Consider the following 99,479-nt stretch of genomic DNA (forward strand, 5'->3'; position numbering starts at 1 on the left):
ATTGCCGTTGGATGAATTTGAATGAACTCGCCGTTTGCATAATATGCGCCTTGTTGATATACAGCAGAAGCTGCTGTACCTGTATTAATAATAGAGTTAGTTGATTTCCCAAAGATGATACCAGGGCCCCCTGTTGCCATAATCACGGCATCAGCTTGGAAACTTTTAATCTCCATTGTTTGTAAGTCTTGTGCAACGATTCCTCGGCACACACCTTCGTCATCAACAACAGCTCGTAAGAAATCCCAACCTTCATATTTCGTTACAAGTCCTGCTACTTCGTGACGACGTACTTGCTCATCTAATGCGTATAGTAATTGCTGTCCAGTTGTTGCACCAGCAAATGCTGTACGGTGATGTTGTGTTCCACCAAAACGACGGAAATCAAGAAGTCCTTCTTCCGTACGGTTGAACATAACACCCATACGGTCCATTAAATGAATGATACCAGGTGCTGCTTCACACATTGCTTTAACTGGCGGTTGGTTCGCTAAGAAGTCCCCACCATAAATTGTATCGTCAAAGTGGATCCATGGAGAATCCCCTTCACCTTTCGTATTTACGGCACCGTTAATTCCACCTTGGGCACATACAGAATGTGAACGTTTTACTGGTACTAAAGAAAATAGTTCAACATTTACTCCTGCTTCCGCCGCTTTAATCGTTGCCATTAAGCCGGCCAAGCCACCGCCGACTACTATAAGTTTCCCTTTCATGCTCTCCCACTCCTTACTGGTTTGCTAGCTGTGGATCGATGAACGCTAATAATGCACTCACACCTACATAAGATAGACCTAAGAAAATAGCTAATGTTACATAAGTAGAGATTCTTTGTGAACGTGGAGATACTGTAATTCCCCAGCTTATGCAGAATGTCCATAGTCCATTTGCAAAGTGGAAAATTGTTGAAACAACACCAACTAAGTAGAATGCAAACATAGCTGGATTGTTTAAAATATCTGCCATCATATCATAGTTTACCTCTTTACCTAGCATTGCTTGAATACGAGTTTCCCAGACGTGCCAAGAAATGAAAATCAGTGTAACGATACCTGAAATTCTTTGGAAGACGAACATCCAGTTACGGAAATAACCGTAAGAAACCGCATTGTTCTTAGCTGTAAATGCAATATATAAGCCATATATAGCATGGTACAGTATCGGTAAAAAGATGATGAAAATCTCTAGCGCATACCGGAATGGAAGGAGCTCCATAAAGCCTGCAGCTTTGTTAAAAGCCTCTGCTCCTCTTGTTGCAAAGTTGTTTACAATTAGATGTTGCGTCAAAAAGACACCAACCGGGATGACCCCCATTAATGAGTGCCACTTACGAAACGTATACTCGCGGCCTTTCATGTCCCCATTACCCCCTTGAATGTTTGACTGCTGTTTTCAGATTAATTTACAACAATAATGTTTTTTCACTATTGGCATAAGAAAAACTGAAAAAATTATTCGAAATATTTCAGCATAATTTGATAACAAGTTCATTTTACCCCTATTTTTGTCGAAGCGTCAAGAAAACGTATACATAATTTGCATATAATTTGCCAATTCTTTTTCCCTTCTTATATATTCAGATTTTCCCAAAGAAAAATCTGTTTTTATAAATGAGAAATGTTATATAATAATCCCTATAGAAAGAGGGGAATATTGTGAGTAAAAATACAATCGATACAACATCTTTAGAAGATGTTTCATTGAACGCCTTCGCTTATGAATTGCTACGTGAAGAATTACTACCTGATTTAATCGGTAACGATTTAGATGGTATTTTATACTGGTCTGGTAGAAACCTTGCAAGAAAATATCCACTAGAAACAATTGAAGAAGTCATTCAGTTCTTTGAAAAAGCTGGCTGGGGCACTTTAAGCATTATTGAACATAAGCGTCGTGAAATGCAGTTCCAACTTAAAGGCACACTCATCGCTGAACGTCAAAAACAAAACAGACATTCTTCTTATCAATTAGAAGCTGGATTCATCGCTGAACAAATTCAAAAGCAACGAAACGTAGTTGCAGAGTCCTATGAAGAAAAGAAAAAACGTTCAGACTCTATTACATTTCTTGTGAAATGGGATATAAAAGATCTCATTGAAGTGTAGCATTACCTACAGTCAACTAGACATATAAGTTTAGTTGACTTTTTTGTATTTTCATTCAGTTAGGTTTATTTTAAATCTTCAGAAATTATACCAAAAAATAGAAGACGTTGTAAACTACAACGTCTTCTTATCCGCTAAATAAGTATAAATCGTCTCTGCGACATTTTTCGGCATACCCGCTTCGACAAATTCCGTTACAGAAGCTTCTTTCATCTTTTTTAGCGACCCAAAATGTTTCAACAATATCTTTTTTCGTTTATCTCCAATTCCAGGAATATCATCCAGTGCTGATTGAATGACAGATTTCCCGTGTAATTGACGATGGAATGTAATCGCAAATCGATGCACTTCATCTTGAATGCGCTGCAATAAATAAAATTCTTGGCTATTTCGCTCAAGCATCACAGGTTCAGGTGGATCTCCAATAATTAAATGGGAAGTTTTATGTTTGTCATCTTTTACAAGCCCTGCCATCGGAATATATAAACCGAGTTCGTTTTCTAGAACATCACTTACAGCTGCCAGATGCCCTTTTCCACCATCAATAATGATTAAATCTGGTAAAGGCAAACTCTCTTTCAGCGCCCTTGTATAACGGCGTCTCACAACTTCTCTCATAGACTCATAATCATCTGGTCCTTGAACCGTTTTAATTTTATATTTCCTATATTCTTTTTTAGCTGGTTTCCCATCGATAAAAGCAATCATTGCAGAAACAGGATTTGTCCCTTGAATATTTGAGTTATCAAACGCCTCAATACGATAAGGTGTTTCAATCCCGAGCTGCTTCCCTAAATGATCTACCGCCTTAATCGTTCGCTCTTCATCACGTTCAATTAAGTAGAATTTCTCTTCAAGAGCAATCTTCGCATTTTTATTTGCTAATTCTACAAGATCTTTTTTCTTACCACGTTTCGGCTGTGTCGCTTCAACTTCTAAAAAGCGCTCTACTAACTCTGAGTCTATACTTCCTGGAACGACAATTTCCTTCGGCTTAAAATGACTGCTGTTCTCATAAAATTGACCGATAAACGTTAAAAATCCCTCTTCTGGTTCATCGTAGATTGGAAACATAGAAACATCACGTTCAATTAGCTTTCCTTTTCGAACGAAGAAAACTTGAACACACATCCATCCTTTATCAACTGCATACCCAAACACATCACGATCCACTAAGTCACTCATAATCATCTTTTGTTTTTCCATAATCGCATCGATATGAGCAATTTGATCCCGCAACTCTTTTGCACGTTCAAATTCTAGTTTCTCTGAAGCTTCATACATCTTTGTTTCTAATTCTGAACGAACTTCTTTATGCCCACCATTTAGAAAATTAATAATTTCATCTACAATTTCTTTGTTTTGTTCTTCCGTCACTTCTTTCACACAAGGCGCTAAACATTGACCCATATGATAATATAAACAAACTTTATCTGGCATATTTGAGCACTTACGAAGCGGGTACATACGATCTAGCAGCTTTTTCGTTTCATGAGCTGATTGTGCATTCGGATAAGGACCAAAATACTTTCCCTTATCCTTTTTTACATTTCGCGTAATAAGTAATCGCGGCTGTTTCTCAGCTGTAATTTTAATAAAAGGATATGTTTTATCATCTTTTAATTGAATATTATATTTTGGATCATGTTTTTTTATTAAGTTTAACTCTAAAATGAGAGCCTCTAGATTTGAGGAGGTTACAATATATTCAAAATCTACAATTTCTCCTACAAGCCGCAGTGTTTTTCCATCATGCGAACCAGTAAAGTACGAGCGCACACGATTTTTAAGCACTTTTGCCTTTCCGACATATATAACCGTTCCTTGCTTATCTTTCATTAAATAACAACCAGGTTGATCTGGTAAAATAGCCAATTTTTCTTTTAAATGTTCGTGCACTCGTTACCCTCCATTTCTACATGCTTAGCATCTTTATTTTCACATGAAAACATACTATGCCAAAACACCCAACATACGTTCTTTTATTGTAACGGAAAGGTGTAAAAAAGGAAAATAAAAAAGGCTACCAAATGGTAGCCCTTTATTTTAGAAGTGTTTAGAAACTAATTCTACTAACGTTTCTTTCGGTTTGTAACCTAACGCTTGATCAACTACTTTACCGTCTTTTAATACGAAAAGAGCTGGAATGCTCATTACTTCGAATTGACGAGCAGTTTCTTGGTTTTCATCCACGTCTACTTTTACTACTTTTACTTTTTCGCCTAATTCTGCATCAATTTCCTCTAATACAGGAGCGATCATTTTACAAGGTCCACACCAAGGTGCCCAGAAATCTAATAATACAACACCTTCGCTAGTTTCAGCTGCGAAGCTTTGGTCATTTGCATTTACAATTGCCATTTTATTTCCTCCTTCAAGTATATTCTACCAAGAGTATATCATTAACTTATATACGTGGCGAATAATATGTATCGTTATGTATTGTAACAAAAAAGTGTTCCTTTATACTATATAAAAATACGGATTAAATACTAAAAAGATGAGAGACAGGGGATCTCTCACCTTTTCTATATATAGGGGTACTTCACTTGGAACTCAAGGGTACTCAAATCATGAATGTACTTTTAACTTTTTAAACTCTTCTGTTAAAAGAGGTAAGACTTCAAATAGATCGCCAACAATACCATAGTCAGCTACTTTGAAGATACTTGCTTCTGGGTCTTTATTAATCGCAACGATTATTTTTGAGTTAGACATACCAGCTAAATGCTGAATCGCACCAGAAATACCGCATGCAATGTATAGGTCTGGCGTAACAACTTTACCAGTTTGACCAATTTGTAATGAGTAATCGCAATACTCAGCGTCACAAGCACCACGAGATGCTCCAACAGCGCCACCTAATACGTCAGCTAACTCTTTTAATGGCTTGAATCCTTCTTCACTCTTCACACCGCGTCCACCAGCGATAATAACTTTCGCTTCAGAAAGGTCAACACCTTCTGCCGTCTTACGGACGACATCTTGAATAATTGTACGTAAATCTTTCACATCTACTGTAATAGAAGACACGTCACCACTGCGAGACTCATCTTTTTCAAGCGTCGCAATGTTATTTGGACGCACTGTCGCAAATAAGATACCGTCTGTTACAATCTTCTTCTCAAACGCTTTACCAGAGTAAATTGGACGAGTAAAGATAACATTTCCACCTTCAACATCTAAAGCAGTTACGTCAGAAACTAGACCAGCTTCAAGCTTCGCTGCTAATTTTGGTGATAAATCTTTACCCAGTGCTGTATGTCCAAATACAATACCTTCTGGCTTTTCTTCAGCATATACAGCTGAAAATGCTTGTGCATAACCATCAGATGTATATGATTTTAATTTATCATTTTCAACTGTCACAACGCGATCTGCACCGTAATGAATCAATTCATTTGCAAAAGAGGCAACGCTGTCTCCAACTAGAAGACCTACTACTTCACCGCCTTCTGCAATTGTTTTTGCTGCTGCTACCGCTTCAAACGAAACGTTACGTAGCGATCCATCACGAACCTCACCCATTACTAATACTTTACGAGCCATAGATTTTCCCTCCTGCATATATAATTTCGTATTTTATTAGATTACTTTCGCTTCTGTATGGAGCAACGATACAAGTTCTTTTACTTGATCTTGCAGCTCGCCTTGTAACACTTTTCCTGCATCTTTCTTAGGAGGCAAATAGATTTCAATTGTTTTTGTCTTTGCTTCCACATCATCTTCTTCTAAATCTAAATCATCTAATTCTACTTCTTCTAGTGGCTTTTTCTTCGCTTTCATAATACCTGGAAGCGATGGATAACGAGGTTCATTTAAACCTTGTTGTGCTGTTACTAAAACTGGTAATGAAGTTTCAATCACTTCCGTATCACCTTCAACATCACGCTCAATCTTCACGTTTGTACCGTCAATTTCAAGTTTTGTAATTGTCGTTACGTACGGAATATTTAACGCTTCTGCTACGCGTGGACCAACTTGTCCAGATGCACCATCAATTGCAACGTTCCCGCCTAAAATTAAATCTACATCTTTATCTTTTAAATATTCAGCAAGTACTTTTGCTGTCGTGAACTGGTCACCATTTTCCACATCATCTTCAATATTAATTAATACAGCTTTATCGCAGCCCATCGCTAATGCCGTACGAAGTTCTTTCTCACTATCTTCGCCACCGACTGTTACAACAGTAACTTCGCCACCTTGTGCGTCTCTTACTTGAATTGCTTCTTCAATCGCATATTCGTCGTAAGGGTTGATGATGAATTCCGCTTCGCCATCGTAAATTGCACCGTTTTTAATTACGATTTTTTCTTCTGTATCAAATGTTCGTTTCATGAGTACGTAGATGTTCATTCCATTTACCCCCTTGTTTTTCAGAAAGATTCTATCAATTTTAATTTTCTGTTAATTTATATTAAAAAAATAATTGAACTACCTGCCACTAAATGAAGGCTTACGTTTTTCTAAAAACGCCGCTACACCTTCTCTTCCATCTTCACCCGTAAATACTTCACCAAAGATTTGAGCTTCGCGTTGTACACCTTCATAATAATGAGACGATTTCGTCGTTTGCAATAACTCTAGTACAGCACGAGTCGTCGCTGGGCTTTTTCCAGCAATCTGTTTTGCAACTTTAAGCGTATCATCTAAAAATGTTTCTTCAGCAAAAACTCCGTTAACAAGTCCCCATTTTAATGCTTCTGCACCAGTAATTGGTGTACTTGTTAACATCATTTCACAAGCTTTCGCTTTCCCAACATAACGTGGTAATCGCTGTGTACCTGCAAATCCAGGAATTAATCCAAGTGTTAATTCAGGTAAACCAAGTTTTGCACTTTCAGTTGCAAAGCGCATGTGGCAAGACATAGCAAACTCAAGGCCGCCGCCAAGTGCCGCTCCATGAATTGCCGCGATAACTGGTTTTGAACATTTTTCAACACGCTCAAACGTAACTTGTCCAAGCTGCGCTAATTCTGTCGCTTGCTTCGCTTCAGTAACAGATGTAAATTCTTTAATATCTGCTCCCGCTGAGAAGAAGCGCCCTTCACCGTGAATAACAACAACACGAATGTTATCATCCTTCTCCACTTGATCAATTAATTCAGTAACGTCATGCATAACTTGTGAAGACATCGCGTTTGCCGGCGCATGATTTAACGTCGCCACCGCAATATGATCTTCAACTCTTACAGATAGGAATTTCAACATGATCCCTCCCATTATTGACGATAACCACAAGCTGCAATAAGTAGCCCATGTACCGTTTTTGAAAGTGCGACCAGATCATACTTATGATCGCTCATTACCCAATTGGTCACAACTTCATCTACTGTTCCAAAGATCATTTGTCTTGCCACGCGAACATTTAAATCCGCTTGGAATTCACCTTGCCTTATACCTGTCTCTAAAATCTCATCCATAACTTGTAAGTAGCCTTTTAATACTTCATTTATTTTCAGGCGTAAGTCTTGATTGGACTGTCTTAGCTCTAATTGCGTAACGATAGCAAGAGGATCATTTTGTGATAACAGCAAGAAGTGCGTTTCTACCAACATGAATAACTTCGATACAGCGCTTTCAATTCCTGCTGTTTTTTGACGAATTGTTTCGACAAAATCTCCCATCTTCTCTTGGAATAAGGATATTAATATATCTTCTTTATTTTTAAAATATAAATAAATCGTGCCATCAGCTACCCCAGCTTGCTTTGCTATTTTAGAAACTTGCGCTTGGTGGTACCCATTCTCCGCAATCACAATGACTGCCGCATCAATAATTTGATTGTATTTCGGTCTATTTTTCTTCACTTTACTGTCCCCTTCAAGAAGATGACTGAATGAATAGTCATTCATATTCTTATAATACTGACTATTTAGAAAAGTGTCAATCCTATTTTTTCAAAAAGAAAGGGCCTTAGCCCGTTTGCTCATCCTCATTTTTTCTTTTCTCTTCATCTATTAGGACACGGCGTAAAATTTTTCCGACTGTCGTTTTCGGCAGTTCATCTCTAAACTCATATACTTTCGGCACTTTATAAGCCGCTAAATATTTACGCGCAAACTGGTTTAATTCTTCCTCAGAACACTCCGCACCTTCTTTTAACACAACAAATGCTTTAACTGTCTCTCCCCGGTACGGATCGGGAACTCCAATCGTCACTACTTCTTGCACTTTTTCATGCTCATATAATACTTCTTCTACTTCGCGAGGATACACATTAAATCCACTCGCAACAATCATATCTTTCTTACGGTCTTTCACATAGAAAAATCCATCTTCATCCATGTAACCAACATCCCCTGTATGAAGCCATCCGTCTTGTAATACAGCTGCTGTTTCTTCTGGCTTATTCCAATACCCTTTCATAATTTGAGGACCCTTTACAACAATTTCACCAATTTCACCCGGAGGTAAAGCCTCTCCAGTTTCAAGTGACATAATGTTTGCCTCTGTATCTGGCCACGGCACACCAATACTTCCTGGCACGCGTTTTTCCCACAAAAAATTCCCATGTGTAACTGGCGACGACTCCGTTAATCCATAACCTTCTACCAATTTCCCACCTGTAACTCTCTCAAACTCTTCCTGTACTTCTACAGGAAGCGGGGCAGATCCACTAATACAAGCTTGAATAGAAGAAATATCATATTCTTTTAAGAGGGGACTATTTAATAGAGCAATATAAATGGTCGGTGCCCCTGGAAATAGTGTGACTTTATGTTTTTTTATCGCTTCAAAAACCATTTTCATATCAAACTTCGGAATCAGCACCATTTTATATCCTTGCATAATACTTAAATTCATTACAGCTGTCATCCCATACACATGAAAGAACGGAAGGACACCAAGAATTACTTCTTCCCCTTCTTTACAATTATATAGCCAATGAGCTCCCATTAAAGTGTTCGAAACAAGGTTTTTATGCGTCAACATAACGCCTTTCGGAAATCCAGTTGTTCCTCCAGTGTACTGTAAAAGAGCTAGATCATTTTCAGGATCACAAGGCACTTCAACATTAACATTACTTTCTCGTTCTACTGATTTCCATAGATGAATCGTTTCGCTTTCCGACACATTCACAACAAGATTTGCCTGCCTTTTTTGTACAAATGGATAAAGTAAATTTTTAGGGAAGGGTAAAAAGTCCGCAATCCGAGTTACGATAATATGTTCAATTTTTGTAGCAGATTGAACATTCGTTACTCTTGGAAACACTAAATCGAGACAAAGAATTACTTTTGCTCCCGAGTCATGAAGCTGGTATTCTAATTCTCTTTCTGTATATAGTGGATTTGTTTGTACTACGATACCTCCCGCAAGTAATGTACCATAATAACCAATTACAGATTGCGGACAGTTCGGCAACATAATAGCAACTCGATCACCCTTTTCCACACCGAGTTTTTGAAGATAATTTGCAAACCTCTTCACCTTATCGTGGAAGTCTGAAAATGTAATATCCTTTCCTAAAAAGTGAAGCGCTTTCTTTTCTGGATAGCGTGAAGCCACCTGTTCCACATATCCATGAAGCGGCTGAATATCATAAGAAATCGTACTTGGAATTTCTCCTGGATAACTTTTCAACCATGGTTTTTCCACCTTCATTCCCCCTTCAAATACATAAAAATAAATGAATGTTCATTCATGATGGTTGGTTTCATTATATTATAGTCGCCATAACGTTACAATCATAATATTCTGACTTTTATATAACTATGCTTCACTCCATTAACTTCTTATTATATGTATAAACTCTCCTAATCTTAAAAGAATAAGAGAGTTATTATTTAGCTTAACCTTATTATCGTTAACACAGCTCCTGGTGTAGTTGTTGATAACGTTGCAACAGCTACCAAACCAAATAGTTGCAAACTAATGGCACTTCCAGCCGCAAGAGTCGTAATAATTGTTGCACTAAATGATGTAGTTGCTAACGCAGGAGAATTGATCGTTCCAGCAAGAGGTGCACCATTAATTGTAATCCGCGAACTGACTAATAATGAAGCCGTTATATTAATCGTATATGAAATATAATAATTCCCCGCATTTGCAGCCGTAAATACTGTATTCCCCCCAGAAACAGTAATACCTGGACCAATATTTTGATTATTCGGAAGCGGGACATTCGTTCCACCAAGAAGTACCGATATCGCTGTTCCCGACGTATTATTTGCAAAAGCGTATGTTGCCGTTATACTTGTGCCAGTTGCCCCCGTGTCTCCTGTTGCTCCTGTTGGACCTGTTACTCCCGTCGCTCCTGTTACTCCTGTTGGACCTGTTGAACCTGTTATTCCTGTTGCTCCCGTCGGACCCGTTGAACCTGTTATTCCCGTCGCTCCTGTTGCTCCCGTTATTCCCGTCGCTCCTGTTGCTCCCGTTATTCCCGTCGCTCCTGTTGCTCCCGTTGCTCCTGTTGGACCTGTTACTCCTGTTACTCCCGTCGGACCTGTTGGGCCCAGCTTAGGAACTGTCCCATCACAACTAAAACAGCAAGAATCAACATGTACACCATTTTGATTATTACACTCACAATACCCATTTATATTATTGCGCCATGAAGACATGTTGACCACTTCCTTCACATTCAATCTTTTAAGTACAATCGCCGAGTTAAAAAACATCTATTTAAATAACAAAGAAATACTTTACCTAGTCGGGATAAACACAGATTTATTCCATACATTCTAGTAATTATTACATGCGATTTGCTCTCCTTTTGCTTGTACTTTCGCCTTCTTGCTCAAATGAAATTCTTTTTTTCATTCTGCATATACATATAAACTTCAATCCAATTGGTGTATTCATCGGCGGACTACTTGCAGTTAAAATTTCCCTTTTTTTCATGGAAATTAGGATTTAGCTCAATAGCCCTTGCTTTAATAGAAATCGGCATTTCAGCTCTCAGCTCAACAATTATTCAACTCTTTATCGTTAACACAAATTTGAACGTTGCTGTACTTGGAGCGCCTTATTTCTTATAGTTGATGAGGAAGAAGCCTCCTTTTTTATTCGTTCTTATAAGATCAAAAGGAAACTATCTTTTTTTCACGAATGTAACCTATGAACATAACGAGGAGGGATAACATGTATCAAACTATTGAAGGCTTCTTGCAATCATGGACATACGAGGCTGAGTCTACTCAGAAGATGCTCGATGCATTAACAGATGAATCTTTGTCAAAAGAAATTGCACCTGGGCACTGGACGTTAGGCAGAGTTGCTTGGCATATCGTGACGGCAATTCCAGTTATATTATCTAGTACGGGACTTAAATTTGAAGGAGAAACAAAAGATTATCCTGTTCCACCTTCAGCTAAAACAATTTCAGATGGGTATCGTAAAGTGAACGCAGCTTTTGTTGATGCACTTCAAGGCGAATGGACTGATAAAGACTTAGCTACTATTAATGACTTCTTTGGTCGTCCTATGCCGAATTCTATATTTTTAATGACACTCATTAATCATCAAAATCACCACCGCGGACAAATGACTGTTTTAATGCGCCAAGCTGGCTTAACCGTCCCTGGCGTATATGGTCCTGCAAAAGAAGAATGGGCCGCGGCTGGAATGGAAGCTCCTAAAATGTAACAATAAAAAAAGACAAGTTGTTTACACATCTTGTCTTTTTCTGTAACTTGTTTCATGTGAAACTATTTTTGCTAAATGGTTGTTTTATGGAAAAAATACGTTAAAATGAATACATATTATGAGGAGGGGCAACCAAATTGAATACAAAAAATAAAAAAATAGCTATGGGAACTATTTTACTAACTTCTATTATCGGAGTTATCAGTGTGTCTCTTTATTGTACAAGTTATGGTACCCCTTGGGGAAAACAAACAGCAGTTACGGAATCAAAAGAATATATTACAAAATACTTTAATCTAGATGCGGAAGTCAAAAATACTTCTTACGATGCTAAAATGAATAGCTATGCAAGCTCCTTTGAAACAAGTAAAGACGGAGAGTTTACTATCGAATATAAAAGTCCTAATAACTTTAATATTTCTCCAGGAGTACAAGCATATTTAAGCAAACACTCCAAATTTACAGAGTAGTAACAAAGCATACATATACAAAAAAAGAGTTGCTGTAACGTCAACTCTTTTTTTATTCTTGTCATACAGTTATATCTTCCTTCTCTATATTTTTAATTCCGTAACATGCAATCACAACTCCAATTGCTGCCAATGCTAGTTGAAGAGGAAGAAAAGTTGCTACAGAAAACGTAGTGCTATTCATTGCAATTGATACAACGATAAGGGATGAAACAATTGTAGTTGGCACTGAACGTTTACGCATTCCGAAATATAGTGGGATTAAACTTATTCCCGCAGTTGCAACGGCTAAAGGAACAAGGTTTATCCCTTCTTGCATCAATTGATCTACTGTGAATGAATTAGGAAGAATTGAAAAATAGCTATCTATCCCAAAGAACATTCCTACTACTAAAATATTAGATAAAATAACTGTTATAAATGTTAATGTTGCTGTAATAACCAACTTACTAACCATCATTTTCTTTCGGTTAATTGGATAAGAAAACATAAGTAGTATTGTTTTGTTTTTATATTCACTAATTATTAACCTTGCGATTAACACACTACCAAAAATAATAAATGTTGCTCTTACTAATGTACTAGCCATTAACAAAACCATCTGTGGATCTCTTATTTCTGGATCTCCTTCTATTTGAGAAACGATGCTCGTAAAGATCAGTAATGCCAGTATAGCGATATTTGCAATAATCGCTCCCCTCACATACCATCCAATCTTAAATTTCTTCAGTTCTAGCTTCATAAGACGTAGCATAATAGTCCTCCTTTCATTTACATTTTAATCGATATAAATTACCCCTGTTTTACTTAAAATCTCCATTTTGTTTTTCGCATCACCAATCGTTCCTGCTTTTATCTTTTCTGTATTTTTATCTTTCTTAAGTCCTTTTAAATCTATCATTACGTCAGACGAATTACTTTTAGCCGTAAGTTTCAATGAAGCTGGAACACCTTTATATCTTACGCCAATATCTCCTGATTTTGTTTCTACAAATAATGATTTTCCTTCTATCACATCTTTCAGTAATACTTCACCGGATGTTGAAGTGATGTTCATATTTTCGTTTTTTATATTTTTCACATAATTATCGCCAGTAGTAGAAGTTATATTTACTTCTTGTAATGAACTATCTTTTAACATTAAATCTCCGCTTTCGGATGTAAATTCACCCTTCTCTGCCGATAGTCCCGTAATCATTCCATCTCCAGACTTGCCTTTTGTCACGATACTTTTTACTACTATATCTCTTATTTTCACATCACCCGATTTATTATTTAATACAATTTTATCTATTTCTTTCTTCGGAACAACTATAGATATACTATTTTTCTTCCTAAACGTAAAACCATTAAAGAATCTGGTCGCCTTTTGTTTTTGCTTAACTATAACTTTATTCCCTTCATGTTCTATTTCGACAGGATCTATCTCTTTATCCACTTGTTTACCTTGAGCCAAAATCACTATTTTGTTAGCGTCTGTACTTTTAAATTCAATATCCCAGTTTTCATTGTCCACTTCTATTTCTTTTATATGATTTATCTCAAAAGACTTTTCTTTCTTAAAATCTTTCCCCTGAAATGTCTTAAAACCAAAAACCACACTAGCAATTGTAATTAATAATATTGCAATTACTATTATTTTTTTCACTGTTCATACCCCAGTTCGTCGTTGTTTTAAGCTTCCTTCACGCTACATCAATCTTGTCGATTTTACGATACGAAAGATAACTAATAAAAATTCCTAATAAACAGAGTACAATTGGGATAAATATAAAATCATACATACTTACTTGACCGTTTCCAGGACCAACGTTACTGTTCATTAGCATCCCAATTATTACTGCAGAAGTAATCGTTGTCGGTGTCGATTTCTTTCTCATCCCAAAAAATAAAGGAATTAAACTTATTCCAGATATCATAAATGCACTTATAAAAGTAGCTGGAACGGTAGCTATTATTTCTCCCATCGTAATAGGTGTTTCAATTAGCCCTATCATTGGGTTCATAAAAAATATGAGCAAACTAATAGTGAACGTAGCAATAATCATGCTAATAAAACAAAAACTAAAAACAATTGTTAATTTCGCTCTCATTAACTTTTTCCTTTGCAGTGGATACATAAACAATAGTTGCATCGTTTTATTCTTATACTCATCAATTACTAAACGCGATAAAATGACCGCACTAAAAATAAGAAATGTCATCCTAATAAATATGTTTGCTAAAGTCATATATTTTGTGAAATCAGTGAGCGCCGCATCTGCTTCACCTTTCGCTCCCAACCCCATAAGACTTACCGCAGCAAAAATTGCTATAATACAAATGGCTACCCCTTTAAAGTAACTAGATAATTTATGTTTTTTCCATTCAAGTTTCATTAATTTAAACATATAAACCACACCTCCATTACTGACATAACTATCTCTATGCTATTAACATTCTAATTCCAGCCGTAACTACGCTTACTATTCCTATCACTAGTAAAATTAACGGCCATTTCCGCTCAGGTTTTCTATAATATAAAATCCCACTTATGAACATTACAATCAATCCACTTACTAGATTCACTAACAATCCATTAAGCATGAATGCCCTCTCCATCCATTACATTTAAGAAATATTCTTCTAAGGAACTATGTTTTTTATTAATACTTTCAATTTCTACATCGTTCATAATAAGTGCTTTTGAAATGGCTTGCTGTGTCGCCGCCAATTCATACACACGAATCATATTTCCACTCATTATTTTGTAATTTTTTATACCGAGTTTATCTTCTAAAATATAAGCTGCACGCTTCACATCAAGAACAGTAATTTCAATGTACTCTGTTTGTTTTCCGTTAATACTCTTCATTGAAACTTCTTTTATTAGTTTTCCATTTTGAATTACACCAATTGTATCCGCCATTTGTTCCATCTCGCCTAAAATATGACTAGAGACTAATAACGTAATACCATATTCTTTGCAGAGCATTTTAAATAAGTCTCGTAATTCTTTAATACCAATTGGATCTAAGCCGTTAATAGGTTCATCTAAAATGAGTAATTCTGGCTTTGTCATGATTGCCCTTGCAATACCAAGTCGTTGCTTCATACCTAATGAAAAATCTTTTACTTTTTTATCATCTATACCGTGCAATTTCACTAAATTTAAAGCATGATCAATTGCGTTCTTGTCGTAATACCCCATATATTCACAATGTAATTCTAAGTTTTCCTTCGCCGTTAATTTATCATAAAAGATTGGATATTCGATAATTGTCCCCATGCGCTTTAACAATTCATAAGATGTATCCGTTAACTTCTCACCAAAAATTTCAATATCACCGCTCGTCGGTTTTATTAAATTTGTAATCATTTTCATAATCGTTGTTTTACCTGCACCATTCGGTCCTAAGAAACCGTATATCTCTCCTTTTTTCACATGCATGTTGACGCTAGAAATAACTTCTTTCCCTTTAAACACTTTCGTTAACTGATTCGTTTTTAATATATATGTCATGTCACTGTCTCCTTTCGCACTACCTTATACTTCTATAATAGACAACGGAAATCTCTTTTTTCTTACCCGTTCCTTACAAATTCCTTACGCTGAAAAAAGCTTGTAGAATCTACTTCTCTACAAGCTAAAACAGCATCTTTTTTAATACAACTGTAAAAATCGTTTTTTTATATGGCTTACTAGAAAGGTTAATTTTTCCATCCATCGCTTCCACAAGCCGTTTCGTAATCGTTAACCCTAAACCGCTCCCTTGATACAATCTATTTCTCGAATCTTCCAGTGTGTACATACGCTCAAACACTTTATCAATATGAGATTCATCAATTCCTTTTCCTGTATCCCATACATCTATATACACATTCGTTTCATCATCTCTTAACGTCATACCAAGTGTCTTTCCATCTTCTCCATATGTAATCGCATTTGATATTAAATTATTTAATACCCTGCCTAATACTTCTATATTTCCAAGTGCATATATATTTCTTTCTGGTATATCAATATGAACTTGAAACCCTTTCGTCGTCACTAAATCATAAAAAGATAAAATCTTCTCACGGCAAACTTCATTCATATTTACTTTTGTCATCTCGATTGCTTTGTCACCAGATTCTAATTTTGCTAAATCAAAAAACTTATGAATTAGTTCCATTACTTCTAGTGTTTTCACATGCACCTTTTCAAGTAATATTTGCTGTTCTTCTTTACTTATCGTTTTATCCTTATTTAACATTTCTATATATCCAAGAATAACTGTAAGTGGTGTCTTTAAATCATGTGAAATATTTGAAAGCATTTTTCTCATCGAAATTTCTACTTTTGCATGATCTGCATTCGTTTTCTGTTTTGCATCTAATAATTGATTAATTGCCACTAGTAATTTTTGCAATTGTAGATTATCTGTCATAACGAGTAACTTCTCGCCTGTTTGTCCATTTACAATACTTTCTAACTTTTCATATGTGTATCGTAAATTTTTACTACTATTTTTTCTCATTTTATATTGTATGTAAATGATACATAACAATATAAAAATAATACCTATTAACAAATTAACCATATTACATCACTTCCAACTTATAGCCGATACCCCATAACGTTTTAATATACTCTGGATTAGATGGATCACTTTCAATTTTCTCGCGCAATCTTCTCATATGAACATTTATAACATTATCATCACCGTAATACTCTTCGTTCCAAACTAACGTATATATTTGTGCTTTTGTAAATACACGATTTTGATTCTTTACGAATAGCTTTAAAATCTCAAATTCTTTTAAAGTAAGTTTGAGGGGCTTCCCGTTTTTTTCAACCGTAAAATTAATTGGATCAATTGCTAAATCACAAATTTGAATCATCTTTTCTGTTGTTTCTGTAGCCGAATATTTCGTAGACCTCCGAATACCCGCTTTTACACGTGCAGCCAATTCAATCATAGAAAACGGCTTACAAATGTAATCATCTGCTCCAAGTCCTAACCCAACAGCTTTATCAACATCTGTATCTTTTGCCGACATCATTAAAATCGGAACTGCACTTTTTTCCCGAATGATTCGCACAACCTCTAAGCCATCTAGCTTTGGCATCATAATGTCGAGGATAACTAAATCAAAGGATGATTTAAAAAATGCTTGCACCCCTTCTTCTCCGTCAGACGCGATTGTAACTTGAAAACCTTCTTTTATTAAATACTTTTCCACCATCTCTTGAATTGAGATGTCATCTTCAACTAATAAAATATGATGTGACATATGTCTATCCCCTTTTTTACAAACATTAACATTTTAATTGTATCGTAACGAATGAATACTGGAAAGAATTATATGAATTTTCAAACCAACTTCCCTTCCTTCCATAACAATGATATGATGAAATTTACTACGATAGTTCATAATTAACTTTATATAAAGGAGACTTTATCATGTCAGAAAACAAAAAAGTAAGCTTAGCTGATTTAATGCGCGAACAACTTGCAAAGAAAAAGCAAGGAAATGGAAATGGTTCAAATAATACAAATCAAAGCCAAGAAACAAAAAAATTACAAAACCAACAAACGAAGAAAACAAACAACCAACGTAGACGTACAGGTGTATAAATGAACGGACAAAAACGTTCTAATATCGCACCCGGTCTTGAAGTTGATATTGTATTAAAACAAGATCAACGCACCGGTAAATTAACACGTGGCATTGTAAAAGATATTTTAACAAACTCCCCTTCTCATCCACATGGCATTAAAGTACGATTGCAGGACGGGCAAGTCGGTAGAGTACAAAATATCGTTCAATAAGAAAAGGAGCTCAAGTAAACTCGAGCTCCTTTTTCTTTATTACCCTTTAATTTTCTCAATGAAAACTACTTTTAAATAGTCTCCTTCTTTGAATTGATCAATGGTACGAAAATCTTCTGGTAAAGAATGTTCTTCTAATATTTTATATTTGCCATTCATTTCTTTAAATGCCGTATCGATAAATCCTTTAAACTTTTTCATATCAAATGCGCTACAGTTTGTAGAAGCAACGATAATCCCGTTATTTTCTGTAATCGCAATTGTTTCTTTTAGTAAGTTTTTATAATCTTTCGCTGCACTAAATGTATATTTTTTTGAGCGTGCAAAACTTGGAGGATCAAGTACGACCATATCAAATTTCATCTTTTTCTTAGCTGCATATTTGAAGTAAAGAAATACATCTTCTACAATAATATCTTGCGCTTCATAATCAACTTCATTTACACTAAATTGCTCAATCGTTTTACTTAAACTACGATTTGCAAGGTCGACACTCGTCGTTTTACTCGCTCCGCCAAGCGCTGCAAATACAGAGAAAGCACCTGTATAAGAGAACATATTTAATACTGTTCTCCCCTTTGCATATTTATCACGAATTTGTTTTCGAACGTTACGCTGATCTAAAAATACACCAACCATCGCTCCGTCATTTAAATAAACAGCAAAGTTCACACCGTTCTCTTTTACGATAAGCGGGAACTCACCGCGTACTCCTGCTACGAAATCATCGCCTTCAATGTATTTCCCTTTCGTATCAAAACGCTTTTTCTCATAAATACCTTTAAAGTTTGCTACTTTTTGAAGAGCTGCTATAATCTCATCTCTGAAAGTATAAATCCCTTCACTATACCAACTTACTACATAATAGCCGTCATAATAATCAATAATTAAGCCTCCAAGACCATCACCTTCACCATTTAGGGCACGGAATGCTGTCGTATCACTTGATTTGTAAAATTGCTTTCGTTTATGTAAGGCAGATTTTATTTTACTTTCAAAGAAAGATTGATTAATTTGTTCACTCTCTTTTCTCGTTAAAATCCAGCCGTATCCTTTATTTTGTTTTCCATAATAACCTTTTCCGACAAAATGGTTCTTCTCATCTACTACTTTAATGATTGTTCCTTCTTCCTGAACATCATTTAAATTTTGAATCGCATCTTTTAAAATAAGCGGATATCCACTTTTAATTTCTTTTATAAATTTCGGTTTTATTTTTACAGTTACTTCTGATCGCATATAATAACTTCCTTTCCATTTGCATGCTTTCTCTATAGGAAGCATTTAAAAAACGAGCCTGAAAAAACAGCCTCGTTTCACTATACCATATTATTGCTTTGCTAGTACAACTCGCTCATTCTCTCACTTAACCGCCACATATTTACTACATTTTGAAATGGAAATCTTACTGTCCGAAATAATCAAAAAACTTATTTATTTCACATTTACCATTGACAATGATAATGATTTTCATTATCATTTAATGTATATGAGTTCTCGAAAATAAAGGCTACATTTATAGGAGGAATAAAACATGATTATTGTTACAAATACAGCTAAAATTACAAAGGGAAATGGACATAAATTAATTGAGCGTTTTAATAAAGTAGGTCAAGTCGAAACGATGCCAGGCTTTTTAGGATTAGAAGTTCTTTTAACGCAAAATACAGTTGATTATGATGAAGTAACAATTAGCACACGCTGGAATGCAAAAGAAGATTTCCAAGGTTGGACGAAGAGCTCAGCATTTAAAGATGCTCATTCACATCAAGGTGGGATGCCAGAATATATTCTTGATAATAAAATCACTTACTACAATGTTGAAGTTGTACGTATGCCAATGGCTGCAGCACAGTAAACATATTTCTTTTTTAAAGTATAGAATATGAGAAGCGTTACCACTTCTCATATTCTATACTTTTTTTTACTATCTCTTTACTAGTTTCGCATGCACGACTAACCTTCCTGCTTCCGGATCAAGTGCATAGTCACACGTCGAAAGTGTTACGATTTGATCACTCGCTGTCAATTTTGTATCCGTTTTGTACAGCGATTTTTCTTGAATTTTCTCCAAAAACGATGTGTATTCCGTATCATTGCTAAAATCCGTTTCAATGTAATAAAAATCAGTTGTTGTTGTATACACCGAGAACACTTCAAGATCATATCCTTCAAATAATGTATCGTAATATAATTTACGATGCGACATGAAGAACTCTTCATCTAACATTTTCTTTAAACTTCCAAACATAGAACCATCTTTCATACGGTGACCATATAAAATAGTATTTCGATTTTGAGATTTCACATCATTACGATAGTCCATAAAAATGCTGCCTGCTCTCATATCTTCACCTTTATAATTACGAAATAAATAGTAATCATTGTCTTTCGCCTGAACGATTGGATAATTAATTTGTGTATCATCCATCGTAATCCATCCAACTATTTCTTGGTTAATTTGCTGCAGAGCTTTGAACTGTTTACGTACTTCCCCGTCTTGTGATTGCTCTTCCATCGGACTCTTTTCATAAATGTTTTGTGCTTCGGCCATTACTTTACGATTTTCATAGTAATCCATGAAAATATCACCTAATTCATATACTGAATAGAAAAAGGTACCTAAAAAAACAACTGTAAGTATTCGTTGAAAAAAAGAATTCTTCTTCCGTTCTTTTTTACTACTCAAATCATCACCTCAAAACGGATTGTTCGCATATTTAAATACCCATTGGGACCATATACAACCCTGTATCTTCATCTTGCTTTACAACGACATCTACACCGTATATCGTCTTTATCATACTTTCTGTCACAACATCATTCGGCTTACCTTTCGTAACAATTTCGCCGTCTTTCATAACAATAATATGATCACTATAGCGAATCGCCTGATTGATATCATGTAATACCATAACGATCGTCAATCCATGTACTTCATTTAACTCTTTTACTAGCTCTAATATTTCAAGTTGATAATAAATATCTAAATATGTTGTCGGTTCATCTAAAAAGAGCATTGGTGTTTTCTGAGCTAACGTCATGGCAATCCAAACACGTTGTCTTTCTCCACCAGATAAGGCGTGAATCTCTTTATCACGTTTACTTAGCAAATTCGTACATGCTAAAGCCCTTTCGATTGCTTCTCTATCTTCATCAGTTTGCGAGGAAAAAATATTTTTATGAGGCATACGACCATAACTTGTTAATTTCTCTACCGTCATGTCTGCCGGTGCTTCATTTTGTTGATGGACAACGGCTAACTTTCTAGCAAACTCTTTCGGTTTATATTGACTAATCGCCTTCCCATCGAGTATTATCTCTCCGCTACGAGGGTCGTGATTTCTTGACATCACACCAAGTAATGTCGATTTCCCACAACCGTTTGGACCAATAATTGTTGTAATTTTACCAATTTCTATTTCACTACTAACCGACTTTAATCGATCCGTTACATTATCATACGAAAAGGTTACATTTTTAATTTCCATGAACTTTATCACTCTTTCTAAGCAAGAATATTAAGAATGGGCCACCAATCACTGCCATAATCGTCGCTGCTGGAATTTCGTTAGGTGGCACAATTAACCTTCCAATCGTATCCGCCGTCAAAATTAATAACGCTCCTGCAAGAGCAGAAAATGGAATTAATACTTTATGATCCGAACCGACTAGTTGTCTTGAAATGTGCGGAACGAGTAATCCTACGAAAGCAATAACACCTGCAATTGCTGTTGATACTGCTGCTAAAAGTACTGCAATAGCAGAAATAATAAGACGAACTCTCGTCACGTGCAAACCTAAGTTTTTCGCAGTCTTATCTTGTAGCGATAATAAGTTACACCAAGCTCCTACAAACAGAGCAAGAATAAGACCAATCGTTCCATATGTAACCATTATTTCTACATCGTCCCACGTCTTCATCGTTATGTTAGAAGTCGTCGTTTGCTTAATACTCTTAATGAAGTATCCGCAAATCGTAATGAACGATTCATTTAATCCAGTGAACATTGCATTAATAGCTATACCAACTAAAATAATGCGAAGCGGACTTAACCCTGACTTCCATGAAAATGCATAAACGAGATAACATGCAAACGCACCACCTAAAAAGGCGAATACTGGTGTCCAGAAAAAGAATTGTGGGAATAGCGTAATAATAACAAGTGTCATAAAACTTGCTCCAGAAGATATCCCGATTACCCCAGCATCAGCAAGTGGATTTTTCATAACAGCTTGAAAAAGCACACCTGAAACGGCCAGAGCTGCTCCAGTAAATAGTGCAATAATAATACGTGGGAAACGTAAATCTTTAATCACTCCAACATCTTCATTTCCCCCTGTAAATATCCCTTGCACAAGCTCAACAATACCTATTTCTAAACTCCCTTTCATCGCTGACAATGATGTCATAACAATAAGCAATGCAGTAACAATGAGGAAACTCCAAGTTTTTTTATTCATTCCACTCTTCCTTTATATTAAAATGCATCACGGATACATCATTTTTTTCAATTCATCTAACGCTTCCATTGCTGCTAAATTACCTGTCGTCCCAAATAAGCGCTCTTCTAAATCGTAAACACGGTTATTTTTAACGGCAACGAAATGTTTCCAAATATCATTTGTTTTAAATTCTTTATCAAACATTTTCACAACTTCATCAGGCATACCATGAGCTGCTCGTAAAATAATATCTGGATCAGCTTTTTTTAAATACTCTGTATTAGAAGCTAAATACTCTACTTGTTCACCTTGCACAATATTTTTGCCACCTAGTTGTTTCACTAGATCTCCAATATAAGAATGCTCTGTTGCTACTAAATAACTCCCTGGTACACCTAATAAAATAAGCACTGTCGGTTCTTTCTTTCCCTTTACTGCTTTTTTAATCTCTGCAACCTTGTTATCTAACTTTGTTACAACTGCTTCAGCCTGCTTTTCACGTCCATATTGCTTACCTAAATCGCTAATGGAATTTTGCATATTTTTCAAGCTTGTTAAATCTAAAAAATTTGCTTTCGTGCCCACACCATCAAAAACTGGCTTTAATTCATATTCAAGTGTTGTCACGGATAATACTTCTGACGGCTTTAATGACTTTACCTTTTCCATATCAGGACTCATCGGATTCCCGACTTCAGGTAAACCTTTATATCTCTTTGGTAAATCTTTCGTACTTGTTGGAATACCAACTAAATCTACTTCTAACGCATCCATAATTTCAGTAACAGCAACTGTCGTTGCAACAATTCTCTCACTCTTTACCTGTTTTGCTGCTTCTTTTTTGGGCGCCGAGCATCCAGCTATACTCACTAATAGAATGATAGCCATTAGTACACTAGCAATTTTCTTCACTCTCAATCAACACTCCTTTCCAAACAATATGAAACAAGTCTTGATGCATGCGAACATGCATCAAGACTCCAAAAATTACAATCTTCCTGCTCTATATTTACGAACTAGTAAAGCAAGTGACCCAAGCAATAGCACCATGTATAAACCTAGTTGTGCTGTATCTGCCGTTTTTGAGTTTTTCTCTTTTTTCGAATCATTTTTTTGATCTTCTTTTATCTTCTTATCATCTGCATTTCGGTTAAAATCAGGATTATCTACTTTTTTTACATTATCTACTTTCGGTGTAATCACTGGATTGTTCGGATCTTTTTTTGGATCCTCTTTAATCGTTCCTAACGCACCAATATTATTTGTATCAAATTGAATTTGGACATCGTAGAAATGATGGTAGTTCATTTCATTGATATCAACTTTTACTTTTGCATTTAATTTTGCAAATAAATCACTTACTTCAAATTGCACTACTCTCGTATTTGCATTTTTATCTTCGCTTACTACTTTCGTATCAGCAAAAAGACTGTTATTTTCCGTTTGGAATTTTGTAATCCATGCACTATTTTTCAACGTCATCTCAATGTACTTTTTACCATCTTTAACGATTAATTTTGCTGGGTGTACAGTATAGTCATGCATCTTTGAAAGCTCATTTGTTTTATCTTTTAACACTTTAAATGGAATATCATATTGACCATCCACTAAATTTTTCGGATCAACTATTACTTTTGGCTTACTATTTCCGCCTTGGTTACCTAAAACTTTAATACTATCTTGATCAAATACAAATTGAACATCGTAGAAATGGTGATAATTCATCGCATCAATATCTACTTTTACTTTTGCGTTTAATTTTTTAGATAAATCATCTACTTCTAACTCTACTACTTTTGTATTTTGCTCTTTATTCTCACTTAATACTTTTGCATTAACAAAAGAACTATTCTTCTCAAACTCAAACTTTGTAATCCATGCACTATTCGTTAATGTAAACGATACATACTTCTTACCATCTTTCACTTTTAGTACAGCTGGACTCTTTGTATATGTGTTCATCATTGAAATTTCTTCTGTTTGATCTTTTAGAACTTTAAAGCCAATGCTGTATTCACCATCTTTAAGGGCTTTTGGATCAATGGTTGTGTTGTTACCTTGGTTGTTGTTTCCACCTTGGTTATCGTTTCCGCCTTGCTTATTGTTTTCGCCTTGGTTATCGTTTCCGCCTTGGTTATTGTTTTCGCCTTGGTTATCGTTTCCGCCTTGGTTATCGTTTCCGCCTTGCTTATTGTTTCCGCCTTGGTTATCTAACGGTTTAATGCTACCTTTATCAAATGCAAATTGAATGTCATAAAAATGGTGATAATTCATTGAATCGATATCTACTTTTACTTTTGCATTTAACTTTTTAGATACATCGTCTACTTCTACTTCCACTACGCGTGTATCAGCTTTTTTATCTTCACTTAATACACTCGCATCAACGAACGAACCATTTTTCTCAAATTCAAACTTTGTAATCCATGCACTATTCGTTAATGTGAATGATACATATTTTTTACCATCTTTCACCTTTAACACGCCCGGACTCTTCGTATACGTGTTCATCATTGAAATTTCTTCTGATTGATCTTTTAAAGCTTTGAAATTGATGCTGTATTCACCGTCTTTAATTGTTTCAACATTCGGCTTCTCTACTTCTGGTTTCTCTACCTCTGGCTTTTTATCACCGTCTGGTTGCTTTTCTTCGTTCTTAATTGGCTCAAGTTTATCTTGTTCAAATAAAAGTTGTACATCATGTGTTTGCTTATAGTTTCTTGATGCCATTTCGATAAATACTTTTGTATTTAATTTTTTTGATAAATCGTCCACTTCAAACTCTACTACTCTTGTATCTTTTTCTTTATCTTCACTCACTACTTTTGCATCAGCAAATGCGCCATCTTTTTCCGTTTGGAAATTTTTAATTAATGAGCTACTTGTTAGTGTTACAATTGCCTTTTTCTTACCGTTTTCTACTTTTAATACTCCTGGATTTACCATGTAATTATTCATCTTAGATTCTTCATCTGTCTTATCTTTTAACACTTTAAATGGAATACTATAATTCCCATCGTTAATTGTGTTAGAATTGGGTTGTTGATCTGGGTCAGGCTTTTGGTCGGGCTTCTGACTTGGATCCGGTTTTTCATTTGGATCTGGCTTATTTGCTGGATCCTCTTTTTCATTTGGTTTTTCTACATGAATCGGTGTAATACTATTTTGATCAAATGCAATACGCACATCATAGTCATGATGATAATTTAAAAAGTCTATATCTACTTTTACTTTCGCATTTAATACTTTCTCTACATCGTCCACTTCAAATTCTACTACTCGTGTATCTTTTTCTTTATCTTCACTAATTACATTTGTCGCAACAAACTGGCCATTTTTTTCTGTTTCAAACTTCGTAATCCATGAACTATGTTCTAACGTAAAGGATACCTTCTTCTTCCCATCCTTCACTTTTAAAGTTCCTGGACTTACAGAGTATTGATTCATCATAGATTCTTCATCTGATGTATCCTTAAGAACTTTGAAACCGATTGAATATTCACCGTCAGCTAGTTGGCTTGCTGCTTGAACTGCAAGAGGTTGTAATGTTGATACGAATGTAAATATCATTAAACACATCGCAACAACAATTTTAAGATATCTATTCAATGGAATAACGCTCCTTTATTTAGTTTTGACGTACTTTACGAATTAAGAAAACACCTGAAATAAGAATTAACACTGCAAATAATCCGATGCGTGCTTCATCGCCTGTTTTTGGGTTATCTGTTTTTTCAGCTTTTCCACTTTCATTTGTTCCTTTGCTTGCCTCTTTATTTGCTTCTTTACTCTCTTCTTTCTTCACTTCTTCTATTACTTTTGTATCTGTTTTTGTTTGATCATTATTCTTTGTTACAGTAGTTGCTTTATTTTCTCCACCTACCGCTTTTACATTTGCATCAAATGCAAAGCGAATTGTGTAGTTATGGTCATAATTTACGTTAGGTACAACAACATGAATTTTTACAGCTGCTGGCTTAGATAAATCGTCTATTTTAAACTCTACAGTTCTTTTATCTGCAGATTCATCTTTACTAACAACTTTTGCATCAACAAAGTTCCCGTTCTCTGGTGCTTTAAATTCTGTAATCCAAGCACTATGATTCATAGGAATTTGTACTCTCATCTCACCATTTTTCACAATTAACTTAGCTGGTTTTTCAAAATAATCATTTGCCATTGAGGCTGAATCATTTTCTGCTTTTTGTATGACATAGTTAATATCGTAAGTACCGTCAGCTACATTTGCCGAAGCTTGTCCAAATGGCACTACGAAAAAAGCTAGCATACATACGAACGTCATAATAAAAGCGGGTAATACAGAAATCTTTCTCATTTGGCTTACTTCCTCCTTGTTTATCTTTCATCCATACTTTTTTGAAAATGATAATTATTCTCAATATATAAGAAAAAAATAATAATCCTCTATCATTATTTAATTGTAATTTATTTATGTAATGTAGATATTATTGATTATCATTCTCACTACGTGTTAAAAATAATATCCCTCCCTATTCCTTATAAAGAGCGATTTACATTTTAACATAAGTCCCTATTTCTTTTGGTGATTATCATTCTCAATGAAGGTCAAAAAAAATAAAACTAACCATTCTCCTACTCTATCACCTCTATCTACAAAATGATATCGTTATAGAAAACCTTATACCTTTCACTCCTCACTTTCCTTCTAATATTTCCACAACTAAGTCAATCTTAGCCTAATGCTAATTTTTTTGTCAACTATATTACGTATAAAATTTTTAATATCTAAATTTCCCTATATGCAATTTTTTCTACAAAAAAAGAGACTTTCTTTCATAGAAAGCCTCTTTTCACTATTTTTCTACAGCAACTTCTTGCTTTTGAAATAAAGAAACTACATATCCAATTGCAATTCCAATGATACCCGGAACTAGCCAACCAATCCCTACACTATATAGTGGAATTTTATCTAAGATAGGAGCAAGGGCCGCTACTTGAAGATTTGCATTATGCAATCCATCAAAGAAGCTAATTGCAAATGCTCCTACAATACCGCCTACATACATAGCTAATGGAAGACGAATATAGTTTTCAACAAGTGATAATACAATCAGTACGATACCAATTGGATAAATTGCAATTAAAATCGGTAATGCTAATGCGTTTAACTGAGTTAGCCCAAGGTTTGCTACCATAAATGCTAATACACAGAAGATGAAAACAACCTTTTGATAAGAAAGCTTTGGTAATAAGGAAGAAAAATATTCCCCACAAGCTGCAACAATACCTACAGAAGTTGTTAAACATGCCGCTGTAATTGCGATCCCTAATAATAAAGTTCCGTAACTACCAAATAAATGATTTACAACGTTTGTTAAAATAATTCCTCCGTTTGCTCCCATTCCAAGAGACACACTAGAAGCTCCCAGATAAGCAAGTGCTAAATAAACAAGTAGTAAACCGAGCGCTGCAATAAATCCTGCAAAGATTGTTACTTTTGCAATGCTGTTCTTATTTGTAACGCCTTTTGCTTTTAAAGCATTAATAACAACATTTCCGAAAACAAGTGCTGCAAGTCCATCTAAAGTTAAATATCCATCAATAAAACCTTTAAAGAGCGGAGCATTATACGCTTCTGTCGGTGCACCAAATTCTCCAATTGGTGTAATAATTGCTTTACCTACGATAATTGCTATAACAGCTAACAAAATCGGAGTTAATACTTTACCGATGCGGCCCACTAATTTCGATGGGTTTAAAGCTAAATAGAAAGTTACTGCAAAGAAAATGAATGTAAAGATAACAAGTGGATAAGATTGACCAGCTATCTCACTTGGTAAAAATGGTGCAACACTCATTTCATAAGCAACTGTTCCTGTACGCGGAACACTTACGAATACGCCTAAACATAAATAAATTGCAGTGATAAAAACAAGTGCGAATACAGGGTGTACACGTCCCGCTAGCTCATTAATATCTCCCTTTAGAGCTATAACAATTACCCCTAATAAAGGTAATCCAACACCTGTTACGATAAAGCCAAATAACGCGATCCATACGTCTGTTCCAGCACCTTGCCCTAAAGCCGGCGGGAAAATCATATTACCTGCACCGAAAAATAGTGCAAACAACATTAAACTTATTGCAAACATCTCAGAAAACTTTAAAGATGATTTCATTTCTACTAACCTCCTACATATTTTTAGATTAACAAAATATTCTGAATTAAATACCGTCACATATCCTCTTTCAAGCATACTTCCCCGTAAAAGAACGCAAAAAAAACCCGTCCCTAACAAAGGGACGAGTGTTGAAATCGTGGTTCCACCCTTATTCTAATAAAATGAATTTATAACAAAATAAGCTCATTTTATAGCTCGTGTAAATTGATAACGGTTTTATCCGCCAAGAATTACAATGCATCATGCAGTTCACTCTTGAAGTTTAGAGGTGGTAAGTTTGCCTTTCCGTATTAGGAAGCTCACAGCCTAGGCTTCCCTCTCTGAGAATCGTCAAAAACAACTCATGTCCTCATCATTACTTTTATAAAATATCTTGTCGAAACTTGTTGTTTTTTATTATATGGGCTATTTTTTAAAAAATCAATAGTTTTATTTTTTCTGACAAAAAAATATAGGGAGAAAATTTCCCCTCCCTATATTTGCCCTATTAATATTTCTAATTCCTCAGCTGTAATGTTACGCCATTTTCCCACTTCTAGATCATCTAGCTCTATATTCATAATACGAACCCGCTTTAGCTTTGTTACAGTAAACCCGAAAGCACGGCTCATTCTACGAATTTGTCTGTTCATTCCTTGCGTTAAAACGATGCGAAATGTAGATTGATCCACTCTCGTCACTTTACAAGGCTTCGTCATTCCATCTTTAATCTTTACACCGCTGGACATCTCATCAATAAACCAATCTGTAAACGGCTTATCAACCGTAACGATGTATTCTTTCTCGTGCTCATGATCACCGTGTAAAATTTGATTTGCAATCGCACCGTCATTCGTTAATAAGATTAGTCCTTCCGACGCTTTATCTAATCGCCCAACAGGAAAGATACGCTCTGGGTAATTGATATAATCAATAATATTATCTTCAATATGATCGGCTGCTGTACAAGTAATTCCGATTGGTTTATGAAAGGCAATATACACCTTTTCCTTCTCTTCTTTTGCAATAACCTGTCCATCAATCGTTACCACATCACCATCGCTCACGAGTGCACCGTGCGTACATATTTCGCCGTTAATAGCCACGCGTCCTGCTTTAATGAGACGGTCTGTTTCGCGTCTTGAACAGGATTTTGCTTCGCTTATGTATTGGTTGATTTTCATAGCTTATTCCTTTTCCTATATATTAAAAGCGTCAATCTATGGCAATATGACTCTGCCACGATTGACGCTCTTTTACTTCGCAAAAACAACTAAATAAATAACCCCAATTACCAAAAATATTCCGCAACAAGCTAACAATACTTTTGCAAGTTTGTCCATAAACATATAATGGTTCCCCTTTGTTTCGTTGTTTGCTATTTTAATTCGACAACTGTTACGCCTAGGCCTCCCTCGCCCATGTCACCGTAGCGGTAGTTTTTCACACCGCGGTGTTTCTTCAAGTAATCTTGTACACCTTGGCGAAGCGCTCCTGTTCCTTTACCGTGAATAATTGATACGCGCGGATAGCTTGCAAGCTGTGCATCGTCTAAATATTTTTCAACGCGCATCATTGCATCTTCATAACGTTCACCGCGAAGATCGAGCTCTAACGAAACGTGATAATCTCTACCCTTCACACTTGCGACTGCTTTTTTCTCAGTTTGCTTCGGTGTATTAATGTATTCCATATTGGATTCTTTCACTTTCATCTTCAGAATACCAATTTGTACGCTCCACTCTGTATCACTTACTTTTTCAAGCAATTGACCTTTTTGACCAAACGTTAACACTTTTACTTCATCACCTGCGCGTAATTGTTGTTTTGGCGCTGTGTTTTTCACGTTTACTTTTTGTTTCTTCACAAGCTCTGGCGCCGCACCTTCTAGACGGCTCTTCGCTTCAATAAGCTCATGGTCTTTCACGTTTATAAGCTGTGCTTTACGCAATTGACGAAGTTCTTGAATAATGCCTTCTGCCTCTTTCTTTGCAGCTTCGACTTTTTCTTCCCCTTCTTTTTGCGCTTTTAATAATTTTTCATCGCGCTCATCATTAAATTCAATAATTTGACGCTGTAATTCGCGATGCAGTTTTTCAGATTGCTTGCGAAGTGCTTCTGCTTCGTTCCAGTCACGCTCTGCATTCTTTTGACTTTCTTCTAACTTCGCAATCATATTTTCAATTTTGTTTGTATCTGTACTAATGTGGTTACGAGCTTGATCAATCACGCGATCAGATAGTCCAAGGCGCTTCGAAATTTCAAAGGCATTACTACGTCCTGGTACACCGATTAATAATTTATACGTTGGGCTTAATGTGTTCACGTCGAACTCAACGCTCGCATTAATAACTTTCTCACGGTTATATCCGTATGCTTTTAATTCTGGGTAATGCGTCGTAGCAACAACGCGAGCACCACGATTACATACTTCATCTAAAATTGAAATTGCTAATGCAGCCCCTTCTTGCGGATCTGTTCCAGCACCTAATTCATCGAATAAAACTAAGCTTTCAAAATCAGCTTTTTCTAAAATATCAACAATGTTCACCATATGTGAGGAGAACGTACTTAAACTTTGTTCAATCGATTGCTCATCACCGATATCGGCAAAGATATTTTTAAATACACAAATCTCTGATTCATCCATTACTGGAATGTGAAGGCCAGATTGCGCCATTAGCACACAAATACCAACTGTTTTCAGCGTAACTGTTTTACCACCTGTATTTGGTCCTGTAATAACAATTGTCGTGAAATCTTTCCCTAACATAATGTTATTTGGCACGATAATTTCTGGATCAATAAGCGGATGACGTGCTTGTCTTAAATCCATATAACGTTCGTTATTTACGATTGGTTTCGTTGCTTTTATACGCTTCCCATAAAAAGCTTTCGCAAAAATAAAGTCAAGATTCGCAACTACTTCTACGTTAGATAAAACGATATCCGCTTCTACTGCCACTTCTTCTGTTAACATCAATAAGATGCGTTCGATTTCTTGTTTTTCTTTCACTCGTGCTTCTTGAAGCGCGTTATTTAACTCTACAATGACTTGTGGTTCAATAAATAACGTTTGCCCAGAAGCTGATTGATCGTGGACAATACCGCCATATACACCGCGGTATTCTTGTTTTACTGGGATTACGTAACGTTCGTTACGAATCGTTACAATCGCGTCAGACAGCATCTTTTGCGCGTTGGAAGAACGCGTCATATTTTCTAACTTTTCACGAATACGACTTTCCGCAGTACGAATTTGAGTACGAATACCACGCAGTTTATCACTTGCGCTATCGACTACTTCACCGCCATCACCGATACAATTTGTAATTTTCTTTTCTAAATCATATAAAGATACAATTTGAGCGACATGAGTTTCTAAAATTGGAAGCTCGACACCATTATCAACCATATCTTCAATGAAACGTTTCATATTGCGACTACCATACATCGTATTGGCAATATCAAGTAGTTCATTCGGGCTTAACATACTTCCAATCTTTGCACGCTTCACATTTGAGCGAATATCCGTAATACCACCTAATGGTGCACTACCTTTTAAACGAATGACTTTCGCTGCTTCATCTGTTGTATCTTGCATTTCTACAATTTCTTCAAAATCAGTGCTTGGCACTAAATGCTTCACTTTGTCACGGCCAAGTGAAGAGGCTGTATGTTCAAGTAATTGTTCTTTTACTTTATTATATTCTAATACACGCAACGTTCTTTCTAACATGTTGCAGGTCCCCCTTGTGTTACTTATTACGTTTAATATAGTCTAATAAACGTTCGATATCCCACGTGTTAATCACGTTATCTTTTTGAATCCAACCTTTACGTGCTGCTGCTACACCTGTTTCCATATCTTCTAACATTTCAAGCGTATGAGCATCCGTATTAATCGCTACTTTTACACCAGCATCTTGTGCTTGTTTTAATAATTTCGCGCTTAAATCTAGACGGTTCGGATTCGCATTTAATTCTAAAACTGTATTTGTTTCTTTTGCGAGCTCGATTAATAAATCTGTATCCACATCATAGCCCTCGCGGCGTCCAAGAAGACGTCCTGTCGGATGAGCAATCATTGTGACATGCTTATTCTCCAGCGCAGCACGAAGACGTTTCATAATCGTTTCACGGTCTTGTGAGAAGCTAGAGTGAATCGCTCCAATTACATAATCTAATTCTGCTAATACTTCATCATCAAAATCAAGTGTTGCATCCGGTAAAATGTCCATTTCAATTCCGCGTAAAATTGTAATGTCTGGGTACTTTTCATTCATACGTTCAATTTCTTTCGCTTGTTCACGAAGGCGCTCTTTCGTTAAACCGTTCGCTACTTTCAAGTATTGTGAGTGATCAGTAATCGCCATAAACTTATATCCACGAGCACAGCACGCTTGTACCATCTCTTCAATGGAAAAAGCACCATCACTCCATGTTGTATGCATATGTAAATCACCTTGTATGTCAGAGAACTGAATTAAGTTTGGATACTCTTTAATTAATTCAATTTCTTTTCCATCTTCACGCACTTCTGGTGGGATAAATGGAAGACCGAAATGAGCGAAGAACTCCTCTTCTGTTTCAAATGTTCTCACTTCACCTGTTTCTAAGTTTTCTACACCGTACTCACTAATTTTCTCGCCTCTATCTTTCGCGATTTGGCGCATTTTTACGTTATGATCTTTTGATCCTGTGAAATGGTGAAGGGTTGTAATAAATTCTTCTGGTTTTACTAAACGGAAATCGATTGAAATATCATATTCATATTGAAGACGAACAGAAACTTTTGTATCTCCACTTGCGATTACTTCAATCATATTATCAAATTGCAGTAAATGCTCACGTACTGCAGCTGGTTCTGTCGTTGCAATGATAAAGTCTAAATCTTTCACTGTTTCACGAACACGGCGCAAACTACCAGCACGAGAGAAACGAATTACTTCAGCAATATTCGACAATTTCTCCTCTATTTCCCCGGCAATAGGCAATACCATTGCGATTGGTAAACGCTCTGGACGAGAGCCTACTTGATCGATTGCTTCTAATATTTTCTCTTCTGTCTTCTTACCGAAACCTGCTAAAGCTTGTACTTTATTTTCCTCACAAACTGCTTTTAGCGATTCTATATCAACAACACCAAGTTCTTTATATAACTTAGCTACCTTTTTACCACCAAGGCCTGGTAATTTTAATAACGGTAATAAGCTACTTGGCACTTCTTTCTCAAGCTCTTGTAATACTTCAGATGTTCCCGATTCTATATATTCTTGAATAACTGCTGCTGTTCCTTTTCCAATGCCCGGAATCTTCGTGAAATCTTCAATCTCAGAAAGACTACGATCGTCACTTTCTAATGCTGCCGCCGCCTTACGAAATGCAGATATTTTAAATGGATTCGCGCCCTTTAGTTCCATAAAAAGCCCAATTGTCTCTAATAATTTAATAACTTGTTTTTTATTTACTTTCATCATTACCCCGCCTTTCTTTCATAGAAAAAAACTCCTCTTTCCGAAAAAAGAGAAGTTATACTCTGCTACCTGTCTGCCATAGTTCCTTCACCTTTTCAGAAAGAATCGGTGTATCGTCTACAATTATTTTGCTAATTGATGATTTTTGTAATGGTGTTTGTATTTGTTCAATTGGAAGAATGTTTCCAACGATAATTAAAACAAACAAAATAATATATACTTCTAAAAATCCGAGGATTGCCCCCGCAAACGCATTGACTTGCTTTAAAACCGGTATTTCTGCAAACATATTTAACAAATTACCAAGTAATGAAAGTGCAATTTTTGTAATAATAAACAATATGATAAACGCAAGTGCTTGATAAAATACTGTCTCAATATTATTTGCATCAATCCATTCTGGAACAGATACGTTTTTATCAAATGGATACGGAATAAATTTCGCAAGTGCTGGCGCTAAATCTTTACAGTACCAGTATGCAACAAGGTATGCGATAATAAAGCTTGTTAACTTTACAAGTTGCAGAATAAACCCTCTGCGTAAGCCGAGGAAAAATCCCATAACAAGCAGTAAAATGATAATAATATCAATCATGTTATTCCATTCCTTTTTTTGTCATACTTTCTTTCAATTTCTCATGTTCTTCTTTTAATTTTATGTAATCGTGTATGACGTTTACTGCCGTCAATACCGCTAGTCTACTCGTGTCAAGCGAAGGATTCTTGGCATTGAGTTCGCGCATTTTATCATCCACAATCGCTGCTACCATGCGGATATGACTTGTACTTTCATCGCCAACAACTGAATATTGTTGACCATAGATTTCTACATTAATTCGACTTTTCTTTCCCTTTTGTTGTGACAACTCACCGGCCTCCAATCACGTACAGAATCCTAAAGTTTATCATACCATGAACCATCATATTATGGAAACAGAAAGAACAATCCGATATGATAAAAATAACAATATAAAAAAAGGAGCGACCATCTTGTCAAATTCTATCGTAATACAAACAAGTTCTACAGTAATTGAAGACATGAAACAACAATATAAACAAGCGCTTAGCCCAAAAACCCCACAAGGTGGGATCTTCATGGCAAAGGTGCCATCTTGCACGATTACAGCTTATAAATCTGGAAAAGTAATGTTCCAAGGAGGCCGTGCTGAAGCAGAAGCTTCTCGTTGGCAAACTGTCTCTCAAACACCCAAAACAGCTGTAAAAAAATCTGTCGATTCACACCGTTATGCACCCCCTGCTTCCATCGGTACAATGTCTATCGTAGGGTCAGATGAAGTTGGTACTGGTGATTTCTTCGGACCGATGACAGTAGTTGCTGTATATGTGGATGCGAAGCAAATCCCACTGTTAAAAGAACTTGGTGTAAAAGACTCTAAAAACTTAAATGACGATCAAATTACTGCCATTGCAAAACAACTTCTACACGTTGTTCCTTACAGCTCTCTTGTCCTTCATAATGAAAAATATAACGAGCTATTTGATAAAGGAAACAACCAAGGTAAGTTAAAAGCTTTACTGCATAATAAAGCTATTACAAACTTATTAGCTAAAATTGCACCTACAAAACCTGAAGGCGTCTTAATCGATCAATTCACACAACCTGATACATACTACAAATATTTAGCAAAACAAAAACAGGTACAGCGTGAAAATGTTTACTTCGCGACGAAAGGCGAAAGTGTACACTTAGCAGTAGCCGCTGCTTCTATTTTAGCTCGCTACTCATTCGTAAAACAGTTTGACGAATTAAGCAAAAAAGCTGGTATGTCACTTCCAAAAGGTGCTGGTAAACAAGTCGATATCGCCGCTGCTAAATTAATTCAAAAGCTTGGTAAAGAACGATTACCTGAGTTTGTGAAAATGCATTTCGCTAATAAGGAGAAGGCGTTTCGCCTATTAAAATAGTATCGACAAAAACAGGAGGCTACAAACTCCTGTTTTTTTGTTTCCCCTACTATTATCCTTATAATTTTGTTACAATTAAAATATACAGATTATTCTAACATAGGAGGAGATTCCCATTGCTACTTCTACAAATGATTCTAAATATTTTACTAGGCGATCCACACGAAAGACAGTTTGAAATTAGAGAAAACATTCAGCTACTAAGTGAACAACGAGAGTTCAACGATTTAATAGAGCGTTATGGCCGTTCTTTCTTATTAAACTTTCGGATTCGAAGATTTATCGGGAAACACGATGCCCGCTTGTTAATACATAATCCAGCAAAACTACAGCACTTCTGTGAGGAACTTGAATCTATGATTAGAAAAAAAGGATTGTTCACATAAGGAGGGAATTCATATGAACGCTGTAAAAGTTAAAAAGTTATTATATGTTTTCGTACACCTCGTGGGCCCACTTTCTTACCTCACTATTTCTACCATTTGGGGAGCTTTTTTCACTACTAAATCTACATTCGAAAATATATCTGATAATCTTGGTGTAATGGCTATCTATTACGTGCTTATGAGTTTACTGTGGTTTTTCTATTTAGATCGATTAGACAAAGATGTAGATAAAATTACAAAAGAAATTAATGATAATAAGGTGTAATACATATAAAAAAAGGAGAGCCGCCAAGACTCTCCTTTTTTATGTTAACTTCTTTTCTGCTTCTTATTTGATGAAGATACTTTATGAGAACCTGTTTCATGTGCCGTCGTTCCTTGTCCTTCTATTTCTGGAGAACCAAGGCTTGATCTTGAATGATCTTTTTTCACTTTTTTACTCATTTATATTCACCCCTTCGCGTTACTTTTTGCTACGAGGTAATAAACTATGCAAAATAAAAAGCGAGAGGAAATCCTCTCGCTTTTTTCATATTTTAGAATTCAGAAGAACCTGGAGTTCTTGGGAATGGAATTACGTCACGGATGTTAGCCATGCCAGTGATGTACATTAGGAAGCGCTCGAAACCTAGACCGAATCCAGCGTGTTTTGTACCGCCGTATTTTCTAAGTTCTAAGTACCACCAGTAGTCCTCTTCGTTCATACCTAATTCTTTAATTCTGTCTACTAAAACGTCCATTCTTTCTTCACGTTGGCTTCCGCCGATTAATTCGCCGATGCCAGGAACTAGAAGGTCAGTAGCAGCTACTGTTTTTCCATCTTCATTCATACGCATATAGAACGCTTTAATGTCTTTTGGATAGTCAGTTACGAATACAGGGCGTTTGAAAATTTCTTCTGATAAGTATCTTTCGTGCTCTGTTTGTAAGTCAATACCCCATTCTACTGGATATTTGAAGTCAGCACCTGACTCTTGAAGCACTTTAATTGCTTCTGTATATGTGATACGACCGAAGTCAGAGTTGATTACGTTGTTCATGCGCTCAAGAACTGTTTTATCAACGAAGCTGTTGAAGAATTCCATTTCTTCTGGTGCATGCTCTAGTACGTATTTCATTGCATATTTCAGCATATCTTCTGTAAGATCCATTACGTCGCCTAATTCAGCGAATGCAATCTCCGGCTCAACCATCCAGAACTCAGCTGCATGACGAGTTGTGTTAGAGTTTTCTGCACGGAACGTAGGTCCGAATGTGTATACGTCACGGAATGCTAATGCATAAGCTTCAGCGTTCAGCTGTCCACTTACTGTTAAGTTTGTTTCTTTGCCGAAGAAGTCTTTTGATTCATCAATTTGTCCGTCTTCACCTTTTGGTACGTTGTTTAAATCTTGCGTTGTTACGCGGAACATTTCGCCTGCACCTTCTGTATCACTACCAGTGATGATTGGTGTATGAACATGTACGAATCCACGCTCTTGGAAGAACTGGTGAATCGCAAATGCTGCGACAGAACGTACACGGAACGTTGCAGAGAATGCATTTGTTCTTGGACGCAAGTGAGCGATTGTACGTAAGTATTCAAACGTGTGACGTTTCTTTTGAAGTGGGTAATCAGAATCTGATAAGCCCTCGATATCAATTTTTTCTGCTTTAATTTCAAATGGTTGCTTCGCTCCAGGCGTTGCAATTACTTTACCTTCTACTTTAACTGAAGAGCTAAGTGGAAGTTTTGCAATTTCTTTGAAGTTTTCTAACTCTGTATCGAAAACGATTTGAACGCTTTTGAAAAAGCTACCGTCGTTTAATTCGATGAAACCAAATGCTTTTGAATCACGTAAGTTACGAATCCACCCTGATACTTGTACTGTTTGACCTGCGTATTTATCTGTATCTCTATACAGACTTTTTACTAATGTGTTTTCCATAGTGAAATTCTCCTTTGCACATATATTTAAATACAAAAAAACCTTTCATCCATAAAGGGACGAAAGGTTAAACTTCGCGGTACCACCCAATTTGTCATAAAGACCAACTTTAACTCGTATGTAATACATACTTCCCGGTTTGTAACAGGCCGGATTCCCGTCTAAGTCTACTCTTGAATACAAGATTCAATTTCGGTTAGCAACTCCAAGGTGTTCTTCACATATACCGCCTCATCAGGCTCTCACCGTCCCTGACTCGCTTTGGATTATAGTATATACTACTTTTCCTTATCATCGTCTTTCATTTTGTTAAACTAAAATTAATGTACTACATTCGAGAGAAAGATGCAAGATACCAAAAAATATATCAGCGATTTTTGTAATATATCGATTTTCCGACAATCGTGCCATAAAAAAAATTGCCGGACTTAATCCGGCAATCTTTTATTACTTACGTAACTCCGCACCAAACTTCTCTTCTACCGTTGTTAATACACGGTTATGTGCTTCTGTTACTTCTTCGTCTGTTAACGTACGTTCTGCATCGAAGTAGGTCATAGAGAATGCAAGTGACTTCTTGCCTTCTTCCATTTTTTCACCTTCGTATAAGTCGAATAACGTTACGTCTTTCAGAAGTTCTCCGCCAGCTTCAGCAATGATTTGCTTCATTTCGCCAGCTTTTGTTTCTTTCGTTACGACAACAGCCATATCACGTGTCATAGATGGGAAACGTGGAATTGCTGCGTAGTAAGTTTCTTCCGCGTCTGCACCAAATACTTTTACAAGAGATAATTCGAATACGAATGTATTTTTCACATCTAATTGTTTTTCTGCTTCTGGGTGCAATTGACCGATGAAACCAATTACTTCGCCATCTAATACGATGTCAGCTGTACGACCTGGGTGCATCCCTTCACGTTTTGCTGGTGCATAAGTGATTTGGTTTGCAACACCAAGTACGTCGAATAATCCTTCTAGTACACCTTTCACAACGAAGAAGTCTACTACTTTCTTCTCACCTTGCCATGCATGGTGAAGAGCAAGTCCTATCATAACACCCGCAAGATGTTGTTCTTCTTTCGGAAGTTCTCCTGCTTCTGTCGGTAAGAAGACAGAACCTACTTCGTATAAAGCAACACTATCGTTTTTACGTGCCACATTATATGAAACAGCTTCTAGTAATTGCGGTACTAAGCTTAAACGAAGTTGGCTACGCTCTTCACTCATTGGAAGTGCAAGGTTTACAGGAGCTTTTTCATTTGGCTCGACCATATATTGCTTCGCTTTATCAGCGCTTGTTAATGAATATGTGATCGCTTCATATAAACCAGCACCCTCTAGGAAGCGACGTACTTTACGACGTTTCGTTTGTGCTGATGTTAATTTACCACGAGTCATTGTTCCAGAAGGTAATGTAACTGGAATGTGGTCATAACCGTATAGACGACCCACTTCTTCTACTAAGTCTTCTGAAATTGTAATATCAGGACGACGTGCTGGTACATTCACATGGAATGTTCCTTCTACTTCTGTGAATGGGAATTTCAAGTTTGTGAACATTGTACCCATTTCACTTGCAGCAATATTTGTACCTAATACACGGTTTACTTTTTCAGCAGTAACAGATACTGTACGCTCCTGTACTTGTAAGTTGTCAGCTTCTACTACACCTTCAAGTGCTTCTCCGCCAGCGTATTTCGCCATTAAAGCAGCTGCGTGTTGAATTGCTTCAAATGTACGTGTTGGGTCGATTCCTTTTTCAAAACGTGCACTTGATTCACTGCGAAGACCTAAGTCTTTTGATGTACGGCGTACTGTTTGACCTGCAAAGTATGCAGATTCAATTAAAACGTTTACTGTCTCATTTGTAACTTCAGAACCCGCTCCGCCCATTACACCAGCAACAGCTAAAGCTTTTGTTCCGTTTGTAATTACAAGGTGGTGGCTTTGTAACGTACGCTCTTGATCATCTAACGTTTCAATTTTTTCGCCTTCTTTTGCAAGACGAACAACGATTTCTTTTGAACCTAATTTATCGTAATCGAATGCATGTAACGGTTGACCGTATTCCATTAAAATGTAGTTTGTAATATCCACTACATTGCTAATTGGACGAATGCCAGCTGCCATAAGGCGCGTTTGCATCCACATTGGTGATGGACCAATCTTTACGTTCTTCACCATTTTTGCAATATATAATGGGTTTTCTTCTTTCGCTTCTACACTTACAGAAATGTAATCAGAAGTTTTTTCTGCTGTTTCTTGTAAGCTGATAGCTGGAAGTTTTACTTCACGGCCATAAATAGCAGCGACTTCATATGCAACACCTAACATGTTTAAGCAATCTGCACGGTTTGGTGTTAAACCAAGCTCAAGTACTTCATCATGTAAATTTAAAATTTCAAGTGCGTCTGCACCAACTTCAGCGTCACTCGGGAAGATGAAGATACCGTCTGCATATTCTTTTGAAACTAACTTTCCATCAATACCAAGCTCTTGAAGCGCACAAACCATACCGTGAGAAGCTTCACCACGTAGTTTTGCCTTTTTAATTTTGAAGTTGCCAGGAAGTACAGCACCAACTTTTGCAACTGGTACTTTTAAACCTTTTGCAATGTTAGCAGCTCCACAAATAATTTGAACTGGCTCTTCTTCACCGATATCGATTAAACATTTGCTTAATTTATCAGCTTCTGGGTGTTTTTCACATTCTAATACGTGACCAACTACAACACCTTTTACACCTTTATTTAATAATTCAACACCTTCTACTTCAATACCACTTTTCGTGATTTTGTCTGCTAGTTCTTGTGCTGTTACATCTTTAATATCTACATACTCTTGTAACCAACGATATGATACGAACATACTTATCCTCTCCTTCCCTTACGCTCGTTTGAATTGTTGTAAGAAACGTACATCATTTGTATAGAAATGACGAATGTCATCTACGCCGTATTTCAACATTGCGATACGCTCTGCGCCCATACCGAATGCGAAACCTTGATATTCTTTTGAATCATAACCAGCCATTTCAAGTACGTTCGGATGAACCATACCTGCGCCTAAAATTTCGATCCAGCCAGTTCCTTTACAAGTGCCGCAACCTTTGCCGTGACACATCATACAAGAAATATCCATCTCTACAGATGGCTCTGTGAATGGGAAGAAACTTGGACGAAGACGGATTTCACGATCTTCACCGAACATCTTTTTCACGAATACTTGCAGTGTACCTTTTAAGTCACTCATGCGAATGTTTTTATCAATTACAAGACCTTCAATTTGCATGAATTGGTGTGAATGCGTCGCATCATCGTCATCGCGGCGATACACTTTACCAGGACAAATAATTTTAATTGGGCCTTTTTCTTTATTATTTTCCATCGTACGTGCTTGCACAGAAGATGTATGTGTACGTAGTAACGTTTCTTCTGTAATGTAGAATGTATCTTGCATATCACGCGCTGGGTGATCTTTCGGTAAGTTTAATGCTTCGAAGTTATAGTAGTCTTTTTCTACTTCTGTTCCTTCAGCTACTTCATACCCCATACCGATGAATACATCTTCAATTTGCTCAACAACAGCTGTTAACGGATGGTGACAACCTGTTTCAACAGGACGGCCTGGTAGTGTAACATCAATTGTTTCCGTAGCTAATTTCGCTTCAATTACTGCTTTTTCTAAGTTTCCAATTTTGTCTTCTAAACGCGTTTGAATCGCTTCACGTACTTCATTTACTAATGCTCCCATACGTGGACGCTCTTCTGCTGATAATTTTCCCATGCCGCGTAATACTTCTGTAATTGGACCTTTTTTTCCTAAATACGCTACGCGTACGTCGTTTAAGCCCTTTAGCTCTTTCGCTTCTTCAATAAGCTCTAACGCTTTTTGCTTTAGCCCTTTTAAACGTGCTTCCATTTGGAACCCTCCTAATTTTAAAAATAAAAAAACCTCGCTCCCAAAAAGGGACGAGGTAAATTCGCGGTACCACCCTAAATTGACAGACCAGGTCTGCCCACTCATTAGTTATAACGATCAATTCTGACCGGAACGCCTTTACATATATATGGTCCTGGCGTCAACTCCAGAGGTGAATTCACTTCCGTCTACCATAAGAATGCTTTCAGTCTAAGGCATTCTCTCCCTATATGGCGATTTTGTAAGTTACTCTTCTCTATCAACGTTTTTCGTTATTTAACTTTTAATATAATATACTTCAACTTATTATAAGAAGTTTTTTATTTGTTCGCAACTGGGCTTTGTAAATAATACGTTAAAATCCCTGCTGCAACCGCAACATTTAATGATTCTGCCTCGCCGTAAATCGGAATATACAAGTTTTGATCCGTTTTTGCAAGAATTTCTTGGCTTACGCCGCTTCCTTCATTTCCTACAATTAATGCAAAACCACCAGCTGGTGTTACTTCACCATACGGAACTCCATTTTCAAGAGCTGTTCCATATACAGGAACGTTATTTTCTCTTAACTTGTCTACCCACTCTTCTAAGTTCCCTTTTACAACTGGTAAATGGAAAATAGAACCTTGTGTAGAGCGAAGCACTTTACTATTATATACATCAACGCATCCTTCTCCAAGCACAACAGCATGAATACCAGCTGCATCAGCTGTACGAATAATTGTCCCTAAGTTGCCCGGGTCTTGAAGACCATCTAATAAAAGAAACTTTCCATCTGCAAGAGCTACTTCACTCTCGTGTTTCTCACAAACAGCAAATACCCCTTGCGTCGTTTCTGTTTCACGGAGTACTTTTACGATTGCTTCAGGTACGATATACATTTCCACATCATTAACTGTCCAATCTTTCGGAAGATCTGTCTGATCAGAAACGATAAGTTCTGTTACAACTCCTGCTTTTAAAGCTTCTTCCACTAAGTGGAATCCTTCTACAAAAAATAAACCTTTTTTATCGCGCTCTTTTTTCGTCTGCAGCTTTTTCCACTGCTTCACACGCGGATTTTGCACTGAATCAATGTTTTTCATAATATGTATTTCCCTCTCTTCTTGTCTTATCATTATAGCCTATTTTTCATACATATTTACATAAAAAAGAACAAAAACTAACGTCAGTTTCAATTCTGAAGAAGAGGTGAAAATAATGAGTTTTAATTTACGCGGTGCTGTATTAGCTAATGTATCTGGAAATTCACAAGATCAATTACAAGAAACGATTGTCGATGCAATTCAAAGCGGTGAAGAAAAAATGCTTCCAGGTCTTGGCGTTTTATTCGAAGTCATTTGGAAAAATGCTGATGAAAATGAAAAACACGAAATGTTAGGAACACTAGAGCAAGGATTAAAAAAATAAACAATAAAAGGTCACCTTAGAAAAAAACTAAGGTGACCTTTTATGTCTATAAAATTTTTCTTCTCCTAAACATTTCTACTTTACTAACGCTACACAGATGGAGTACAATATTCAAAATACATTTAAACCGATCGATTTTCTTTATAGACACCATTAGATAAAAGGAGTGAATGTTTTATGCAACGTATTACGCTTGAACAAGTTTTTAAACATCACATTACACAAAAATATGTAAACCGTTCTGGAATGGTCCACGCGATTGCTGTCGCTTACCATGCGTTTCACTTAGCGAAAAAGCATCATGCCTCAGTCGATGCTGCAACAAAAGCTGGTTTCCTTCATGATATCGGACATCACACATGGTACAGCGAGGGAGAATGGGATTATGACTTGTATAAAAAGAATGATATACATGCGATTAAAGGAGCAGAAAGAGCTCATAAATTGCTTATTAGATTAGGAGAACATCCGAAACTAGCAAAAGAAATTTCTATCGCGATTCTTCTTCATACAGATTCTTTCTTAGTACAGCAAGAAATTGAAAGAACATCTCTTCAAAACATTATTAAATGGGCAGACGAAGCAGATGAAGAACCGGGCGGAGCGCACCATTATAGAACGATTTCTTATGAAAAAGCATTAAAAGCTATTCAACAGTTAGACCGATTGGTAGAACGTGAATTGCAAATAGAGCAATCAAAATCGAATAACAAGGCAGAACATAGTTATCAATGAGAAAGAGGCATCACTATAGGGTGATACCTCTTTTATTATTTTATGGAAAATACACCTTTATATGTAATATTTAAATATTACATATAAAAACAAAATACTTTATAATTAAATATACAAATATAAAGAGGTGATTTTACAAATGCAACCCGCTACACAACTTTCTAATGAACAGAAATACTCTATGTCATGGGGACAATTTATTAGCTCCGTTTTATTCGCTTTTTTCGGAACCGGACTTATTACTGTGTTCCTCGCAATGCCCTTAACAATTTATACAGCCGGTCTTACAGATAAAAAACAAATTGCCCTGTATGAATCTATTGCAAATACTGCAAGTATCGTATTACAACTAGCCGTGTTGTTATTCTTCATTTTTAAATTCGAACCCGCAAAAAAATTACTACTAAAATCTTTTAACTTTAAAGCACTTAAAGAATGGCGTACATACGTATACTTACTTCTTTTCTTCGCTACAAATATTTTACTCAATTACATCTTGTTAAATTATATGTTCCAAGACGCAACAAAGCAGCAATCTTCCGCACTTAACTTAGACGTTTTCAAGCAGTATCAAATATTATTACTTCTCGGCTTCGCAATACTTACACCAATTTTTGAAGAGCTGATTTTCCGTGGTTTTATACTCCGCTTCTTCTCAGAACGCTTTCCATTTTGGATTGCAGCTATCGTAACAAGTTTCTTCTTCGGTATCGCTCATACATACTCACTTGGCGTAATGGTAATTACTTTCTTCATGGGATTATTAATGGCTATTTTATGTAAAAAAACAAAATCCATTATTCCAGCTATGTTATTTCATATTATGAATAATATGTTGGCATTCTTGAGTTAGAAAGAGGTATCATCGCGATACCTTTTTTATTAATTCGTATCATTACTTCTCATTTCTATCAATTTATACATATTTATTAATAATATCCAAAATAAACCTCATGTAGTAAAATATAACTGATTACTATAGAAGGAGACTATATATGCTGAGCTTACTTTGGGTTGTTTATATGCCACTTCTTGTTTTATGCGGATTGTTCGGTGGTATTTTTTTAATTGTTACTAGCATGAAACATCGTAAATTATTTGTTGGTTTAATGGGGCTACTTAGCTTCTCCTTTGTCACACTACCTTTTGTTTTTTGGGGCATGGGAGTGGATAGCAATGCAATCCTCCCTATTTCAACAACTTTATATTGGATACTGTTTTCTTTAACTGGATTATTAGCAGGGATAAGTGGAGTCCAAACCAAAATTAAAAGTATACGTAATATGGGATTCATTATTTTCATCGCTGGTATATTAGGGGTTATCTTCTGGTTACTCATGACTGTAGGTGATTCATACTATATATAATATTTTTTAGAACCCCATAAATCGGAGGTAATACAAAAGTGTTCGGAATATTAACTTGGATGATTTTCGCTCTTACTTTGATGTTATGCGACTTCATCGTTGGCATTTTTTTAATTATTGCTGGTATTAAATGTCGTAAATCACTTACTATTATGGCTGGTTTCATTAGCATATCGCTTATTGTTGTTCCTATCATTTGTATAGGTTATGGAATAGATTTAGAAGGGATTGTTCCAATTTCGGGAACTTTATATTGGTGTTTCTTCTCTTTGGCTGGACTATTAGCTATTATAAGCGGAAGACAAATATCCAGTATTCGTGCTATGGGAATGGTTTTATTTATAACAGGGCTGTGCTCCGTAACTGGTTATCATTTTTTATATTTAAATCTTTAAACAGACAAAAAAGCAGGGAAATTAATTCCCTGCTTTTCTATTTGGTTTATTGCCTGATGGTAAGAAGAACGATAATACCCAAGCAATCCCTGCGAGTATCGTCGCAATTAAGAAGGCATCGTTAATACCGTTAATTGCAGATAACTTCGAAATTTGTCCAAATAATAGTTGCGTGCTCATCGCATCTCCTGCTTGCGCTGATCCAGCGATCGCTGCTAAACTTTGCCCCATGCCGTGTACTTTATCAACTAAGATTGGGTTTGACGTTGTTAACATGTTGCCGTAATCTGCTACGTGAGCAGTCGTTTGCTGCGTCATAAGTGTGATTAAAATCGCTGTTCCAATTGAACCAGCTACTTGTCTTGACGTATTTTGCGTTGCTGTACCGTGAGAAATTAATTTCATCGGCAGTGCGTTCATACCTGCTGTCATAATTGGCATCATAATGAACGACATACCAATCGAACGTATAATATAATCCGTCATAATAACGCTATACGGTGTATCCATCGATAACGTTGTGAATTCATATGTCGCAAACGTTGTAATGGCTAAACCGACAATTGCTAACGGACGAATACCATACTTATCAAATAGTTTACCTGCAATAGGTCCCATGATCCCCATAATTAATGATCCTGGAAGTAGTAATAAACCTGATTCTATCGGTGTGAAACCGCGAATGTTTTGCAGATATACCGGAAGTAATAACATACCTCCGAATAATGCCATCGTAACAATTGCATTAATTACTAAAGTAAAAGTAAATACTGGGTATTTAAACACTTGTAAATCAAGCATTTTGTTGTCCGTTGTTAGCTCTCTCCAAATAAATACCGCAATACCTACTACACCAATGATAAGTGAAATAACAACCTCTGCACTAGTCCAACTATTATTTCCTGCTTCACTAAATCCGTACAATAAGCTACCTAGTCCAATACTTGAACTAACAACACCGAATACATCTAACTTCGTTTTAGATACCGGCTGAGCTAGTGTAAAGAATTTTAAAGATAGGAATGTAATAATTAAACCGATAATAAACATCGCATAGAACATTAAGTTCCAGCTATAGTTTTCAATCACCCAGCCCGTTACAGTTGGTCCGATAGCTGGTGCTAAAATCATCGCTACACCTAGTAATCCCATCGCTGCTCCGCGCTTATGAGGCGGGAATAATGTCATGAAAATATTCATACCAACCGGCATTAAAATACCTGCACCCACCGCCTGAATAACGCGGCCCGTCATCATCATTGTAAAGTTTCCTGAAATAGCACAAATGATAGATCCTACCGTGAAGAATAACATTGCCGCTACGAATAATTTACGATACGTAAATCGTGAAACTAAAAAGGCACTAATCGGTACTAAAATACCATTTACAAGCATGAAACCTGTAATTAACCATTGTGCTGTTGAAGTTGATACGTTAAATTCGTTCATTAACGGAGGCAATGCAACGTTAATAATTGTTTGGTTTAAAATAGAAACGAACATGCCGAGAATTAATACAGCTACAACTGCTTTTACGTTCACATTTTCTACAGGCGTAGACATTTGTTTTTTCGGCGCTTCTTTTTCTTGTTTTACTTCTTCTTGCTTTCCTGTTTCTAACTCAACTACATTAGAAATTTCTGCTTCTTGCTTTCGTTCAATTTCTTTCTCTTCTGTTTCTACCTTACTTACTTCTATTTTATTTACGGCTGGGACTTGTTCTTCTCCCACGTTCGTTTTTTTCTTTCGTAAAAGACGATTTACAAGGAAGAAGACGATTATACAAAATAGTGCATATCCTGCAATTGCAATTGAGGACATCTCATCTCCCCCTTACTTATGAATACGAACTGACACATTCATTCCAGGAACAATATTTACTGATTTACTATGATCTAAAGAAATTTTAACTGGTACTACTTGTGTTACTTTCGTATAGTTCGCTGTTGCGTTGCTTGATGGTAACATAGAGAATGTATTCGCTGTTGTTAATCCAACTTGCTCTACTTTTCCTGATAAAGTTGTATCTGGGTATGCATCTACATACACATCTACATCTTGACCTTTTTGTACATCGTCAACATCTGTTTCTTCAATGTTTGCTGTTACCCATAAATTGTTCATATCAAATGCATAAGCAATTGGGCTACCTGCTCCAACGAAAGCATTTGTTGTTGCATTTGATTGCACAATTGTTGCATTTTGTGGAATTGTTACATCTACTGTTTGTTCTCCATTTGCTGCCGCTACAGTAACAGCACCTAATTTATCATTTTCATTGTAATTCTTTCCTACTTCAGCTTTCCAGTCAGTTAATTTACCTGCTACTGGTGATGCAATCGGAATTACCTTTCCATCAATTTTTGCATTTTCTGTTTTTAAATAATTTTCCGCTTGATTGTAATAGTAATAACCGCCAATACCGCCGCCAACTAGTACAATTAATGTGATAATGTTGATAATCACCATTCTTCGAAACTGATTCATTGCATTCCTCTCCTTATATCGCATATAATTTTTTTCTAAACTATTTACGTCCTTATTGTTTAGAGTGTTTAATTGTTAATTATATTAACTTTTAAACAAAAAAATCACACCATCTGCGGTGTAAATTGAAATTTATCTACCTGCGAGCGGTGCTGATTTCTGAAGGACTATCGTTTATAATTATAAATAATTATTTTGAATCTACAACCGACAATTTAAGTATGAAATGTCGCTTAAACAACAATATAATACCTATATGTTGTTTAAGTATAGAAAATTAAACGAGGGGAAGTAAAAATGTCTATTAAAAATACAAATGATCCACGTGTAAAGCGGACGAGACAACTCATACAGGATGCTTTTGTCGCTTTAGTAGGCGAAAAAGGATTTGATGATGTAACTGTTCAACATATTGCAGAACGTGCTCCTGTAAATCGCGCTACGTTTTATAGCCATTACCATGATAAATATGACCTATTAGACAAAATCATTGAAGAAATGTTAGAGAAGTTAACAGAAGTTATTAAGCCGAAAAATAGAAATAAAGAAGATTTTCAACTTACATTTGATTCACCACATCCGACATTTTTGGCTTTGTTCGAACATATTGCAGAAAATGTGAACTTCTATAACGTTATGCTTGGTGATAAAGCCGCTGGAAACTACTCTTATAAAATGATGAAAACAATACAAACACATTTAACATTAAGCCTGTCTATTTCACAGCCAGATGATAAAGATCTTATGGTTCCTCGTGATATTTTAATTAGTTATGTGACAGGGGCTCATATCGGGATGATTATGTCATGGTTAAAAAGAGGGATGATTTATACCCCGCATTTTATGGCCATGCAATTAACTCGTTTAATCATTTTAGGAGCTCATACTGCTGCAGGATTAGAACGACCTTTTTAAAACATAAAAAAGCGAAGGAAAATCTCCTTCGCTTTTTCTATTAATTAAATGTAATGTTATGTACAGCCTCTTTATCAAGACGTTTAATAACTTCTACAATTAACTTCACTGCATTTTCATAGTCATCACGGTGTAACATTGCCGCATGAGAATGAATGTAGCGCGTTGCAATCGTAATTGCCATAGACGGAATACCATTTGCAGAAATGTGAATTGCGCCTGCATCCGTTCCACCGCCCGCTACTGAATCATATTGATACGGGATTTGTAATTCGTCAGCAACATCAACTACAAAGTCACGTAAACCTGTATGTCCAATAACAGAAGCATCATATAAAATGATCTGTGGTCCATCACCCATTTTACTTTGCGCTTCTTTTGCCGTTACACCTGGTGTGTCACCAGCGATACCAACATCTACTGCGAATGCGATATCTGGTTTAATATAGTTCGCAGATGTTTTCGCACCACGAAGACCAACTTCTTCTTGTACAGTCCCTACGCCGTATACAACGTTTGGATGCTTTTCATCTTTTAATTGTTTTAATACGTCAATTGCAATTGCACAACCAATTCGGTTATCCCATGCTTTTGCAAGTAACATTTTTTCATTTTTCATCACTTGGAATTCAAAGTAAGGTACAACTTGATCGCCAGGTCGTACGCCCCACTCCATTGCCTCTTCTTGGCTAGAAGCACCAATATCGATGAACATGTCTTTAATTTCAACTGGCTTTTTACGCGCTTCTGGAGGTAAGATGTGTGGTGGTTTTGAACCAATTACACCTGTTACATCTCCTTTACGCGTTACAATTGTCACGCGCTGCGCAAGCATAACTTGTGACCACCAGCCACCAACTGTTTGGAAACGAAGGAAACCTTTGTCATCAATTTGCGTAATCATAAAGCCAACTTCATCTAAATGACCTGCAACCATAATTTTCGGGCCGTTTTCTTCCCCTATTTTTTTCGCAACTAAACTTCCTAAATTATCAGTAGAAAGTTCGTCCGCAAACGGCTCAATATATTTCTTCATTACTTCGCGTGGTTCACGCTCGTTACCCGCAATACCACGTGCATCTGTTAATTCTTTTAGCATTGTCAATGTCGCGTCTAATTTTGTCATTGCCAACACCCTCCTTTTTCTTCAGTCACTTCATTATACAAAAGGAAATTGAAATATTCAAAAATTAAATCAGTATCCTTGTGTTTGACGCTGATGATTTACTTCATTTTTATCTAAATATGCCTTTTCAATTTCTTCTTGCTCAAACTCTAGCGCTTGTCCAAGTCGAAGGTAGCTTGTAAATAATTCAATATAGTTCGTAATAGATGGTTGATCTGTAAAACGAATTACTTTCGCATATGTGTCTAAGAAAATTTCTACTTGTGTTTTATTCGTTTGTGCACATTTATAGAATAGGAAGTTTTTATCAATACCTAAATCAATTCCGATTGATAAAATAAAATGCAAGCCATCTACGTATTCTTCTAATATTACTTCACGTTCTGATGCTGGTTTGTTGCTCCAATATTTAAAACAACGTGTTTCATTTGCAAGTTCTCCAATTTCTACAAGAAGAGCTAACATTTTTTCTTTTAACAACTTTTTCGGTTGTAAATCATGCTCTTTCACAATACGGTCATCTAATTCTTTTTGTAATTTAAATAGTTGTAGTAAGTCCATTCTATTGTCCTCCTCCAACATCGCATTTTACGCAACAATGTTGTTTCATCTCAAAGTTCATTATTATTTTTCGTTTCTTATTAATAAGTCAGCCATTTATCTCTTTACAAAATAGCTTGTCCTTAATTTACAAATACGTTTCAATCATCACTATTAGATTGTTCATTCCGATTGGTGATAGTTAATCATTATCCGGGGATTGTCCACTGATAAAAAATTTATTTTATCTGATGAAAGTTCCATATCATCTTTCCATTATAGCAGTGTCGTTTCAGGTAGGAAAGATACTCTTCTTTCCAAAGGGGGATAATTGACAAAAGCCAGGAGAATTCTCCTGGCTTCATATATATATTCTTCTATATCGCTATAGCTTTTATATTGATTTTGTCATATCGATAACGACATACTTCTCTTTGCATACAAATAAAAAACCTTAGAAGAAAAATCTTCTAAGGTTTCAACTAATTAATTAGTTAATGTTGTTTTTTGCAACTGTTGCTAATTCAGCGAAAGCTTTTTCGTCATGAACAGCTAAGTCAGCAAGCATCTTGCGGTTAACTTCGATGCCAGCATTTTTAAGACCGTGCATTAAACGGCTGTAAGAAAGACCATTCATACGAGCTGCTGCGTTGATACGTGTAATCCATAATTTACGGAAGTCACGTTTCTTTTGACGACGGTCACGGAATGCATACATTAGAGATTTCATAACCTGTTGGTTAGCAACCTTGAATAATGTACTCTTAGAACCGTAGTAACCTTTTGCTAATTTTATAACTTTTTTACGACGTTGACGAGTAACTGTACCACCTTTTACTCTTGGCATAATATTACCTCCTAATTGTTCTATATATCAGCCGAACTTATTTTAAGTTGTCAAGCATTTGACGAATGCGTTTGAAGTCACCAGCGCTTACTACACCAGCTTTACGTAGTTTACGTTTAGCTTTTGTAGATTTGTTAGCGAATAAATGGCTTGTATAAGCGTGAGAACGTTTCAGTTTACCTGATCCAGTCTTTTTGAAACGCTTTGCAGAGCCGCGATGAGTTTTTTGTTTAGGCATAGGTATTTCCTCCTCTATCTATTACTTATCGTTTTTCGGTGCTAAAACTAAGAACATACTACGTCCTTCCATTTTAGGCTTAGATTCAATTGTACTAACTTCAGCACAAGCTTCTGAGAAGCGATCTAAAACACGTTGACCGATTTCTTTATGAGTAATGGCACGTCCTTTAAAGCGAATTGACGCTTTAACCTTGTCGCCTTTCTCTAAAAACTTGATAGCATTACGAAGTTTTGTGTTAAAGTCGTGTTCATCAATTGTTGGACTTAAACGAACTTCTTTCATGCTAATTACTTTTTGATTTTTGCGCTGTTCTTTTTCTTTCTTCTGTTGCTCAAAGCGGAATTTACCGTAGTCCATAATGCGGCATACTGGCGGTTTCGCATTTGGAGCAACTAATACTAAATCAAGATTAAGATTTGCAGCTAAGTCTAAAGCGTCATTACGAGACTTGATTCCAAGTTGATCGCCATTTGCACCAACTAAACGTACTTCACGTGCACGAATTTGCTCGTTAATCATCATATCCTTGCTAATAGTAAGCCACCTCCAAGGTTTTTTCAGAACATCTTTTGTAGTCATAGAACCCGACAAAAAAAGTGCGGGCATACGACACCCACACTTGTAAATTCTTAAGTAAGAAATACATTTACCTGTAAACTGCGAATGCGTCCATCAGGTGAGAAGCGGGTGCTTCTACTTGTTCCACAAAACAATATTCTATTATCCTTGATGAGTTTATCATAGGACATGACGTCTGTCAAGAAGACGCTATGTGTTTTACTAACAACAAGAAATATTGTAACAAACAACTAACATACTTGCAATACTTTTTTATGATAAGTATAGTTTGGTTATTTTTTCTAGTTTTTTTTTATAATACATACGAAAGCCGCGGTATACCGCGGCTCTGTCTTATCGTTTTCCTTCTACTTTAATCATATCAACAAAAGCATCTAATGCAATTGTTTCTGATTTTTGTTCACCATATTTACGTACGTTTACGCCGTTTTCAGTTACTTCATTGTCACCTACTACAAGCATGTACGGAATTTTTTGCATTTGTGCTTCACGGATTTTGTAACCAATTTTCTCTTCACGAGTATCTAATTCAACACGGATACCAGCACGACGTAATTCATCTTGTACTTTCTTCGCATAATCTAAATGTACTTGCGGAGAAACTGGAATTACTTGCGCTTGAACTGGAGCTAACCAAGTTGGGAATGCACCTTTGTATTCTTCAATTAAGAAGGCTACGAAACGTTCCATAGTTGATACAACACCACGGTGAATTACAACTGGACGATGTTGTTTACCGTCTTCACCAACGTAAGATAATTCAAAGCGTTCTGGAAGTAAGAAGTCTAATTGTACAGTTGAAAGTGTTTCGTCTTTTCCAAGAGCAGTACGAACTTGAACGTCAAGTTTTGGACCGTAGAATGCCGCTTCACCTTCAGCTTCATAGTAATCAAGACCCATTTCATCCATAGCTTCTTTTAACATACCTTGTGCTTTTTCCCACATCTCATCATCAGCATAGTACTTTTTAGTATCAGCTGGGTCACGATAAGATAGACGGAATGAATAGTTCTCTAAACCAAAATCTTTGTACACTTCTAGAGTTAAGTTTACAACACGTTTTAACTCTTCTTTAATTTGATCTGGGCGAACGAAAATGTGCGCATCGTTTAAAGTCATTCCGCGTACACGTTGTAATCCAGATAATGCTCCAGACATTTCATAGCGGTGCATTGTTCCAAGTTCCGCAATACGGATTGGTAATTCACGGTAGCTGTGAATATCATTTTTATAAACCATCATGTGGTGAGGGCAGTTCATCGGACGAAGAACTAACTCTTCATTATCCATTTCCATTGATGGGAACATACCATCACGGTAGTGATTCCAGTGACCAGAAGTTTCATAAAGCTCTCTGCTTCCTAGTACTGGAGTGTATACGTGATCATAGCCTAAGCTTGCTTCTTTATCAACGATGTAACGCTCGATAATGCGGCGGATAGTTGCACCTTTTGGTAACCAAAGTGGTAAACCTTGTCCTACTTTTTGGCTATTAGTAAATAGTTTTAATTCTTTACCTAATTTACGGTGATCGCGCTCTTTCGCTTCTTCAAGCATACGTAAGTGCTCATCTAATTCTGCTTTCTTAACGAATGCAGTACCGTAAATACGTTGTAGCATTTTATTATTGCTATCGCCGCGCCAGTAAGCACCTGCAACGCTTAATAATTTAAATACTTTAATTTTCCCTGTAGATGGAAGGTGAACACCACGGCAAAGGTCGAAGAATTCGCCTTGCTCGTAGATTGAAATAACTGCATCTTCTGGAAGATCGTTAATTAAATCTAATTTTAACTCATCGCCGATTTCTTCAAAGCGACGAAGTGCTTCTGCACGTGGCACTTCATGACGAACGATTTCTAAGTTCTCGTTCACAATTTTTTGCATTTCTTTTTCGATTTTCTTGAAGTCTTCAACTGTAATTGCTTCTTCCATATCAATATCGTAGTAGAAGCCATTTTCAATCACTGGACCAATGCCGAGCTCAAGCTTAGCATCTTTATATAAACGTTTTAACGCTTGTGCTAATAGGTGGGCTGTTGAATGGCGTAAAATGTATAAGCCATCTTCAGAATCTAATGTAATAATAGAAACTGCACCATCTTCTTCGATTGGTGTAACAAGATCGATCATCTCATCGTTTAATTTTCCAGCCACAGCTTTTTTCTTTAAGCCTGGGCTAATAGAAGCTGCGATTTCTTCAGTTGTTACGCCTTTTGGAAACTCCTTCACAGCTCCATCAGGGAAAGTAATTTTAACTACATCTGCCATCACTGGTCACTCCTCTTTTTTTCAAAATAAAAAACACTCATCCCGTAAAAAGGGACGAGTGTTGAATTCGTGGTTCCACCCTTGTTCCAATTAACATTATTGTTAATTGCTCAAGTTCAACATAACGGTGTTGTCCGTTAGCAATTACTAGAAAAAACCGTTCACTGCTAAAGTTTAGAGGTGGTAAGTAATAATCCCGTACTAGGAAGCTCACACCCTAAGGCTTCCCTCTCTGAAAATCGTAGAAAACTACTCATGTCCTCATCATGACATTTCAATATATTTCATTTATGTAGGTAATTATATGCTCAAAAACTTAGAAAATCAAGGGCGTTACCTTTATTTTTTAAATTTTTCACATTGCGCTCAAACTCATGTAATCCATGTAATTGGACCCGTTCTTGAAATACATTTCGCAAAGTAATAATCATATTATGGTCTTGTTCTTTCGTATATAAATAAATTTTTTTCGGCGAAATAGAAAGAAGTGGTGCAATTACTTTCGTATCAATATATACATCCTTTTGCTTTAATAATTCCTCGTCTATATATTGGACCAATTTCTCCTGTTTTAAACGTCTACCTTTATCATCATAGAAAATAAAACTTTCATCAAAAATAAGATGCACACAGGACAAACGTGATTTTCGGCTGCGCACTTGTTGCCTTAGCGTCTCAATAAACATTTGATATTCTTGTTCCAACTTATACTCATCAATCGACAATTCAGCAAGCTTAGCTACCATTTCCCTATATGTACGAAGGCGAAAACGAACATATGATGAAAACGAGAACGAAAGCGGATCACAAAGCCAGTTATTTAAAGAAGATTTAATATATGATTCAAATGTGTGACGTGTTAATTCACGAGCAATCCCTTTTCTTCTTCCCTTTAAAATCTCTTGTGCCATATGCAATATTTGATGACACTCTTCCTCTTCTTCATAAAAAAACTTCTCTTTTAAGATTGTATAAATCCACTTATTTTGCTTTACATTCACAATGAAATATACCATTACCGGCAATAAAATCTTTTCAATATAATTCGATTCACATACTGGTATGTGAATCACCACTTTTTGTTCCTGTAAATACACACTCGTTTCCTTATATAACAGTTCCGCTCTTTTCAATAGTTGTCTATATACATGCATAGCATCATTTTTTTCTTCGAAGCAAATTTCAATCACTTTTGTCCCCCCTTTTATCCCTGCTCTAAAGGATTGTATCTATACGTTACAAATCCTATAAGAGTCCGTCCCGCGTGAAGTTCACTCTTAGTAGAATTACATTTCCTATCGTTAGAAAATCCACTCAATATGGCTTGCTAATTTTATATATATTAAGGGAGGGAGAAAAAAATGATACAAGCTACAATGAATTTTCTATAAGAAGTTTTTCGTTTTGCAATTCACCTATTCTGAAAAGTGTTCAAAACGAAAAAAGAGCAAGCTTTTCAGCTTACTCTTTACTTATGACGTCGGTTTTTCCCGCCAATCGGAATTGGCTTCGCTAAATATTTAATTCGTTCCATAATACGCGCTGCTTTCATTTGTTCTGCTTCACCACGCTGTGTATACGTTAAATGATGTTCCAATTCCTTGAAATCAAAGTTAGACGTAAAGAACGTCGGTAAGTTTTCTAACATACGGAATTGCAAAATTGCACCAAGCACATCGTCACGCACAAAACTTGACATCGCTTCTGCTCCGATATCATCTAGCATTAAAACTTGTACGCGTTTCACCGCATCAATCTTTTCCCCAATCGAATTATCTTGAATCGAACTTTTAATTTCACGTAAAAATTCAGGGAAGTATACGAGCATCGAACTTATTTTCTTTTGAGCAAGTTCATTCGCCATTGCTCCTAACAAATACGTTTTCCCTACACCAAATTTACCGTACAAATATAAACCTTGTACTTTTTTACCAGGTTCATATGTACTTAAAAATTCATTAGCTGCACCAATTGCATCAATACGCGCATCTAAATCTGAAGGATCTAAGTTTTCCATCGTTGCCTGTAAAATGTCAGTTGGCATATATACACTTTGAACGAGTTTTTCATATTTCTTTCTCTCGTCATATGCTACTTTTCTAACGCAACGATCGTATTGAATATCAATCATCTTCCCTTGGATAACGAGCTTTGGCTCATATCCTTGCAGCATGTTTTTACACGAACCTAGATCCGGACAATCCGCACAACCTACACTTTGTCCAATATATTCGTATAACTTCACAAGGCTGCGCTCAATCATAGAAGTTGTTACTTCACCTTGATGTTCGTCTATAAATTCTTTCACACGCGGATGCGCCATTACTTCCGCCTTTAATACTTCATATCTATTTTTAAAATTTTTATTTTCCATTAACTTTGCAAATGAATTTTGAATATGCTCCATTTTCTCACCTCAAAGAGCGTTCATTCTCTTCTATTAATCACGCTTATATTTTTTTAACACTTCTTCTAGTCGTTTTCGTTCATCATCTAACGTACTTGCATCTTTTTTCTTACTTACATCTTTCTTCACTGTTTCTTTCTCTTGTTCTTTCGGCTCTTCTTTCAGCCAATCTGGTACCATTTCTTTTCTTATCGTTTTCTTCGACGTACGGCCTTTTTTCTTCGTCTCAGCCCATTCTTGATATTGACGGTTTTCTTCTTTCGCTAACGCCATTGCTTCAGCTACTGTACCGACCTTTTTACGTGCCCAATGCCCAGCAATTTTCTCCACATACGTTTTCGCAAGCTTCATATCTGAGCGTAGCATAACGTAATAAATAAGTACATTCACAACACCTGGCGTTAATTTTTGATTGATCATTACATCTTCAACGATCTGCAAGTCAGCCTTTGTCGCCTCTGCACCACCAGAGATTTCTTTTAATAGTTGTTTTGGTGAGATTTCCTCTAACTGTTTTATTAACATCTCTTCTTGTGTAGAAGGCTCTTTTCCTTCCATCATACGTGCAGCGTGAGGTTGTACTCTTTCACTTAATACAGGTAACGCTTGACCGTTTTCGAACTGATACCAATCACGTGCTCCTTTTCTAAGCCTTTCGATATCAATTGTCTGCATCTCTGTCACCGTACCAAGAACGATATTTTGCATCGATAACACATCTACATCGTACACGTAAGCAAGTGTAATGACACATTCTCGCACTTGATCTGTAATCGCCTTTTTTGGGACAAGAGCGGACAAGCCATCTACAAATAAGGAGAAATCAAAGAAATCATTCCAAACTTTTGGAGCGTCTCCCTTCTCGTTACTTGGCATAGCTGTCGTTTTTGGAATACGAAGATCTTCTTGCGCATGCTCAAGCTGTCCTGGATTAAACGAACCAAACACATCATTGAAAGAACGCGTAACATTTTCATAAGAAGCAAAATCAAATTCTTCTTCTAAGAAATATTGCTTTACTTGATTATATTTTGTCCGACTCAATCGATTGTATAAAAAGATGCTTAACACAATATCATCAAAAAACTGCTTCGGAGATAAAGGTGGTTGCAATTCATATATAAACATTCGAATATCTTTTTCTTTCTTAATATATACCTTCAAAAGCCCAATTGCTTCTAACTTTACTCGTTCCTCATATATTTCGGGAAGCTGCATCTGCATGGTCACCATAAGGGAATGATGTGTATTCTCTTTTCCAAACACACGATCTTGCTCTAACTCTCCCCATAGCGTCATGTACAAACTAAAAGCTCTACTACCTATTAACGGCTGATACAACATCGTTAACACTTTTCGGTCGTAATTATGCAATAACCCTTTCGCACTTACTTTATAACGATCAATTGGCAATAGCTCCATCCATGACTGTTTTTCCATTCTTGCTTTTCCTTTCTCTCATCCAATCTATCCTCTACTTCATTCGTTCTATCTTCATTATATAATTGCTTAGCGAAAAAGAGCTATTAGCTTTCGCTTCTAGCTCTCTTATCTCATTACTACGGTATGTAAAGAGAATAAAATACAACTTCTACTCTCTTTCTTTTTGCAGTATATCTTTTAATTCTTCAATAAATACATTTAAATCTTTAAATTGGCGATATACAGAAGCAAAACGCACGTAAGCAACATCATCAATATCACGCAGTTCTTCCATAACAATTTCACCAATCATATCACTTTTCACTTCTGATATACCTAAATTACGAAGTTCACGTTCCACACTTTGAGTTACTTCTTCTAATTGTCTTAAAGATACTGGTCTTTTTTCGCACGCTTTAATTAAGCCGCGCAAAATCTTTTCTTTATTAAATTCTTCTCGTGTGCCTTCTTTTTTTACAACGATAAGAGGTGACTCTTCTACTCTTTCAAATGTCGTAAAGCGACTTAAACAACTTTCACACTCTCTCCTTCTTCGAATAGAGCGCCCCTCGTCTACCGGACGCGAATCTAACACTCTTGTACCATTATGCGAACAGGATGGACAACGCAATATATTCACTCCTTTACACTATACTCTTTATTTTTTCTCTACTTACTTCATCTGACAATATATATACAATATTATATAACTCATTCTAACTCTCTTACCACTTTAAGTTTAAGCACATTATTTTATCATCTCGTTTTCAAAAATAAGATGGTAGATGGGGTGCTAACTTATTCGTAAGAGCTCAATTTATCTCACTAACGAGTACGTTATATTTTTCCTTTTTTATAAACTAAAAAAGAGGTGCATTATACACCTCTTTACATTTTAAATCAATTATGTTCTTTTTTAAAGAGCTTTTGTTTCTCTCTGCTTAATTTCGAAGCTACCAGTGCCTCGAGGAAGCTCGATGCTCTCACGCGTTTTCGCGTTTAAACCTTCTGCAATATATTCTGCAGCAACATTTGGATCAATACGATCCCCACAAGTATAAACATCAATACTTGCGTAACCGTGCTCCGGAAAGCTATGAATTGTTAAATGTGATTCCGAGATAATTACTACTCCACTTACACCTTGTGGTGCAAATTTATGGAAAGCAACCTCACGCACTTCAGCACCAGCTCTCAGTGCTGCATCCACAAATAATTGTTCAATATACGGCATGTCATTAAGCTTGTCGAAATCGCAATCCCAAAGTTCAGCGATTACGTGACGACCCATCGTATCCATAGTATCCATTCTACAGTTCCCCCTTGTAAATTTATTCTAACTGTTCGAATTGAAAACTAATTTGCAATTTGGCTTGCTCCACTACCACGGGGGAAAGTTAGTCCAGAGAGGTCCTAACCCTTTAAGTAGTGACTACGTACCTCAGCTCTTAAGTTTACGAGTGTTAGTATACTTTGTTTATTTTCATTTTGCAACAACAGTTTTTTCGATTTTCTGTCATATTTTCCTCTTTACTTTTCCCTAAAAAAATAAATGATTCACAAATACAGTAATCACAACGTTTCGTGGTATGTCCACTTTCAAAAATATACTCCTATAATTTTTTTCCTTTTCAGAAAAAAATAAAAAAAGAGGGCAAATATTCACTTGCCCTCTCCCTTATTCACTTAAATATGTTGCACATTTTTTTGTTTCGCTAATTCATCAACAACTAACGTTACAAGATCTACAACACGACGAGAGTAGCCCCACTCGTTATCATACCAAGCAAGTACTTTCACTTTACGATCACCCATTACCATTGTAGATAAACCATCAATAATAGCTGAGTGTGTATTTGTATTAAAGTCAATAGATACTAAAGGCTCTTCGCTGAATTCTACAATGCCTTTTAACGCACCGTTTGCAACAGTTTTGAATGCTTCATTAATAGCTTCAACTGTCACATCACGTTTTACATCTACTACTAAGTCAACAAGAGACACGTTTGGCGTTGGTACACGAAGTGCCATACCATGAAGTTTTCCGTTTAAATGCGGAAGAACTTTTGCAAGCGCTTTCGCGGCACCTGTCGTTGTCGGAATGATTGATTGTCCGCAAGCACGCGCTCTTCTTAAATCTTTATGTGGGTTATCAATATTTTTTTGGTCATTTGTATAAGCGTGAACAGTTGTCATTAAACCGTTTTCAATTCCAAACTGCTCATCTAACACCTTAACAACAGGCGCTAAACAGTTTGTTGTGCAAGATGCATTTGAAATAACAGTATGTTTTGCAATATCTAATTGGTCTTCGTTCACACCAACTACAATTGTTACATCTTCATTTTTACCAGGCGCTGTTAAAATAACCTTTTTCGCTCCAGCTTCAACATGAAGAATTGCTTTTTCTTTTGAATTAAATTTACCAGTTGCTTCAATTACAACTTCAACACCTAAATCTGTCCAAGGCAATTCCTTTGGATCGCGGTTGTTTAAAAGGCGAATCATTTTCCCATCAACTAACAAGTGATCTTCAAATGCTTCTACTGTTCCGTCAAACTTGCCGTGAACTGTATCATATTTAATTAAATGTGCTAACGTTTCAGATGGATAGCTTGCATTGATTGCTACAATTTCGAATGCGCTTTCTTTTATTGCCTGACGAAATACCATTCTCCCAATACGTCCAAATCCATTAATTGCCACACGAGTCATAATATGTTATCCCCCTTGAATGCGTTATACTATTTATCTCCAATCCCAATAATAGTATAACACAAAAAGGGGATATGTCACTAAGCATTTTCATTAATTTCACAATTTTTTAGTCAATAATGTTCCAATTCTTTAAAATCACCTGTAATTGTGTTTTCGTTCCCATAATTGTGCCATCATTATTTATCACTTCATCTGCATTTTTCACTTTTTCTTCTAACGGCATTTGAGATTGAATACGAACTGTTGCTTCTTCTTCTGAAAAATTATTTCGTTTCATTAAACGTTCTAATTGCGTATGTGGCTTAACCGCTACAACTAATACGCGGTCAACGAGACTTGTTAATTTGCTTTCAAATAAGAGAGGTATATCTAACACAACCGCTTGCATACCTTCCTTTATGTACTTTTCCTTTTGTGTATTCATTTCCTCACGAACTGCAGGATGAACGATTTTATTTAACTGCAATCGTTTTTCTTCATTATAGAAAACGACACTTCCTAATTTCGGGCGATCCAATTCTCCATCTTCTTGTAATACTTCCGTTCCAAACACTTCTACAATTTTGTTATATGCTGGTTTTCCTCGCTCTACAACTTCTCTTGCAATAATATCTGCATCAATAACTGGTATACTCAGTTCACGAAACATTTGAGACACTGTACTTTTTCCGCTTGCAATGCCTCCCGTTAATCCAATTACTACTGTCATCATAATCCTCCTCACAATATAAAAGGCGCGAAACTAATGTTCCACGCCCATACTTACATTTTCCAAATTCCAATAATAATGAGTAATACCCCAGGCAGGAATGTAAATTTTTGTAACCACTTCATGTTTGATAAAACCGTTCCAAGTTTCATTCCAATAAATAAAAACAAAGAACTCATAACCGCAACTAATATCGCCATCATAGCGGGCGCATACCCTAATAAAGATGCACCAATTCCAGCACCGAACGAATCTATAGAAAGAGCGATACCAAGAAGCAATGCTTCTCCTGCGGAAATGGTGCCTGATTTATCAAAATCTGCAACAGTCGGTTTCCGTAAAATTTGAATCACTAGCCCGAGCGAAGCAATTTCTAATTTCCAAACCTTCTCCTCTTGCTTTGGTTCTTCTTTTTTCTCACTTCGAAAAAATTGATATAATACCCAAATTCCTATTCCAATAAGAACAAGCCCACCGATACGCGTTGCGATAACAGGTGAAAATATTTTCGCGATCATATGTCCAATTCCCATTGAAACAAGCATAACAGCCGCTGAACACATTCCGATAATTATAATTGATCTTAGTGGAATTCTTACGCTTCTTAAACCATATGTTAGCCCTACACTACAGCTATCTAAGCTTAATGTAAAAGCTAATAAAATAAGAGATAAATAAAGGTACATCGGTAAGCTCCTCCCTTATACATAGCCCTGCTGTATGTATATGACAAATGCCTATCCAATGTTATCTCTTTTCTATATTCTCGGCTGACAAATCGGGCAGTAATGCGTTCCTCTTCCGCCAACAACTGTTTTTTCTAATATCGTACCGCAAGTCACACATGGTTCTCCTTTTTTTCCGTATACATTTAGAAGTTCTTGGAATGAGCCAATTTGCCCTTGCGAATTCATATACGTTCGAATTGTACTTCCGCCTCGCTTCACTGCTTCACCTAACGTTGTAACAGTCGCCTCGTAAATTCGTTCAATTTCTTCTGCTGTTAAAGACGAAGCTTCTCGTTCCGGATGAATTTGAGAACGGAATAAAACCTCATCTACATATATATTTCCAAGCCCTACTAAAAGACGCTGGTCTAATAATACGACTTTTATTTTACGATTGGTCTTTTGCAATCTTTCTTGTAAATACTGCGGTGTCAATTCAGCATCAAACGGCTCCGGACCTAAGTCAGCAAGAGGCATTTGATTCAATTCTTCACCTTTCTTAAAGAGATGCATCGTACCAAACTTTCTCACATCTTTATAATGTAATTCAGTTCCATCTGTAAATAAGAAACGGACGTGTGTATGCTTATCAATTGGCTCATCCTCTTGATGCAGTAAAAACTTACCTTCCATACGTAAATGTGAAACAATAACATAATTCGTTACATATAAAAGCAAAAACTTTCCTCTTCGCTTTATATTTTCAATCTTCTCGCCTCTTAGCATTTCTTTAAAGATTTCTGCATCATCCGGACGTTTTACTATTTTTGGATAAGTAATAATGACATCTTCAATCGTTTTTCCTGTTACAAGATTTTCAAGCGTCCGCCTAACATTTTCAACCTCTGGTAATTCAGGCATTTCATCACTTCCTTATTTTGCGTCGTACCAAGTTGGACCGTAAGAATAATCAACTTTCAGCGGAACCGCAAGTTCAATCGCATGCTCCATTACTTCAGGTACAAGCTTCTCTAATTTTTCAATTTCTTCTTTTGGTGCTTCAAATATCAATTCATCGTGTACTTGCAGAAGTAGACGCGCCTGTAATCCTTCTTCTTCTAGACGGTCTGCCATAATAATCATCGCTTTTTTAATAATATCTGCTGCAGTCCCTTGAATTGGTGTATTCATAGCCGTACGCTCAGCAAAGCTACGTAAATTGAAATTACGACTCGTAATTTCCGGAATATAACGGCGGCGATTTAATAATGTAGCCACATACCCTTTTTGTTTCGCATCTTTTACGATGTCACTCATGTATTCTTGTACACCAGGGAAACTTTCTAAATACTTTTCAATAAATTCCGCTGCTGCTTTTCTTGTAATTCCTAAGTTTTGCGAAAGACCATAATCACTAATACCATATACAATTCCGAAATTGACAGCTTTCGCTTGTCGTCTCATATTCGAAGTTACTTCATCTTTTTCAACGCCAAATACATCCATCGCTGTTTTCGTATGAATATCCATGTCATGTTGGAACGCTTCAACTAGCCCTTTATCATTTGCAATATGAGCTAATACGCGAAGTTCAATTTGTGAATAATCTGCCGCATACATAATCCATCCTTCTTCTGATGGAACAAATGCCTGACGAATCTTTCTTCCTTCTTCTAATCGAATCGGGATATTTTGCAAGTTCGGATCCGTTGAACTTAATCGACCTGTTTGCGTTAATACTTGATTGAAACGAGTATGGATTTTAGATGAATCTTCATGTACAACTTTTAATAAACCTTCAATATAAGTTGAATTTAGTTTCCCTAATTGACGATAATGTAAAATGTTTGGAATGATTTCATGGCGATCCATAAGCTTTTCTAGTACATCTGCTGACGTAGAATAACCTGTTTTCGTCTTTTTAATAACTGGTAAGTTTAAGTTCTCAAACAGAATAACACCAAGCTGCTTCGGTGAATTAATATTAAATTCTGTTCCCGCAAGCTTATAAATTTCCTGTTCCATTTCCTTTAATCTACCTGCAAGTTCTTCTCCCATATTACGAAGACGCTCCGTATCAACTTTTACACCTTTTACTTCCATATCAGCTAATACACGCGCAAGTGGTAATTCTAACTCTGTAAACAGTTCATATTGCTCATTCTTTTGTAACTCTTCAACGAATGTTTGCTTTACATCATATAATACGTGCACTTTACGAGCTACATGCTCCGCTACTACTTCTAGCTCTGGAACAGCACGCTTCGCACCTTTTCCGTAAACTTCTTCATCAGATTTCACAGCATGTGTTTCTTTCATTTTTGCTACAGTACGGAAATCTTTATCCGTATCAGCCGGGTCAAGTAAATAAGCAGCGATTAGTAGATCAAAGTCAATCCCTTGCATATCTATCCCGTTCCATTTAAGTGCAACGATTGCGCGCTTCGCATCAAATGTATACTTTCTCATTTCTCCATCTGCAAGCCACTCTTTAAAAGCGTCTGACTTAAGAGCAATTTCTGTTTGAATAAAGTAACAGCCATTTTCATTTTGAATACCAAAACCTTGAATGTCCGCTTTATGATAGTTATCTTCTTGTACTTCAACAATAAGCGCACTATCTTGCACTAGCATTTCTTCTGTAACTTCTTCCACAATATCAAATGTAATATCATCTAATTCAGCTGGAGTCGTTTCTTCTGGCGTAACACCTAATTTATTTAAAAGTGATGTAAATCCTAAATTCTCGAACATTGGAATCACATCACTTGCTTCATACCCTTTATACTCCATATCATCCACATGCACTGTAATCGGCGCATCTGTAATAATAGTTGCAAGATCTTTACTCATAAGAGCTTGGTCTTTATTTGCTTCTAGCTTTTCTTTTAATTTCTTCCCGCTTACTTGATCTATATTTTCATACACTGCCTCGACCGTTTCAAACTGTGTTAACAATTTAATCGCAGTTTTTTCACCAACTCCTGGTACACCTGGAATATTATCTGACTGGTCTCCCATTAAACCTTTCATATCGATAATTTGCTTTGGTGATAAGCTGTATTTCTCAAATAAAGCTTCTTTCGTATATTCATCCACTTCTGTAATCCCTTTGCGTGGAATACATACGAGTGTATTATCTGAAACAAGTTGCAGTAAGTCTTTATCTCCTGAAATAACTTTTACATGAAACCCTTGTTCACTCGCTTCTTTCGCTAACGTCCCCATAATGTCATCCGCTTCATAATTTTCTAATTCATAACGCGGTACGTTGAATGCATCAAGCATCTCACGAATAAACGGGAATTGCTCTGATAATTCAGGTGGAGTCTTTTGACGTCCTCCTTTATACTCACTATACGTTTTATGACGGAATGTCGTTTTACCCGCATCAAACGCTACTAACATATGCGTTGGTTTTTCTTCCTCTAATATTCTCATTAACATCATTGTAAAACCGTAAATTGCGTTCGTATGTATACCTTTGTCGTTATTTAAAAGCGGTAGTGCAAAGAAAGCACGATACGCGATATTGTTACCATCTACTAATACGACCTTTTTTTCCAAACCAGAAACCTCCCCATACAAATTTGAAATGATTTTTTTCACAGAAAAAAAACCGTTCCTTTCCTCTCTCTATATTAACATGACTAATAGAGAGAAGAAAAATAACGGCTATTTTCTATCATATATATAAACGTTTACTAACATAAAAGAGAAGTGACGAGAACAGCATAACTATTCTCGTCCAAAATTACTCCTTGGATGAAGGGGTTTTCATGTATTATATTAACAGACCTTTATTAATATTTAATTAAGCCATTGTTAATATATTGTAAACATCCTTCATCCTATTTTTCAGTTGCTGATTTTGGTAAAACAACTGTAAATGTTGTCCCTTCCCCAACTTCACTATCCACTGTAATCGTGCCGTGATGTGCCTCAACTAAATGCTTTACAATCGATAATCCAAGGCCTGTACCACCAGTATTTCTACTTCTCGCTTTATCCACTCGGTAAAAGCGTTCAAAAATACGCGGAATTTCATCTTTACTAATACCAATTCCCGTATCCGATACTTTTATATAAGCATTATATTTATCTTCTACTAATTCTACAGAAACAACGCCTCCAGCCGGCGTATATACGATTGCGTTATTCATTAAATTAATAAAGATTTGCTTCAAACGACTTGGATCTCCAATGACCGAGACTCCTTTTAGCGCATTTACTTGTAAAGAAATTTCTTTTTCTCCTGCTTTGTTATCAAGCACCATATGAATGTCTTCAAGAAGTCCCTTCATATCAACGGTCCCCATACTCAATTTAAATCCTTGTTGCTCAATCTTTGATAAATCTAATAAATCTTCAATTAATCCTTGCATGCGCTCACTTTCTTTTAAAATAATGTGCAAGAAATGTTCGCAGAATTTTTTATTATCCATAGCACCGTCCAAGAGCGTTTCTGAAAAACCTTTAATAGAAGTAATCGGTGTCTTTAGTTCATGAGAAACATTCGCTAAAAAGTCTTTTCTCATTTGTTCTAATTTCTTTAGCTCAGTAATGTCATGGAATACAAGGACAATCCCTTTCCATTCATGGTTCGTCCCGATAATCGGTGCTCCATATACTTCAAAATGCTTTCGCTCAATTCCAAGCGGCAATAACATTTGTTTACGCACTTTCACTTCTGTCATAAAGATTTCTTCCACGAGCTCTATAATTTCTGTATGATGAAACGACTCATAATATAAACGATCTAAATATTCTTCATCTGTTACGTGGAAAGTCTCCTTATAAGAACGGTTTACAAGGTTTATATAACCGCGGCTATCAATTAAAATCATTCCGCTTCCCATATTTTCAATTAACGTATGCAGACGATCTTGTTGCATTTCTTGCTCAAGTGTCATCTCTTGTAAATTACGGGCTAAAATATTAATTGCTTTACTCAGCATTCCCGTTTCATCCGAATGACTTTCATAAGCGCGTGCTTTATAATTTCCCTTCGCTAATTCGATAGCAACTTTCGTAACGGATTCAATTGGCCTAATATATTGCCCTGTAATTTTCATACCTAAAAATACGACTACGAGACAAGCGATAACAAATCCGATAATTAATAATCCCCACGTTTTTTGATGAACAGATTTCAAAGGCTCAATTGTACTTTTCACCAAAATGTACCCTTGTTTCCCTGCTACATCTTGAACGAATACCGCATGGTAAAATTCATTATTCTGATCTGTTTCTTTCGTAATGACTTTGTTTCTTTGTTTTGTTGTTTCAGAAGAAAGTTCTTTAATTATCCCTTCACTAAAAGCAGACTGTTCTCCTCCGCTATATTGAACTTTCTTTTTTTCATCTACAAATGCAATAGAAGCCTGTATTTTTTCTTCTAACTTTTCAAATACATATGGATTTTTTAAAACATCATCAAAACCCTGTTCTTCTGCTAATACCGCAACATACTCTGTCTCTTTTACCATTCTCTCTTTTGCATGATCTATATAGTAGTTTTCAAACACGGTTTCCAGTAATAAACCTAGTCCAACTAAAATAAAAACAATAAGAGAAACAAATGTAAAAAGAAGCCTGGAACGAAATTTATTCATCCCCTTTTGGCTCCTCTAATTTATATCCTAAACCACGTATCGTTTTAATGTACGTCGGTTTTTTCGTATTTTGTTCAATTTTATCGCGCAAATGGCTAATATGAACGTCAACAATTCGTGTATCACCAGCAAAATCATAGTTCCATACAGCACTTAATAATTGATCACGTGTCAACACGCGACTTTTATTTTTCGCAAGATAAACAAGTAGTTCAAATTCTTTTGGTGTTAATTCAAGCTTTCTTCCTTGGAAATAAGCCTCATAAAATTCCGGCAAAATTTTAAGTTCAGCAAGTGTGATGCTCTCTTCATCTGACGCTTCTTTCACTTGTTCTTCTTGTTGTAATTTCGTGCGGCGCAAAATTGCCTTCACACGCGCAACAACTTCCCTTGGGCTAAATGGCTTCGTCATATAATCATCTGCCCCAAGTTCAAGACCTAGCACCTTATCAAATTCATCATCTTTTGCTGTTAACATTAAAATCGGCGTCATAACGCGCTGCAATCGTAATTCTTTACACACTTCCATACCATCCATTTTTGGAAGCATTAAATCTAATATAATTAAATCTGGGCGTTCTGTTGTCGCTTTTTGAAGCGCCATTTCTCCATCCATCGCTGTTATCACTTCAAACCCAGCTTGTTGTAGATTAAATTCAATTAAAGTTAAGATAAATTCCTCATCATCAACTACTAAAATACGATTGTTCATTCTTTTCCTCCAAGTTATAGACTTGAAACCTTCTTCATCCTAGTATTTTCCCCGTTATTCTCATCATACTAGAAAACAAGGTCCCTCTCAATATAATTGTCTATTCATGGAGCTCGTTTCTACTAATGCTTCGAAAATAAAAGCAATTAAAACTTCATTCTCTCTCCCTCTCCGCTATCCAAACTCGGTAGATAAACCTACCTTTTTCAAAGTATTCTTCCGTATGAACCACAAATCCCCTCTCCTGCGCTAGGAAAAACGAAAGAGCATACGCTATTTTATAGTCCGGTGTTTCATATCTATCAAATAGTCTTCCATACATTTCATTCGCGACCCCGTCTGCCACACTTCAGCTTCTCTTATCGTTTCAAAGATAACATCTTCTTTTTTCCACTTCACCTTAAAAATCACCCCTTTTATTGACTTACATTATTAATCTTTATATTATTAATTTAAATATATAAATATTAAAAACACGGAGGTCTATTATGCGATTAGTTCTACCTATTCTATCTTTAGTAGTAACATGTATTCTTACTTTCAACGCCCCAAGCTGGGATACTATTAAAACAGGTTGTTCCGATTTCGCCGAAGGATTCACACAAGGATTCTTCAACTAAAAATAGCGCTAGCCCCCTTATAGAAAGGAATGCTAGCGCTATTCATATTTTCATGTTTTAAAAATTATCTAATGCTTTTTCCATAATAGAAACTGATTTAAAAGGCGGCGTTACTGTTAAAGAACCTTTTACAACCGTTTCTCCTTTTTCATCATGAGCAGATACAAGCATATCAATTGTATGTTCCTCCTCAGAAACAGCCACAACTTCAAAGTGGATTTGTAACGTTTCATAATGGTGAACATGCTTCACGAACGTAAGGTCCTTCCTAGTAATATGACTGCCTGGACCTGGTAAATATTTCGTAACTGCCGTTGTAATCATTCCAGTTAGCATAATGCTTGGTACAATCGGCTTTTCATACGGAGTTTGGGATGCGTAATCATGCTGAATATATAATGGATTGGCATCATTCGTTAACCCTAAGTACAATAACAAATCTTTATCCTCAATTTTTTCAGTGATAGATAATTTCTCTCCTACTGTAATTTCATCCATTCTACGACCAATTTGAACTTTTTTCTTTAACATGTTACAACCCCCTCCGATTTTTTCACCTTATTATCCTACTAATAGCGATACCTTATCCGAAATTTACTATGATGAGGGCAATGTATAGTATAAATCTATAGTTTCATTATAGGATACACCAAATGATAGCGTTTTCATATTATTTCAAAAAAACATTTGAATAAATAGTAGAAAAAGATTCGGGACCCCGAATCTTTTTCTACTTATATTTAATTATTAAACAAGAACCTTCATTACATTACGTACAGATTCTACAGAGCGATCTAACGCTTCTCTTTCATCTGTAAGAAGTTCTAACTCAATAATTTTTTCAATTCCGTTACCACCTAGAATTACTGGTACGCCTAAGTAAAGGTCGCTATAACCATATTCACCTTCAAGGTACGCAATAGCTGGTAATACACGGCGTTGATCTTTTAAGATTGCTTCTGTCATTTCAACTAAAGAAGCAGCTGGTGCGTAATATGCACTACCGTTTCCTAATAAGCCTACAATCTCGCCGCCACCTTTACGGGTACGTTCTACGATTGCTTCTAAACGCTCTTTCGGAATTAACGTTTCTAACGGAATGCCACCTGCATAAGAATAACGTACAAGAGGTACCATATCGTCACCGTGTCCACCAAGAACAAACCCTGTAATGTCTTTCACAGAAAGATTTAATTCTTGTGCAATAAATGTACGGAAACGAGCTGTATCTAATACGCCCGATTGACCGATAACACGCTCTTTCGGGAATCCTGCTTCTTTAAATACAGAATATGTCATTGCATCAACTGGATTTGTTAATACAACAATAATCGCATTTGGTGAATGTTTTGCAATGTCGCGCGTAATACTTTTCATAATTTTAGAGTTTGTTGCTACTAAGTCATCACGGCTCATACCAGGCTTACGTGCAATACCTGCTGTAATAACGACAACGTCAGAATCAGCAGTATCTGCGTAATCAGATGTTCCAATAATGTTAGCATCAAAACCTTGTACTGGGCTCGCTTCTAACATATCTAACGCTTTCCCTTTTGTTGGATTTTCCAGTTGTGGAATGTCCACTAATACAACATCTGCAAGTTCTTTTTGTGCTAATAAGAATGCTGTTGTTGCTCCTGTAAATCCTGCACCGATGACTGAAACTTTCTTGCGTTTGATTGTCATAATTTACCCCCCCGCTTTAATTATGCGTTTTTGATTATCGCTACATCCATGTTTTTAATAAGTTCATTAGCGAACTCAGAACATTTCACTTCTGTTGCACCTTCCATTAAGCGTGCGAAATCATAAGTTACTACTTTTGAAGCAATTGTTTTCTCAACTGAATCAGTTACTAATTTCGCAGCTTCGTTCCATCCTAAGTGCTCTAATAATAATACACCAGAAAGAAGAACTGAAGATGGGTTTACTTTGTCTAAACCTGCATATTTTGGAGCTGTACCATGTGTAGCTTCAAAGATAGCATGTCCAGTCACATAGTTGATGTTTGCACCAGGTGCAATACCAATTCCACCTACTTGTGCAGCAAGTGCATCAGAGATGTAGTCTCCGTTTAAGTTCATTGTTGCAACAACATCGAACTCACGTGGACGAGTTAAAATTTGTTGTAAGAAGATGTCTGCAATAGAATCTTTTACGATGATTTTTCCAGCCACTTCAGCGTCTGCCATCGCTTTATTCGCTGCATCTTTACCATCTTTCTCAACGATACGATCATATTCAGCCCAAGTAAATACTTTATCGCCGAATTCTTGTTCTGCTACTTCGTAACCCCAGTTTTTGAAAGCACCTTCTGTAAATTTCATAATGTTTCCTTTATGAACTAATGTAACAGAAGAACGTTTTTCGTTAATTGCATATTGAATTGCAGCACGAACAAGACGCTTTGTCCCTTCTTCTGAGATTGGTTTAATACCAATACCAGATGTTTCTGGGAAGCGGATTTTATTAACACCCATTGCTTCTTTTAAGAAAGCAAGGACTTTTTCTGCTTCCGGAGATCCTTGTGCATATTCAATTCCAGCATAAATGTCTTCTGTATTCTCACGGAAAATAACCATATCAGTATCTTCCGGACGTTTTACAGGTGAAGGAACACCATCAAAATAACGAACTGGACGTAGACATACATATAAATCTAATTCTTGACGAAGTGCTACGTTTAGAGAACGAATACCACCGCCAACTGGAGTTGTAAGTGGACCTTTAATCGCGATTAAATATTCACGGATTAAATTTAAAGTTTCTTCTGGTAACCACTCGCCTGTTTGGTTGAATGCTTTTTCCCCTGCAAGCACTTCTTTCCAAACGATTTTCTTCTCACCATCATAAGCTTTTTCAACTGCTGCTTCTAGTACACGAGATGCAGCTGCCCAAATATCAGGACCAATTCCATCTCCTTCGATAAATGGAATAATCGGATTGTTTGGTACATTCATAACACCATTAGTTACAGTAATTTTTTCACCTGTCGTCAATGTGATAACCCCCATGTTTGAAATTTCATATGTATGAAACTGAGGGAATAACCCCTCAGTTCAAACCGTTATTTAAATTAAAATATTCTAATCATTACGTCTTTCCGAAAAAATCAGACTTTTGAAAGCGTATTTTCACTATCAAAATAGTGTTTTTCGCTTATCGTTGTGCAATTGGAACGTACACTTGATGTGTTGGTCCATTATAATCAGCACGCGGACGGATTAAACGGTTGTTTTCATATTGTTCTAGAATATGAGCTAACCAGCCTGACATACGGCTAATTGCAAAAATAGGTGTAAATAAGTCATGGTCAATTCCTAAACAATGGTATACAGAAGCTGAATAGAAATCAACATTTGGTGGAAGACCTTTTTCTTTTGTTACAATGTCTTCAATTTTGATAGACATATTATACCATTTGTCTTCTCCTAAAAGCACGCATAATCTCTTAGACATTTCGCGTAAATGTTTTGCACGCGGATCACCCTGCTCATATACACGGTGGCCAAAGCCCATGATTTTCACTTTATTTTGAAGAGCATTATGAATATATGATTCTACATTTTCTTCTTCGCCAATTTCAGTTAGCATCTTCATTACATTTTCGTTTGCCCCGCCGTGAAGAGGACCTTTTAACGCACCGATTGCTGCTGTAATACCAGAATATACATCTGAAAGTGTAGCTACACAAACGCGTGCAGTAAATGTAGAAGCGTTTAACTCATGATCTGCGTGAAGTACAAGCGCCTTGTCAAAAGCTTCAATTTCAACTTCATTTGGCTCGCGATCATTTAACATGTACAAGAAGTTTGCAGCTAATGATAAATCGTTTCTAGGCTCAACAACATCTAAACCTTTACGAATTCTTGCATAAGCAGCAACTAAAGTTCCCACTTGAGCCTGCAATTTAACCGCTTTCAAATAATTGGAGTTTTCATCCATAATTTCAGCGCTCTCATCGTATAATGATAGCATGGAAATTGCAGTTCGTAAAACAGACATCGGATGTGCGATTTTTAAATCTACTTGTTTCAAATATGTTAAAATCTCACCTGGAACTTTATAGTATTCCGATACAATCTCTTTAAATTTCGCTAGTTCTTGTTCATTAGGAAGCTTGCGATGCCATAATAAGTACACTACTTCTTCAAATGTAGCATTCTCAGCTAAATCATCAATATTATACCCAACATAAGTTAATGTATCATCAATAATAGAGCTCACAGATGATGTTGTTGCTACTACCCCTTCTAAACCTCGAATAACAGTCATGACATTCTCTCCTTTTCCTGAAAATTCTCCCAACCTTGCTCCTTATATCTATTTGCTTCCCTTTTGAATTATGAACGCCCGTTCACTCTTTAGGCAAGCAAAATGCACGATCATGCAAATTTGTTGCGATGTTCCCCTCTTATTGTCCATTGTTTACATGGAAAGCATGAGCGTGAATGTCTCCCCGAATCCTCACGCTCAAAACAACAAGTTAGTGAGGAAAATTAATCCCGAAGAGTTTTATGATAAAAACAACATAAAACAATATCATTATAAAATTGTTTTATGTTGTTTTTATTTTATCTGGTGTAAAGTCTCTGCTGTTATGTAACTTTTCAAAGTTTCTAATCCTATTATAAACAATTATCTGACTTTTGTGAACAGAAAGAATTCAAAAATTTTATATTACTATAAAATTTCTTATTTAAACATCTGTATAATACTCATAACTGCATAGGCAATTCCAGCCCCAATTAATGGACCTACAGCAACTCCATTAAATAAAGCAACCGCTATAATTGTCCCGAAAACGAGCGCAGTTGTAATATGAGGATCCGTCGTCAATAATTGTACGCCGCCTTTCGCTAACAAAGCAACCGCTACCCCTGAAGCTAAAGCAATCCATGCATAATACGATTTCGCCGCTTCTCCAAGTTGTTTAAAACCTATTTCCCCCGTTGCAATCGGTACGAGTACTGCTATTGTAATAACCGTTACACCGAGGTTAATCCCTTTCGTTTGTAGATAAGGAAAGACTTTATCTCCTAGAAACGTAAATTTCAATAAAAATAACACACCAATAGCTACAGTAAGCGATTGGTTTTTAGCAACAAGTCCTATAATAAGTAGTATGAATAAAAATAACGTTGACTGACTAATCATGTTTGCACTTCCTTTCTGAAAATAATGAACTCATTTCCAAACAAAAATACCTTTAAACCTATCGTTATACATGCTATATCGATGTATATTCAACAATAACCACTTCATTTTTTATGTATTTTAAAATGCTAAACTGAGACTTTCATCATCAAAAATTTAAGCCTATATACATTTTTGAAAACGATTGTCTCTCCTTTCTTTTCTAATAAGAAACAGGTAAAATAAAAAGAAGAGAAAATGAAGTTTTTACCATATAGTAGAAGCATCAACACCAAGCTTTTACAGTCACTCATGTACTGAAAAAGCAGGAAAAATCCATCATTCCACTATAACATAAAGTGAAACTTTAATCAGTGCAGCACACTCGTTATAAGTTGAACGAATTAGGATAATCCAAATTGGAATGGGAGGTATACATCTTTGAACCGAAACTTACTATATATGATATTGCGACTCATATTTGTCATTGTAGCAACGGTAGCCGGGTTCTATGCATTACTATATATGTCAGGACTTATCTATCCTTTTATTATCGCTTTCGCATTTGCTTATTTGATTAATCCCGTCGTCAATTTCCTTAATCAAAAACTACAATTTCCTCGCGCACTAGCAGTACTCGTTAGCTTAATTCTCGTATTCGGAGCTATCGTCGGACTCGTTACATATCTTGTAACGGAAGCAATATCGGCCACAACATACTTACTACAACTTGTTACAGTAAAGTTCCCGGATATCGTTAAATTCGCAGAGCAATTTGCACTTAATCATATTATGCCTCTCTATGATGATTTAATTTCTAAATTTAATCATCTTGGGGAACCACAGCGCTATACGATTACACAAAACATTCAAAACTTAGGAACCGAAGCAACGACGCAAATGAAAGAACTTTTAACTGCTATTATAAGCGGGTTAACAAATTTCATTAGTGCATTACCAACCACTTTAACTGTCCTTGTATTCGTTTTATTAGCCACTTTCTTCATTAGTTACGATTGGCATCATCTTGCTCAGAAAGTAAGAAAATTTTTGCCCAATCGTGTTCATGGCTATGGAAAAACTATTTTTGTCGACTTAAGAAAAGCTTTATTTGGTTTTGTTAAAGCGCAACTTACACTCGTATCTATGACAACTGTTATTGTACTAATCGGACTTTTAATATTACGCGTACCATACGCCATTACTATCGCGATTATTACAGGGGTTGTAGATTTACTCCCGTATTTAGGAACAGGTGCCGTCTTCGTTCCTTGGGTTATATACGTATTTTTCACTGGCGATACCGCTTTCGCCATCGGTCTTCTCATCTTATACATCGTCGTGATTGTCCAAAGACAAATTATGGAGCCTAAAGTACTTTCATCTAATATCGGCCTCGATCCATTAGCAACACTGATCGCTCTATTTGTCGGCTTTAAGCTTTTTGGCTTTTTAGGATTAATCATCGGTCCAGTCATCTTAGTACTACTTAATACATTGCACAAAGCTCGTGTATTCCATGATTTGTGGAAATATATTAAAGGCTCACCTTCAAAATAATAGTTTCTAATTCATATACAACAAAAAACTTATATATAATCAGTGGGAATTTCCCACTGATTATTCCTTATACTTGTTTTTCACACTCATTACATACAACAAGAGAATTTCCCACAAAAAGGATAATACTCTTGTTTTTTTGCATAGAAAACGCATATTCTGAGGTATTTTTACATATTTATTCTATTATTTTTATAATTATTACTTACATTTATTACTTTTTATGTAAATGAATAAATATGCAAAATGGTATAAAATAAGACTTAAACTAACATTTTTCCTGTTCGTATCTAACTTTTCCATACCACTTGATTCTTTTTATATACAAAAACCAGCTTGAGTTCATATGAATTTCCCTACAACACATTCATTAAGAACTACCTCCATATCCAATCGAAAAATACATAGCAAATATAATAAGGCAAAACTATGATCAGTAAAGATTTTGTCCACCACCGATTATTAACTTTCACCAACCGGACTTGTATGAGCAGTCTGATTTCCACTTAACTCCTCCGCATTCACCACATTTTAAGGCATGATACAGCAAAACTTTAATCAACAGAACTTCATCCATCTCTCATCCTTTTGCGGGCAAAAAAATAGTGCTTAGATCGCTATAATCTAAGCACTATTTCTGCACAATAATAGTAGAACTCTTTCTAAACTTCCATTCCATCCACTTCATAACAAATGGCTTCAACAAAGCCCTCGTCATAGGGATAACGAAGATCAAACCTATTATATCTGTTACGTATCCAGGAAGTACCAAAAGAATACCTCCTACAAAGATAAAAATACCATCCAGTACCGCTCCTCCTGGCATTTCTCCTCTATTCAACTTAGATTGAATCTCTCTAAGCACTTTAAATCCTTGTCTTTTCGCCAAATAGACACCTACAACACCCGTAAATACAATCATAGCGAACGTAGACCATAAACCTATTACATGACTCGATCCAATTAAGACTGTAATCTCAATCGCCGGTATTAAAATAAACAAGAATAGTAACCACTTCATAGTTCTACACTCCTCTCACTCATCACTTTAAACGAACCCAGAGCGCCCGTATACGCTACACAGAAACTAAACACCTTTCCCTATTGAACCTCATAACAAACGGCTTTTAAACGTAATTCCAGGCGTTTCAAGCTGATTCCACCTCGTTTTTGTGTAAAAAAAAAAAAGAGAAGGACTCCGATCCTTCTCTTCGTATTACTTATAGCACTTCCGCATGTCCATTATAAACAATTCCGCGTGCTGCATCAACTGTTACTTCTTGGCCATTTTTTAAAGTTGCTGTTACGCCGTTTACACCAACGATAACAGGAATACCGATTGATACACCTACAACAGCCGCATGGCTTGTTAGACCGCCTTCTTCTACAACTAGAGCAGCAGCTTTTTCGATTGCAGGAATCATATCTTTATCAGTGCTTGTTGTAACAAGGATATCACCTTTGTTTACGTTCGCTACAGCTTCAGCAGCTGTTTTCGCTACAACTACTTTACCTTTTGCAGCTTTACGACCGATTCCTTGTCCTTTCGCAACTTCTTCACCAACAACATGGATTTTCATTAAGTTTGTTGTACCAGTTTCAGCAACTGGAACACCAGCAGTGATTACTACAGTGTCTCCAAGTCCAATTAGACCTGCATCCATACCTGTTTGAATTGCAGTATCTAACATTTCGTCAGTAGACGCTGCACGTTTTCCAGCCATAAATGCTTGTACACCCCAAACAAGTGCAAGACGACGTCCTACTTGCTCGTCAGATGTTACAGCTACGATTGGAGATTTCGGACGGTATTTAGAGATCATTTTCGCAGTATGTCCACTTTCTGTTGGAGCTACGATTGCAGCTACATCAAGAGCAAGTGCTGTATGCGCAACAGATTGGCTAATTGCATCTGTAATTGTTGGAGTGAACTCTTTAATACTTTTTTTGAACATATCTTCATATTGTAATGATTTTTCAACACGTACTGCAATGTTAGCCATCATTGTTACTGCTTCTACTGGGTATTGACCAGCAGCTGTTTCACCTGAAAGCATGATTGCATCTGTACCATCGAAGATTGCGTTAGCTACGTCACTTGCTTCCGCACGAGTTGGACGTGGGTTACGTTGCATAGAATCTAACATTTGTGTCGCAGTAATAACCGGTTTACCTAACACGTTACATTTTTTAATTAGACGTTTTTGTACTAATGGTACTTCTTCTGGTGGAATTTCTACACCCATATCACCACGAGCTACCATTAAACCGTCAGAAACTTCTAAGATTGAATCGATGTTATCGATACCCTCTTGGTTTTCGATTTTTGGTACGATTTGGATGTATTGAGCGTTATGCCCTTCTAATAATTCACGGATTTCTAATACGTCAGATGCTTTACGTACGAATGAAGCTGCGATGAAATCAACTTTTTGCTCGATACCGAAGACGATATCTTTTACGTCTTTTTCAGTGATACCAGGAAGCTTAATGCTTACGTTTGGTACGTTAACACCTTTTTTATTTTTTACAGTTCCGCTGTTTAAAACTTTTGTACGGATGTTTCCGTCAGCTTTTTCGATTACTTCTAGTTCGATAAGACCGTCATCGATTAGAATACGAGAACCTGGGTCTACATCGTCATAAAGACCAGCATAAGATACAGAGAACTTCTCTGCAGTACCTAATACTTGCTCAGTAGAAAGAACTACTTCTGCACCTGTTACAAGCTCAGCTTGTCCGTCTACGAAGTCGTGAGTACGGATTTCTGGACCTTTTGTATCAAGTAAGATACCAACTGTTTTACCAGTTTTCTTTGAAGCTTCACGAATGTTTTTAATACGAGCGCCGTGCTCTTCATGGCTACCATGAGAGAAGTTTAAACGAGCAACGTTCATACCCGCTTCGATTAATTGTTCTAATTTCTCAATACTTTCACTAGCAGGACCTATAGTACATACAATTTTAGTTTTACGCATATTGCACCTCCGAAAATTATGAAACCGTTCCCAAATATCCGACATTAAGCCGATTAGATGGATAATTCTTTAGATAATTGATACATATCTTTATCGATTGTATGCTTTTGAGCTAACGCTTCGATAATATCATGATCAACAAGTTTATTATCTTGAATACCTACACAACGTCCACCTCTACCAGCAATTAATAATTCAACCGCTCTTGCGCCAAGACGACTTGCTAATACACGGTCTTGTGCACTTGGTGATCCACCACGTTGTACGTGACCTAATACAGTTACACGAGTATCAAAGTTTGTTGCTTCTTCAATGTGCTTACCGATGTCAATTGCACTTCCAACACCTTCAGCCACAATGATAATACTATGTTTTTTACCACGTTCACTACCACGCTTCAGACGAGCAATAACATCTTCCATGTCATACTCTTCTTCTGGAATTAAGATTGTTTCGGCACCATCAGCTAAACCAGCCCATAATGCGATATCTCCAGCATGACGTCCCATTACTTCGATAACATATGTACGTTCATGAGATGTAGCTGTGTCACGAATTTTATCAATTGCATCAATAACAGTATTTAAAGCTGTATCGAAACCAATTGTGAAGTCTGTTCCAGGAATATCATTGTCGATTGTACCTGGTACACCAACACATGGGAATCCTTGTTCAGTTAATTTTTTAGCACCTTGGTAAGAGCCATCTCCACCAATAACAACAAGTCCTTCGATACCGTGTTTCTTTAATTGCTCGATACCTTTTAGTCGTACTTCTGGATCTTTAAACTCAGGACATCTTGCTGTATATAATTTCGTACCACCACGGTGGATAATATCGCCAACAGAACCAAGTTCTAATTTTTCAATATGACCAGAAATTAAACCCGCGTATCCATGGTAAATACCATATACTTCAATATCATGGAAAATCGCTTTACGAACAACTGCACGAATGGCAGCATTCATACCAGGTGAATCTCCACCACTTGTTAATACACCAATACGTTTCATTTGTACTCACCTCATAAAGATTATTTGCCTTATAATAAAATAACACGAAAAAATATAAAAACACAATGGAGAAGATGTGTCTTTTCATAATAAAAACGTGCATTCGCGAAGAGGAACGCACGCTTTTATTATTTTATCCCAATGGAAGCGTTTGAAAACGAAACTTGCCCAATTTTCATATATTTTTCATAACGTTTTTCGATTAATTCATCTTTCGAAATTCCGATTAATTGTTCAAAAGTTTTCTTAAGCATTAAATCTATATTTTCTGATTGTTTTAAAATGTTACGATGTGCTCCACCTTTTGCCTCTGGAATAATTTCGTCAATTACACCTAATTCTTTCAAATCTAATGCTGTAATTTTCATCGCTTCTGCAGCTTCTTTTGCTTTACCAGCGTCTTTCCAAAGAATTGCCGCCGCACCCTCTGGTGTAATAACAGAATACGTGGAATTTTCCAGCATATGAATGTAATCTCCTACTCCAAGACCTAACGCACCACCACTACCACCTTCACCGATAACAATACAAATAACAGGTACCATTAAACCCGCCATTTCAAATAAATTACGGGCAATCGCCTCACTTTGTCCACGTTCTTCAGCTGCTTTACCAGGATAAGCTCCCTTCGTATCGATGAAACAAATAATAGGACGATTAAACTTTTCCGCTTGTTTCATTAGACGCAGTGCTTTTCGATATCCTTCTGGATGAGGCATCCCAAAATTACGACGAATATTTTCTTTCGTATCTTTTCCGCGTTGGTGCCCAATTACAGTTACAGGCATCCCCTTATATTTCGCAATGCCGCCGACAATCGCTGCATCGTCGCCAAATAGGCGATCTCCATGACATTCAAAAAAATTAGTAAATAAGTGCTCAATATAATCGAGCGTTGTCGGTCGTTCTGCATGACGAGCAATTTGAACACGGTCCCATACTTTCATATTGCCGTATATATCTTCCTCTAATTTTTCTAGCTTGTCTTCCAAAATACGAATCTCCTCACCGAAGTCCATCTGGCTGTTTTTCGTATAGTCTTTCAGTTCACGAATCTTATTTCTTAGCTCAACAACTGGTTTCTCAAATTCTAGCTCTGCCATACAGCCATTTCCCCTCCTTGATGAACTTCTAAAATCTTACGGAGTGATTCTCTCATATCATCACGATGCACAACCGCATCTAATTGACCGTGCTCTAATAAAAATTCTGCCGTTTGGAAATCTTCCGGTAGTTTTTCACGCACTGTTTGTTCAATTACACGTCTACCAGCAAATCCGATAAGTGCACCTGGCTCTGCAAGATTGTAATCACCAAGTGAAGCGAAACTCGCTGAAACCCCGCCCGTCGTTGGGTGAGTCATAACAGAAATAAATAACCCTCCTGCATTACTATGCTTTTTCAAAGCTACGCTTGTTTTTGCCATTTGCATTAAACTTAATATCCCTTCTTGCATACGGGCACCACCCGACGCAGTAAAGATAATAAATGGAACTTGTAAGTCGTATGCTTTTTCAACTGCACGGGCAATTTTCTCTCCTACAACAGAGCCCATGCTGCCCATTCGAAAACGAGAATCCATTACTGCAACAACAACAAGCATGTCATCAATTGTTCCTTCACCAGTTACAACCGCTTCGTTCAATTTAGTCTTCTTACGATCGCTCTCTAGTTTCTCTTCGTATCCTGGAAACTCGAGTGGATTTAATGAAACCATTTCTTTGTCATACTCACGGAATGACCCTTCGTCCAATATACTATCAAGACGTTCCCATGCATTCATAGGATGATGATATCCACAATTCACACATACTTTTAAATTTTTTAGAAGCTCTTTCGTATACATGATTTTTTTACATTTCGGACATTTTGTCATAACGCCATCTGGTACATCTTTTCGTACTTGTTCTGAAGGTATTGCAGCGTACTTTTTCTTTTTCACGAATAAATCTCTTAGCACAATTTGACCCCCTTCATTGAGAGCTAAGGTTAGCGCAAGAAGAAAATTGGGCTAACACCAAAGTTTGATGTTAGCCTTATCTTCTCAATCTGTCTAATAACCTCACTCTTTACGTTTAACTTTAACCGCTACGCGATAGAATGTTTGTCATAACGTGTCATGGTCATTTCGACAAATTTTATACATTACGAGTGAAACTGTATATTCTCTACTAATTCATCGTAAATTTTTAGTGCATCATTTTCTTGTTTTTCTTCCAAAGTAGCATAAAGCTTTCTATACATATCGATAGAATCTCCTGAAACTTCACAAGAAAGAGTTGATACGTAATCATTTACGATCATCCAAATGCGATAGAGTAAATAATTATCGACTTGTTCAATGAGTGTTTTAAAGAACGTTTGATGAAGCATTGGAATCGAGTTTTCATTTTCTTCAAGCACTTGATTTAATTTTCTTAGCACTTTAGAAAACGTTTCTTTCGGCAAATTACATACAATTCGAATCATATCTTTCTCAAGCAATCGTTTTGTTTGTAATAAATCACGAATTGTTTTCTCATCTTGCAGCAAGAACGGCGCAATCAATTGTACAAGACCGTTATCGTAAAAGTTTCGAATAAACGTCCCTTCACCACGTCTCGTTTCAATCAATCCTACCAGTTCTAAAGCACGCAATGCTTCTCTTACAGAGGAACGCCCTACGTTTAAACGTGAACTTAACTCACGCTCAGACGGCAAACGATCCCCCGCCACCAATCCATCTTCTTCCATAATGGAACGGATTTTTTTTACAATTTCGAGATATACTTTTGTATTTGATGATGTCAATGGAAATTCCTCGCTTATTCTTTACCAATCAGCGCTAATTGTTTTGTTTTCTCAGCAATCTCATTTGGATCTACTTGACGGCGAGCTACTCCTGTCTCCATCGCAGCTTTCGCAACGTAAGCTGCCACTTGAGGCGCTACACGCGCGTCAAACGGTGCCGGAATGATATAGTCTGCATTCAACTCATCTTCTGCTACAAGCTCAGCAATAGCCTGTACAGCCGCCATCTTCATTTCTTCGTTAATTTGTGTCGCATGTACGTCAAGTGCACCACGGAAAATACCAGGGAACGCTAGTACATTATTTACTTGGTTCGCGAAGTCAGAACGACCCGTTCCAACAACAGCTGCGCCCGCTGCTTTTGCCAATTCTGGCATAATTTCTGGAACTGGATTCGCCATTGCAAAAATAATTGCATCGTCATTCATTGTACGAACCATCTCTTCTGTTAATGCACCTTCTGCAGATACACCAATGAATACGTCCGCACCTTGTACAACGTCAGCTAAAGAACCTTCAATACGATTCTTATTTGTATATTTTGCAACTTCATCCTTCACCGGATTCATACCTGTAGGACGACCATCATAGATTGCGCCTTTACGGTCACACATAATAATGTCGCGTACACCATAGCGATATAAAAGTTTAATAATTGCAATACCTGCTGCACCTGCGCCATTTGCGACAACTTTAATGTCAGACATTTTCTTTCCAACTAATTTTAGCGCGTTCACAAGACCTGCTACTGTTACGATAGCTGTTCCGTGTTGATCATCATGGAAGATAGGAATATTTGTTTCTTTTTTCAAACGTTCTTCAATAATGAAGCAGTTTGGTGCTGCGATATCCTCTAAGTTAACGCCGCCAAAAGTTGGCTCCATTAATTTTACAGTTTCAACAATTTTATCTACATCGTTTGTATTTAAGGCAATTGGGAATGCATCTACACCAGCAAAGCTCTTGAATAATACAGCTTTACCTTCCATTACTGGAAGAGATGCTTCAGGTCCAATGTTACCAAGACCAAGTACAGCCGTTCCATCTGTCACAACTGCTACCATATTTCCCTTCATCGTATATTCATATACCTTACTTTTATCGTCATAAATTTCCTTACAAGGTTCTGCAACCCCTGGAGAATATGCAAGACTTAAATCTTTTGCATTTTCTACTTTTACTTTTGATACAGTTTCTAATTTTCCTTGATGCACTTTATGCATGTGAAGTGCTTCTTCACGAAGTGTTGACAAACTATCCACTCTCCTCAAATTATTCTAGCTGATATCAATTTCTCCAAGTGGTCTGACCACGAACACTACTACTATAATAATCGAAGTGTAGGGAAATTGTCCATTATATTTTCACAACTACATTTTCTTCCCCGACAATTTCACGAAGTGCTCCTAAACATTCTTCACTTGGATGAATCGATAAACTTCGAGACAATTGTACCATTTTATGTTCCTTTTCATAATAAATTAGTACTTTCGCAAAACCTGAATAGTCAAACAATGTTTTAGTAACCTGATTTAAAAGCTTTTTCTCATACTGAGACGACAATTTCACGTAAACAGATGCATCTTTCTTTTCTTCATACACATCCATTTCTTCTAACGGATATAGTCCATTTACAATCCATTGCAACTTATGATTTCTAAGCTCAATCATGCCGTCAACTAAAACAATTGCTCCTTCTTGTAACTTATCTGAGAAATGTATATATGTTTCAGGGAAAAGAACTGCTTCCATTTCATCGTTTTGATCACAAAATGTAATAAACGCCATCTTTTGCAACTTTTTCGTACGAATCACTCTCACGCTTGTTATATACACGATAGCTCTTTGTACTTTTTTCTTATGTCGCATTGCCTGAGCAAGAGATGGAATTTCTAATTCTTTCGCTAACTTCACATACTGCGCTGTCGGATAGCTTGATAAATAAAAACCTAGTGCTTCCTTCTCTTTATTTAACTGTTCAATAAAAGAGAGCTCTTCTCCTTGCACGTATTTTGATTTTGGAACAGCATCTCCTAAATCACGTGCAAGATTTGCGTACTCTAACGCTCCTTTAAGGCTTTTCCATAAATTTGTTCTCGAAACACCAAAATCGTCAAAACACCCAGACCAGACGAACGCCTCTAAATTTCGCTCTGTTACAAACTTTGATGGCATGCGAAGACAAAATTCAAATAAATCTTCAAATACTTTTTTCTCTCGTTCTTCGAGTAATGCTGTCACTGTAGCCATTCCGATGTTTCGAATTGAAAGTAAGCTGTAACGTATCGCATTACCTTCTATTTGGAAATTGTAACCACTTCTCTGAAGAGACGGCGGCAAAACGTGAAAACCTTTCCGCTTCGTTTCTCGTATATACTGCACAATCTTATCTTCATTTCCAATTGCACTTGATAATAATGCTGTCATAAATTCCAGCGTATAATTCGCTTTTAAGTAAGCAAGCTGATATCCAATCATACTGTAGGCTACAGCGTGACTTCGGTTAAAACCGTAATTCGCAAATCTTACAATTAAATCGTAAATTTTCTCTGCGGATGTCTCGTCATAACCATTTTGTAAACAGCCTTGTACAAAATGCTTACGCTCCTGATCTAAAATATCACGATTTTTTTTACTCACTGCACGGCGTAATAAATCTGCTTCTCCGAGCGAGAATCCCGCCAACTTCGACGCAATTTGCATAATTTGTTCTTGGTATACAATTACACCGTATGTTCTTTCTAAAATCGGCTTTAAATCCGGATGTAAATATTCAATTTTTCTTTTTCCGTGCTTTGATTCAATAAAGGTTGGAATTTGTTCCATTGGTCCTGGTCTATATAACGAGTTAACAGCGACAATATCTTCAAATTCATTCGGTTTTAACCCGCGAAGTACATTTCGCATACCACCTGATTCAAGCTGGAATACACCTGTTGTATCCCCTCTACCTAACAATTGGAATGTCTTTTCATCTTGAAGTGGTAAATTTCTTAAATCAATTTGTTTCCCCGTCTTTTTCACGATAAACTTTATAATATTTTCAAGTAACGTTAAATTACGTAATCCTAAAAAATCCATCTTTAACAAACCAAGTTCTTCTAATGCATCAGCTGGGTATTGCGTAACATACACATCGTTATGCCCTTCTTGTATTGCAACACTTCCGGTTAACGGCTCTTGGCTCATAATAACGCCAGCTGCATGAATAGACGTATGACGTGGTAAGCCTTCTACACGTTTTGCAATTTCAAACACACGCTCATGTAACAGATTCCCTTGTATAAACTCACGGAGTGATTGCGATTCCTCATATGCATCTTTTAACGTTATACCAAGCTTTGATGGGATAAGTTTTGAGAATATGTCAATGTCTCGCGGCGGAAGCCCCATTACACGCGCAATATCTCTAATTGCCGCTTTCGCTGCAAGCGTCCCGAACGTTACAATTTGTGCAACACGCAGCTGACCATATTTATCTTTCACATATCGAATCATCTCATCACGTCTTATATCTGGAAAATCGATATCAATATCTGGAAGTGTCACACGTTCAGGATTTAAAAATCTTTCAAATAATAGATCGTATTCAATCGGATCAATATCTGTAATTTCTAACACGTAAGAAACGAGTGAGCCGGCTGCCGATCCACGTCCTGGTCCTGTTAAAATATGATTTTCATGCGCATACTTCATAAAATCCCACACAATGAGGAAATAATCACTAAACCCCATACTAGAAATAACGTTTAATTCATGATTCAAACGCTTTATATGTACTTCTTTCGGCGTACCATATCGTTTCTGCAAGCCTTCTTCACAAACGCGGCGTAAATACATATCATTCGTCTCGTTAGCTGGAACAGGAAATTTCGGTAATTGATTTATATGAAACGGTATTTCTACTCTGCAACGTTCTGCAATTTCTATTGTGTTATAAATCGCTTCTTCTACGTGAGAAAATAGTGCTTCCATTTCATCTGATGATTTTAAATAATATTGATCAGTTTTCAACCTTGGTCTATCTGGATCAGTCATTTTCGTTCCACTTTCAACAGATAATAAGCACTCATGAACAAGTGCGTCACTTTGATTGATGTAGCGTACATCGTTTGTTGCAACGACTGGAACATTTATCCTACTCATAAATGCAGGTAATTTCTCTTGCAGGAGCAGTTCATCTTGAATCGCATGATGCTGCAAACTCATATAAAAATTGTCGAACATACTTTGATACATGCGAGCTACTTCTTCAGCTTGACTCTCTTTGTCTTCTAATAATAATTGTTCAATTTCCCCATCTTTACCTGGTGAAATAGCAATTAATCCTTTCGCATAATGGGCAAGCCACTTTTTCGGAATACCTTCTTTTGACTTCGTCATAATGCTACTAGAAATCTTTAATAAATTTTGATAGCCCATTTCATTTTCAGCAAGTAAAACAAGCGGATAAGATTTTTCCTCTTCTTCACTAAAAATAGAAGCTGTTAAGCCGATAATAGGCTGTATACCATGTTTCTTACATGCTTTATAAAACGGAATAACGCCATACATAACATTTTCGTCCGTAATAGCGAGTGACGAAAAACCAAGTTCTTTCGCCCTGACTACAAGCTCATCAATTTTACAAGCACTTTTTAATAAACTAAAAACGGTTTGACATTGTAAATGCACAAACTTCACTGTTGTACCCTCTCTTTACCAATCTGACTACTTTTATTATAGGTGATGAGGAAAGCGGAAATCAAAACATACTTCTTATACTTTGTCCATATATATGAAGAAGAAAGGGGAATGACGATGGATGTAAGAGAACATACTTTTTTCTCTCTGCTTATTATTAGTTATTTTATTGCCTTTGGGGTTATACTTGGTGGTTCATTAATTGGTGGATTTGGTGCATTTCTTATCGGAAAACCAACTCTAACTTACATTAATCAATTCGCCCAAAATTTAAGAATCTGGGCACTCGTTGCAGCAATTGGCGGAACATTTGATACTTTTTATAGCTTTGAAAGAAGTTTCTTTGGCGGAGATATGAAAGATATTGTAAAACAAATTCTCCTTATTTTTTTCGCAACGGGTGGTATGCAAACAGGTCTTACCATTATTAAATGGCTAACGCAGGAACATGTATGAGAGTACCAAGTGCCAATACAGCAAAAAAATGGTATTTAGTTTTAGCTGGTGCTGCTGTTGGAGGCGTGTTGAGCTGGTTTGTTTTTTTGTACATATACGGTGTTTTTCAAGAAGAACAAGCTAGTAAAATAGCAGAGCAACGAGAAATTATAGAAAAACAAGAAGCAAAGCTCCACGTCCTTCTCGAAGATCAAGAAAAATTGAATACAGAAAATAAACGCCTCTTAACTATTCAAGAGATTAAAATAAAACTTATAAATCGAGAAAAATACGATTTAGACAACCTTACACTCGAAAATATGACTACGTCTATCCATAATGACCTCCAACATCTTTTAACGAAAAACATTCAAAGTATAGCAAAAAATAAAGACCTACTCAAAAAGGTAATCGAAAACAAAACGTACAAACATTACGATCGGCTATACCGTTTCAAAGTCGATACGATATCTTTTGATACAGTGCTTGAAATTAGCATTACGATAGAGAAAGAAAAATAAAGAAGGAGGGCTTTAGCGCCGCTCCTTCTTTTCGTTCTCATATATAATTTCTTATCTACACAACTCACGTAAATCAGCAAAAAGACGATCCGCTTCTTCCCAAGAAGATGCTTTTGCACCAGAAGCCATCGGATGCCCTCCGCCATTATATTGCATTGCTAATTTATTTATCACTGGTCCTTTTGAACGAAGACGAACACGAATCACATCGTCTTCCTCTAAAAATAGAACCCACGACTTTAATCCATCAATATTACCAAGTGCTCCAACAACACCGGATGCCTCAGAAGGAAGTACATCAAACTTTTCTAACACTTCTTTCGTTAATTTAATGTAAGCTGCTCCTTCTTCTACCATCGTAAAGTTTTGTAAAATATAGCCGTTTAAACGAGCAATCTTTTCTTTCGTCTTATACATTTCATTATATAAATCTGTGAACTTCACATCCATATCAACAAGCTCACTTACATAACGAAGTGTTTTCGCTGTTGTATTCGGGAATAAGAAACGACCTGTATCCCCAACAATACCCGCTAAAATAAGACGAGCTGCTTCTTTCGTTATCTGTAATCCTTTATCTTTTCCATAACTGTAAAACTCATAAATCATTTCACTTGTAGAACTTGCTGTCGTATCTACCCACGTAATATCTCCGTACGGATCTTCATTCGGATGATGATCAATTTTAATTAACATCTTCCCTTTTGCATAGCGTTGATCGTCAACACGTTCTTGGTTCGCAGTATCACATACGATAACAAGTGCATTTTCATATACACTATCTTCAATATCATCCATTACTCGTAAATATTCTAGTGAAGGTTCATTGTACCCAACCGTATAAATATTTTTCTCTGGAAACGATTCTTGTAGAATTGTACCAAGACCTCCCTGTGAACCTAACGCATCTGGATCTGGACGCACATGACGATGAATAATAATTGTATCAAACTCTTTAATTGCTCTTAAAATTTGCTCATGCATATGTATAATCTCCTTTTTACTCAACTTCTTCACTTTAACGTGCAGTAAAAGCCCGATTGGTGCGGGCAAATCATTAGCGTAGAAACATCCTCACACTAATTAAAGTTTCACTTTATCCTCCATTATAACGGAAAGTATTTCATACATGCGAACAATTGCTTTATAATAAAAGTTAGAAAGTTTAGATATTTCTTTTTCTCTACTATTATTTTTCACAAAGCGATGGGAGCGTGCATTATGCCAGTATTAGTCTTCTGTATTATCGTCTCATTTATGTTGTACCTCTTCTACAAAACAAAATACTTTCGTACAAACCGCCCAATGGAGAAAGGTTGGCTCTCAGGAAAATCCGCAATGGCACTTGGTTCATTCGTCTTATTCTTTGGGATAAACCAATTCTTTTTAGAACTTTCAACCGCTCGAATTATCGTTGGTGTTTTATTTGTTCTATTTGGTAGTGCAAGTGTATTTAATGGATTTCGCCAATACAAACATTTCTTACCATTAGCAGTTGAAGAAGCTGAATCTGTCTGAAGCAACATAAAAAAGCATCAATATTGTGATGCTTTTTTACGTCCCCTAACTTTTAAAATCATATATGCAACAAAAGCAGAAGGTATATTAAAGGGGTTGCCTTGTACATGAAAATGTAATTGTTCTTCTTCAAAAGACATTTTTTCATATAGTTCTCGCTGAGATAATCCTGTTCGTTTCTTTTTTTCATGTAAACCTTGTAAATATAAATATTGAAACGGTATCATCACAAAAAAGTAAAATAGTGCGATTCCACCAAAGAAGAGCACTTCTGATGACATATTGCATACCACCTTCCTAAAATCCATTTCCTTACAATTCAATTGTAACATAGTATAAATTATAATTAAATTAATATTCTGTTTTTTAGTTATACAATTGTCTCACCACATAATTCCTCTTCAGCATACTGAACATATCGCCGAATAAAAGCACCGGGATCTTTTCTAATAGGCTCGATATCAAGCCTTAATGGAATCTTTCCCGCCATATAAAAAATTCTCGAAGCAGTCCCAAGTCGAATGGCTGGTTCTGAAATACTTTCCCCATATCCCATCATAAAATTCTCCCATACGTCTTCTAACTGTCCCGAAGCAATTAAATGCAATCTCGGAACACCAATATCAAACTCTTTATACCCAAATCCACATTCATCAAAATCAAGTAAATACCAATCCTCTTTGTCTACAAGAACATTACCAAAATGTATATCACCGTGAACAAATTGTTTTTCTCCTAGTTGATTTGAATTTGCGAGTTCTTGTATTCTTTCTGCAATTCTTATGCATTTATGCTTATCCGCATGCGATAGAAATGAAGCATTTAGTAATCGTTGTAAAGGCTCGTGGATTATCTTTTGCTCACTATATATAGGCCTGTCATAACCTCTCCAAGTTTGCGGCACTCTTTTGAGCACTTCATTTGTTTTTTCATGAAACTTTCGCATTAATGATCCGAGTTTTTCATAGTCTCTATCCCTTGGTTCTAAAATTTCACTTCCGTTTATAAACCTAAAGACAACAAAATACTGGATATTCCCTTCATCTTTCATAATAGGTGTGATTAAATCACCACTTTTATTGACAACTACTTCTGGTACTAACATTTGTTTTTGTATCGCTATTAACCAATGTATTTCAGCTTCTATTTGCTCGGCTGTATAACGTCCCTCGCTATACTGCCTCACTACAAATTTATTTTTGTCCGATTCTAATATATATGTTTGATTTTCTCCCCCATGTAACAATGAAACTTTCGTAAAACTATTAAAATTATATTGCTTACATAACTGCTCTTTAATGTGAAAATCCATTCTTCTCCCCCTAGTTCATATAGTGAAGCGTAGTTTCCCTATCCAATTACACTATTATTATCTCTTAATGATTAGTAGCGTAAGCTTTCTTATCAACTAACAACCAATTTTCTATCCGTACTCATACACATCCTTCTATTTTTTCACTTCTCTATCCGAACTCTTACGTAACTTAAACAATAGCTTCAAAATCCAATAAAACAAAATAAAGTTAAAGAAAAAACCTAATGGATTAAACCAACATTCCCACACACCATAATAAACAAACGTTTCAGCTGGTACACCAAAGTAAAGAAAATCCGGCTCATTTTCTCCTGATATAGGAATCAAGGCACCTATACTAGCAAGAGTCAAACTTACAAAATACAACCTCTTTTTAATAGCATTCATTCTTCTATGCGTTAAAACATGAATAATGATGAAACATACGACCACTAAAAAGAAAATGATTCCGCCCATTCACTTCCTCCTTATCGCTAGGCCATTTCCGCATCTTCGAATTTTTCAGTATTTTTATTATACATATGAAATGATACGCTATTTATTTTTGTTTCTATCCTTTTAAATAAAAAAATGGAACAAACCAAAGCGGTCTGCTCCATCTTTTTATTTATCGATCAACTGCACCATAAGTAATGCTTTCCCGACAACATTACCTTCATGATGCACTTCTACATCAACCTTACCAAATTTACGTCCAATTTCTAATACTTTCGGATGAACCGATACAACATTGTCAATTTGAACTGGTTTTACGAAATAAATTGTTAAGTTCTCAACAATTAAATCACTCTTCTTTTGCGCACGAATAACGCGATTCGTTGCTTCCGTCACAATTGTTGTGAATACACCGTAAGATAACGTTCCGATTGAATTCGTCATTTGCGGCGTCACTGAAAATTGATATAAATGTTCATTTTTCGCTTCTTTCGGCGTCATAAATTGATTCGTTACAATATCATCGATTGTTTCGCCGACTTGTGGTTGACGCTGAATCATTTGCAGCGCCTGAAGTACATCTTGACGACTAATAATTCCTTGCAGTTTATTTCCTTCATCAACAACTGGAAGTAACTCAATACCTTCCCACACCATCATACGTGCTGCAGCTGCGACAGACATTTTACCGTTTACCGTAATCGGATGCTTTGTCATCACTTTATCAATTGGTGTTTCTTTCATGACACCAATCATATCTTTTGAAGTTACGATACCTAACACCTTTTTATTTTCATCAACAATTGGATAACGTCCATGCATCGTTTCTTCATTGTACGCATGCCATTGCTGCACTGTATCATTCGGCTTTAAATATAACGTCTCTTCAATTGGCGTTAAAATATCTTCAACGAGGACAATTTCTTTCTTAATAAGCTGATCGTAAATTGCACGGTTAATTAACGTCGCAACTGTAAATGTATCGTAACTACTTGAAATAATCGGCAGTTTTAATTCGTCTGCTAATTTCTTCACATGATCTTCCGTATCAAATCCGCCCGTAATTAATACCGCAGCTCCGGCTTCTAACGCTAATTGATGTGCGTTCGTACGGTTACCGATAATAAGTAAGTTTCCAGCTTCTGTATAGCGCATCATCGCTTCTAATTTCATTGCCCCGATTACGAATTTATTTAACGTTTTATGTAGGCCCTCTCTGCCCCCAAGTACTTGACCATCGACAATGTTAACGACTTCTGCATATGTCAGCTTTTCAATATTCTCTTTCTTCTTTTGTTCAATTCGAATTGTTCCGACACGTTCAATCGTACTAACATATCCTTTATTTTCTGCATCTTTAATTGCACGGTAAGCTGTCCCTTCACTTACACTCAAATCTTTCGCAATTTGCCTTACAGAAATTTTATGCCCTACTGGCAGGCCATTAATATGTTCTAAAATTTGGTTATGCTTGGTAGCCAAATGGTTTCACCATACTTTCTTTTCCCTAAATTCTTCATGTGTTGTATTTTCAGTATACTATATTTTCAAAACTGTTACACTCTCTCTTTATATATCTGTACTATTTTTTTTATAACAAAATACGCCTTACATTATACTACTTCTTCTATTACAACAATGTAATGGTATTGTCATCTCGTTCGATAGTTTGTCCAGCCGCTTCAATATACAATGAAGACAAGAAATGAAACAAAGGAGCGAATATATGATGAAAAAATTATTAGAAGTTGTAGGTGCTGTATTTTTAGCTTTCGTAGATGGAAAAAAAGTTGCAATGGAATTGAATGAAACACCTGAACAGCCACTTCCAAAAAGAAAAAAATCATCAAAACAAGTACAACCTTTAAAAGCTGTCCTACACACGTAAAAACCCTTCACTTGTCTTTTCAAATGAAGGGTTTCTTTTCTATAGTGTAATACTTTCTCCAGCTTCTAATACTTTTCCTGTACAATTTTGTAGCTTTTCTACAAATTGATATGGGTCTTGTTCAATTACTGGGAACGTATTGTAATGCATCGGTACAACAGTTTTCGCCTGAGTCCATTTCGCTGCTAAAACAGCATCTTCTGGCCCCATTGTGAAATTATCACCAATTGGTAAAAATGCTATATCAATGTTATTCAGTTCCCCAATTAATTTCATATCAGAGAATAGAGCGGTATCTCCTGCATGGTATACAGTTTTCTCTTCTGCTGTAAATAAAATACCTGCTGGCATACCTGTATATGTAATCGTCTTATTTTCTTCATCAATATAACTAGAACGGTGGAATGCTTGTGTAAACTTCACTTTTCCGAAGTCAAATTCATGCGAACCACCAATATGCATCGGATGTGTATTTACACCTTGCCAACTTAAAAATGTCGCTAGTTCAAATGGTGCCACAACAACTGCATTATTTTTCTTCGCAAGCTCTACTGTATCTCCAACATGATCACCATGTCCATGCGATAAAAGAATTGCATCTACTTTGACATCTTCAGCCTTTAAATCCGTTGTCGGATTTCCAGTTAAAAATGGATCAATTAAAATCACTTTTCCATTCGTTTCAATCTTTACAACTGAATGCCCGTGATAAGATACTTTCATTACTACATTCCTCCCCTATTCACATTCTCATTTTTTATTCTACATGATTTTTCAATTCCCTGTCTTTTCTAACATCTATTTACTTGTCATAACGCTTTCTTCCGATGTAAAGTTATATTTGTAATTAAATATCTCGGGGGTGCCAATCGATGAATGCTAGATTAGAAAATTTAATGCAATGGCTAAAAGAAAAAAACGTAGAAGCTGCGTTCTTAACTTCTACACCGAACGTTTTCTACATGACAAACTTCCACTGCGAACCACACGAAAGACTTCTTGGTATGTTTGTATTCCAAGAAAAAGAACCTATTTTAATTTGCCCTAAAATGGAAGAAGGTCAAGCGCGTAACGCTGGCTGGGCACATGAAATTATCGGATTTACTGATACTGACAGACCATGGGATATGATTGCAAAAGCAATTAAAGACCGCGGCATCAATGCAAATGCAGTTGCAATTGAAAAAGAACATTTAAACGTAGAGCGCTACGAAGAATTAACAAAGTTATTCCCAAATGCAGCTTTCAAATCAGCTGAGGAAAAAGTTCGTGAACTTCGCTTAATTAAAGATGAAAAAGAACTTTCTATTTTACGCGAAGCAGCTAAAATGGCGGACTACGCTGTTGAAGTTGGTGTAAATGCAATTAAAGAAAATCGTAGCGAGCTAGAAGTATTAGCAATTATTGAACACGAATTAAAAACAAAAGGCATACATAAAATGTCATTTGATACGATGGTATTAGCAGGTGCAAACTCTGCTCTTCCACACGGTATTCCAGGTGCAAATAAAATGAAACGCGGCGATTTCGTACTATTTGATTTAGGCGTAATCATTGAAGGTTATTGCTCTGACATTACACGTACAGTGGCATTCGGTGAAATTTCTGAAGAACAAACTCGCATTTATAACACTGTACTTGCTGGACAACTACAAGCAGTTGAAGCATGTAAACCAAGTGTTACACTTGGCGCAATCGACAACGCTGCTCGTTCTGTTATCGCAGATGCAGGTTACGGGGACTTCTTCCCACACCGCCTTGGTCACGGACTTGGAATTAGCGTACACGAATATCCAGATGTAAAAGCTGGTAACGAGTCTCCATTAAAAGAAGGTATGGTCTTCACAATCGAGCCAGGTATTTACGTACCAAACGTAGGTGGCGTTCGTATTGAAGATGATATTTATATCACAAAAGACGGGTCAGAAATTTTAACGAAATTCCCGAAAGAATTACAATTTGTGAAATAATAAAAAAGGCAGCGTGATTGCTGCCTTTTTTATTCCTCTACTATTTCAAATTTAACACCATCTTCTCCTCATACTTATCATCCCATTTAATCACAACCTCTATCGGTTCATCTTTAGATAGAGGCGCACAACTTACACAAGAAGACTTCATTTCAACCTTTGCTCCTTTATGATTTTCTGACGTTTGTGTCATTGTGCTAAAGGATCCATTAATAGCAATCTCTAAATTTTTAAATTCTGTATTCCCATCCCCGCCCTTATACTGAAACGTAAACATTCCATCTTCACTGTCGTCCTTAATATATCCTTTATATTGCCCCGTCCAACTTTTGCTCTCGCTAGAAAAAGTAACATACGAAATCGAACAACTCCCTAAAAAGAAAATACTTATAAAAAAGACTAATGCTCTCTTCATCATGCCCCTCCATTCAAAAGCATTTATTTATTGTCTATTTCTTCCTTTTATTATATTATAAAAATACAGAATTTTCTAAAACAGGAGGTTTATATGTTACAACAACAGTTAGAAAAAATTCGTAATAATAATTACATATTGGATAACACACTTAACATTGATTCTTTAAGCTCCAATATGCTTGAGCATATCGGTGTTACTGATAGCTATTTAAGAGACAAACTTATTTACTCTACTTTTTTTCATCTCATCAAAAAGGACTACATTTCACACACACAATTACAGAAACTATTATTAGAAAGCATGAGTGAAAAATATTTATTGTATAAAATTCATTCGGATGACGAAGATGCTGTATTTACCCGCGCATTTACAACATTATTAATTGCGCTCATTATTGATGCCGATACAAAATATAATTTCTTATCACAGAATGATATTTTAACTGTAAAAGATCAATTGATTCTATATATGAACAATGAACATGATTTCCGTGGATATGTGCAAGACCACGGCTGGGCACATAGTATCGCTCATGCTTCCGATACATTTGAGGCGCTTGTGAATAGTCCTAAACTGGAAACTTTATATTACGAAGAAATATTACAAACTTTATTAAACAAAGTTTGTGTTCATTCCCTCTATTACAAATACGAAGAAGATGAGCGTCTCGTTTATCCTATTGTCGCAATGCTGCAAAATGGTCTAAAGGAAGAAGTACTCATATTAGCCCTTCGTGATTTAGCAGCTCAATTACAAGTTCAAAAATCAACGCTACATATTGAATCATACGAATTTCTATACGGAAATATAAAATCTTTCTTACGTAGCTTATTTTTCAGATTACGTACAATGTCTATATGTAAAGAAACTGAATACGAAATTGAAAAATTACTACAAGGACTTCGCCAATATTACTAAAAAAAGAAGGCCACTCAAAAAGTGCCTTCTTCTATTTCACTAATATTTAATTGAAATTTCACGATCCAAACTGAGAAAAGGTGGACAAGAATCGCAAACGCCATACATGCTCCGCTTAAAAAAGTTAGTATAGGATGCGAATACACGTGCCCTAATCCATAGGATATCGCCACGAAAAACATTGTTATGTAAATATAAATTGCTCCATGTATTTGCCTCATATTAACCTCCTTTTCCCATATTATAACATAAATTTTCTGATTATTCACATTAATCTCTTGTGATCAATATTTCTCAACTGTTACACCTCTAACAGCAGCCTTAATATACGGTGCTCCTTGTAAACTTTGTAAATCCTCTGTTTTACCTGTTACGACTACACCGTATATGGGTAGGTCTTTTGGTTTCGTGTTTTTTATTTCTTTATACGAATCTTTCGCATTATCCATATGTCGTTCATCTTCTGCTAATGTTTTCATTGCTCCTATAAATTCTTTTGAATTCCTCTCAAAATCCATTTTCATTTCCTCTTCCTTTTTTGCATAACTTCCCGTAAATCCATAAACACGATTAGACATTGTCGCATTTAAAACTGCACCTGTTGAGTCTATTAAGCCAACATATTTATCCGCTTTCTTTTCATCATATGTATCAACCCAAAACCAAACTGGTTGTACATTTTTTGGTAGTATTCCCATAATTTCATCCATCGTATACGCTTTATCAAACGATAGGGCCACTTCCGCAACTTTATTTTTCAAATCCCCAATTTGTTTTAAATCATTCACGTAATTTATATATTTCATGAAAGGCAAGTAAAACCTCATTTCGCGTTGCATCGTTTGTATATTGTAATCCAGCAATTTCTCAGCTGCGTCTACATTAAATCGCTCTTCCTCTAAATGCGTATTTCCATTATGACTTCTTGACATATATCCCCACACATCATATTCATATATTTCATCTATCCACTTAACTGGTTGACCCGAAATATTTTTATATGAACTATACATAATAGAATCGCTCATTAAACCCATATTTAATTTTCTGTGAGAATAAAATTTTATGTTAGGACCCTTTACAGTTTGCTCTGCAAATACTCTTCTTTCCATCTCATTAAAGTTTTTTTGTTTTAAATATATTATTAAAGTGAAAGATCCAATAATCACTAAAGTAGATGCAAAGATTGAGATGACAAAATTTCTAAAAAACTGCTTCCTCTTCGCTCTCTTCATCAAAACCTTCATCTGCTTATCATCCATATTCAAATCAAAGTCTTTCCGACTCATCGTTTCTCCTCCTATACAATTTTTTAAATTGATTTCTTGCACGGTACAAACTTGTTTTTACTGTATCTTCTTTCATACTTAATAAAATGGCAATTTCCTTATAAGATAGTTCATATTCATATTTCAACAGTAAAATATGACGATAATCCTCCGTCATCGTCTCCAATATTTCTTGTACCTCGCCTTGTAGTTCACTTGTTAAAAGCACTTCATCTAATGACTTTTGGCCAATAAGAACAACAGATTCAATCGCAATGGGATTTAGCCCTTTTTCTTTCCGATATAAATCTCGGTGTTGATTGATTGCAACCCTAAAGAGCCACGGTGTTAAATGCTCTAACGGTATTTCCTCCATAAGCAATAAAGCTTTATACAGCGTATCTTGCACAATATCTTCCGCTTCTTTTCTATCTGCTCCAATCTTAATTAAGTATCCAAACACAGCTTTTGACTTCTCTATTAATAACGATTCAAACGTATCATGACTCATTCTGCTCTCCCTTCTATATACTCAACGTTTGAGAGCGTAAAATGTATACAGCTTTTCTATAATTTTTTTCAAAATAAACAATCATGACTTTACAGTCCCACCCATATATGAAAAGGGGTGGGACTATTTATTTTCCAAGCTTTCCAT

At 36.3% G+C, this 99,479-nt stretch carries 101 protein-coding genes, 1 pseudogene and 5 other annotated features (1 of these 107 only partly in view); of the genes and pseudogenes, 23 read left to right on the top strand and 79 right to left on the bottom strand.

From position 1 onward, the window contains the following. Together sdhA and sdhC are read right to left on the bottom strand one after the other, a co-directional pair. A protein-coding gene (gene sdhA, locus JDS99_RS08940; protein ID WP_000676749.1) for a succinate dehydrogenase flavoprotein subunit crosses the window boundary here: on the bottom strand, nt 1-716 show its 5' portion. It extends 1,078 nt beyond the left edge of the window; only the first 716 of its 1,794 coding nucleotides appear in the window; it begins with the start codon at nt 714-716; its stop codon lies off the left edge, out of view. 13 nt (nt 717-729) lie between these two features. Further along, nucleotides 730-1,356: a succinate dehydrogenase cytochrome B558 gene (gene sdhC / locus JDS99_RS08945; RefSeq protein WP_000678354.1), complete on the bottom strand. Its 627-nt coding sequence runs from the start codon at nt 1,354-1,356 to the stop codon at nt 730-732. A 299-nt stretch (nt 1,357-1,655) separates the two neighbouring features. On the opposite strand from sdhC, the gene JDS99_RS08950 reads away from it, so the two are divergent. Then, nucleotides 1,656-2,105, top strand: coding sequence for a YslB family protein (locus JDS99_RS08950; RefSeq protein ID WP_000042225.1), 450 nt, complete (start codon nt 1,656-1,658; stop codon nt 2,103-2,105). Nucleotides 2,106-2,219: 114 nt separating this feature from the next. Here the strand turns inward: JDS99_RS08950 and uvrC are convergent, their stop codons facing one another. The 8 genes from uvrC to JDS99_RS08990 all read right to left on the bottom strand — a co-directional run bounded on the left by uvrC (nt 2,220) and on the right by JDS99_RS08990 (nt 10,675). Continuing rightward, nucleotides 2,220-4,004, bottom strand: a complete 1,785-nt coding sequence (gene uvrC / locus JDS99_RS08955) for an excinuclease ABC subunit C (protein WP_199694952.1) — start codon at nt 4,002-4,004, stop codon at nt 2,220-2,222. 147 nt (nt 4,005-4,151) lie between these two features. Then, a complete protein-coding gene (gene trxA / locus JDS99_RS08960; protein WP_199694953.1) occupies nt 4,152-4,466 on the bottom strand; it encodes a thioredoxin in 315 nt (104 codons plus the stop codon). A gap of 210 nt (nt 4,467-4,676) precedes the next feature. Continuing rightward, nucleotides 4,677-5,654, bottom strand: a complete 978-nt coding sequence (gene etfA, locus JDS99_RS08965) for an electron transfer flavoprotein subunit alpha (RefSeq protein ID WP_000101967.1) — start codon at nt 5,652-5,654, stop codon at nt 4,677-4,679. Between the two features lie 36 nt (nt 5,655-5,690). Continuing rightward, entirely contained in the window at nt 5,691-6,464 is a 774-nt protein-coding gene (etfB, locus tag JDS99_RS08970) for an electron transfer flavoprotein subunit beta (protein WP_001029035.1), read from the bottom strand. 78 nt (nt 6,465-6,542) lie between these two features. After that, nucleotides 6,543-7,319: an enoyl-CoA hydratase gene (locus JDS99_RS08975; RefSeq protein ID WP_000911294.1), complete on the bottom strand. Its 777-nt coding sequence runs from the start codon at nt 7,317-7,319 to the stop codon at nt 6,543-6,545. 11 nt (nt 7,320-7,330) lie between these two features. Next, nucleotides 7,331-7,918, bottom strand: a complete 588-nt coding sequence (locus tag JDS99_RS08980) for a TetR/AcrR family transcriptional regulator (RefSeq protein WP_088064524.1) — start codon at nt 7,916-7,918, stop codon at nt 7,331-7,333. A gap of 106 nt (nt 7,919-8,024) precedes the next feature. Continuing rightward, entirely contained in the window at nt 8,025-9,710 is a 1,686-nt protein-coding gene (locus JDS99_RS08985) for a long-chain-fatty-acid--CoA ligase (protein WP_199694954.1), read from the bottom strand. Nucleotides 9,711-9,898: 188 nt separating this feature from the next. Continuing rightward, nucleotides 9,899-10,675, bottom strand: coding sequence for a BclA C-terminal domain-containing protein (locus JDS99_RS08990; protein WP_199694955.1), 777 nt, complete (start codon nt 10,673-10,675; stop codon nt 9,899-9,901). Nucleotides 10,676-11,195: 520 nt separating this feature from the next. Between JDS99_RS08990 and JDS99_RS08995 the strand changes: the two genes are divergently transcribed. Both JDS99_RS08995 and JDS99_RS09000 read left to right on the top strand, forming a co-directional pair. Next, nucleotides 11,196-11,699 carry a DinB family protein gene (locus JDS99_RS08995; RefSeq protein ID WP_199694956.1) on the top strand — a complete coding sequence of 168 codons (504 nt, stop codon included), beginning with the start codon at nt 11,196-11,198 and terminating at the stop codon, nt 11,697-11,699. Between the two features lie 137 nt (nt 11,700-11,836). Further along, entirely contained in the window at nt 11,837-12,169 is a 333-nt protein-coding gene (locus JDS99_RS09000; protein WP_199694957.1) for a YfjL-like protein, read from the top strand. A gap of 61 nt (nt 12,170-12,230) precedes the next feature. Here JDS99_RS09000 and JDS99_RS09005 read toward each other — a convergent pair whose 3' ends face one another. The 7 genes from JDS99_RS09005 to JDS99_RS09035 form a co-directional block, all read right to left on the bottom strand. Continuing rightward, nucleotides 12,231-12,923, bottom strand: a complete 693-nt coding sequence (locus JDS99_RS09005; RefSeq protein WP_097908639.1) for an ABC transporter permease — start codon at nt 12,921-12,923, stop codon at nt 12,231-12,233. A 24-nt stretch (nt 12,924-12,947) separates the two neighbouring features. Then, nucleotides 12,948-13,817 carry a DUF4097 family beta strand repeat-containing protein gene (locus tag JDS99_RS09010; protein WP_097908641.1) on the bottom strand — a complete coding sequence of 290 codons (870 nt, stop codon included), beginning with the start codon at nt 13,815-13,817 and terminating at the stop codon, nt 12,948-12,950. Between the two features lie 37 nt (nt 13,818-13,854). Beyond that, the gene (locus JDS99_RS09015; RefSeq protein ID WP_088040211.1) at nt 13,855-14,559 is read right to left on the bottom strand and encodes an ABC transporter permease; all 705 of its coding nucleotides are present in this window, start codon (nt 14,557-14,559) and stop codon (nt 13,855-13,857) included. A 34-nt stretch (nt 14,560-14,593) separates the two neighbouring features. Next, nucleotides 14,594-14,755, bottom strand: coding sequence for a hypothetical protein (locus JDS99_RS09020; protein WP_199694958.1), 162 nt, complete (start codon nt 14,753-14,755; stop codon nt 14,594-14,596). Further along, nucleotides 14,748-15,671, bottom strand: a complete 924-nt coding sequence (locus tag JDS99_RS09025) for an ABC transporter ATP-binding protein (RefSeq protein ID WP_088064530.1) — start codon at nt 15,669-15,671, stop codon at nt 14,748-14,750. Before JDS99_RS09025 ends, JDS99_RS09020 begins: the two co-directional genes overlap by 8 nt. A 124-nt stretch (nt 15,672-15,795) precedes the next feature. Then, entirely contained in the window at nt 15,796-16,731 is a 936-nt protein-coding gene (locus tag JDS99_RS09030) for a HAMP domain-containing histidine kinase (protein WP_097907834.1), read from the bottom strand. A gap of 1 nt (nt 16,732) precedes the next feature. Beyond that, entirely contained in the window at nt 16,733-17,425 is a 693-nt protein-coding gene (locus tag JDS99_RS09035) for a response regulator transcription factor (RefSeq protein ID WP_193672082.1), read from the bottom strand. A gap of 170 nt (nt 17,426-17,595) precedes the next feature. Here JDS99_RS09035 and JDS99_RS09040 point away from each other — a divergent pair, with 170 nt between their 5' ends. Further along, nucleotides 17,596-17,769, top strand: a complete 174-nt coding sequence (locus tag JDS99_RS09040; RefSeq protein WP_001293585.1) for a hypothetical protein — start codon at nt 17,596-17,598, stop codon at nt 17,767-17,769. Beyond that, a complete protein-coding gene (locus tag JDS99_RS09045; RefSeq protein WP_001014310.1) occupies nt 17,770-17,964 on the top strand; it encodes a YwbE family protein in 195 nt (64 codons plus the stop codon). A 39-nt stretch (nt 17,965-18,003) separates the two neighbouring features. Here the strand turns inward: JDS99_RS09045 and JDS99_RS09050 are convergent, their stop codons facing one another. Continuing rightward, nucleotides 18,004-19,203 carry a class I SAM-dependent rRNA methyltransferase gene (locus tag JDS99_RS09050; protein ID WP_087985357.1) on the bottom strand — a complete coding sequence of 400 codons (1,200 nt, stop codon included), beginning with the start codon at nt 19,201-19,203 and terminating at the stop codon, nt 18,004-18,006. A gap of 295 nt (nt 19,204-19,498) precedes the next feature. Between JDS99_RS09050 and isdG the strand changes: the two genes are divergently transcribed. Then, complete coding sequence (isdG, locus tag JDS99_RS09055; protein ID WP_000587825.1) at nt 19,499-19,822, top strand: heme oxygenase; 324 nt, start codon at nt 19,499-19,501, stop codon at nt 19,820-19,822. Nucleotides 19,823-19,891: 69 nt separating this feature from the next. Here isdG and srtB read toward each other — a convergent pair whose 3' ends face one another. The 12 genes from srtB to zapA all read right to left on the bottom strand — a co-directional run bounded on the left by srtB (nt 19,892) and on the right by zapA (nt 34,896). Then, a complete protein-coding gene (gene srtB, locus JDS99_RS09060; RefSeq protein ID WP_088064532.1) occupies nt 19,892-20,653 on the bottom strand; it encodes a class B sortase in 762 nt (253 codons plus the stop codon). 31 nt (nt 20,654-20,684) lie between these two features. Next, nucleotides 20,685-21,455: an ABC transporter ATP-binding protein gene (locus tag JDS99_RS09065; RefSeq protein ID WP_000403736.1), complete on the bottom strand. Its 771-nt coding sequence runs from the start codon at nt 21,453-21,455 to the stop codon at nt 20,685-20,687. Then, nucleotides 21,445-22,428, bottom strand: coding sequence for a FecCD family ABC transporter permease (locus JDS99_RS09070; RefSeq protein WP_199694959.1), 984 nt, complete (start codon nt 22,426-22,428; stop codon nt 21,445-21,447). Before JDS99_RS09070 ends, JDS99_RS09065 begins: the two co-directional genes overlap by 11 nt. A gap of 27 nt (nt 22,429-22,455) precedes the next feature. Further along, nucleotides 22,456-23,328 (bottom strand): heme ABC transporter substrate-binding protein IsdE, encoded by an 873-nt coding sequence (isdE, locus tag JDS99_RS09075; protein WP_141555555.1) that lies wholly within the window; start codon nt 23,326-23,328, stop codon nt 22,456-22,458. A gap of 69 nt (nt 23,329-23,397) precedes the next feature. Continuing rightward, complete coding sequence (locus JDS99_RS09080) at nt 23,398-26,019, bottom strand: NEAT domain-containing protein (RefSeq protein ID WP_199694960.1); 2,622 nt, start codon at nt 26,017-26,019, stop codon at nt 23,398-23,400. Between the two features lie 19 nt (nt 26,020-26,038). Continuing rightward, nucleotides 26,039-26,746, bottom strand: a complete 708-nt coding sequence (gene isdC, locus JDS99_RS09085; protein ID WP_097907786.1) for a heme uptake protein IsdC — start codon at nt 26,744-26,746, stop codon at nt 26,039-26,041. Between the two features lie 499 nt (nt 26,747-27,245). Next, entirely contained in the window at nt 27,246-28,571 is a 1,326-nt protein-coding gene (gene brnQ6 / locus JDS99_RS09090) for a branched-chain amino acid transport system II carrier protein BrnQ6 (RefSeq protein ID WP_048544310.1), read from the bottom strand. 117 nt (nt 28,572-28,688) lie between these two features. Beyond that, nucleotides 28,689-28,939, bottom strand: a binding site (T-box leader). Nucleotides 28,940-29,047: 108 nt separating this feature from the next. After that, nucleotides 29,048-29,737, bottom strand: a complete 690-nt coding sequence (locus tag JDS99_RS09095; RefSeq protein ID WP_088609275.1) for a 23S rRNA pseudouridine(2604) synthase RluF — start codon at nt 29,735-29,737, stop codon at nt 29,048-29,050. Nucleotides 29,738-29,931: 194 nt separating this feature from the next. Next, nucleotides 29,932-32,292 (bottom strand): endonuclease MutS2, encoded by a 2,361-nt coding sequence (locus JDS99_RS09100; protein ID WP_048544317.1) that lies wholly within the window; start codon nt 32,290-32,292, stop codon nt 29,932-29,934. A 19-nt stretch (nt 32,293-32,311) separates the two neighbouring features. Then, a complete protein-coding gene (gene polX, locus JDS99_RS09105) occupies nt 32,312-34,030 on the bottom strand; it encodes a DNA polymerase/3'-5' exonuclease PolX (protein ID WP_199694961.1) in 1,719 nt (572 codons plus the stop codon). A 55-nt stretch (nt 34,031-34,085) separates the two neighbouring features. After that, entirely contained in the window at nt 34,086-34,625 is a 540-nt protein-coding gene (locus tag JDS99_RS09110) for a CvpA family protein (RefSeq protein WP_000565411.1), read from the bottom strand. Between the two features lies 1 nt (nt 34,626). Continuing rightward, complete coding sequence (gene zapA, locus JDS99_RS09115) at nt 34,627-34,896, bottom strand: cell division protein ZapA (protein ID WP_000082701.1); 270 nt, start codon at nt 34,894-34,896, stop codon at nt 34,627-34,629. A 124-nt stretch (nt 34,897-35,020) separates the two neighbouring features. Between zapA and rnhC the strand changes: the two genes are divergently transcribed. The 3 genes from rnhC to JDS99_RS09130 all read left to right on the top strand — a co-directional run bounded on the left by rnhC (nt 35,021) and on the right by JDS99_RS09130 (nt 36,607). Then, the gene (rnhC, locus tag JDS99_RS09120; protein ID WP_048562157.1) at nt 35,021-35,956 is read left to right on the top strand and encodes a ribonuclease HIII; all 936 of its coding nucleotides are present in this window, start codon (nt 35,021-35,023) and stop codon (nt 35,954-35,956) included. A 116-nt stretch (nt 35,957-36,072) separates the two neighbouring features. Then, nucleotides 36,073-36,342 (top strand): hypothetical protein, encoded by a 270-nt coding sequence (locus JDS99_RS09125; RefSeq protein WP_000925542.1) that lies wholly within the window; start codon nt 36,073-36,075, stop codon nt 36,340-36,342. A gap of 13 nt (nt 36,343-36,355) precedes the next feature. Next, nucleotides 36,356-36,607 carry a hypothetical protein gene (locus tag JDS99_RS09130; protein ID WP_087985369.1) on the top strand — a complete coding sequence of 84 codons (252 nt, stop codon included), beginning with the start codon at nt 36,356-36,358 and terminating at the stop codon, nt 36,605-36,607. A gap of 44 nt (nt 36,608-36,651) precedes the next feature. On the opposite strand, the gene JDS99_RS09135 is transcribed toward JDS99_RS09130, so the two are convergent. The 5 genes from JDS99_RS09135 to JDS99_RS09155 form a co-directional block, all read right to left on the bottom strand. Next, a complete protein-coding gene (locus tag JDS99_RS09135) occupies nt 36,652-36,786 on the bottom strand; it encodes a YuzL family protein (protein WP_087985370.1) in 135 nt (44 codons plus the stop codon). Nucleotides 36,787-36,878: 92 nt separating this feature from the next. Continuing rightward, on the bottom strand, nt 36,879-38,270 hold the full coding sequence (gene asnS, locus JDS99_RS09140) for an asparagine--tRNA ligase (protein WP_199694962.1): 1,392 nt from the start codon (nt 38,268-38,270) through the stop codon (nt 36,879-36,881). 52 nt (nt 38,271-38,322) lie between these two features. Continuing rightward, nucleotides 38,323-38,574 (bottom strand) — a binding site (T-box leader). 143 nt (nt 38,575-38,717) lie between these two features. Further along, nucleotides 38,718-41,138 carry a phenylalanine--tRNA ligase subunit beta gene (gene pheT, locus JDS99_RS09145; protein ID WP_199694963.1) on the bottom strand — a complete coding sequence of 807 codons (2,421 nt, stop codon included), beginning with the start codon at nt 41,136-41,138 and terminating at the stop codon, nt 38,718-38,720. A gap of 18 nt (nt 41,139-41,156) precedes the next feature. Then, the gene (gene pheS, locus JDS99_RS09150; protein WP_199694964.1) at nt 41,157-42,191 is read right to left on the bottom strand and encodes a phenylalanine--tRNA ligase subunit alpha; all 1,035 of its coding nucleotides are present in this window, start codon (nt 42,189-42,191) and stop codon (nt 41,157-41,159) included. A 43-nt stretch (nt 42,192-42,234) separates the two neighbouring features. After that, nucleotides 42,235-42,463, bottom strand: a binding site (T-box leader). Nucleotides 42,464-42,511: 48 nt separating this feature from the next. Continuing rightward, nucleotides 42,512-43,309, bottom strand: a complete 798-nt coding sequence (locus JDS99_RS09155; RefSeq protein WP_199694965.1) for a TrmH family RNA methyltransferase — start codon at nt 43,307-43,309, stop codon at nt 42,512-42,514. Nucleotides 43,310-43,391: 82 nt separating this feature from the next. Between JDS99_RS09155 and sspI the strand changes: the two genes are divergently transcribed. The 5 genes from sspI (at nt 43,392) to JDS99_RS09180 (ending at nt 46,098) form a co-directional block, all read left to right on the top strand. Further along, nucleotides 43,392-43,601: a small acid-soluble spore protein SspI gene (gene sspI, locus JDS99_RS09160; protein ID WP_000009511.1), complete on the top strand. Its 210-nt coding sequence runs from the start codon at nt 43,392-43,394 to the stop codon at nt 43,599-43,601. 177 nt (nt 43,602-43,778) lie between these two features. Then, the gene (locus tag JDS99_RS09165; protein ID WP_001189002.1) at nt 43,779-44,336 is read left to right on the top strand and encodes an HD domain-containing protein; all 558 of its coding nucleotides are present in this window, start codon (nt 43,779-43,781) and stop codon (nt 44,334-44,336) included. Nucleotides 44,337-44,475: 139 nt separating this feature from the next. Next, nucleotides 44,476-45,189, top strand: a complete 714-nt coding sequence (locus JDS99_RS09170; protein ID WP_087985373.1) for a CPBP family intramembrane glutamic endopeptidase — start codon at nt 44,476-44,478, stop codon at nt 45,187-45,189. Between the two features lie 142 nt (nt 45,190-45,331). Next, nucleotides 45,332-45,703 (top strand): DNA-binding protein, encoded by a 372-nt coding sequence (locus JDS99_RS09175; RefSeq protein ID WP_088064544.1) that lies wholly within the window; start codon nt 45,332-45,334, stop codon nt 45,701-45,703. Between the two features lie 38 nt (nt 45,704-45,741). Continuing rightward, nucleotides 45,742-46,098 carry an ammonia permease gene (locus JDS99_RS09180; RefSeq protein WP_098856903.1) on the top strand — a complete coding sequence of 119 codons (357 nt, stop codon included), beginning with the start codon at nt 45,742-45,744 and terminating at the stop codon, nt 46,096-46,098. Nucleotides 46,099-46,119: 21 nt separating this feature from the next. Here the strand turns inward: JDS99_RS09180 and JDS99_RS09185 are convergent, their stop codons facing one another. Together JDS99_RS09185 and JDS99_RS09190 are read right to left on the bottom strand one after the other, a co-directional pair. Next, the gene (locus JDS99_RS09185; RefSeq protein WP_087985376.1) at nt 46,120-47,919 is read right to left on the bottom strand and encodes a DHA2 family efflux MFS transporter permease subunit; all 1,800 of its coding nucleotides are present in this window, start codon (nt 47,917-47,919) and stop codon (nt 46,120-46,122) included. 12 nt (nt 47,920-47,931) lie between these two features. Next, nucleotides 47,932-48,585 carry an HlyD family secretion protein gene (locus tag JDS99_RS09190; RefSeq protein WP_001071411.1) on the bottom strand — a complete coding sequence of 218 codons (654 nt, stop codon included), beginning with the start codon at nt 48,583-48,585 and terminating at the stop codon, nt 47,932-47,934. 297 nt (nt 48,586-48,882) lie between these two features. Between JDS99_RS09190 and JDS99_RS09195 the strand changes: the two genes are divergently transcribed. Beyond that, nucleotides 48,883-49,500 (top strand): TetR/AcrR family transcriptional regulator, encoded by a 618-nt coding sequence (locus JDS99_RS09195; protein WP_199694966.1) that lies wholly within the window; start codon nt 48,883-48,885, stop codon nt 49,498-49,500. Between the two features lie 40 nt (nt 49,501-49,540). Here the strand turns inward: JDS99_RS09195 and JDS99_RS09200 are convergent, their stop codons facing one another. The 19 genes and pseudogenes from JDS99_RS09200 to JDS99_RS31950 form a co-directional block, all read right to left on the bottom strand. After that, on the bottom strand, nt 49,541-50,626 hold the full coding sequence (locus tag JDS99_RS09200) for a M42 family metallopeptidase (protein WP_048544341.1): 1,086 nt from the start codon (nt 50,624-50,626) through the stop codon (nt 49,541-49,543). A 69-nt stretch (nt 50,627-50,695) separates the two neighbouring features. Further along, nucleotides 50,696-51,187, bottom strand: coding sequence for a dUTP diphosphatase (locus JDS99_RS09205; RefSeq protein WP_000365057.1), 492 nt, complete (start codon nt 51,185-51,187; stop codon nt 50,696-50,698). A 469-nt stretch (nt 51,188-51,656) separates the two neighbouring features. After that, entirely contained in the window at nt 51,657-52,013 is a 357-nt protein-coding gene (gene rplT / locus JDS99_RS09210; protein WP_001138364.1) for a 50S ribosomal protein L20, read from the bottom strand. Between the two features lie 37 nt (nt 52,014-52,050). After that, nucleotides 52,051-52,251: a 50S ribosomal protein L35 gene (rpmI, locus tag JDS99_RS09215; protein ID WP_001125946.1), complete on the bottom strand. Its 201-nt coding sequence runs from the start codon at nt 52,249-52,251 to the stop codon at nt 52,051-52,053. A 21-nt stretch (nt 52,252-52,272) separates the two neighbouring features. Next, nucleotides 52,273-52,776 (bottom strand): translation initiation factor IF-3, encoded by a 504-nt coding sequence (gene infC, locus JDS99_RS09220; RefSeq protein WP_000973214.1) that lies wholly within the window; start codon nt 52,774-52,776, stop codon nt 52,273-52,275. 62 nt (nt 52,777-52,838) lie between these two features. After that, nucleotides 52,839-52,959: a sequence feature (ribosomal protein L20 leader region), on the bottom strand. Between the two features lie 207 nt (nt 52,960-53,166). Next, entirely contained in the window at nt 53,167-55,104 is a 1,938-nt protein-coding gene (gene thrS, locus JDS99_RS09225) for a threonine--tRNA ligase (protein ID WP_000786074.1), read from the bottom strand. Nucleotides 55,105-55,151: 47 nt separating this feature from the next. Further along, nucleotides 55,152-55,381, bottom strand: a binding site (T-box leader). Between the two features lie 31 nt (nt 55,382-55,412). Further along, nucleotides 55,413-56,294 (bottom strand): putative sporulation protein YtxC, encoded by an 882-nt coding sequence (ytxC, locus tag JDS99_RS09230; RefSeq protein ID WP_087985377.1) that lies wholly within the window; start codon nt 56,292-56,294, stop codon nt 55,413-55,415. Nucleotides 56,295-56,572: 278 nt separating this feature from the next. After that, nucleotides 56,573-57,511, bottom strand: coding sequence for a primosomal protein DnaI (gene dnaI, locus JDS99_RS09235; RefSeq protein WP_000400114.1), 939 nt, complete (start codon nt 57,509-57,511; stop codon nt 56,573-56,575). A 33-nt stretch (nt 57,512-57,544) separates the two neighbouring features. Continuing rightward, nucleotides 57,545-58,951, bottom strand: a complete 1,407-nt coding sequence (locus tag JDS99_RS09240) for a replication initiation and membrane attachment family protein (protein WP_098096590.1) — start codon at nt 58,949-58,951, stop codon at nt 57,545-57,547. 151 nt (nt 58,952-59,102) lie between these two features. Further along, the gene (gene nrdR / locus JDS99_RS09245) at nt 59,103-59,564 is read right to left on the bottom strand and encodes a transcriptional regulator NrdR (RefSeq protein ID WP_001203687.1); all 462 of its coding nucleotides are present in this window, start codon (nt 59,562-59,564) and stop codon (nt 59,103-59,105) included. A gap of 285 nt (nt 59,565-59,849) precedes the next feature. Further along, the gene (gene speD, locus JDS99_RS09250) at nt 59,850-60,233 is read right to left on the bottom strand and encodes an adenosylmethionine decarboxylase (protein WP_002003660.1); all 384 of its coding nucleotides are present in this window, start codon (nt 60,231-60,233) and stop codon (nt 59,850-59,852) included. A gap of 386 nt (nt 60,234-60,619) precedes the next feature. Next, nucleotides 60,620-61,648 carry a glyceraldehyde-3-phosphate dehydrogenase gene (locus tag JDS99_RS09255; RefSeq protein WP_097844335.1) on the bottom strand — a complete coding sequence of 343 codons (1,029 nt, stop codon included), beginning with the start codon at nt 61,646-61,648 and terminating at the stop codon, nt 60,620-60,622. Between the two features lie 109 nt (nt 61,649-61,757). Continuing rightward, on the bottom strand, nt 61,758-62,360 hold the full coding sequence (gene coaE, locus JDS99_RS09260) for a dephospho-CoA kinase (protein WP_000219319.1): 603 nt from the start codon (nt 62,358-62,360) through the stop codon (nt 61,758-61,760). 53 nt (nt 62,361-62,413) lie between these two features. Beyond that, complete coding sequence (gene ytaF, locus JDS99_RS09265; protein ID WP_000281739.1) at nt 62,414-63,046, bottom strand: sporulation membrane protein YtaF; 633 nt, start codon at nt 63,044-63,046, stop codon at nt 62,414-62,416. A gap of 72 nt (nt 63,047-63,118) precedes the next feature. After that, nucleotides 63,119-63,949, bottom strand: a complete 831-nt coding sequence (mutM, locus tag JDS99_RS09270) for a DNA-formamidopyrimidine glycosylase (RefSeq protein ID WP_087985380.1) — start codon at nt 63,947-63,949, stop codon at nt 63,119-63,121. Between the two features lie 12 nt (nt 63,950-63,961). Beyond that, nucleotides 63,962-66,595 (bottom strand): DNA polymerase I, encoded by a 2,634-nt coding sequence (gene polA, locus JDS99_RS09275; RefSeq protein WP_048544346.1) that lies wholly within the window; start codon nt 66,593-66,595, stop codon nt 63,962-63,964. Between the two features lie 284 nt (nt 66,596-66,879). After that, nucleotides 66,880-68,643 (bottom strand): sensory box histidine kinase PhoR, encoded by a 1,764-nt coding sequence (phoR, locus tag JDS99_RS09280; protein ID WP_088064549.1) that lies wholly within the window; start codon nt 68,641-68,643, stop codon nt 66,880-66,882. Next, a complete protein-coding gene (gene phoP / locus JDS99_RS09285) occupies nt 68,636-69,355 on the bottom strand; it encodes a two-component system response regulator PhoP (RefSeq protein ID WP_001065223.1) in 720 nt (239 codons plus the stop codon). Before phoP ends, phoR begins: the two co-directional genes overlap by 8 nt. A gap of 154 nt (nt 69,356-69,509) precedes the next feature. Continuing rightward, nucleotides 69,510-69,754: pseudogene (locus JDS99_RS31950) on the bottom strand (hypothetical protein). An 89-nt stretch (nt 69,755-69,843) separates the two neighbouring features. Here JDS99_RS31950 and JDS99_RS32350 point away from each other — a divergent pair. Continuing rightward, nucleotides 69,844-69,975, top strand: coding sequence for a hypothetical protein (locus JDS99_RS32350; protein ID WP_002122970.1), 132 nt, complete (start codon nt 69,844-69,846; stop codon nt 69,973-69,975). A 57-nt stretch (nt 69,976-70,032) separates the two neighbouring features. Here JDS99_RS32350 and JDS99_RS09295 read toward each other — a convergent pair whose 3' ends face one another. From JDS99_RS09295 to JDS99_RS09315, 5 genes are all read right to left on the bottom strand, one after another. Next, nucleotides 70,033-70,506, bottom strand: coding sequence for a MaoC family dehydratase (locus JDS99_RS09295; protein ID WP_000914190.1), 474 nt, complete (start codon nt 70,504-70,506; stop codon nt 70,033-70,035). A gap of 216 nt (nt 70,507-70,722) precedes the next feature. After that, nucleotides 70,723-71,661 carry a malate dehydrogenase gene (mdh, locus tag JDS99_RS09300; RefSeq protein ID WP_000153236.1) on the bottom strand — a complete coding sequence of 313 codons (939 nt, stop codon included), beginning with the start codon at nt 71,659-71,661 and terminating at the stop codon, nt 70,723-70,725. A gap of 20 nt (nt 71,662-71,681) precedes the next feature. Then, nucleotides 71,682-72,974, bottom strand: a complete 1,293-nt coding sequence (gene icd / locus JDS99_RS09305; RefSeq protein WP_000206896.1) for an NADP-dependent isocitrate dehydrogenase — start codon at nt 72,972-72,974, stop codon at nt 71,682-71,684. Nucleotides 72,975-73,134: 160 nt separating this feature from the next. Beyond that, complete coding sequence (gene citZ / locus JDS99_RS09310; RefSeq protein ID WP_000503659.1) at nt 73,135-74,283, bottom strand: citrate synthase; 1,149 nt, start codon at nt 74,281-74,283, stop codon at nt 73,135-73,137. Nucleotides 74,284-74,670: 387 nt separating this feature from the next. Further along, nucleotides 74,671-75,132, bottom strand: coding sequence for a DUF441 domain-containing protein (locus JDS99_RS09315; protein ID WP_000625511.1), 462 nt, complete (start codon nt 75,130-75,132; stop codon nt 74,671-74,673). A 420-nt stretch (nt 75,133-75,552) separates the two neighbouring features. Between JDS99_RS09315 and ytvI the strand changes: the two genes are divergently transcribed. Then, nucleotides 75,553-76,671 carry a sporulation integral membrane protein YtvI gene (ytvI, locus tag JDS99_RS09320; RefSeq protein ID WP_088064550.1) on the top strand — a complete coding sequence of 373 codons (1,119 nt, stop codon included), beginning with the start codon at nt 75,553-75,555 and terminating at the stop codon, nt 76,669-76,671. A gap of 631 nt (nt 76,672-77,302) precedes the next feature. Here ytvI and JDS99_RS09325 read toward each other — a convergent pair. The 8 genes from JDS99_RS09325 to dnaE all read right to left on the bottom strand — a co-directional run bounded on the left by JDS99_RS09325 (nt 77,303) and on the right by dnaE (nt 88,135). Next, the gene (locus tag JDS99_RS09325; protein ID WP_048544357.1) at nt 77,303-77,692 is read right to left on the bottom strand and encodes an FxsA family protein; all 390 of its coding nucleotides are present in this window, start codon (nt 77,690-77,692) and stop codon (nt 77,303-77,305) included. A 199-nt stretch (nt 77,693-77,891) separates the two neighbouring features. Then, on the bottom strand, nt 77,892-79,649 hold the full coding sequence (gene pyk, locus JDS99_RS09330; RefSeq protein ID WP_199694967.1) for a pyruvate kinase: 1,758 nt from the start codon (nt 79,647-79,649) through the stop codon (nt 77,892-77,894). A 53-nt stretch (nt 79,650-79,702) separates the two neighbouring features. Further along, entirely contained in the window at nt 79,703-80,662 is a 960-nt protein-coding gene (pfkA, locus tag JDS99_RS09335) for a 6-phosphofructokinase (protein WP_000821162.1), read from the bottom strand. Nucleotides 80,663-80,790: 128 nt separating this feature from the next. Continuing rightward, entirely contained in the window at nt 80,791-81,765 is a 975-nt protein-coding gene (accA, locus tag JDS99_RS09340) for an acetyl-CoA carboxylase carboxyl transferase subunit alpha (RefSeq protein ID WP_199694968.1), read from the bottom strand. Next, on the bottom strand, nt 81,753-82,622 hold the full coding sequence (gene accD, locus JDS99_RS09345; protein ID WP_000942866.1) for an acetyl-CoA carboxylase, carboxyltransferase subunit beta: 870 nt from the start codon (nt 82,620-82,622) through the stop codon (nt 81,753-81,755). Before accD ends, accA begins: the two co-directional genes overlap by 13 nt. A gap of 185 nt (nt 82,623-82,807) precedes the next feature. Beyond that, a complete protein-coding gene (locus JDS99_RS09350; RefSeq protein ID WP_000204434.1) occupies nt 82,808-83,452 on the bottom strand; it encodes a FadR/GntR family transcriptional regulator in 645 nt (214 codons plus the stop codon). Between the two features lie 14 nt (nt 83,453-83,466). Next, entirely contained in the window at nt 83,467-84,675 is a 1,209-nt protein-coding gene (ystJ, locus tag JDS99_RS09355; RefSeq protein ID WP_161796084.1) for an NADP-dependent malic enzyme, read from the bottom strand. Nucleotides 84,676-84,808: 133 nt separating this feature from the next. Further along, nucleotides 84,809-88,135 carry a DNA polymerase III subunit alpha gene (dnaE, locus tag JDS99_RS09360; RefSeq protein ID WP_199694969.1) on the bottom strand — a complete coding sequence of 1,109 codons (3,327 nt, stop codon included), beginning with the start codon at nt 88,133-88,135 and terminating at the stop codon, nt 84,809-84,811. A gap of 42 nt (nt 88,136-88,177) precedes the next feature. Here dnaE and ytrH point away from each other — a divergent pair, with 42 nt between their 5' ends. Together ytrH and ytrI are read left to right on the top strand one after the other, a co-directional pair. Further along, nucleotides 88,178-88,591, top strand: coding sequence for a sporulation membrane protein YtrH (gene ytrH / locus JDS99_RS09365; protein ID WP_073516695.1), 414 nt, complete (start codon nt 88,178-88,180; stop codon nt 88,589-88,591). Continuing rightward, nucleotides 88,588-89,091, top strand: coding sequence for a sporulation membrane protein YtrI (gene ytrI / locus JDS99_RS09370; RefSeq protein WP_046958744.1), 504 nt, complete (start codon nt 88,588-88,590; stop codon nt 89,089-89,091). The genes ytrH and ytrI overlap by 4 nt, the downstream gene beginning before the upstream one ends. Nucleotides 89,092-89,142: 51 nt before the next feature. On the opposite strand, the gene JDS99_RS09375 is transcribed toward ytrI, so the two are convergent. Continuing rightward, nucleotides 89,143-90,075, bottom strand: a complete 933-nt coding sequence (locus JDS99_RS09375) for a DHH family phosphoesterase (protein ID WP_087985387.1) — start codon at nt 90,073-90,075, stop codon at nt 89,143-89,145. A 237-nt stretch (nt 90,076-90,312) separates the two neighbouring features. Between JDS99_RS09375 and JDS99_RS09380 the strand changes: the two genes are divergently transcribed. Next, a complete protein-coding gene (locus JDS99_RS09380) occupies nt 90,313-90,609 on the top strand; it encodes a YtpI family protein (protein WP_001144772.1) in 297 nt (98 codons plus the stop codon). A gap of 17 nt (nt 90,610-90,626) precedes the next feature. On the opposite strand, the gene JDS99_RS09385 is transcribed toward JDS99_RS09380, so the two are convergent. The 4 genes from JDS99_RS09385 to JDS99_RS09400 all read right to left on the bottom strand — a co-directional run bounded on the left by JDS99_RS09385 (nt 90,627) and on the right by JDS99_RS09400 (nt 93,841). Next, nucleotides 90,627-90,890, bottom strand: a complete 264-nt coding sequence (locus JDS99_RS09385) for a DUF3949 domain-containing protein (protein WP_141555556.1) — start codon at nt 90,888-90,890, stop codon at nt 90,627-90,629. A gap of 89 nt (nt 90,891-90,979) precedes the next feature. After that, nucleotides 90,980-91,921, bottom strand: a complete 942-nt coding sequence (locus tag JDS99_RS09390) for a phosphotransferase enzyme family protein (protein WP_097906621.1) — start codon at nt 91,919-91,921, stop codon at nt 90,980-90,982. Between the two features lie 135 nt (nt 91,922-92,056). Further along, entirely contained in the window at nt 92,057-92,380 is a 324-nt protein-coding gene (locus JDS99_RS09395; RefSeq protein WP_088064555.1) for a hypothetical protein, read from the bottom strand. Between the two features lie 147 nt (nt 92,381-92,527). After that, entirely contained in the window at nt 92,528-93,841 is a 1,314-nt protein-coding gene (locus JDS99_RS09400; RefSeq protein WP_097906622.1) for a CBS domain-containing protein, read from the bottom strand. A gap of 244 nt (nt 93,842-94,085) precedes the next feature. Between JDS99_RS09400 and JDS99_RS09405 the strand changes: the two genes are divergently transcribed. Then, nucleotides 94,086-94,247, top strand: coding sequence for a hypothetical protein (locus JDS99_RS09405; RefSeq protein ID WP_060486545.1), 162 nt, complete (start codon nt 94,086-94,088; stop codon nt 94,245-94,247). Nucleotides 94,248-94,286: 39 nt separating this feature from the next. Here the strand turns inward: JDS99_RS09405 and JDS99_RS09410 are convergent, their stop codons facing one another. Continuing rightward, on the bottom strand, nt 94,287-94,970 hold the full coding sequence (locus JDS99_RS09410) for a metal-dependent hydrolase (RefSeq protein WP_199694970.1): 684 nt from the start codon (nt 94,968-94,970) through the stop codon (nt 94,287-94,289). Nucleotides 94,971-95,119: 149 nt separating this feature from the next. Between JDS99_RS09410 and pepQ the strand changes: the two genes are divergently transcribed. Further along, complete coding sequence (pepQ, locus tag JDS99_RS09415; RefSeq protein WP_199694971.1) at nt 95,120-96,217, top strand: Xaa-Pro dipeptidase; 1,098 nt, start codon at nt 95,120-95,122, stop codon at nt 96,215-96,217. A 40-nt stretch (nt 96,218-96,257) separates the two neighbouring features. Here pepQ and JDS99_RS09420 read toward each other — a convergent pair whose 3' ends face one another. Further along, complete coding sequence (locus JDS99_RS09420; RefSeq protein WP_097907916.1) at nt 96,258-96,635, bottom strand: hypothetical protein; 378 nt, start codon at nt 96,633-96,635, stop codon at nt 96,258-96,260. A 90-nt stretch (nt 96,636-96,725) separates the two neighbouring features. Here JDS99_RS09420 and JDS99_RS09425 point away from each other — a divergent pair, with 90 nt between their 5' ends. Beyond that, nucleotides 96,726-97,553 carry a DUF2785 domain-containing protein gene (locus tag JDS99_RS09425; protein WP_097907915.1) on the top strand — a complete coding sequence of 276 codons (828 nt, stop codon included), beginning with the start codon at nt 96,726-96,728 and terminating at the stop codon, nt 97,551-97,553. A 14-nt stretch (nt 97,554-97,567) separates the two neighbouring features. Here the strand turns inward: JDS99_RS09425 and JDS99_RS09430 are convergent, their stop codons facing one another. The 3 genes from JDS99_RS09430 to JDS99_RS09440 all read right to left on the bottom strand — a co-directional run bounded on the left by JDS99_RS09430 (nt 97,568) and on the right by JDS99_RS09440 (nt 99,332). Then, nucleotides 97,568-97,774 carry a hypothetical protein gene (locus JDS99_RS09430; RefSeq protein WP_001248904.1) on the bottom strand — a complete coding sequence of 69 codons (207 nt, stop codon included), beginning with the start codon at nt 97,772-97,774 and terminating at the stop codon, nt 97,568-97,570. A 63-nt stretch (nt 97,775-97,837) separates the two neighbouring features. Next, entirely contained in the window at nt 97,838-98,842 is a 1,005-nt protein-coding gene (locus JDS99_RS09435) for an anti sigma factor C-terminal domain-containing protein (protein WP_199694972.1), read from the bottom strand. Then, the gene (locus JDS99_RS09440; RefSeq protein WP_199694973.1) at nt 98,823-99,332 is read right to left on the bottom strand and encodes an RNA polymerase sigma factor; all 510 of its coding nucleotides are present in this window, start codon (nt 99,330-99,332) and stop codon (nt 98,823-98,825) included. Before JDS99_RS09440 ends, JDS99_RS09435 begins: the two co-directional genes overlap by 20 nt. Nucleotides 99,333-99,479 lie beyond the last annotated feature (147 nt).

The sequence above is a fragment of the Bacillus cereus group sp. N6 genome (assembly GCF_016483705.1).
Taxonomy (GTDB): Bacteria; Bacillota; Bacilli; order Bacillales; family Bacillaceae_G; genus Bacillus_A; species Bacillus_A wiedmannii.

Bases quoted from the DNA above. Each gene is read 5' to 3' on its own strand.
- sdhC (WP_000678354.1), bottom strand. From the start codon at position 1,356: ATGAAAGGCCGCGAGTATACGTTTCGTAAGTGGCACTCATTAATGGGG.
- trxA (WP_199694953.1), bottom strand. From the start codon at position 4,466: ATGGCAATTGTAAATGCAAATGACCAAAGCTTCGCAGCTGAAACTAGC.
- etfA (WP_000101967.1), bottom strand. From the start codon at position 5,654: ATGGCTCGTAAAGTATTAGTAATGGGTGAGGTTCGTGATGGATCGCTA.
- etfB (WP_001029035.1), bottom strand. From the start codon at position 6,464: ATGAACATCTACGTACTCATGAAACGAACATTTGATACAGAAGAAAAA.
- JDS99_RS08975 (WP_000911294.1), bottom strand. From the start codon at position 7,319: ATGTTGAAATTCCTATCTGTAAGAGTTGAAGATCATATTGCGGTGGCG.
- JDS99_RS08990 (WP_199694955.1), bottom strand. From the start codon at position 10,675: ATGTCTTCATGGCGCAATAATATAAATGGGTATTGTGAGTGTAATAAT.
- JDS99_RS08995 (WP_199694956.1), top strand. From the start codon at position 11,196: ATGTATCAAACTATTGAAGGCTTCTTGCAATCATGGACATACGAGGCT.
- JDS99_RS09005 (WP_097908639.1), bottom strand. From the start codon at position 12,923: ATGCTACGTCTTATGAAGCTAGAACTGAAGAAATTTAAGATTGGATGG.
- JDS99_RS09015 (WP_088040211.1), bottom strand. From the start codon at position 14,559: ATGTTTAAATTAATGAAACTTGAATGGAAAAAACATAAATTATCTAGT.
- JDS99_RS09020 (WP_199694958.1), bottom strand. From the start codon at position 14,755: ATGCTTAATGGATTGTTAGTGAATCTAGTAAGTGGATTGATTGTAATG.
- JDS99_RS09025 (WP_088064530.1), bottom strand. From the start codon at position 15,671: ATGACATATATATTAAAAACGAATCAGTTAACGAAAGTGTTTAAAGGG.
- JDS99_RS09030 (WP_097907834.1), bottom strand. From the start codon at position 16,731: ATGGTTAATTTGTTAATAGGTATTATTTTTATATTGTTATGTATCATT.
- JDS99_RS09035 (WP_193672082.1), bottom strand. From the start codon at position 17,425: ATGTCACATCATATTTTATTAGTTGAAGATGACATCTCAATTCAAGAG.
- JDS99_RS09040 (WP_001293585.1), top strand. From the start codon at position 17,596: ATGTCAGAAAACAAAAAAGTAAGCTTAGCTGATTTAATGCGCGAACAA.
- JDS99_RS09045 (WP_001014310.1), top strand. From the start codon at position 17,770: ATGAACGGACAAAAACGTTCTAATATCGCACCCGGTCTTGAAGTTGAT.
- JDS99_RS09050 (WP_087985357.1), bottom strand. From the start codon at position 19,203: ATGCGATCAGAAGTAACTGTAAAAATAAAACCGAAATTTATAAAAGAA.
- isdG (WP_000587825.1), top strand. From the start codon at position 19,499: ATGATTATTGTTACAAATACAGCTAAAATTACAAAGGGAAATGGACAT.
- JDS99_RS09065 (WP_000403736.1), bottom strand. From the start codon at position 21,455: ATGGAAATTAAAAATGTAACCTTTTCGTATGATAATGTAACGGATCGA.
- JDS99_RS09070 (WP_199694959.1), bottom strand. From the start codon at position 22,428: ATGAATAAAAAAACTTGGAGTTTCCTCATTGTTACTGCATTGCTTATT.
- isdC (WP_097907786.1), bottom strand. From the start codon at position 26,746: ATGAGAAAGATTTCTGTATTACCCGCTTTTATTATGACGTTCGTATGT.
- brnQ6 (WP_048544310.1), bottom strand. From the start codon at position 28,571: ATGAAATCATCTTTAAAGTTTTCTGAGATGTTTGCAATAAGTTTAATG.
- JDS99_RS09095 (WP_088609275.1), bottom strand. From the start codon at position 29,737: ATGAAAATCAACCAATACATAAGCGAAGCAAAATCCTGTTCAAGACGC.
- JDS99_RS09100 (WP_048544317.1), bottom strand. From the start codon at position 32,292: ATGTTAGAAAGAACGTTGCGTGTATTAGAATATAATAAAGTAAAAGAA.
- polX (WP_199694961.1), bottom strand. From the start codon at position 34,030: ATGAAAGTAAATAAAAAACAAGTTATTAAATTATTAGAGACAATTGGG.
- JDS99_RS09110 (WP_000565411.1), bottom strand. From the start codon at position 34,625: ATGATTGATATTATTATCATTTTACTGCTTGTTATGGGATTTTTCCTC.
- JDS99_RS09130 (WP_087985369.1), top strand. From the start codon at position 36,356: ATGAACGCTGTAAAAGTTAAAAAGTTATTATATGTTTTCGTACACCTC.
- JDS99_RS09135 (WP_087985370.1), bottom strand. From the start codon at position 36,786: ATGAGTAAAAAAGTGAAAAAAGATCATTCAAGATCAAGCCTTGGTTCT.
- asnS (WP_199694962.1), bottom strand. From the start codon at position 38,270: ATGGAAAACACATTAGTAAAAAGTCTGTATAGAGATACAGATAAATAC.
- pheT (WP_199694963.1), bottom strand. From the start codon at position 41,138: ATGTTCGTATCATATCGTTGGTTACAAGAGTATGTAGATATTAAAGAT.
- pheS (WP_199694964.1), bottom strand. From the start codon at position 42,191: ATGGAAGCACGTTTAAAAGGGCTAAAGCAAAAAGCGTTAGAGCTTATT.
- JDS99_RS09155 (WP_199694965.1), bottom strand. From the start codon at position 43,309: ATGATAAGACAAGAAGAGAGGGAAATACATATTATGAAAAACATTGAT.
- sspI (WP_000009511.1), top strand. From the start codon at position 43,392: ATGAGTTTTAATTTACGCGGTGCTGTATTAGCTAATGTATCTGGAAAT.
- JDS99_RS09165 (WP_001189002.1), top strand. From the start codon at position 43,779: ATGCAACGTATTACGCTTGAACAAGTTTTTAAACATCACATTACACAA.
- JDS99_RS09170 (WP_087985373.1), top strand. From the start codon at position 44,476: ATGCAACCCGCTACACAACTTTCTAATGAACAGAAATACTCTATGTCA.
- JDS99_RS09175 (WP_088064544.1), top strand. From the start codon at position 45,332: ATGCTGAGCTTACTTTGGGTTGTTTATATGCCACTTCTTGTTTTATGC.
- JDS99_RS09185 (WP_087985376.1), bottom strand. From the start codon at position 47,919: ATGTCCTCAATTGCAATTGCAGGATATGCACTATTTTGTATAATCGTC.
- JDS99_RS09190 (WP_001071411.1), bottom strand. From the start codon at position 48,585: ATGAATCAGTTTCGAAGAATGGTGATTATCAACATTATCACATTAATT.
- JDS99_RS09195 (WP_199694966.1), top strand. From the start codon at position 48,883: ATGTCTATTAAAAATACAAATGATCCACGTGTAAAGCGGACGAGACAA.
- JDS99_RS09200 (WP_048544341.1), bottom strand. From the start codon at position 50,626: ATGACAAAATTAGACGCGACATTGACAATGCTAAAAGAATTAACAGAT.
- JDS99_RS09205 (WP_000365057.1), bottom strand. From the start codon at position 51,187: ATGGACTTACTACAACTATTTAAATTACAAAAAGAATTAGATGACCGT.
- rplT (WP_001138364.1), bottom strand. From the start codon at position 52,013: ATGCCAAGAGTAAAAGGTGGTACAGTTACTCGTCAACGTCGTAAAAAA.
- rpmI (WP_001125946.1), bottom strand. From the start codon at position 52,251: ATGCCTAAACAAAAAACTCATCGCGGCTCTGCAAAGCGTTTCAAAAAG.
- infC (WP_000973214.1), bottom strand. From the start codon at position 52,776: ATGATGATTAACGAGCAAATTCGTGCACGTGAAGTACGTTTAGTTGGT.
- thrS (WP_000786074.1), bottom strand. From the start codon at position 55,104: ATGGCAGATGTAGTTAAAATTACTTTCCCTGATGGAGCTGTGAAGGAG.
- dnaI (WP_000400114.1), bottom strand. From the start codon at position 57,511: ATGGAGCATATTCAAAATTCATTTGCAAAGTTAATGGAAAATAAAAAT.
- JDS99_RS09240 (WP_098096590.1), bottom strand. From the start codon at position 58,951: ATGGAAAAACAGTCATGGATGGAGCTATTGCCAATTGATCGTTATAAA.
- speD (WP_002003660.1), bottom strand. From the start codon at position 60,233: ATGGATACGATGGGTCGTCACGTAATCGCTGAACTTTGGGATTGCGAT.
- JDS99_RS09255 (WP_097844335.1), bottom strand. From the start codon at position 61,648: ATGACTCGTGTGGCAATTAATGGATTTGGACGTATTGGGAGAATGGTA.
- coaE (WP_000219319.1), bottom strand. From the start codon at position 62,360: ATGACAGTAGTAATTGGATTAACGGGAGGCATTGCAAGCGGAAAAAGT.
- ytaF (WP_000281739.1), bottom strand. From the start codon at position 63,046: ATGTACCTTTATTTATCTCTTATTTTATTAGCTTTTACATTAAGCTTA.
- mutM (WP_087985380.1), bottom strand. From the start codon at position 63,949: ATGCCTGAATTACCAGAGGTTGAAAATGTTAGGCGGACGCTTGAAAAT.
- phoR (WP_088064549.1), bottom strand. From the start codon at position 68,643: ATGAATAAATTTCGTTCCAGGCTTCTTTTTACATTTGTTTCTCTTATT.
- phoP (WP_001065223.1), bottom strand. From the start codon at position 69,355: ATGAACAATCGTATTTTAGTAGTTGATGATGAGGAATTTATCTTAACT.
- JDS99_RS32350 (WP_002122970.1), top strand. From the start codon at position 69,844: ATGCGATTAGTTCTACCTATTCTATCTTTAGTAGTAACATGTATTCTT.
- JDS99_RS09295 (WP_000914190.1), bottom strand. From the start codon at position 70,506: ATGTTAAAGAAAAAAGTTCAAATTGGTCGTAGAATGGATGAAATTACA.
- mdh (WP_000153236.1), bottom strand. From the start codon at position 71,661: ATGACAATCAAACGCAAGAAAGTTTCAGTCATCGGTGCAGGATTTACA.
- JDS99_RS09315 (WP_000625511.1), bottom strand. From the start codon at position 75,132: ATGATTAGTCAGTCAACGTTATTTTTATTCATACTACTTATTATAGGA.
- JDS99_RS09325 (WP_048544357.1), bottom strand. From the start codon at position 77,692: ATGAAGTGGTTACTATTCTTGTTTATTTTAATACCGGCGATTGAGATT.
- pyk (WP_199694967.1), bottom strand. From the start codon at position 79,649: ATGCGTAAAACTAAAATTGTATGTACTATAGGTCCTGCTAGTGAAAGT.
- pfkA (WP_000821162.1), bottom strand. From the start codon at position 80,662: ATGAAACGTATTGGTGTATTAACAAGTGGTGGAGATTCACCTGGTATG.
- accA (WP_199694968.1), bottom strand. From the start codon at position 81,765: ATGGCAGAGCTAGAATTTGAGAAACCAGTTGTTGAGCTAAGAAATAAG.
- ystJ (WP_161796084.1), bottom strand. From the start codon at position 84,675: ATGCATAAAGTGCATCAAGGAAAATTAGAAACTGTATCAAAAGTAAAA.
- ytrI (WP_046958744.1), top strand. From the start codon at position 88,588: ATGAGAGTACCAAGTGCCAATACAGCAAAAAAATGGTATTTAGTTTTA.
- JDS99_RS09375 (WP_087985387.1), bottom strand. From the start codon at position 90,075: ATGCATGAGCAAATTTTAAGAGCAATTAAAGAGTTTGATACAATTATT.
- JDS99_RS09380 (WP_001144772.1), top strand. From the start codon at position 90,313: ATGCCAGTATTAGTCTTCTGTATTATCGTCTCATTTATGTTGTACCTC.
- JDS99_RS09385 (WP_141555556.1), bottom strand. From the start codon at position 90,890: ATGTCATCAGAAGTGCTCTTCTTTGGTGGAATCGCACTATTTTACTTT.
- JDS99_RS09390 (WP_097906621.1), bottom strand. From the start codon at position 91,921: ATGGATTTTCACATTAAAGAGCAGTTATGTAAGCAATATAATTTTAAT.
- JDS99_RS09395 (WP_088064555.1), bottom strand. From the start codon at position 92,380: ATGGGCGGAATCATTTTCTTTTTAGTGGTCGTATGTTTCATCATTATT.
- JDS99_RS09405 (WP_060486545.1), top strand. From the start codon at position 94,086: ATGATGAAAAAATTATTAGAAGTTGTAGGTGCTGTATTTTTAGCTTTC.
- JDS99_RS09410 (WP_199694970.1), bottom strand. From the start codon at position 94,970: ATGAAAGTATCTTATCACGGGCATTCAGTTGTAAAGATTGAAACGAAT.
- pepQ (WP_199694971.1), top strand. From the start codon at position 95,120: ATGAATGCTAGATTAGAAAATTTAATGCAATGGCTAAAAGAAAAAAAC.
- JDS99_RS09420 (WP_097907916.1), bottom strand. From the start codon at position 96,635: ATGATGAAGAGAGCATTAGTCTTTTTTATAAGTATTTTCTTTTTAGGG.
- JDS99_RS09425 (WP_097907915.1), top strand. From the start codon at position 96,726: ATGTTACAACAACAGTTAGAAAAAATTCGTAATAATAATTACATATTG.
- JDS99_RS09430 (WP_001248904.1), bottom strand. From the start codon at position 97,774: ATGAGGCAAATACATGGAGCAATTTATATTTACATAACAATGTTTTTC.
- JDS99_RS09435 (WP_199694972.1), bottom strand. From the start codon at position 98,842: ATGAGTCGGAAAGACTTTGATTTGAATATGGATGATAAGCAGATGAAG.
- JDS99_RS09440 (WP_199694973.1), bottom strand. From the start codon at position 99,332: ATGAGTCATGATACGTTTGAATCGTTATTAATAGAGAAGTCAAAAGCT.